The 111941-nt window shown below is 61.0% G+C and carries 106 protein-coding genes, 1 tRNA gene and 11 pseudogenes (1 of these 118 running past the window's edge); 67 read left to right on the top strand and 51 right to left on the bottom strand.

From position 1 onward, the window contains the following. The 3 genes from VSR72_RS21180 to VSR72_RS21190 all read left to right on the top strand — a co-directional run. A protein-coding gene (locus VSR72_RS21180; RefSeq protein WP_342954291.1) for a hypothetical protein crosses the window boundary here: on the top strand, window positions 1–19 show its final stretch. 179 nt of this gene lie to the left of the window's left edge; 19 of the gene's 198 nt are visible here — the last part of the coding sequence; its start codon lies beyond the left edge, outside the window; the stop codon is at window positions 17–19. Window positions 20–123: 104 nt separating this feature from the next. Further along, entirely contained in the window at window positions 124–282 is a 159-nt protein-coding gene (locus VSR72_RS21185) for a hypothetical protein (RefSeq protein ID WP_342954292.1), read from the top strand. Window positions 283–393: 111 nt separating this feature from the next. Next, window positions 394–672: a hypothetical protein gene (locus VSR72_RS21190; protein ID WP_342954293.1), complete on the top strand. Its 279-nt coding sequence runs from the start codon at window positions 394–396 to the stop codon at window positions 670–672. A 312-nt stretch (window positions 673–984) separates the two neighbouring features. Here the strand turns inward: VSR72_RS21190 and VSR72_RS21195 are convergent, their stop codons facing one another. Then, complete coding sequence (locus tag VSR72_RS21195) at window positions 985–1332, bottom strand: hypothetical protein (RefSeq protein ID WP_342954294.1); 348 nt, start codon at window positions 1330–1332, stop codon at window positions 985–987. A 166-nt stretch (window positions 1333–1498) separates the two neighbouring features. Here VSR72_RS21195 and VSR72_RS21200 point away from each other — a divergent pair, with 166 nt between their 5' ends. Continuing rightward, complete coding sequence (locus tag VSR72_RS21200) at window positions 1499–1888, top strand: NUDIX domain-containing protein (protein ID WP_342954295.1); 390 nt, start codon at window positions 1499–1501, stop codon at window positions 1886–1888. A gap of 194 nt (window positions 1889–2082) precedes the next feature. Next, window positions 2083–2331: a hypothetical protein gene (locus VSR72_RS21205; RefSeq protein ID WP_342954296.1), complete on the top strand. Its 249-nt coding sequence runs from the start codon at window positions 2083–2085 to the stop codon at window positions 2329–2331. 53 nt (window positions 2332–2384) lie between these two features. Here VSR72_RS21205 and VSR72_RS21210 read toward each other — a convergent pair whose 3' ends face one another. From VSR72_RS21210 to VSR72_RS21220, 3 genes are all read right to left on the bottom strand, one after another. Beyond that, window positions 2385–2507: a hypothetical protein gene (locus VSR72_RS21210; protein ID WP_342954297.1), complete on the bottom strand. Its 123-nt coding sequence runs from the start codon at window positions 2505–2507 to the stop codon at window positions 2385–2387. 785 nt (window positions 2508–3292) lie between these two features. Then, entirely contained in the window at window positions 3293–3730 is a 438-nt protein-coding gene (locus VSR72_RS21215; RefSeq protein WP_342954298.1) for an SET domain-containing protein-lysine N-methyltransferase, read from the bottom strand. A gap of 416 nt (window positions 3731–4146) precedes the next feature. Next, entirely contained in the window at window positions 4147–4638 is a 492-nt protein-coding gene (locus VSR72_RS21220; protein ID WP_342954299.1) for a hypothetical protein, read from the bottom strand. A 194-nt stretch (window positions 4639–4832) separates the two neighbouring features. Between VSR72_RS21220 and VSR72_RS21225 the strand changes: the two genes are divergently transcribed. Then, window positions 4833–5495: a winged helix-turn-helix domain-containing protein gene (locus VSR72_RS21225; protein WP_342954300.1), complete on the top strand. Its 663-nt coding sequence runs from the start codon at window positions 4833–4835 to the stop codon at window positions 5493–5495. A gap of 206 nt (window positions 5496–5701) precedes the next feature. Here the strand turns inward: VSR72_RS21225 and VSR72_RS21230 are convergent, their stop codons facing one another. Beyond that, window positions 5702–6202, bottom strand: coding sequence for a hypothetical protein (locus tag VSR72_RS21230; protein WP_342954301.1), 501 nt, complete (start codon window positions 6200–6202; stop codon window positions 5702–5704). On the opposite strand from VSR72_RS21230, the gene phoU reads away from it, so the two are divergent. Next, window positions 6192–6899, top strand: coding sequence for a phosphate signaling complex protein PhoU (phoU, locus tag VSR72_RS21235; protein WP_342954302.1), 708 nt, complete (start codon window positions 6192–6194; stop codon window positions 6897–6899). The two genes, VSR72_RS21230 and phoU, sit on opposite strands and share 11 nt — an antisense overlap. Before the next feature lie 692 nt (window positions 6900–7591). Here the strand turns inward: phoU and VSR72_RS21240 are convergent. The 3 genes from VSR72_RS21240 to VSR72_RS21250 form a co-directional block, all read right to left on the bottom strand. Continuing rightward, on the bottom strand, window positions 7592–8125 hold the full coding sequence (locus VSR72_RS21240) for a tautomerase family protein (protein ID WP_342954303.1): 534 nt from the start codon (window positions 8123–8125) through the stop codon (window positions 7592–7594). Window positions 8126–8203: 78 nt separating this feature from the next. Beyond that, complete coding sequence (locus VSR72_RS21245) at window positions 8204–8620, bottom strand: organic hydroperoxide resistance protein (RefSeq protein ID WP_342954304.1); 417 nt, start codon at window positions 8618–8620, stop codon at window positions 8204–8206. Between the two features lie 275 nt (window positions 8621–8895). Further along, window positions 8896–9606 carry an SDR family oxidoreductase gene (locus tag VSR72_RS21250; protein ID WP_342954305.1) on the bottom strand — a complete coding sequence of 237 codons (711 nt, stop codon included), beginning with the start codon at window positions 9604–9606 and terminating at the stop codon, window positions 8896–8898. 263 nt (window positions 9607–9869) lie between these two features. On the opposite strand from VSR72_RS21250, the gene VSR72_RS21255 reads away from it, so the two are divergent. The 8 genes from VSR72_RS21255 (at window position 9870) to VSR72_RS21290 (ending at window position 17434) form a co-directional block, all read left to right on the top strand. Continuing rightward, a complete protein-coding gene (locus tag VSR72_RS21255) occupies window positions 9870–9992 on the top strand; it encodes a hypothetical protein (protein ID WP_342954306.1) in 123 nt (40 codons plus the stop codon). 247 nt (window positions 9993–10239) lie between these two features. Then, window positions 10240–10752 (top strand): helix-turn-helix domain-containing protein, encoded by a 513-nt coding sequence (locus VSR72_RS21260; RefSeq protein WP_342954307.1) that lies wholly within the window; start codon window positions 10240–10242, stop codon window positions 10750–10752. Window positions 10753–10943: 191 nt separating this feature from the next. After that, window positions 10944–11426: a MarR family transcriptional regulator gene (locus VSR72_RS21265; protein WP_342954308.1), complete on the top strand. Its 483-nt coding sequence runs from the start codon at window positions 10944–10946 to the stop codon at window positions 11424–11426. A 74-nt stretch (window positions 11427–11500) separates the two neighbouring features. Then, window positions 11501–12493: a carbon-nitrogen hydrolase family protein gene (locus tag VSR72_RS21270; protein ID WP_342954309.1), complete on the top strand. Its 993-nt coding sequence runs from the start codon at window positions 11501–11503 to the stop codon at window positions 12491–12493. 207 nt (window positions 12494–12700) lie between these two features. Continuing rightward, window positions 12701–14053, top strand: coding sequence for an alpha/beta fold hydrolase (locus VSR72_RS21275; protein ID WP_342954310.1), 1353 nt, complete (start codon window positions 12701–12703; stop codon window positions 14051–14053). 641 nt (window positions 14054–14694) lie between these two features. Continuing rightward, window positions 14695–15165: a hypothetical protein gene (locus tag VSR72_RS21280; RefSeq protein WP_342954311.1), complete on the top strand. Its 471-nt coding sequence runs from the start codon at window positions 14695–14697 to the stop codon at window positions 15163–15165. 195 nt (window positions 15166–15360) lie between these two features. Continuing rightward, on the top strand, window positions 15361–16410 hold the full coding sequence (locus VSR72_RS21285; RefSeq protein ID WP_342954312.1) for an SGNH/GDSL hydrolase family protein: 1050 nt from the start codon (window positions 15361–15363) through the stop codon (window positions 16408–16410). A 382-nt stretch (window positions 16411–16792) separates the two neighbouring features. After that, on the top strand, window positions 16793–17434 hold the full coding sequence (locus tag VSR72_RS21290) for a hypothetical protein (RefSeq protein WP_342954313.1): 642 nt from the start codon (window positions 16793–16795) through the stop codon (window positions 17432–17434). Window positions 17435–17779: 345 nt separating this feature from the next. Here the strand turns inward: VSR72_RS21290 and VSR72_RS21295 are convergent, their stop codons facing one another. The 5 genes from VSR72_RS21295 to VSR72_RS21315 all read right to left on the bottom strand — a co-directional run bounded on the left by VSR72_RS21295 (window position 17780) and on the right by VSR72_RS21315 (window position 23502). Further along, window positions 17780–17986, bottom strand: a complete 207-nt coding sequence (locus VSR72_RS21295; protein WP_342954314.1) for a DUF6494 family protein — start codon at window positions 17984–17986, stop codon at window positions 17780–17782. 623 nt (window positions 17987–18609) lie between these two features. After that, window positions 18610–21267 (bottom strand): AAA family ATPase, encoded by a 2658-nt coding sequence (locus tag VSR72_RS21300; protein ID WP_342954315.1) that lies wholly within the window; start codon window positions 21265–21267, stop codon window positions 18610–18612. 779 nt (window positions 21268–22046) lie between these two features. Continuing rightward, window positions 22047–22751 (bottom strand): HNH endonuclease, encoded by a 705-nt coding sequence (locus VSR72_RS21305; RefSeq protein ID WP_342954316.1) that lies wholly within the window; start codon window positions 22749–22751, stop codon window positions 22047–22049. A gap of 56 nt (window positions 22752–22807) precedes the next feature. Next, the gene (locus VSR72_RS21310; RefSeq protein ID WP_342954317.1) at window positions 22808–23116 is read right to left on the bottom strand and encodes a hypothetical protein; all 309 of its coding nucleotides are present in this window, start codon (window positions 23114–23116) and stop codon (window positions 22808–22810) included. Beyond that, a complete protein-coding gene (locus tag VSR72_RS21315; RefSeq protein ID WP_342954318.1) occupies window positions 23113–23502 on the bottom strand; it encodes an HIT family protein in 390 nt (129 codons plus the stop codon). Before VSR72_RS21315 ends, VSR72_RS21310 begins: the two co-directional genes overlap by 4 nt. Before the next feature lie 464 nt (window positions 23503–23966). Between VSR72_RS21315 and VSR72_RS21320 the strand changes: the two genes are divergently transcribed. The 4 genes from VSR72_RS21320 (at window position 23967) to VSR72_RS21335 (ending at window position 29589) form a co-directional block, all read left to right on the top strand. Further along, window positions 23967–24821, top strand: coding sequence for a hypothetical protein (locus tag VSR72_RS21320; RefSeq protein WP_342954319.1), 855 nt, complete (start codon window positions 23967–23969; stop codon window positions 24819–24821). Continuing rightward, window positions 24818–25612: a hypothetical protein gene (locus VSR72_RS21325; protein ID WP_342954320.1), complete on the top strand. Its 795-nt coding sequence runs from the start codon at window positions 24818–24820 to the stop codon at window positions 25610–25612. The genes VSR72_RS21320 and VSR72_RS21325 overlap by 4 nt, the downstream gene beginning before the upstream one ends. A gap of 990 nt (window positions 25613–26602) precedes the next feature. After that, window positions 26603–28420, top strand: a complete 1818-nt coding sequence (locus tag VSR72_RS21330) for a hypothetical protein (protein ID WP_342954321.1) — start codon at window positions 26603–26605, stop codon at window positions 28418–28420. Between the two features lie 134 nt (window positions 28421–28554). Then, window positions 28555–29589 (top strand): potassium channel family protein, encoded by a 1035-nt coding sequence (locus VSR72_RS21335; protein WP_342954322.1) that lies wholly within the window; start codon window positions 28555–28557, stop codon window positions 29587–29589. Window positions 29590–29974: 385 nt separating this feature from the next. Here the strand turns inward: VSR72_RS21335 and VSR72_RS21340 are convergent, their stop codons facing one another. The 4 genes from VSR72_RS21340 to VSR72_RS21355 all read right to left on the bottom strand — a co-directional run bounded on the left by VSR72_RS21340 (window position 29975) and on the right by VSR72_RS21355 (window position 34424). After that, window positions 29975–30838, bottom strand: a complete 864-nt coding sequence (locus VSR72_RS21340; RefSeq protein ID WP_342954323.1) for a hypothetical protein — start codon at window positions 30836–30838, stop codon at window positions 29975–29977. Next, on the bottom strand, window positions 30825–31586 hold the full coding sequence (locus VSR72_RS21345) for a hypothetical protein (protein ID WP_342954324.1): 762 nt from the start codon (window positions 31584–31586) through the stop codon (window positions 30825–30827). Before VSR72_RS21345 ends, VSR72_RS21340 begins: the two co-directional genes overlap by 14 nt. Window positions 31587–31922: 336 nt before the next feature. After that, the gene (locus tag VSR72_RS21350; RefSeq protein ID WP_342954325.1) at window positions 31923–33986 is read right to left on the bottom strand and encodes a hypothetical protein; all 2064 of its coding nucleotides are present in this window, start codon (window positions 33984–33986) and stop codon (window positions 31923–31925) included. Window positions 33987–34034: 48 nt separating this feature from the next. Then, complete coding sequence (locus VSR72_RS21355) at window positions 34035–34424, bottom strand: hypothetical protein (RefSeq protein WP_342954326.1); 390 nt, start codon at window positions 34422–34424, stop codon at window positions 34035–34037. Window positions 34425–35098: 674 nt separating this feature from the next. On the opposite strand from VSR72_RS21355, the gene VSR72_RS21360 reads away from it, so the two are divergent. The 3 genes and pseudogenes from VSR72_RS21360 to VSR72_RS21370 form a co-directional block, all read left to right on the top strand. Then, the gene (locus tag VSR72_RS21360) at window positions 35099–35404 is read left to right on the top strand and encodes a hypothetical protein (RefSeq protein ID WP_342954327.1); all 306 of its coding nucleotides are present in this window, start codon (window positions 35099–35101) and stop codon (window positions 35402–35404) included. Window positions 35405–35410: 6 nt separating this feature from the next. Beyond that, window positions 35411–36103, top strand: coding sequence for a response regulator transcription factor (locus VSR72_RS21365; protein WP_342954328.1), 693 nt, complete (start codon window positions 35411–35413; stop codon window positions 36101–36103). Between the two features lie 518 nt (window positions 36104–36621). Then, window positions 36622–37415: pseudogene (locus VSR72_RS21370) on the top strand (methyl-accepting chemotaxis protein); the annotation flags it as partial. Between the two features lie 416 nt (window positions 37416–37831). Here VSR72_RS21370 and VSR72_RS21375 read toward each other — a convergent pair. Further along, window positions 37832–38125, bottom strand: a complete 294-nt coding sequence (locus VSR72_RS21375; protein ID WP_342954433.1) for a hypothetical protein — start codon at window positions 38123–38125, stop codon at window positions 37832–37834. Continuing rightward, window positions 38055–38219, bottom strand: a pseudogene (locus VSR72_RS21380) (DDE-type integrase/transposase/recombinase); the annotation flags it as partial. The pseudogene VSR72_RS21380 and the gene VSR72_RS21375, both read right to left, overlap by 71 nt. A 382-nt stretch (window positions 38220–38601) precedes the next feature. Between VSR72_RS21380 and VSR72_RS21385 the strand changes: the two are divergent. Next, window positions 38602–38808: a hypothetical protein gene (locus VSR72_RS21385; RefSeq protein ID WP_342954329.1), complete on the top strand. Its 207-nt coding sequence runs from the start codon at window positions 38602–38604 to the stop codon at window positions 38806–38808. A 171-nt stretch (window positions 38809–38979) separates the two neighbouring features. After that, the gene (locus tag VSR72_RS21390; protein WP_342954330.1) at window positions 38980–39579 is read left to right on the top strand and encodes a lytic transglycosylase domain-containing protein; all 600 of its coding nucleotides are present in this window, start codon (window positions 38980–38982) and stop codon (window positions 39577–39579) included. Window positions 39580–40181: 602 nt separating this feature from the next. Here the strand turns inward: VSR72_RS21390 and VSR72_RS21395 are convergent. The 3 genes from VSR72_RS21395 to VSR72_RS21405 form a co-directional block, all read right to left on the bottom strand. Continuing rightward, window positions 40182–43322: an efflux RND transporter permease subunit gene (locus VSR72_RS21395; protein WP_342954331.1), complete on the bottom strand. Its 3141-nt coding sequence runs from the start codon at window positions 43320–43322 to the stop codon at window positions 40182–40184. Beyond that, on the bottom strand, window positions 43319–44434 hold the full coding sequence (locus VSR72_RS21400) for an efflux RND transporter periplasmic adaptor subunit (RefSeq protein ID WP_342954332.1): 1116 nt from the start codon (window positions 44432–44434) through the stop codon (window positions 43319–43321). Before VSR72_RS21400 ends, VSR72_RS21395 begins: the two co-directional genes overlap by 4 nt. A gap of 80 nt (window positions 44435–44514) precedes the next feature. Beyond that, window positions 44515–45132, bottom strand: coding sequence for a TetR/AcrR family transcriptional regulator (locus VSR72_RS21405; RefSeq protein WP_342954333.1), 618 nt, complete (start codon window positions 45130–45132; stop codon window positions 44515–44517). A 76-nt stretch (window positions 45133–45208) separates the two neighbouring features. On the opposite strand from VSR72_RS21405, the gene VSR72_RS21410 reads away from it, so the two are divergent. Then, window positions 45209–46669, top strand: coding sequence for a TolC family protein (locus tag VSR72_RS21410; RefSeq protein WP_342954334.1), 1461 nt, complete (start codon window positions 45209–45211; stop codon window positions 46667–46669). Window positions 46670–47114: 445 nt separating this feature from the next. Here the strand turns inward: VSR72_RS21410 and VSR72_RS21415 are convergent, their stop codons facing one another. Then, window positions 47115–49124 (bottom strand): ATP-binding protein, encoded by a 2010-nt coding sequence (locus VSR72_RS21415; RefSeq protein ID WP_342954335.1) that lies wholly within the window; start codon window positions 49122–49124, stop codon window positions 47115–47117. Window positions 49125–49780: 656 nt separating this feature from the next. On the opposite strand from VSR72_RS21415, the gene VSR72_RS21420 reads away from it, so the two are divergent. Beyond that, entirely contained in the window at window positions 49781–49978 is a 198-nt protein-coding gene (locus VSR72_RS21420) for a hypothetical protein (RefSeq protein ID WP_342954336.1), read from the top strand. Between the two features lie 110 nt (window positions 49979–50088). Further along, window positions 50089–50268, top strand: coding sequence for a hypothetical protein (locus tag VSR72_RS21425; protein ID WP_342954337.1), 180 nt, complete (start codon window positions 50089–50091; stop codon window positions 50266–50268). A 319-nt stretch (window positions 50269–50587) separates the two neighbouring features. Here the strand turns inward: VSR72_RS21425 and VSR72_RS21430 are convergent, their stop codons facing one another. The 8 genes from VSR72_RS21430 to VSR72_RS21465 form a co-directional block, all read right to left on the bottom strand. Continuing rightward, entirely contained in the window at window positions 50588–51034 is a 447-nt protein-coding gene (locus VSR72_RS21430; protein ID WP_342954338.1) for a hypothetical protein, read from the bottom strand. Window positions 51035–51113: 79 nt separating this feature from the next. Further along, window positions 51114–51404 (bottom strand): hypothetical protein, encoded by a 291-nt coding sequence (locus VSR72_RS21435; RefSeq protein WP_342954339.1) that lies wholly within the window; start codon window positions 51402–51404, stop codon window positions 51114–51116. 222 nt (window positions 51405–51626) lie between these two features. Next, window positions 51627–51932: a hypothetical protein gene (locus VSR72_RS21440; RefSeq protein ID WP_342954340.1), complete on the bottom strand. Its 306-nt coding sequence runs from the start codon at window positions 51930–51932 to the stop codon at window positions 51627–51629. A 105-nt stretch (window positions 51933–52037) separates the two neighbouring features. Then, a complete protein-coding gene (locus VSR72_RS21445) occupies window positions 52038–52313 on the bottom strand; it encodes a DUF6566 family protein (RefSeq protein WP_342954341.1) in 276 nt (91 codons plus the stop codon). An 80-nt stretch (window positions 52314–52393) separates the two neighbouring features. Continuing rightward, entirely contained in the window at window positions 52394–52807 is a 414-nt protein-coding gene (locus VSR72_RS21450) for an Hsp20/alpha crystallin family protein (RefSeq protein ID WP_342954342.1), read from the bottom strand. Window positions 52808–52841: 34 nt separating this feature from the next. Beyond that, on the bottom strand, window positions 52842–53282 hold the full coding sequence (locus tag VSR72_RS21455) for an Hsp20/alpha crystallin family protein (protein WP_342954343.1): 441 nt from the start codon (window positions 53280–53282) through the stop codon (window positions 52842–52844). A gap of 290 nt (window positions 53283–53572) precedes the next feature. Next, window positions 53573–53645 (bottom strand) — tRNA-Lys (locus tag VSR72_RS21460). A gap of 45 nt (window positions 53646–53690) precedes the next feature. After that, window positions 53691–54254: an Hsp20/alpha crystallin family protein gene (locus VSR72_RS21465; protein WP_342954428.1), complete on the bottom strand. Its 564-nt coding sequence runs from the start codon at window positions 54252–54254 to the stop codon at window positions 53691–53693. A gap of 225 nt (window positions 54255–54479) precedes the next feature. On the opposite strand from VSR72_RS21465, the gene VSR72_RS21470 reads away from it, so the two are divergent. The 6 genes from VSR72_RS21470 (at window position 54480) to VSR72_RS21495 (ending at window position 60205) form a co-directional block, all read left to right on the top strand. Continuing rightward, window positions 54480–55124, top strand: coding sequence for a diguanylate cyclase (locus VSR72_RS21470; protein ID WP_342954344.1), 645 nt, complete (start codon window positions 54480–54482; stop codon window positions 55122–55124). A gap of 172 nt (window positions 55125–55296) precedes the next feature. Beyond that, window positions 55297–55614 carry a co-chaperone GroES gene (locus VSR72_RS21475; protein ID WP_342954345.1) on the top strand — a complete coding sequence of 106 codons (318 nt, stop codon included), beginning with the start codon at window positions 55297–55299 and terminating at the stop codon, window positions 55612–55614. Window positions 55615–55689: 75 nt separating this feature from the next. Then, window positions 55690–57312 (top strand): chaperonin GroEL, encoded by a 1623-nt coding sequence (gene groL / locus VSR72_RS21480; protein ID WP_342954346.1) that lies wholly within the window; start codon window positions 55690–55692, stop codon window positions 57310–57312. A gap of 109 nt (window positions 57313–57421) precedes the next feature. Further along, complete coding sequence (locus VSR72_RS21485; protein WP_342954347.1) at window positions 57422–57676, top strand: hypothetical protein; 255 nt, start codon at window positions 57422–57424, stop codon at window positions 57674–57676. Between the two features lie 83 nt (window positions 57677–57759). Then, a complete protein-coding gene (locus VSR72_RS21490; RefSeq protein ID WP_342954348.1) occupies window positions 57760–58155 on the top strand; it encodes a hypothetical protein in 396 nt (131 codons plus the stop codon). Window positions 58156–58876: 721 nt separating this feature from the next. Further along, entirely contained in the window at window positions 58877–60205 is a 1329-nt protein-coding gene (locus VSR72_RS21495) for an FAD-binding oxidoreductase (protein ID WP_342954349.1), read from the top strand. A gap of 59 nt (window positions 60206–60264) precedes the next feature. On the opposite strand, the gene VSR72_RS21500 is transcribed toward VSR72_RS21495, so the two are convergent. Continuing rightward, entirely contained in the window at window positions 60265–61170 is a 906-nt protein-coding gene (locus VSR72_RS21500) for a LysR family transcriptional regulator (protein WP_342954350.1), read from the bottom strand. A gap of 106 nt (window positions 61171–61276) precedes the next feature. Here VSR72_RS21500 and VSR72_RS21505 point away from each other — a divergent pair, with 106 nt between their 5' ends. From VSR72_RS21505 to aroE, 5 genes are read left to right on the top strand one after another with little or no spacing between them, the layout of a single operon-like run. Beyond that, complete coding sequence (locus VSR72_RS21505; RefSeq protein WP_342954351.1) at window positions 61277–62227, top strand: ketopantoate reductase family protein; 951 nt, start codon at window positions 61277–61279, stop codon at window positions 62225–62227. Further along, window positions 62224–62616 (top strand): VOC family protein, encoded by a 393-nt coding sequence (locus VSR72_RS21510; protein ID WP_342954352.1) that lies wholly within the window; start codon window positions 62224–62226, stop codon window positions 62614–62616. Before VSR72_RS21505 ends, VSR72_RS21510 begins: the two co-directional genes overlap by 4 nt. A gap of 2 nt (window positions 62617–62618) precedes the next feature. Further along, window positions 62619–63077 carry a MaoC family dehydratase gene (locus VSR72_RS21515; protein ID WP_342954353.1) on the top strand — a complete coding sequence of 153 codons (459 nt, stop codon included), beginning with the start codon at window positions 62619–62621 and terminating at the stop codon, window positions 63075–63077. Continuing rightward, entirely contained in the window at window positions 63077–64288 is a 1212-nt protein-coding gene (locus tag VSR72_RS21520) for a CoA transferase (protein ID WP_342954354.1), read from the top strand. Before VSR72_RS21515 ends, VSR72_RS21520 begins: the two co-directional genes overlap by 1 nt. A 6-nt stretch (window positions 64289–64294) precedes the next feature. After that, the gene (gene aroE / locus VSR72_RS21525; protein ID WP_342954355.1) at window positions 64295–65131 is read left to right on the top strand and encodes a shikimate dehydrogenase; all 837 of its coding nucleotides are present in this window, start codon (window positions 64295–64297) and stop codon (window positions 65129–65131) included. A gap of 72 nt (window positions 65132–65203) precedes the next feature. Here aroE and VSR72_RS21530 read toward each other — a convergent pair whose 3' ends face one another. After that, window positions 65204–65905 carry a FadR/GntR family transcriptional regulator gene (locus tag VSR72_RS21530; protein WP_342954356.1) on the bottom strand — a complete coding sequence of 234 codons (702 nt, stop codon included), beginning with the start codon at window positions 65903–65905 and terminating at the stop codon, window positions 65204–65206. 231 nt (window positions 65906–66136) lie between these two features. Between VSR72_RS21530 and VSR72_RS21535 the strand changes: the two genes are divergently transcribed. From VSR72_RS21535 to VSR72_RS21575, 9 genes and pseudogenes are all read left to right on the top strand, one after another. Next, window positions 66137–67687 (top strand): sugar ABC transporter ATP-binding protein, encoded by a 1551-nt coding sequence (locus tag VSR72_RS21535; protein ID WP_342954357.1) that lies wholly within the window; start codon window positions 66137–66139, stop codon window positions 67685–67687. Continuing rightward, window positions 67680–68711 (top strand): ABC transporter permease, encoded by a 1032-nt coding sequence (locus tag VSR72_RS21540; RefSeq protein ID WP_342954358.1) that lies wholly within the window; start codon window positions 67680–67682, stop codon window positions 68709–68711. Before VSR72_RS21535 ends, VSR72_RS21540 begins: the two co-directional genes overlap by 8 nt. A gap of 38 nt (window positions 68712–68749) precedes the next feature. Beyond that, window positions 68750–69697, top strand: a complete 948-nt coding sequence (locus VSR72_RS21545) for an ABC transporter substrate-binding protein (protein WP_342954359.1) — start codon at window positions 68750–68752, stop codon at window positions 69695–69697. A gap of 101 nt (window positions 69698–69798) precedes the next feature. Continuing rightward, a complete protein-coding gene (locus tag VSR72_RS21550) occupies window positions 69799–70818 on the top strand; it encodes an aldo/keto reductase (protein ID WP_342954360.1) in 1020 nt (339 codons plus the stop codon). 95 nt (window positions 70819–70913) lie between these two features. Further along, window positions 70914–71924 (top strand): zinc-binding alcohol dehydrogenase family protein, encoded by a 1011-nt coding sequence (locus VSR72_RS21555; protein ID WP_342954361.1) that lies wholly within the window; start codon window positions 70914–70916, stop codon window positions 71922–71924. 32 nt (window positions 71925–71956) lie between these two features. After that, window positions 71957–73090 carry a mannitol dehydrogenase family protein gene (locus tag VSR72_RS21560; protein WP_342954362.1) on the top strand — a complete coding sequence of 378 codons (1134 nt, stop codon included), beginning with the start codon at window positions 71957–71959 and terminating at the stop codon, window positions 73088–73090. Window positions 73091–73112: 22 nt separating this feature from the next. Next, window positions 73113–74640, top strand: a pseudogene (locus VSR72_RS21565) (altronate dehydratase family protein). A 9-nt stretch (window positions 74641–74649) separates the two neighbouring features. After that, window positions 74650–74949 carry a hypothetical protein gene (locus VSR72_RS21570; protein WP_342954363.1) on the top strand — a complete coding sequence of 100 codons (300 nt, stop codon included), beginning with the start codon at window positions 74650–74652 and terminating at the stop codon, window positions 74947–74949. Between the two features lie 26 nt (window positions 74950–74975). Then, window positions 74976–75314, top strand: a complete 339-nt coding sequence (locus VSR72_RS21575; RefSeq protein ID WP_342954364.1) for an L-rhamnose mutarotase — start codon at window positions 74976–74978, stop codon at window positions 75312–75314. A 29-nt stretch (window positions 75315–75343) separates the two neighbouring features. Here the strand turns inward: VSR72_RS21575 and VSR72_RS21580 are convergent. Next, window positions 75344–75692 (bottom strand): annotated as a pseudogene (locus tag VSR72_RS21580) (DUF1275 family protein); the annotation flags it as partial. A gap of 7 nt (window positions 75693–75699) precedes the next feature. Between VSR72_RS21580 and VSR72_RS21585 the strand changes: the two are divergent. After that, window positions 75700–76039: pseudogene (locus VSR72_RS21585) on the top strand (CoA-binding protein); the annotation flags it as partial. Window positions 76040–77063: 1024 nt separating this feature from the next. Continuing rightward, complete coding sequence (locus tag VSR72_RS21590) at window positions 77064–78086, top strand: endo-1,4-beta-xylanase (protein WP_342954365.1); 1023 nt, start codon at window positions 77064–77066, stop codon at window positions 78084–78086. A 604-nt stretch (window positions 78087–78690) separates the two neighbouring features. Here VSR72_RS21590 and VSR72_RS21595 read toward each other — a convergent pair. Further along, complete coding sequence (locus tag VSR72_RS21595) at window positions 78691–80286, bottom strand: APC family permease (RefSeq protein WP_342954366.1); 1596 nt, start codon at window positions 80284–80286, stop codon at window positions 78691–78693. Between the two features lie 288 nt (window positions 80287–80574). Between VSR72_RS21595 and VSR72_RS21600 the strand changes: the two are divergent. After that, window positions 80575–80931 (top strand): annotated as a pseudogene (locus VSR72_RS21600) (ABC transporter substrate-binding protein); the annotation flags it as partial. 652 nt (window positions 80932–81583) lie between these two features. Here the strand turns inward: VSR72_RS21600 and VSR72_RS21605 are convergent. From VSR72_RS21605 to mhpT, 4 genes are all read right to left on the bottom strand, one after another. Further along, window positions 81584–81952 carry a transcriptional regulator gene (locus VSR72_RS21605; protein WP_342954367.1) on the bottom strand — a complete coding sequence of 123 codons (369 nt, stop codon included), beginning with the start codon at window positions 81950–81952 and terminating at the stop codon, window positions 81584–81586. Window positions 81953–82111: 159 nt separating this feature from the next. After that, window positions 82112–83836: a tannase/feruloyl esterase family alpha/beta hydrolase gene (locus VSR72_RS21610; RefSeq protein ID WP_342954368.1), complete on the bottom strand. Its 1725-nt coding sequence runs from the start codon at window positions 83834–83836 to the stop codon at window positions 82112–82114. A gap of 10 nt (window positions 83837–83846) precedes the next feature. Beyond that, complete coding sequence (locus VSR72_RS21615) at window positions 83847–84989, bottom strand: porin (protein WP_342954369.1); 1143 nt, start codon at window positions 84987–84989, stop codon at window positions 83847–83849. Window positions 84990–85059: 70 nt separating this feature from the next. Continuing rightward, a complete protein-coding gene (gene mhpT / locus VSR72_RS21620) occupies window positions 85060–86304 on the bottom strand; it encodes a 3-(3-hydroxy-phenyl)propionate transporter MhpT (protein ID WP_342954370.1) in 1245 nt (414 codons plus the stop codon). Between the two features lie 324 nt (window positions 86305–86628). On the opposite strand from mhpT, the gene VSR72_RS21625 reads away from it, so the two are divergent. Then, a complete protein-coding gene (locus VSR72_RS21625; protein WP_342954371.1) occupies window positions 86629–87123 on the top strand; it encodes a MarR family transcriptional regulator in 495 nt (164 codons plus the stop codon). Between the two features lie 6 nt (window positions 87124–87129). On the opposite strand, the gene VSR72_RS21630 is transcribed toward VSR72_RS21625, so the two are convergent. The 3 genes and pseudogenes from VSR72_RS21630 to VSR72_RS21640 form a co-directional block, all read right to left on the bottom strand. Beyond that, window positions 87130–87753, bottom strand: a complete 624-nt coding sequence (locus VSR72_RS21630) for an amidohydrolase family protein (protein WP_342954429.1) — start codon at window positions 87751–87753, stop codon at window positions 87130–87132. Further along, a pseudogene (locus tag VSR72_RS21635) lies at window positions 87663–88013 on the bottom strand (4-hydroxyphenyl-beta-ketoacyl-CoA hydrolase); the annotation flags it as partial. The pseudogene VSR72_RS21635 and the gene VSR72_RS21630, both read right to left, overlap by 91 nt. Before the next feature lie 47 nt (window positions 88014–88060). Next, window positions 88061–88549: a MarR family transcriptional regulator gene (locus tag VSR72_RS21640; RefSeq protein ID WP_342954372.1), complete on the bottom strand. Its 489-nt coding sequence runs from the start codon at window positions 88547–88549 to the stop codon at window positions 88061–88063. Between the two features lie 119 nt (window positions 88550–88668). Here VSR72_RS21640 and VSR72_RS21645 point away from each other — a divergent pair, with 119 nt between their 5' ends. From VSR72_RS21645 to VSR72_RS21660, 4 genes are all read left to right on the top strand, one after another. After that, window positions 88669–89496: a p-hydroxycinnamoyl CoA hydratase/lyase gene (locus tag VSR72_RS21645; protein ID WP_342954373.1), complete on the top strand. Its 828-nt coding sequence runs from the start codon at window positions 88669–88671 to the stop codon at window positions 89494–89496. A gap of 32 nt (window positions 89497–89528) precedes the next feature. Beyond that, complete coding sequence (locus tag VSR72_RS21650) at window positions 89529–90980, top strand: aldehyde dehydrogenase (RefSeq protein WP_342954374.1); 1452 nt, start codon at window positions 89529–89531, stop codon at window positions 90978–90980. A gap of 101 nt (window positions 90981–91081) precedes the next feature. Further along, the gene (locus VSR72_RS21655; RefSeq protein ID WP_342954375.1) at window positions 91082–92995 is read left to right on the top strand and encodes a feruloyl-CoA synthase; all 1914 of its coding nucleotides are present in this window, start codon (window positions 91082–91084) and stop codon (window positions 92993–92995) included. Between the two features lie 12 nt (window positions 92996–93007). Further along, window positions 93008–94855, top strand: coding sequence for an acyl-CoA dehydrogenase family protein (locus VSR72_RS21660; protein WP_342954376.1), 1848 nt, complete (start codon window positions 93008–93010; stop codon window positions 94853–94855). Between the two features lie 45 nt (window positions 94856–94900). Here the strand turns inward: VSR72_RS21660 and VSR72_RS21665 are convergent, their stop codons facing one another. From VSR72_RS21665 to VSR72_RS21680, 4 genes and pseudogenes are all read right to left on the bottom strand, one after another. Then, entirely contained in the window at window positions 94901–95857 is a 957-nt protein-coding gene (locus VSR72_RS21665; RefSeq protein ID WP_342954377.1) for a PDR/VanB family oxidoreductase, read from the bottom strand. A gap of 55 nt (window positions 95858–95912) precedes the next feature. Continuing rightward, on the bottom strand, window positions 95913–96959 hold the full coding sequence (locus tag VSR72_RS21670; RefSeq protein ID WP_342954378.1) for an aromatic ring-hydroxylating dioxygenase subunit alpha: 1047 nt from the start codon (window positions 96957–96959) through the stop codon (window positions 95913–95915). 103 nt (window positions 96960–97062) lie between these two features. Further along, complete coding sequence (locus VSR72_RS21675) at window positions 97063–97833, bottom strand: GntR family transcriptional regulator (RefSeq protein WP_342954379.1); 771 nt, start codon at window positions 97831–97833, stop codon at window positions 97063–97065. Window positions 97834–98153: 320 nt separating this feature from the next. Further along, window positions 98154–98351 (bottom strand): annotated as a pseudogene (locus VSR72_RS21680) (L-histidine N(alpha)-methyltransferase); the annotation flags it as partial. Window positions 98352–98449: 98 nt separating this feature from the next. On the opposite strand from VSR72_RS21680, the gene VSR72_RS21685 reads away from it, so the two are divergent. The 3 genes from VSR72_RS21685 (at window position 98450) to VSR72_RS21695 (ending at window position 99984) form a co-directional block, all read left to right on the top strand. Further along, window positions 98450–98893 (top strand): ATP-binding domain-containing protein, encoded by a 444-nt coding sequence (locus tag VSR72_RS21685; protein WP_342954380.1) that lies wholly within the window; start codon window positions 98450–98452, stop codon window positions 98891–98893. Between the two features lie 105 nt (window positions 98894–98998). After that, window positions 98999–99505, top strand: coding sequence for an antitoxin Xre/MbcA/ParS toxin-binding domain-containing protein (locus VSR72_RS21690; protein ID WP_342954381.1), 507 nt, complete (start codon window positions 98999–99001; stop codon window positions 99503–99505). Beyond that, the gene (locus tag VSR72_RS21695; protein ID WP_342954382.1) at window positions 99502–99984 is read left to right on the top strand and encodes an RES family NAD+ phosphorylase; all 483 of its coding nucleotides are present in this window, start codon (window positions 99502–99504) and stop codon (window positions 99982–99984) included. The genes VSR72_RS21690 and VSR72_RS21695 overlap by 4 nt, the downstream gene beginning before the upstream one ends. 168 nt (window positions 99985–100152) lie before the next feature. On the opposite strand, the gene VSR72_RS21700 is transcribed toward VSR72_RS21695, so the two are convergent. From VSR72_RS21700 to VSR72_RS21710, 3 genes are read right to left on the bottom strand one after another with little or no spacing between them, the layout of a single operon-like run. Beyond that, window positions 100153–100425, bottom strand: a complete 273-nt coding sequence (locus tag VSR72_RS21700; protein WP_342954383.1) for a hypothetical protein — start codon at window positions 100423–100425, stop codon at window positions 100153–100155. Window positions 100426–100432: 7 nt separating this feature from the next. After that, a complete protein-coding gene (locus VSR72_RS21705) occupies window positions 100433–100759 on the bottom strand; it encodes a type II toxin-antitoxin system RelE/ParE family toxin (RefSeq protein ID WP_342954384.1) in 327 nt (108 codons plus the stop codon). Then, on the bottom strand, window positions 100756–101046 hold the full coding sequence (locus VSR72_RS21710; protein WP_342954385.1) for a type II toxin-antitoxin system ParD family antitoxin: 291 nt from the start codon (window positions 101044–101046) through the stop codon (window positions 100756–100758). The genes VSR72_RS21705 and VSR72_RS21710 overlap by 4 nt, the downstream gene beginning before the upstream one ends. 262 nt (window positions 101047–101308) lie before the next feature. Between VSR72_RS21710 and VSR72_RS21715 the strand changes: the two genes are divergently transcribed. Further along, a complete protein-coding gene (locus VSR72_RS21715; protein ID WP_342954386.1) occupies window positions 101309–101998 on the top strand; it encodes a hypothetical protein in 690 nt (229 codons plus the stop codon). Between the two features lie 176 nt (window positions 101999–102174). On the opposite strand, the pseudogene VSR72_RS21720 reads toward VSR72_RS21715, so the two are convergent. After that, a pseudogene (locus VSR72_RS21720) lies at window positions 102175–102430 on the bottom strand (IS5/IS1182 family transposase); the annotation flags it as partial. A 4-nt stretch (window positions 102431–102434) separates the two neighbouring features. Here VSR72_RS21720 and VSR72_RS21725 point away from each other — a divergent pair. Further along, window positions 102435–102572, top strand: a pseudogene (locus VSR72_RS21725) (IS5/IS1182 family transposase); the annotation flags it as partial. 487 nt (window positions 102573–103059) lie between these two features. On the opposite strand, the gene VSR72_RS21730 reads toward VSR72_RS21725, so the two are convergent. Continuing rightward, window positions 103060–103695 carry a CYTH domain-containing protein gene (locus tag VSR72_RS21730; protein ID WP_342954387.1) on the bottom strand — a complete coding sequence of 212 codons (636 nt, stop codon included), beginning with the start codon at window positions 103693–103695 and terminating at the stop codon, window positions 103060–103062. A 275-nt stretch (window positions 103696–103970) separates the two neighbouring features. On the opposite strand from VSR72_RS21730, the gene VSR72_RS21735 reads away from it, so the two are divergent. The 7 genes and pseudogenes from VSR72_RS21735 to VSR72_RS21765 all read left to right on the top strand — a co-directional run. Next, the gene (locus VSR72_RS21735; protein ID WP_342954388.1) at window positions 103971–104996 is read left to right on the top strand and encodes an IS110 family transposase; all 1026 of its coding nucleotides are present in this window, start codon (window positions 103971–103973) and stop codon (window positions 104994–104996) included. 395 nt (window positions 104997–105391) lie between these two features. Continuing rightward, window positions 105392–106045, top strand: coding sequence for a hypothetical protein (locus VSR72_RS21740; protein WP_342954389.1), 654 nt, complete (start codon window positions 105392–105394; stop codon window positions 106043–106045). After that, entirely contained in the window at window positions 106042–107985 is a 1944-nt protein-coding gene (locus VSR72_RS21745) for an integrase (protein WP_342954390.1), read from the top strand. Before VSR72_RS21740 ends, VSR72_RS21745 begins: the two co-directional genes overlap by 4 nt. A 2-nt stretch (window positions 107986–107987) precedes the next feature. After that, entirely contained in the window at window positions 107988–108935 is a 948-nt protein-coding gene (locus VSR72_RS21750) for an ATP-binding protein (protein ID WP_342954430.1), read from the top strand. Beyond that, window positions 108916–110367, top strand: a complete 1452-nt coding sequence (locus tag VSR72_RS21755) for a hypothetical protein (RefSeq protein WP_342954391.1) — start codon at window positions 108916–108918, stop codon at window positions 110365–110367. The genes VSR72_RS21750 and VSR72_RS21755 overlap by 20 nt, the downstream gene beginning before the upstream one ends. A gap of 716 nt (window positions 110368–111083) precedes the next feature. Further along, window positions 111084–111308 (top strand): hypothetical protein, encoded by a 225-nt coding sequence (locus VSR72_RS21760; protein ID WP_342954392.1) that lies wholly within the window; start codon window positions 111084–111086, stop codon window positions 111306–111308. Window positions 111309–111600: 292 nt separating this feature from the next. Then, window positions 111601–111717: pseudogene (locus VSR72_RS21765) on the top strand (DNA adenine methylase); the annotation flags it as partial. Window positions 111718–111941: the final 224 nt, after the last annotated feature.

Genomic DNA, 111941 nt, shown 5'->3' on the forward strand with positions numbered 1-111941 from the left:
GATCGCCCGGGCGCGCTGAGCGCAAGCACATTGCCGATGGTCTGTCATCGGGGCGGACTATATTCACGATGCGTGCCGCCTGAAGCTCGAGGCGGCGATCCGGGTGTCACTGGAGAGGCTGACATGGACCAAACCTGGCTGGGTATGGCTGCCGGCACGATCGTGCTTGTTATCGCCGCGATTGGTGTGACTGCGCACTACCTCCGTGAGCGGCGTCGCGCAGATCTACTGCGCAATCTCGATCACCATGAGTGGTGGCAACGCAGCCGGCCACGTCGATAAGCGTCGTCAGAGTCTGCCAGGTTCCCCCTGCACTGCGGGTGAACCGATGTCGAAAGCAAGGTGGTGCAAACAAGAACGAACAGGCCGGACACCGGCAACGGGGAACTAATCGTGAGTGACGAATTTGCTGAACGAGATCTGGCGCATATCAGGAGCGTGCTCACCCATCTCGAGCACTCGGCCGACAGTGTTCGCGCCATCGAAACAGGGGCGATGGTCAACCTGAACTACTGGCGGGACAGAGTCCGTGCCATTCTGGCCGTGCCCTTGCTGCCCGTGCACATTGAGAAGCAGGCAAAGGATCTGCTCGCTCGCCTGGATCGAATTGAGAGGCCTGGCCCTTGCGCTGGGGCAGGAGGCGGCGCCGCATCGTCGTTCCCGGCGCATTGAGAGGACAATGGGCAGCCGCAATGACGGCAACGCCTCCGTACGCGATTGAGTCCGCTGTCCTCGTGGATGATTCGGCCTGAGCTGCAACCGCTTCCTGGTTGCAGCTGTGGTTCGCGCGCACGCATATTCGGTCCACGTCTAGTCCGCGCTGATCTGGGTGATGCGTCGTGCTCGCATTGGGTGATGACTTTGTGATCCACGCTGCGAGTGCCACTAGTCTGGCTTTACGAGCACCATCGCGGGAGCACACCTCACCGGCCCTGTGCGAACTGAGGGCGCATCTCCTTCACACGAAGTTGCTGCTACAGCGTGTCAGGGATTTCCGTCGCTTTCGTGACTGGACGATGTGATGCGTTCGCGGAACAGCTTGCACCTGATTAACCTGACTTTTGCCTGAGTGGCGAAGTCGCGTAACTCGTGGCGCATGTACCACGGCCACCATGCGAGGTGATAGAAAAGCAGGCAGCCACCACGCACCCCGTGGCGCCACCTGTGCGGCACGCCGTCAGTCGGGAAGTCCGCAAGCGTCCTGTAGCCGAGGCAGCAGACACCGAGCGTCATCCAGACAATGGCGATAACGAGTGTTGGCATGGATAGCGCGCAGGCGATGACGAAAATGCCTAGCGGCGCACAGATTTCGAACGACGAACGGGTTCTCATAGCCGTTTCTCCTCGTCAGAATAGTGGGCTCGATGCGTCAGCGTTTTGCTGGCGCTTGAAGCGCAGGTGTTACTCCGCCATGCCGGTGAAGGCCCGGTCATCGGCCTCCCTGCGCAACGTTTCGAATTGTCTAAAAAATATAGTACCTGCAGTGAAAACTGGAATCATGAAAGAACGAGCCACCGTCGTGTGCTGGCAACGCGAAAGAGTCCTTCTCGTCGAACGCGGGCGGGCAAGATGGTCGCTGCCAGGCGGCACGATCCAGAGGGGCGAGTCGCCGGCGGCTGCCGCCCGGCGGGAACTCAGCGAAGAGACAATGCTTGAGGGCTGCGATCTGGGTTACCTGTTCCAATTCGGAGGCCTGAACAAACGGCATCACGTTTTTTTCTCGCTGTTGCCCGATGGGGCGAGGCCTGTGCCGAGCAATGAAATCGTGAGATGTCGGTGGTTTCGCCCCGGAAAGGTGGCCACGCTCATCACCAGCGTGCCGACGCGCGAGATCATCAACCTGCTGTTCAGTCATGAGGCGACGGCGCCTGGCCTCGTCTCCGCTTAGTCAGCCTGGTGCACTAGCGTCGCGCTAGCCGTGGATCCGGGTCGTGGGCCGGGCTCGACATCCAGGCTGTTGTCGCAAGGCAGCGGGAGTCCCGGCCGCTCCGGCCGCGCGCCCATCAGGCTGGCTCGGAGCCGCGAGAGGCTCCTGATATTGCCCCTGAATGCGAGCCGTCCTGTCTCACAGAAAATCAATGCATGGCGCACGAACAACCAGAATCTCCCGACAACGATCCGATCTGGGCGGAAGCACGGGCGCTTGAGGCCAGTATCCGCGCGATCCGGCGGGCTCAGGGCAAGAGGAATCCTGAGGACTTCTCTGCTGGCACCGCGGAGTGCCTCGCGGTCATGGAGGAGTTCGCGCGCGATGTCAGCCGTGTGCTGGCGCTCGGCGACCTTGAAAAGGACGATGACAGCGATCTGCACGGGGCCGGAGCGGCCGGGTAGTACGTGCCGCGAGCCGCTCACATCCTCTGTACCCGCTTCACGGACATTTCGCACTACGCCTTGTCATCGAATATTGTCCTGGCGAAAATCCGCCCAGCGGGAAATTCTCCAATGGTATTCGGCGTGATCGCGCCATGTGCTGCCAACACTTCCTGCATCCCGGTGGAAACCAGCATCGACGCTGGCTCCAGGCAGCCAGATGTGCTGGCCCCAGACCGGCCTGATATTTCTCCTGGGCAACGGCGTCCGGATCGGTGGTCATCCGGGTCACAGCACATGCTAAGACGTATCCTGTTTGAACTGGCCGGCGTTTTCGCGCCGTCTGCACGAAAGGGTGAATGCCTTCCCGGGCAGGACCCGTACGTGAGCGTGCTGTCGGACACTGCCGACGAACGCGCCATTGTGACCAAACATGACCAGCCACACTCGCGTGACTCAGCCAGCATGCGTCTGGCGCGTTCATCCCGTCGCCGCTGGAGACTGCGCGAAGTGCGTCGCGCATCACGTCGAGGCTAAACGCGGCTGCCCGACGCGATCAGGGACGTCTATCCCCCAACCGCTAGTCATCGTCCCGGTCTGCTCACGCTGCGTAACAAACGGCGCGTGGTGACAGATGCTATTCCGGAGATGAACCCGGCCGGTGCGGCAGGACGGCGGGGCAGTGTCTTGAGGGAAGTGGATTGCCTTGCACCTGCCGGGGCACGATTTCCTGAGCCCCCGAAGCTCACCAGCAGGTCTTGACGGCCTGCATTCAGATCACGACGTCGACGAGTAACTTCACAAGAAAGCAGAGCAGCGCCGCAAGCAGCAGGAAGCCCAGTATCAGCCAGCGGTTCGGGGTCATGGTTCAGAAGTAATCTGTTCTGCGCGACGACCTTGCGGTCGCCCGTGAGTCGATTGTCCGTTTTATCGCAAATCGGGTTGTTGAGCAGCGCCACCGTCGGCTTGCATCGTGCGGTGCTCACAGCGGACCGAGCATCGTCCCGCGGCAATGTTTCGCTCCGCAGCGACAGGCGTACTCGCTGAGCGATTTGCTACGCTCTTTCGGAGGGATCTCGAGCGCATAGTCGATAAAGAGCTCCTCTCCCGGTTCGATTTCCCGGAGCGTCTCAATGTAGACGCGGCCGGCTTCCTCAACGGCTTCGCAGTTCGCCGTGCAGGCGTGATTGAGCCACCGCGCGCCGTTTCCACCCCGTCCGCCGTCAATCACGCGCCCGTCGGACAAGCCAAACAGAAACGTATGTCCCGTGTCCGCACGCCGTGCACAGTGACGTGCGGCCTCGCGCCAGGTGGTCAGGAGGCCCTTGTACTCAAAGATGCGTTCACCTGCACAAAGCGTCAATAGTGCGAAGACGCCCTTTCCGTGGATGGGTGATCGCCGAACCGAGACACGTTTCATGCTGGCAGGATGCGGGGGAGATTTGGCACGGAGTATAGCCGGGGGAAATGTCACTATCGCATTGAGGCACGTCGTCGTGCACCCTGCGTTCGCATCCGGCGACCCTTCATGCATCCAGAGCTGCACGGTGGTGGAACGCAGAGGCCGCATCCTCATACGGATCTCACGGGCAATCTGGGCGCGAATTATCTGCTGCTGCGGGGAGCATTCCTGTTGGGCAACGAATTTCGTTGCCTTGCGACGGATTCCCGAATGTGCGAGCACAGGAAAACACGCGCGTCCCCGACAGCGGCGTCGGGCCACAGGTCGCACCATGCAGATCCGCGTACGTGAGCGTCGCCCGGGTTACCCTATTGCTCAGTCGTGGAGGCAGCCTGGGCATCAGCCCTGTGGCTGCATATGATCAACGCGGGTTGTCACGTGGCGGCCCGCGCGCGGGCAGCGACACCATCTGTGCAAGCAGTGGGCTGGCGCGCGGCCAGCAGCATGTGCCGTTCGAGGTGTTCGCTGGCGCGGGCGACGATCTCGACGCGCGTTGTGGTGAGTTGGCGATCGTACTCGTTGACCACGGTCGTAATTTCGCTGATCAACGAAGCAGGCACTCTCCATTCTCCGGTGCTGTCTGCCTCGAAGAGTACCTCGCCGAGATTTTGCCCAACGCGGTCAATGTCGTGGATATCGAGCCCGCCGAATCCGGCGCGGGTGATGTAGCTCGTAATGAAGACGATCTGGGACATGTGATTAATCAGCGACCGGTCGGCCTCGCCGTTGCGCAGTCGTTCGAGCGCGATCCGCGTGCGCAGCGCAAGATTGGATGCCTCACTTCGGGACATGGGAAGGAGCAGCGCTTTCGAAAGAGCCCGTGAAGAGGGCTGGCGAAGGGATCGAGGCTTGTTGTTGCCGGGCATGTCCAATTCTCTGACGCGTGAAGTTTGAACCCGCTACATCCGTTGCGTTCTCTTCGGGCAGTATGAAGGTCGCTCGAAAGGACGACCGGGCTCAGTATTCCGGTGGATTGTCGGCAGCAGGAGCTTAAGGGATGCTTAAGCGCGCGTTAAGCGATGCGCGTCGACAATGAGGGGGTTTCAGGAGAGGTCGCACCATGCGCCTGCTGCTGGTGGAAGATGACGGGATGCTCGCCGAGCCCGTGCTAGAGGCGATGCGGTGCACGGGCCATGCGATCGACTGGGTACGCGATCGGCACGAGGCGGAATTGTCGCTTCGCGACGGAATGTACGACCTGATCATGCTGGACCTTGATCTGCGGGAGCACGGCGGTCTCGAGCTACTGAGTCACTATCGAAGGAGTGGCGGTCGCGCCCTGGTGATCATCTTGACGGCGTGGGACGCGGTGGATAGCCGTATTGGCGCACTCGACGCCGGCGTGGACGACTACCTGATCAAGCCGTTCGACCTCGATGAACTCGTCGCGCGCGTACGCGTGCTGATGCGTCGTCGAACAGGCCAGGCAACGGGAGCTTACGCACACGATGGTCTTGTGCTGAACCACGTTTCCCATGAGGCGTCCCTGCATGGCGTGCCGCTTGACCTGGTGCCGCGCGAGTTCAGCCTGCTAAGGGCGCTCATCGAAGAGCCGGAACGGGTCGTCACGCATCATGAGCTTCAAGGGAAGGTGTACGGGCCAAACGACGAAATCGACAGCAATGCGCTTGAAGTCCATGTGCATCGCCTGCGGCAGAAGATCGGCGCAGAGCGGATCGTGACGGTGCGCGGCGTCGGTTATCGCCTGAGGAAACTCACGTGACAGCGGGATAGAACGCATCAGTGCCGGTGAAGACGCCGGAGCATTGAACGTCAGCACAGCACGACGAGCGCCGCGGACTACCGCCGCGTATCGGAGCGAGAGTCGCGACTGTCCGCCCGCAACTCACGCAGGCCGGCTACAGCGACCCCGCGCCAGATCCTGATTGTCGCTGCGGTTCCATGCGACCGTCGGGACTCGAACACGACTCACTTCGATTTCGGTGGCCGGCCGGTCTTCACCGGCTCGACCGCCTTGACGGCCGCAAGAAGGCGCTTCGTCGGCTCAGATGCCAGCAAAAGCAGCGCCGCACGCACGAGCTCGCTTTTCTTCACGGCCAGACCCGCATCGAGGCACCGCTGTTTAAGCACCGCGAGCTGTTCGTAATCCTCCCTGGGCATCGTGAAGGTGTCGCGCACGACTTTTTCGCGTTTCACATGCTCCTTGCGGTGCCGGGCTGCGGGCTGAGGAGGCTCCTCAACAGGCGTTGCCTTCCGGGTCTGTGGCTTCGCCGCCACACGTCGAGCCTTCGCAGTCTGGACTGCCTCCTGGCCGACCGCTGACTCGTTGGCGCCTTCCTCCGGGGCTGCGTGCGCCCGCTTGCCGCTTCTGTTCCTGGTAGCCTGTGGTTTCATGGTTTTTTCACGTTTGACAAACCGTGCAAACAGTTTATCGTCTTTCTGGTAAGAGGAGTTTTCTATGCCAGACAAGCACATTTCCAGCCAGTTCGATGCCGACCTTGAACACCTGTCGTCGAGGTTTTTCGCGATGGGGGGACTGGTTGAGTCACAGTTGACCGATGCAATGGAGGCGCTCAGCCGCTTCGACGTGGGGCTGGTCGACAAGGTGATTGATGAGGAGCATCGACTCAATGCGATGGAAATCGAGATCGATGCCGAGTGCAACAACATCATCGCGCGGCGCCAGCCCATCGCATCCGACCTGCGACGACTGATGGCCTTCTCCAAGGGCATCACCAATCTCGAGCGCGCCGGCGATGAGGCACGCAAGATCGCAAAGCGGGCCAGGAAAATTGCGAATGACGCTGCGGGCAGGAATCTGAATATCGCTGAAATCCGGTCATCCGGCCAGATGGCGGGAACCATCTTCCACGACGCGCTCGCTGCATTTGCCCGACTCGATACGGTTGAAGCCGCACGGATCATGCGCGAGGATGAAGCGCTCGATGAGCAGTACCGTGCATTCGTGCGCAAGCTGCCGACGTACATGACGGCGAATCCCCGCATCATCTCTTCGGCTCTCGACTATCTGTCCATCGCGTCTGCCATCGAGCGGATCGGCGACCACGCGAAGAACCTGGCGGAGCTCGTCATCTATGTTGTCAAGGGCAAGGACGTCCGTCACATTTCGCGCGTTCAACTTGAGCGTGAGGCCCTGGACGATTGAGAGCCGCGTAGCAATGGCAAGAAAGTCTCGACGGTCGCGCGCGTGGAGTGCGACAACCGGTTGAAATGGATCGGGAGAGGTTTCGGACATTCGCAGTGCGCCAACCGTTTGGGCAGTGGGGCCCGAGTTCGATGACTGCCGCCTGTGCGTAATTGGGCAATCGGCAAGGTCCTGGAAGAATCGATCCTCCGCAATCGTATGCCTGCAATGTACCCGTCAAGCCGGACGAGCGTTGGCCTCGCTATCGAAAGCGTGCCGCCTGCTTCACCAGGTCCGAAGGGGGGCAAGCGAGGCACCGCGCTGCGCCTCCCTCGCAACTCAGGACCACTGCGACAGTGCTCCGACACGTGTGTCGGCACATCGTGCCTCTGCGGAAACTGGATTCGAACTCTTCCAGCCTGTTGACAGACCGGCTGTGCGTTTGCGCACCAATGCCGCTGGAAATATTCTCGACAATGATGTGTGTTCATCCCGGGCTCACGCGGCGCTCATGAACGTGGAGGGCCGCGCCGCGCCGGAGCGTGTCGGGAAAAAGCAGCAATACGACGGCCCAACAGGAGCATGGGTATGCCGACGACATTCACGCTGATTGATCATTGATCTGGCCGGTTCCATCGCGCTACTGCTGCTGGGCACGCAGATGGCCCAGACGGGCATGCAGCGGGCATTCGGCGCGGGGCTTCAATCATGCGTTAGGCGTCGTCACTCGCCCGTTGGAATCCATCGACAGTGGCCTCGAGCATCATGCGTGCCTTTTCGCGGCGTCTGCGCGCGAGTCGCTCCGCGCCGGCGTTCCGTTCGGACTCACCGGCAAGCAACGCGTGAATGTCGGGGAGCGTATAGATGGCGCCACGACTGCCCCAGGTACCCTCCGGAATCTCTGTCGGGAAGACCCAAACGCGCGATGCAACCTCTTCGAACGGTCGGTCCTCGGCGCGGGCTACCGCTTCCGTGACTGCCTTAACCAGCGCTCTACGCGACTCGACGGTGTATTGCCCCTCGGGCGCCGACGGAATGATCCGGTAGCGCGCTGCCTTCGAGCGTTCCCCACCGACGAATACGGCAGCAGGTCGATGGAGATTGAGAACAGATACGCTCTGTGCAATCGGATTGGCTGGATCGTATCCTTCCGCTTTGATCAGAATGTCAGTCAATTCTTTGATCAGATGGGCTTCCGCCTCACGGGTCAATGCGTCTTCCGGCCAGAGTGCGTCGATCATTGGCATGGTGCTGCTCCTTCATCAGGTGTTTTGGCGTAGCGATTCGAACGAGAGTTCTTCTACTCGTTCAGACATGCATCCCGGTTAAATGAGCGCGATCACGACATCGATGTTGCCGCGCGTAGCCTTGGAATATGGGCAGGTTTGATGGGCCCGGTCCACCAGTTCCTGAGCGACGTCACGCGCCAGGCCGGGTAGGCTCACGTTCAAACGCGCCCCGAGAAGGAAGGCTCCGTCAGTGGTCCCGAAATCAATTTCGGCATCGACACTCGTGTCGGCCGGCAGCATGACGTTCAAGGCGCGTGCTGCCCCACCCATTGCGCCAATAAAGCATGCCGACCAGCCGGCGCCGAACAGCTGCTCGGGATTCGTCCCAGCGCCTGCGGAACCCGGCCGCGAGAGTTTGATGTCGAGGCGGCCGTCCGAACTGCGGGCGGCCCCTTCGCGGCCGCCCGTTGTATGGATCTTGCCTGTGTACAGCACGTTTTCGATTCGAGTCATGATGGTTTGCTCCAGTTGGTCAATGGAAGCATTAAAGTGCGCAGACGTATCCTGCGTGTGTCGGGAAGCGGCGGCTTTGTAATCTCGGGTATCAACCTGCACTGCAGATACACTGCGATACACGACTGCGGCGCGCGCGATCCAGCGAATGCAACACCGGGCTGCGCGCCGTCAAATCGAGTGTCAGAACCGATGTCGCACGCCTCTTCCGACGCCAAGCTAATCACCGCCTGCAAATGCGCGAGGGGTGCCCTTGTAGGGGCGCCTCGGTATGCTCAGTGCCCAGCGCTCTGGCCGCCATCCACGTGCAGGATCTCGCCCGTGACGAACGGTGCGGAGTCGAGATACAGCACGGCGTTGACGATGTCGCTCATCTCGCCGATATGGCCGACAGGATGCAACGCGCCCAGCGCCTCATGCGTTTCTGGCGCGTGCATCGGCGACTTGATGGCGCCTGGCGAGACAGCGTTCGCGCGGATACCCGTCTTCGCGTATTCGATTGCGAGCGACCTGGTGGCCGCGTTCAGGCCGCCCTTGGTCAGCGATGCGAGAACCGACGGCACGCCCGAGATAGCGTGGTCCACGAGGCTTGTCGTGATCTGCAGAATGTGACCGCTCCTGCTCTTTTCCATCTCGGCGATAGCGAGCTGTGTGATGTGGAAGAAGCCATTTACGTTCACGTTCATCACGGCCGCGTAGTCTTCGGCGGTGTATTGCGTGAACGGCTTGGCGATGAAGATGCCCGCGTTGTTGATCAGCGTGTCGACGCGGCCGAAGCGCTTGACGGCTTCCGATACGGCGCGCTGTGCCACTTCGCGCTCGCCGATGTCGCCGGCGATCGTCACGACGTTCGGATCTTCGGAAGGCTTGATCGAGCGTGCCACCGCGACGACGCGATAGCCTTGCTCACGGAAACCCTTGACGATCTCGGCGCCAATGCCTTGCGATGCACCCGTGACGATAGCGACCTTTTGCGAATTGCTCATGATTGACCTCTGAAAGTTTGTTCGGCTCGCGTCGGAATTGACAGTGCCGTTAGGTCGTAAATCTAAGGGTCCGCCTGCGACTTGCGCACACCCACAATGGACAAACAGTTGTGATCGCCAGGAACAAGTGCGGCTGGTGCGTCATCTGTGCACTTCAAGCGTGTGAGAATGCGTGCCGGGCGTGTCCCAATGGTCTGAAATTCAGTTGTGCGCGTGCGCGCGGTCACTCGCGCTGATGCCAAGCACCCTTCGGCGTCGGACATGTGGCGAACATGCTGGCGTTCACAGAGAACAGTGAGATCCTGCCGACGCTGTGTCAGGCGGAGGCCGAGATGCGTTCATGGCGCATGCGGCAGGTTCCGGATGCGGACCCGTCGTTCAAGTGACCGCTTTGTGGAATCAACGAGCGACAACAATTGGCCGACTACTGCCTGAAACGGTCTGCTGTAGTCGACCCGAAGCGGTCCTCCGATGCATCCTGATGCCAACGGCTTGTCTCGAATGTAGCTCGGACATTCGTTTGGGCAGACGAGTTTGCATCGCCGATGTCCACAGCCAGCGCAACTACAAATGAGGCGTCGCGGTGCCGGAGACCACCTCCGCACGCAAGACGGCACTATCTCGGGCGGTTCCGTGACGTCGTATCTGAATCTCGCCATACAGCTCGTCGAAACATTCGCGGGCGAGGCACTCGCCACGATGACCACGAAGGCGCTTCTAATCGACATGAACCGGACTTCGCAGGCTTCCTTTGCAACGCGTGTCGAGGAACACGGACATACCGATACGCTCGTCGCCCGTGCCCAGCGGCAGATGGAGGCTACGTTGCAGCAGGGATTCCGGCTGAGTGAGCTGGCAGCATCGCTTGCTGTGAGCGAGCACACGCTCAATCGCCGCTTCAAGGAAGCCGTCGGGCTCGCGCCGCTTGCGCATCTGCAGAATCTGCGTATCGAAGTCGCGAAACGCTTACTGGAAACACGGCCAATCGGGCTGGAGGCGCTTAGTCAACGTGTCGGTTATGGCGATATCAGCACATTCCGGCAATTGTTCAAGCGCAAAACCGGAATGTCCCCGCGTGAATATCAAATGCGGTTTTCGCGCGCGGCGGCGAAGAATATAGAAGACGAGTCAGGCGGCAATGGCTGAGGCCTTGCGACATCACGCCATCGCCACGGTCGTTTTCCGCCCTGTCTCTTTGTATTCCAAGGTATCTACAAGTAAAACGGATACACGCGCATACATACGGCCCGCTTCCGGACACAAGCGAGATACATTCGTCCGCTCAAATACGCCCATCGCGAGTACAACACCGTGCTGCGTCTGGCGAGATAGTGCATATGCAACAAGATTCGAATGGAACCGTTGAACTGGATCGCGCAGCGGATGAACCTCTATGCAGCCAGATCGCCCGCAATTGTTTCGTGACGCGCGCCCGGCAGATCTCCCGCGTTCTGACCTCGATCTATGACGACGCATTTCGTCCGTTCAATATCGTGGCGCCCCAGTTCTCATTGCTCGTGCTCATCGCCGAGTTCGGGCCCATTAGCCGCTCGGATCTCGGCCGGAAAAGTCATCACGAGCGATCGACGCTGACAAGGAATCTGCAACCATTGATCGCGCAGGGCTGGGTTGCCGAAGGCGTTCCGGCGAGTGATGGCCGCAGCCGGCCACTCTCGCTCACGCATGAAGGCAAGGTGTTGCTCAAAAATGCAGCGAGCGGGTGGTCCTCTGCACAGAGCCACGTGACACGCCTCCTGGGAGAAACCGGTGTCCATGAACTCATGAATATCGCGCGCGGTTTGCCGCCGCGTATGGTCTGAAGTTTTTCTGTCGATGTTGCATATGCAGCATCGACCCATACCTGACATTCCACCCATTTAACTAAGGAATTCTTATGAAAGTCGTCAAGGCCGCTGCCGTCCAGTTCAGCCCGGTGCTCTACAGCCGTGAAGCAACCGTCGCCAAGGTCGTGGAAAAGATCCACGAGCTGGGTCAGAAGGGCGTGCAGTTCGCCACCTTCCCCGAGACAGTCGTGCCTTACTATCCGTACTTTGCGGCCGTCCAGACGGGCATCGAACTACTGTCGGGCAGTGAACACCTGCGCCTGCTCGAACAGGCCGTAACCGTGCCGTCCTCCGCCACCGATGCAATCGGAGAAGCAGCGAGAAGGGCCGGCATGGTCGTGTCCATCGGTGTCAACGAGCGCGATGGCGGCACGCTGTACAACACGCAGCTGCTTTTCGACGCCGACGGTACGCTGATCCAGCGCCGCCGCAAGATCACGCCGACGCATTTCGAGCGCATGATCTGGGGCCAGGGAGACGGCTCGGGCCTGCGTGCCGTCGACAGCGCAGTCGGTCGCATCGGCCAGCTCGCGTGCTTCGAGCACAACAACCCGCTCGTGCGCTACGCGATGATTGCCGACGGCGAGCAGATCCATTCGGCAATGTACCCGGGTTCGGCCTTTGGCGATGGCTTCGCCCAGCGAATGGAGATCAACATCCGTCAGCATGCGCTCGAGTCTGGTGCTTTCGTCGTCAACGCGACGGCCTGGCTGGACGCCGACCAGCAGGCGCAGATCATGAAGGATACGGGTTGTGGTATCGGTCCGATCACGGGCGGCTGCTTCACCACGATCGTTTCGCCTGACGGCATGCTGGTGGCCGAGCCGCTTCGCTCGGGTGAAGGGGAAGTCATCGTAGATCTCGACTTCACGCAAATTGACCGCCGCAAGATGCTGATGGACCCGGTCGGCCACTACAACCGCCCAGAGTTGCTTAGTCTGATGATCGACCGTACGCCGACCGCCCATGTTCACGAACGCGCTGTGCACCCGATGATTGCGAACGATCGGAGTCCCGGCGATCTGCGCACCCAGGCTGCATGATTCCAGAGAAACGCGGCATTGCCGCTCACGTCGTCGATCATCTGGCCGTGATGGCTGACTTGCACGCAGGGACGGTATGACCGCATGACGAACGACTTTTTCGAACTCACGGGCCGCAAGCCCAAGAGCATGTATGACTTCGTGAAACTGTACGTCGCCGCTATCACCCCCAACGCGACGCGCTGATCGAAGCAGGAGACTGATTCCATGTCAAACGACACGCCCCAATCCTCATCTCGCCGGCACTTCATCGGTATGGCCGCTGCGGCGCTCGCTGCAGGCTCGCTGAGCCGGCTCGCATTCGCTGATACGAGCGCGCCAATCGGCAAGATCGCGGAACCCGCGAACGGCGACAAGTCCGCGCTTCGCCCGTTCCGTGTTCACGTCCCCGACTCGCAGCTCGTCGACATGCGGCGCCGCATCAAGGCCACGCGCTGGCCCGATCGCGAGACGGTGCCCGACGAATCGCAGGGCATTCAACTCGCCACCATTCAGGGACTCGCGCAATACTGGGCAACGGCCTACGACTGGCGCAAATGCGAAGCGCGGCTCAATTCATATCCGCAGTTCATCACCGAGATCGACGGTCTGGATATCCATTTCATCCACGTGCGCTCGAAACACGAGAACGCGATGCCGTTGATCGTGACCCATGGCTGGCCCGGCTCGGTCATCGAACAGTTCAAGATCATCGACCCGCTCGTCAATCCGACCGCGCACGGCGCGCCGGCAACGGATGCCTTTCATCTGGTGATTCCGTCGCTGCCCGGCTATGGTTTTTCGGCGCGGCCTACGACATCGGGCTGGGGACCGGAGCGCACCGCGCGCGCGTGGGTCACGCTGATGAAACGCCTTGGCTACGAGCGCTTTGCTTCGCAAGGCGGCGACCTCGGCGGCATCGTCACGAACATCATGGCCAAACAGGCGCCGCCCGAGCTGATCGGCATTCATGTGAACTTCCCCGCCGCAGTTCCAGCGGAGATTCTGAAGTCGCTAGCGGCGGGCGACCCGATGCCTGCGGGCTTGTCGGACGAGGAAAAGCATGCGTATGAGCAGTTGAGCGCCAACTTCAAGAAGAAGCGCGGCTACGCGTTCGAAATGGGCACGCGTCCGCAGACGCTGTACGGACTCGCCGACTCGCCCGTTGCACTGGCGTCCTGGCTGCTCGACCATGGCGATGGCTACGGCCAACCCGCGGCGGCGTTGATCGCGGCGGTGCTAGGTCATCCTGTGAACGGTCATTCAGCCGGCGCGCTGACGCGGGACGACATACTCGATGACATCACGCTTTACTGGCTGACCAACACTGGCATATCGGCGGCGCGCTTTTACTGGGAGTCGCACGCGAACTTCTTCCTCGCGGCCGACGTCAACGTGCCTGCTGCTGTGAGCGCGTTTCCGGGAGAGAACTACCAGGCGCCGAGGAGCTGGACGGAAAAGGCCTATCACAACCTGATTTACTTCAACAAGCCCGAAACAGGCGGCCACTTCGCGGCATGGGAAGAACCAACGATCTTCGCGAATGAAGTGCGCACAGGATTACGGTCCTTGCGCGCCTGATTCGCCGGGCGCTCCGGTGCGCGCGTGTTGAAGCGCCCGTCATCTGGTTCGGCCGTGGTCGACGGAGCCTGGCGCGCTTGTCTGATATTCCCCGAACGATGGCGACATTGCCACTATCGTCCGTTTCAACAAAGCCCGATGATCAGGCGAACTTTCATTGCCGGAATCCAACATGGCCGCAAATGCGCACTTCTCGACGAACCTGCTGTTTGCCTACGCAGCGTATTTTGTTGGCACGGCGAGTCCCGTGCCGACGTCGCTCCCGCAGGCGGAGCAATGTTTGCAGGCATAGCTGCCATCGTTAAGTAACGCTTTCTCCCGCTTGCGCGACGAGTCCGAAACCACCTTCAGCGTGCCGACTCCGATGTAGGACATTGTGGAATCGCGCGAAATCTGGCGTCGTCACAAAAACTCCGGAATTTTGGTCAGTCGGACTTTCAGGACGCGAGACGCTGCTCTACGATCCAGTTGGGAGCAGAGCGTCCGACGACTGCACTGGAAGCAAACCCCACGATCGCGCCTCAGGATGGCTGAGGCTTTTGCAAGGCGCGCATCCGATGCCTTCGACAAGGTCAATGCGAACGTTAAAGCGCCTATCGAAGACGCTGCAAGGGGCGGTCAGTGGGTGGGTTATTGCAGGCATGACCACTGCAATCACTGGTTTTGCACCGCAGGAGTGGATCGCGCGGTTTGTCCATCACGTCCCGGCGCCCGCAGACGTGCGCCGCCTGTTGCCCTTGGCTCTTGATGCTCGTGTCGCGATCGTCTTTATTGGGATTGCGATCATCGTGTGGGACGTCCTCTATCGAAGCCGTCGCCCAGATACCGCGTACACAAGAGCCGGCGTACCGCTTGCTGACAGTCAAAGGTCTCTCGGAGATTGGCATGCATCGGGTGCGCCACGACTTTCAATCGTCGTCCTCCCTTTTGCCAATGCCGGCGGCGATCCCGAGCAAGGGTATTTCGTCGATAGCGTTACTGAGAGCCTGACCACGGATCTCTCGCGCATCCTCATAGTGATGAGGTCTCTCGCAATGTGGGCTCGTTTCCACGGATGGTTTGGACTTTCTAGGAACGTCATCCGGGGATGTACTTACAGCCCTTCCATGTAACGCCGCCTATCTTGAAAATGCACGCATATCGTTGCCGCATTTTCAGGCGATGCGTGGTCGCGATGCCAGTGATTCGCCGCAATCGGCTGTGCGTGAACGTCTATTAGAAGATCAATATAAGACCTGCAAGCAGTGACTTCGCCTGCCCACCACCCGATCGCGTTAGCCCGATTCGATTAACGTAAGCGAACGAACATGAAGAACTCACTTATGCAGAAGTGTCTGCAGATCATCGCGGCTGTGCTGGTTTTCGCACTGCCTGGCGTCGCAAGCGCCAATTTGATATTCGGCAGCATCGTCGTGTTCGGTACGAGCCTTTCCGACCCCGGTAATGCGTTCGCACTGCTGGCTCACCCACCGGCTGGTGTGAGTTTGTCGACCAGCGTCAGCCAGAGCCATCCGCCCTATGACACCCTCGACGAGTCGCTGGTACCGATCGCCCCTTACGCGAAGGGTGGGCACCACTTCAGCAATGGAGCGACATGGATCGAGCAATTTGCTGGAGGAAATGGGCTGGCGCCGTTCGTCCAGCCTGCGTTCCAGAGCAACAGCGGCAAGGCGAGCAACTATGCGGTGGGTGGAGCGAGGGCCGCGCTGTATCAGAATACGACCCGGATCGATCTCCAGCAGCAAGTACAGGCCTTTCTCAAGGATGTGAACCATATGGCTCCGCCGGACGCGCTATACGTCATCGAAATGGGAAGTAACGATCTTCGTGATGCGCTTGTCGCCTATTTGACCACCTACCAGATGACGGGCAGTCAAAGCCAGGCGGGCGCGGCGGCGAATCTTATCTTGACGAATGCCCTGAACGGTATCGCGGGAACCATTCAAGCGCTTTACCTTGCCGGGGCAAGAAAGTTTCTTGTCTGGAATGCGCCGAGAATAGAGTTGACCCCTGCCGTTATGGCGTTCGGATCCGGCGCGGTGACCGTAGCTGGCAACCTGGTGGACGGTTTCAATCAGGGGCTGGCCCAAAACGTCCTGGGGGCAGTCGGCGGCTTCCCCGGCATCCAGATCGCACAAATGGACGTCTCTGGTCAGATGGCAGCCGTTATTAATTCGCCTGGCAATTTCGGCCTCACCGATGTCAAGCATGCCTGTGTAACTCCCAATACACCACCTTTTACGTGCCAGCAACCTGACGACTATTTCTTCTGGGATGGGATCCACCCGACGAAGGCAGTACACGCGATACTCGCGCAACTGGCGGCGGGGACATTGGCCCGGTATCCCGGCCCTTAGCGTGTACGCATGGAATGGCAACGACATGTCCATCGCGTTAGACGGAACGAACCTAAAAACGATGCGACGAGTGGACGTTTGACCGATACAGGTCCGCTATCCGAGTGGACCTGACATTCGAGTGTCCGTACGAGAGGCCACGCGAACGGCAGGAACTGGCCGTTGACGACTACGACGCTGGGAGGTTTGACGTGCCGTCTTCCGTCTCGAGAAAATGTTCCATCCGTAAAGTCCTCATGTACGCCGGTACCCAAGGTATAGCGTGACCCTGTTTGCTCGGCCGCCGCGCTCATGGACAGGACGCCCTTGTCCCTGACCTGCGTTGAACGGAACCGCCCGTGGTGTTAAGGTAGACCGGGTCAAGGATGTACGAGGTCAGGGCATGTCACGCGGGTCACTAGCGCAGTACGTAATTTCGTCGGAATGGGCAAAGCAGAAGGCGCAACTGCTCATCGAGCTGGCGGGTGGCAAGGGCGCGCTGAAGTACAGCCATGCGCTTGATGCGGTGGCCATCGGCTGCGGGTTTCCTGACTGGCAGACCCTCCAGACCATCATCGTGCGGCTTGAAGCGGGAGCGGCTCATGAGCTGGACATCACACCAATGATGCTCGCCGACGACCTGCATGTGGACGACGCGACTCACGTTGCGCGCCTGCGTAACCAGCTGAAGGCCCTCAAGAAATATATTGCCTGCACACCTTCTAAAGCCAGGACGCTCGTCAAGCTCTGGGCCCTGTCTGACTATTCGCAGCCTCATGGTGAGGTCGACCTCGATGCGCCGCGTGCGAGGGCCTTTCCTGAGAGCCTGGAGTCCGACCTCTCTGGTCCGGCGGGCGACATCGAATCTTCTTCCGGGGCACCAACCATGCCCGGAGCCACATCCGAAGGAACCGGCGTATCCGGAGCATCGGCAGACGCCCTCCCGACCGCCGCTTCCGGGTCTGTAGGAGAAGTGCCTTCCGCGCCGTCGGCACTTGCCGTGGCGGTCACCTATCGCAAGCGTCGTACGGTCGAGCCTCGGTGACATCCTCATCCCCACCCGAAGAGGCTGACCGCCCGGATGAATAAATTTAGGCCAATCTAACGAGTGTGCCGTGCCCAGTTCAGAAGCCACCACCCCGTATTCGCACAACGAATGCGTGAGACTTCGGGAAGGGAATAAGAGGTGGCGCTGCTATTGGGACGATTCAGCCCACCAGCGAGCCTAGACTACCATGCTCGATGATTCTGATCGTCGGCATCGGAAGGTCCGATGCCTGACGCGGGACGGCCATTTGACTGTGCGGTTGGCCGCAAGGACGAACGGCTGCAACTGGCCGCAACACCAGTTGGAGTACGCTGCATTACAGCGGGAGCGTTGGTTGAGCCGTCACTGCAGTCTGACTTCCCCAGAAAACTCAGCGTTCAACCTGAGCCCAGCAATGTCCAATGTTACTTTCACGGGAAACGTTTCCGTGCCTGCAACGGTGCCGTCAGCAATTGCCTTAGTAACCGCCTGTTCAATCGTGCGCTGCGCATGGATGCCGAATGTCTTTAACAGCGTACGAATGCTCAGGTTGAGGACGTCGTCGTTCATTGGGCACCTCCCTTCTTCAGGAAATCCGGGGGCTAGGTCCGTCGGCCTTTCCGGTGGATAGTTGATCCTACCGAGCGCGGGGGGGATTGTCACGATCGTCAGATGCATCTGACGGGGCGCGCCGCGCCATCGGACTCTCCCCGTTTCGGGTCATGGCACGACGCACTGGCCGGCTTGGCGTGGCAGCCGGCCGCTGATCCTCCGGTGACAATCGATCTGTTATGTCGAGATTAGCGTGGCGAACAGGGCTCACCCATCCAGCGACCGTTTCCAGCAGTACGCAGTCGGAACTGAAAGGGCAGGTATCTGATTAGAACGCGGTATTCGATACCGTCGCCGGAGGACAAGTTGTCGGCCCTTTCAGACATCCACCCCGATCGAGTCGAACGTCTACAGATTGGCCAGGGGCTGACAGCGCTGTGTCGCGAACGGACCTACACGCACCCCATGGACACCCGGCAAGCAAACGCGAAAGCGAAGCGTGCGAAGTAGTCAATAAGGCGCCGTGAAGGACCGCCTCCTGCGCGAGTTTATTGCGTGCTTTCTGTCTGCCTGGCAGATCGCTGCCGATTGTTTAGCGACATGGACGCGCGGCAACGCAGCCGAAGCGCTGATCTGTTTTTTTAGGCCTGCTTGAAAGCCGCCGAACGTTCGAGAAGCTCCCGACGGCGGCGATCGGTGTCGTCGTTGAGTTTCTTCCGGGTAGCGAAGAACACTCTCGCTGCCTCGATGTCTGCTCGCAGCTCATCCGCTGTCGGCGGGGTCGTGTCGGCATCCGCCGCGGTGTCATGGGCGGCGAAGTGGGAGCAGCGCGCCATCGCCTCGTGGAGCGCCACGTATTCCTCATCGCTCAGCGTCACGGCCCGGAGCCGTTGTGTCGATACGCCGGGCCGAAAGCGCACCACCGTCTCGCACAGAATGGTCTCCTCCACCCCGCGCTCCCAGGTCTCGCGCAACCGTCCATATCCAGTTCGGACAAGATTCTCGCTGCGATCGACTTCTCCAGCATCGAGAAGGCCATCGGCCTCTGTCGCCATCTTCTTGATGCGCTCCAAGCGTTCGCCAACCTTGATCCCGGCAAAGGGAAGCTCAGGAAAAACCAGTCCCGCGCGCTGCCTGACGCGCCGCACGCTCATCGCGCTCGCCTCAACTTTCTGGGCGCTGGCTTCATCGGCCAAATGAAGAGCGAAAGGCAAGTCGTGAGTGAACACAATCACCTGCCGGCTCGACGCTTCTTGAACGAGCCGGCGCGCGACCTTTTCACGATGCGCGTGATCGAGCGACGACATGGGATCGTCGAAGATGATCGCGCCATGCCCCTCCACCAGCGAGACTTCCGCCATGAAGGTGGCAAGCGCAAGCGCGCGCTGCTCGCCCTCGCTGAGGACTTCGCCCACCCGCTCGCCGCCAGAAGTGTCAAGCTTCACCTGCTGCTTCGCCTTTCCCCTTTCCATTCGCGTGGTGCTGCGGATCGGCACATGGCCGACGCCCAGCGCGGTGCACTCGCGGACGAAAGCCGCTTCAGCTTCAGCGGACAATGCCTCGGCGTGAAGCGCGCTCATCTTTCTCGAAACCGGAGTCGAATCCGCCGCTCGATGGGCAGCTTGAAGCTTTTTCTTCAACGCCAGGTCGTCCGCGATCTGGATGATCTGCGCGAGCCTCCCCGAGAGTGCTAGCCGCGACTTCAAGTCGGCGAGCGCTTGCTCGCTCTTCTTGCGCCCGTCCGCCGCCGCGAGCTTGTCAAAGCGCGCGGCCTCTTCCTCGATGGCGCGAGACAAATCACGTAGCGCAGTGGAATGCAAAACGATCGCCGGCGCCGCAGCGTCGAAACGCTTAGCCGCCCAAGCATCGGCGAGCGCGGCCTGCCTGCTCGACAAGCGGTCGCCCGCTTGTTGCAGGGCTTCGCGCGCGCCTGGCTTGGCCTGCTCGATCTCGTTCACAAGCGCATGGTCTGCCAGCAGGGCGGCCGGATCAACCGAGGCAATGGAGGAAAACGCGGCGCTGGCTTTGATCCTTGCGGCCTCCGCGAGCTTTTGCGCCTCTTGCTCGACAAACGTCTCGAAACGTCGCAGGCGCTCGGCCGCGGCGGCCGCGAGATCTTGCTGGCACAGCACGCACCGGCTGCCATCAACGTGCGGAAAACGATGTTCCGGGTAGGCCAACGTCGTTGAATAATGCCGCGCGGCGCTCAGCAGCGCGCGCCAAGGATCTGAGCCTGTTCCCGGCAACAGGCCGCCCTCCGCAGCAAAAGCCTCCGCTGCAAGCTGGGCTGCCGTTTCAGCGGCGACAACCGCCGCCCCATGCCCAATCGCGGCTACCGCCTTTTCATCGGAGAGCGCCGCTTCGCACCGCTCCCACCGGGTCGCCAGACCTTCAATGCGCGCCTTTTTGCCGCGAAGATCGGCCGCACGCGCGGAGGGATTCGCCTCGGCAAGCTCCTCCGCTAATCTTTGCATTTCCGCGACATCCGATTCGGACAGCGTGGCGAGCGCCGCGAGTTCCTTTCGATACGCCGAAAGGTGGGAGCGTTTTTCGAATGCTGCGAGCGAGCGGCCTGCCGCATGTTCGCCCAGAAGGTCGGCGAAGGAAGTGGCCGACGCTTGAATGCCGTTGATTTCAAGTTCGAGCCGGGCGCGAAGCGTGCCGCACAAGGTCGCGAGCTTCGCGAGAACGTCGAGGCCGCGCGGCGTGTATGCAACCTCGCCCTCCGCGTCGGTGAAGGCGCGCGCGCATTGGCTGTCGAACACTGCGACCGTCGCCAGCTCCACAGGGGCGGGCGAGCCTTGTCGCCAAGCCAGCGTTTCAGGGCCGGCGGCGCCCTCGCGCTGAACAAGGATCTCAGCGGTTGGATTCGCTCCCGCCGCATCAGCGAAAACGTCGCCCAAGATGAGTCCGCCGGTCGCCCTCGCTCGGCACGCCTTGCGCAACACGCGCGAATATCCCGATTTGCCTGCCCCGTTGTTTCCGTAGACGACCGTCACGCCGATCGGCGAAAACGGGATCGACTGGTCTGCGGCGATGGCGTTGACCCCACGCAGGCTGCGCAGCGCCAAGAGAGTGATTGGTTTCGACGCCGCGTTGACGGCCGGCAGCAGATCGCGAGTTAGGGGCTGTGCGACACGGCCGGCCGGATCTTCGATGCCAGCGTGCGCTTTCGCCAAGGCGATGATTTCGCCAATCTCGGCTTCGTCAATTCGGCCGTTTATGACCAAACGGCGGGCGGCGTCAGAAAGCCACGGTTGTTGCGTCTCGATCCAGTCGGCGATGCGCGCGAAAATCATGAGCCATGTCTCTCGTTTAATATAGTGCGGCGAGTATAGCCCTCGCAGCGGGCGCGATCCGCGAGGTGAAAGCTTTCTTATTGTTTTTTCACGACATAGCCGATAGCTCGAAGCGCCGCCCCTCCCTAGACTGATCCATTTTGCATACACCTGACGCGTTTCCGTTAAAAGCACGTCGCCTTTTTGCGCTTCCTAATAGGCTCCAAGCTAGGAACCTCGGAAGCAGCCAGGCTCAAATCAGCTTGTTCCACCAGTTGCGGGATTTCGCTCAGTTTCATGGCCAAGGGGCGCGCCAATCGGCATCGCTTGTCCATGCCCTCCAACTGGCGACGCGCTCAGCAGTGTCAGCCGCAACTACCTGCGGCAGCTAGTAGCTCGACTTGAATCAATGTAGCGACCTCGTCAGATATCGCTATTGAAGATTTCATTTTTGCTCCCGAGGTCAGCGATCGTATCGCTGGCGACGGCACGGGGACTCTTCGCGCGGACGATTGACGACTTCCATAGCAGACATCCTGCATCCTTGCGCGTTGGCGGAAAGGTCAACAATCGTTCGAACTCCAGACGTCGAGTGTACTTAGTCTCAACGTCCGCACAGGCCGATAGGACTAAACCTCAAGAATGAACAAACCTCGAGAATTTCAGGCGTAGCTCGTTCGTCCGGATCCAGAGCACCGCGGCCGTTCTTGTGGTCGAATTGGTTCTTCGCAGACGGGTTCCTTTCGAGCATGCACTGCGCGGCATGGCCACCCGTGATCGCAATACGTCGTCGGTCAAGTTCATGCCTCCAAGAGGCCAAGATAGCTTGACGTTACGGGTTCGTAGTGCGACGCGGACAGCCAGGCCTGCCCCCCTGTAGTATTTGCGGCAGCATAGGCCCACGCCGCAACTCGATTGGCTGTGAGCCTGTCATTTGCCAGGCCCGCTAACGCGCCGATCTCGTTGAGTGCATCAGATTTGGTCGCGAGCCTTTCCAGCCAGCGCTCGAGGTGCGGCTTTGCTGCTAGCGTGTCGGATTTGCTGCGATTACATGCTGGGTGCGCAAGAACGAAATTGTGGGCTTGGTCCCTTGGATAGAGAGAGAAGGGCACAAAATGGTCGACGTCAGCTTCTACAACGCCGCTCCCGCAGTAGAAGCACCGGGCGCCATCAAGCTTGCGCAAGGCCATGCCAACAAGCGCCAATGATTGTCGGGAGCATGAAAAGAGGAAGTCCTCCAGATCACCGGCATCACCGAGGATGGAGTGGTTGCGCCGGTTCGCCTTGATGTGGTCGATCCAGTGCGCCCGTGACAGCTGTTGTACAAGCGTGTAAAAACGCCGGAGGCAATACGCGACGCCGGGCCGGAGTGTGATGGTCCCGCGACCGGAGCGCTCGTAAAGGAACGTATCAGTAACGCCGCCGAAGTTTTGCAGGTAGTTCAATGGCTGGGCCGCGACAACGGCCGCCACCCTGCTGAGCAAAGCCGCGTAACGCGGCTCCATACGAGCCTGCTGCACGGTTATTCTAGGACTTGACGCTCTAAATTCACTAATGGCAGTCAATATCGCCGCCCAGCCTGGGTACCCAGGTTCTGGATGAGCACGCCTGGCTGGGTCCCAGCGCGGCCAGTGCCGTAGGGCGTCGCGTGCCGCCAGTAAAGCTGGACGAAACGCTCTGCAATCTGCCGTTTGGTCAAGGTCAGTTCAGCGCCGTCATCCGCGCCGATCTCGACAGCCAGGTCTGCGAGCGAGATGAGCAGCGCGAACTTGTAGGTTGCGGTGAAGTCGCCTTCGGCAAAGAGTCGTTGAAACCTGGTAAGGAACGAAAGTTGAGCTTCGGCCGATGGTGGTGGAACGCTCGCACTCAACCTCGCTTGCTCCAGTAGTCGGCCTTTTCCGGAATCACCCAGCGCACCCCGCCGCGTGGATCAGGGATATCGCCCTTGTAGCGCGGAATCAGGTGAATGTGGAGATGGGGCACTGTCTGGCCGGCGGCCGCGCCGTCATTGACGCCAATGTTGTAGGCGTCAGGCTGATACTGCTCGTCCAGAGTACTTTTCGCGCGGTCAACAAGAGACAAGAGCTGCTCGCGTTCCGCTGTCGACAAATCAAATAACGAGCCCACGTGCCGGCGGGAAATAATCAGCGTGTGCCCAGGCGATACCGGATACGCGTCGCGCACCGAGAACCCTGCGTCGTTGTCGTCAACGACCCTCTCAGTTCTCAGTTCACAGAATGGGCATTGAGAGGGCATGTTCGGCTCTGAGGACGTTGTGTACCCGGATTCTCTCACGCTCGCAACATCCAGCAGATTTCGCGCTGCGAGGCGTTGGGATGACCTTGGTGCGCAGTTGCGCATGATTGCGGACCCGCGCCTGGCGCCGCGAAAAGGCCATCGATTCTGGTTGCCGCGAGGCGCAGCCGGGGCGTCGTGAGTCCGGCTGGACCGCAGGACAGGCATCGTCCAGTGCGCAACTAACCGTCTGGGTCATTCTCACCCTGCATCCGCCTGTTCCCGGCGCCACATAACGGCGAGCAGGGCGGTGAGGGCTTTCTCGATTTCCCGCGGCCTGCGCGTGCTTCTGCGGAATCGAAAGCGGCCTGTTCCGGGACTTTTCCTTGGTCTGCATCTCCACAAGAGCCGGTATCCTTACGCGTCGGGACCACCTCAACATCGCTGGGTTCAGCGCCACAATAACGTCAAGATGCAGGATCCGAATGAAAGTAGTTTTCTCGCGAAAGGGATTCGACCAACGGTACGGCGGCATGGCGAGTCTGATCCTTCCGGATGGAAGACTGATCCCGCTCCCGATTCCAAGCGATCACGACCGGGAAACGATTGACAACGTGGGCTTTGCCGATCTGGACCTGGATACGATGCTCCGGGACCTGTCCCGCGAGCGGCATAGTTCCACGTCGACGGTCCACTACGATCCGGACCTCGGCGGCAGGCATGCGGCTGACATCCCCGGCTGGCGGCCGGCCTTGGGTCAGACGGGCGCTGCCCAGGGCCACCTTTCCAACAACGGCGTTGGTGCCGGGGACATCTTCCTGTTCTTTGGATGGTTCCGGCGAGTGGAAAAACTCTCGGGTCGGTGGCGCTTTGTGCAGCGTGCGCCGGATCTGCACGTTATGTTCGGATGGCTCGAGGTCGATGAAGTGTTGCCTGTCGTCACCGACCGCTTCGGGTCACTGCAGCGACATCCGTGGATTGCGGCGCATCCCCACGTAGCTTCTCCAGAGAGATACACGGATGCGCGAAACACCCTTTACGTCGGACGCAAGCGCTCGGCCTATGTCGACGGTCTCGGGGGTGGGCGATTCCCGTTTCTGCGGCCGCCGTTGCAACTCACGCGGGACGGGCTATCGCGCCGCTTCTGGTCCTTGCCGTCGTGGTTCGAGCCAAGGGGCAGGGCGCCGCTAACGTACCATCCCGGTGCCGATTGCTGGAAAGTGGAGGGCGATAGTGTAACGCTGAAGACGGCTGCGAAAGGGCAGGAGTTCGTGATTGATGGCAACGCTTACCCGGAGTTGGAGCGGTGGGTAGCAAACCTCATTCGGGAAACAGTATGAAGCTACTTAAGTACGTGATGACGTCGGATACCGGGCTTGCGCCGAATCCTTACTTCGACATCTGTTCTCTAGCGCTTTGCACGCCTAACCACATGAATGCTCGTCTTCAACGCGGTGACTGGGTTTTGGGGCACTCATGCAAGGCGACTGGGAATCGCCTGATCTACGCGATGCGTCTGACCCATGTCCTCGAAATGGACCGATACTTCCGCGAGTACCCGCAAAAGCGCCCGGTACTGGACGGTGAGCCCGAACAGAGGTGCGGGGACAATCTCTACTTCCGCGAAGGCACGCATTGGCGAAGGGTACCTTCTGAGGGGCATAACTCCGTGGACTCATTCGCACAGGATCAAGGGAAGCCGGTTTTCCTGGCTGAAGGGTCGGACAATTTTTGGTACTTCGGCGCGGCGAGTCCGTTGTCTGAGTCGTTGGCGTTTGCGGACCGGTTTCCGGGGCTAATCCTCAGGCGACGGGGCTTCGAGTACGTGTACGACGCTAAAGCTATCGAGGAATTTGTTCGCTGGCTTGAATCAATTGGCAATCGCGGTCGCATCGGAAGCCCCCGCGATAAAGAGCCGGGTAATGATAGGCAGTACCTGACGGCAATCATCCCGCATCATGTATGGCTGCCAGCTTGCGCAGAGGCCGGCCTGGACATTCTGGCGATGACTGTGGCAGACCGCGTCGACGTGACTCACGCCCGGCAAACCGGTAGCCGCGGGTGCGGCACGCCTTCGCTAATGCAGCATGCCGAAATGAGATATGCCAAAGGAACTTGTGGTTCGCGATGACGGCGAATATGGTGAGACGAGCGGTCTAAGCACCCTGCCTGACTGGTTCGTACGCGCAGCCACGGGGCCAGGGACCCTGACTGGCCTTAGAAATAGTGGGGATTCTGTCTGGCGTTGCCAGCGCCCAGCCTCCCGCGCCCGCCGTCAATCAATGAATCGCTAGTGGCCGCGTGAAGGACCGATTCAGCCTGGAGGCGCGGCAGAAGATGATCGGCTTGACCAGATTGCTGACTTGTACGGCTGGTGCCTGATTGACGTACGGCATATCGCCCCGATGGCGATGAGACACGGCTGCGTGCAAGCGGGCGGCTCCCACTGGAAAGGCCACTTGACCCGCAGCGCACGGATTGCTGTCGTGCATAGTGCGCCGTGCGTTGTTGCGCCAGCAAACAGGCGGCAAAATGCTCGATTTTCTGTTCGCGGGCAAACGGCTAATGGCATGCGCAATAGAGTCGGATGCAGCATGCATAGGGCGGCTGCGACGGAGCGAACGCCCAGCTACACGATCGCAACGCTGGTCCCAACTGGCACCGACGCTTGGTCACGTCTTCAGCAGAAATTGGGGCGAACCCATACGATGCTCTCATTTCAATATTGTGGAGATGCGAGAGGGCGAATGCGTTGCCGCGTCAAGTAGTTGCGCGATTCATGGGGCTGAACGACTGCCGCTAGTCCGGCGATGACCCTAAAGCACTTGCCGATTCCGCGTTTGACTTCGGTGATACCAAGGCTCCGGCTTTGACTTCAGAATCTAAAGTCCGCCATTCCCCTGCCGTAAACGAGCGAAAGGCTGTAATGTTAAGATTTTGAGGAACTAGATTTCGACTCGACAATTCGGAACGATTTAGCGATCCGACTATCCCAAAAGGCAGAAACCGATGATATATTCACGAACTTGGCGAGCGGGCGCTGGTAAGCACGTCGGCAACGATTTGCCGACATGAGGAGGTTCGAGTCCTCCCCCGCTCACCCTTTCTCGACGGGCGCCCGATGTCTTTCAATGTGAAGCTCAGTTGGAGAGCATTTGGCCGACTCCCAGATTCGGCACCGAACTACGTTGCCGGTGAAGCGACCTCCCTATTCGAGGTACGAACAGGGAAATCAGTGTTGCGGGAAATTGGTGGTGATATTGAGTCGGCGTTCTTCCCGTTAGTGCTTGAACCTCAGGGCCCGTTTTTCACGAGAATCGCCCCCGTATCGCGCGGCTACGGCTTCACAAATTCAAAGACTGTTTTTCACGGCACCATACCTAATAGAGTGTCGGGCGCCTCGACCAGCGTGTCGAGTAAATTTGGCGTCCACGTCTATGGGAGACACGTTTGCGTGACGATCGACTGCTCGACATTCGAAGCCGCGGACGATTCAGACTTCGCGATTGTGCAGGATATTTCGAACTATCCCGGCATTGTCGGCCTAGCTAAGAAAATTATTGAGATCGTAGCTTCTGGTAGTGGTGCGGCGATTCCGGTTCATGGCGACCTAAAAGTGTTCCCATGCATTCAGATAACTGCCTTGTCGGAACAGGCACAACTGAGTTCTTCTGATTTAGTAGAGGTCATAACTCGCCATCCGAGAGCGAATGATGACCTGGTTGAAGAGATGTTCGAGAAGAACCGCAAACATCAGATTGACGGCACAACGACACTCCTTGATCGCCAAGGAATTGTTTGCTATTTACCATCATCAGCCCACCCCGACGAGAAAGCGAGTAGTGATCGACGGTTCAGAAGTTGTGCGGCAATGATCGAGTTGGCCGCAGCAGCTCAAAGGCGACTTCGCGACACCTCTACCCTTGATGACGATGTCATCGACGCATTATCTCGCCTGATCGAAGATCCTGAGGGCGCGATTCCGAATAGCACATCGGCACAGCGGGCGTGGGTACTTCTTTCCAAGGAGTTCTCGCTCGCGGAGACGTTGGAAAAGGCGAAAGGGAAGGTTCGCGTTCTGCGTGATGTCAGCACGAGGGGAACTGGCCATTCGCAACACAAGGTGACTGAGAGCGGCGCTTCAGCTGAAGTCCGCGACGGGAAAATAGGTACAAGATCAGTATTGTGCGTTGCGGCCGCCGCGGTTGAACTTGCTGCGGTGTACGCTCAACTGAAAGAGTCCTTTGGGACTCCCAAAACGGTCCAATTGGATGACAGTCAGGAGTATCTGCTTCAGTTTCTAGACTCCCGAAACGCTGTAGTCTGGAATCTTATAAGCCTCTCCTTCCAGGGGCAAACAGAGGCGGCTGTGGAGGTCAAAGCTCTATGTCTGGCTTTGAGGCCCACAATCGTCCTAATGATTGGGATGTGTATGGCCATGCCAGGCAAGGCACTGCCGGTAGGGACGGTCGTAGTACCAAACGAAGTAACTGTATTCGATCACACGCGCCTGATCGTTGAGGGAGTTCAACAACGCCCTCATGGTGATCGTGTCGATAACGAAATGTTCAAGCTTGCACGGATAGTTTCAGTAAAGCAGCAATTCCCATTTAAGGTCGTGACGGATAAGGGTCTCGCAAGCGCGTCCAGTAAGGTTGAAAATGTCAATTCAGAATTGATTTCGTTCATCAGTGAATCCTTTCAAGACGCCGTCGCGTTCGATATGGAGGGATGGGGATTCTACCGAGCTGGAGCGGGCCAAAGATGTCTCTGGATAAAGGCCGTAGCGGACGCGGGTGAAACACAGCAAGCGGATTTTTCCCACCAATTGGGGAAAAAAGCCACCCAGGCGAACGTAACCAAAAACGCGGCCAAATTCGCTATCGACCTAGTGCAAGAATTTGTCGATGCTCACGGGCTTAGCGCGGCGGACAACTGATACCTGATGCTGCAAGGGTATTTGGAGGCCGACCATTGTGTTCTCTCCACCGACGTAGACGATCGCGCCGCCCGCTTCGCAGCAGATCTTCAGAAGTAGCATGTGACCCGTTTGGCTTAAATTATTCTGCAATCTTGCCCGCCACCATTAATTCGGAAGTTGATTCCCGTCTAGGTAATAAAAATAAAATCATGTATGAGAACGAGACCCAGCAGCGCCAGTTGATCATCAAGCTTGCGATAATATTTGTCGCCGTGGTCTTCCTCTTCGGGTTGTCGTACTACGGTCTTGAGTTTTTCTCCCATGGTGGACTACGAAATCCAGAAAAATCATCTGCGTCTTTCCTTGAGTGTCTATTTTTCAGTATTGTGACCGTTACTACACTGGGGTATGGTGATATAACGGCAATCGGTTTTGCAAGAGCCCTCGCTTCAGTAGAGGCTCTCTTTGGACTGGTTTATGCTGGATACTCGATCTCTCAGATTGTTTCCTTCAAACAAGAGAGGCTGATAAATTATTTGGCGGGCGATAGACTCATTCAAACTTATGACCTCTGTTTGGCCGAACTTTCTGATGCAAAAGAGATGATTGCTGATCGCCGGCGCGCTATTCAAACTGGCCAGAAGAGTGATTTTCAAGATTATTTTTATTTTAGATTAAATCCATTTTACCCCGCGATCAAGGCAATGAGGGCATTGGTTGGCTATACTGCGCATATTGAAGATATCGGGAAAACTAGCGATTTATGTGAACGGATAGAGCGCGCGGCTCATCATGTCGAGGAGTTGGCGGGTTTCACAAGAAAACTTGTCAATATTCTAGAGAACGAAAGAATTCTGTGGCGTACTGATCGAACGGTAATGTTACTCGAAGAGCTTTGCGAACTAGTGGATCGATTTTCGGAGTGCTTTATTCGTTATACGAAGTATGCTGATAAACCCTACAAAAGCGGTGGTATGTACTTGAAGTTGATAGAGACCATCACGAAGGATATAACCGCTAAAACGAAGGGGACCATCGCGAAGTATCGAAAAACCATGCGCGCGCGAAAACACTCGACCCCAGTCAAAGCGGTGAAGCGCGTCCGCAAAGCCGGCAGCCTAATCAAGGCCGCTTCGCGTCGGCCCTTGATTGACCTCTGTCGGTCGGAGCGCAAACAACGCCGTTAGAGTCCGATGGACATCGGAAATTGGGCAGACCCAGAGTGGTGGGGCAGGCGGGGACTACGTCGTGCTGGCCTGTCGTAGCCATCGGTGAGGATGGCTCGTGTTGCACGACTACGCGTGCGACAGAGGTTCTGCAGGCCTTTTGCACATATGCAGTACTCGGCGGCACTGGCGCAGCAGCTCGACGGCCGGGTGGGAGGATGGATGATTCGGCTCCCACCAAAGAGCGACGCGGATTTCTAAGCGTTCCCCCGAAACTCGAGTACTTCCTTAGCATACGAAAGAGGCTATAGCTCGTGCGAGGCCCATTGTTGGCGTGTCAGGTCGTGCGGAAATGCCCTCTTGCGTGTAGTCGAGCTGGGTGCAGATACTTGTTGAGTGTGCATCACTAAATCAAACCAATAAGCGCATCCGCGGCTTCTCGTTCTGTATGAACGGGACGCAACGACAGGCGGCTCTGCGCCGCCTCTTGCGTTAGTTCGGCCACGTTAGAGGAAATCTGTGCGAGTGTTCGCTCACTAAGAAGTATGTCGTTCTCATGTGGCGTTCCTAGAATCAATGCCGTTGCTAGACTCGGGTTGCGTTCCCTTGCGAGTGAGAGTTCCCACATCTTTGATCTCGCGTCCTTCATACCTTGCCCTTGTTGATTGGGCTTCAGTAGACCGAAATGTGCGACCAGCGAGGGAGCAAGAAAACCAAATTTTACAGCTTGCCCGCCTTCCACAATCGTCGCTTGTCCGCCAAAGAACCGTACAAGATCGGGGCGTTCGACTTGGATCACATTCCGAATGCGCGTGGTCCACTGTCGCTGCACTTCGCGCTCGTCGAGCGGAGCGGTGTCCGCTTCCTCTTCCGGCTCCGTCGGAAGAGTTCCAAGACTACAACATTCTGAGACGATTTGACGAATCGCGTCTGCACGGTCATCGGCGTAAGTATCCATAACTGCCCCGAATCGACAATTCTCTAGAGCCGGAGCGATAATCGCAGCCTCTAAAGATTGATCTGCCGCAATACCTCTCGCAGCTTCGAGTGCATACTGAATCATTTGCATTGCACGCAACGCCGCTCCGCCATACATGCAATGGAGCACCTCGCTTTTCACTAGCACATGGGCCTCCACTGTGCCGTCTCGTTGCAGAAGAGCTCCGACGTTCAGAATTTCACCCGATCCCGCCATGGGTTCCCATTTCATGATCGCCCAACGAGTGTTTGTCTGGAGGTATTGAGACAGATCGCTGTCAGTGGTTTGCATGATGATTTAGAAGAGGGCTGAAGCAGTTAGCGGTGTTACTGGCGAGACTAGGTACGCGAGAGTGGATGAATGTTCTGCACGCTTCCTCAGCTTTCTCCCACTTCTCATATTGCTTCTCGATGGATGCAAGGGCCTTAAAGGCATCGGTTAAGTCTGTCCAGATTGCGTCATCAGATCCACACTTGCTTTGTTGAACCAATGCCTGTGCAATCGCCGCGGCTTTTGCTCCATCCACGGCAACAGGTTCGAGACTCATGGCCACGTTGGCCAACGTGTTTTTCTCGTGAACGGCATTTCCGAGGGCGCGTGCGTGGTCGATTAGCCAGAAATCCTGGCCGTCCCACAATAAGTTTTGCAGGTTGCGATCTGGATTGGCGATCAACTCGTCAAACGAGATGGTCGAGCCGAACTGTGCCCACGTCGCCAGTAAGAGGGCGGCACGTCTGACTCCTGCTGCATCGTTGACGTTCATTGCGGTTAGCAGACTAGGATGCTGAAGATCTCTTGCACCGAACCACATCTCGGATTTCCCCGGGTAGCGGACAATCACTGGTTTCAATGTAGGCAACCCCAGATGGATGCCAACTGCAGCGGCGAAGCACTCCGCGACGACGCCACCGATCGACTCTGGCTTTACAACGCACTTATGCGAAATGCCGCTGATTTTTACCTGTCCTCGCTTTGCCCCGCTCAGCCCTTGTCCGACTGGCCGCAAGGTCGCCGGTATTAGCACACCTTCTTCGATCATTATTTGGTTCCGGTAGAGGTGCGAAGTGGCACGGCCAGTGCCTGCGGCGCACAGTTGCTACACACAGATTTTCGCATTGTACTTCGTTCAAGGCGGCGTGCAGCCACACATGGCATCCGATTGGGGGGCAGTTGACGCGAGCCGTTCGACCGGGTTGAACGAACGCTGCGATTTTTGCCGCTTATCAAATGCCGACGATAGCAACCGGGCGTGGGGGTAGTGGTCCTTGACTGGTGGGAGCGAACCGCTACTGCGCGGCCGTCCACTGTCGCCCAGTAGCGGTTGCCGGCGGCCTTGATCGGAATGGCCGAACCCGATCGTTAGGCGTTGCAACCGCTACAGAACTGCTGATGGATCGTCATCCCAATCGGAGACTATCCCTTCGGCTTCAATGTGATTCGGGAGCAACGCTCGCAGCTGGTTGACCTTGCGGTTCATGATCGCCCGATCGCCGCCGAGCGCCATCAAGATCGCCTTATCAACATCAAGCCTCGTTGCGGCATCCGCGAGATCCTCAATGTCACTGTCCGCGATGATGTCTACACCGATCTTCGCCTCGCCGATGACAAACTTGTTATCGACGACGCAGATCACATCCAGCTCCCTGTTCGATCGACCACCCTGATTCTCCGGATAGTCCTCAAATAGGCTCATCTGCGGGCCGAAGATGAAGGTGCTCTTTGAACTCTCCCGCAGTGCTGACAGGGCCCACGTTACTGTTAGGGTGTCGTGTTCGCGCAGGCATGTTGCAAAGAACTCGTTGAGACGGAGGTCCAGCACAACATCCACCGGCAACTGATGGTCACGTCCGCAAACCTCACATGCCATTACGTTCCTGAGATGGTCGACGCTGACCCAGTTGCGGTGCGAGCACTGCCGGCAACTCCACTCGTGTCCGCGATGGAAGATACCGCAGTCCAGTAGCTCACTCAGGGAACGTTTGAGGTCGTCGCTGGCCTCACCTATGATTTCATCCCGTCGCGGAATGAGATTGTGATCTAGCTTAATCGCTTGTTCGAGTTCGACCGACCACGCAGCTAGCAGTTTGTCAAAGCGCGTTCTGCCTTTTGGTGCACGAAGACGTGCAGATTTCTCGATGATGCGCTGCGCTAGGCTCTCCCAGCCTGGCGCATCATTGATGGTCAACGTGCCGTTCCGGGCCCGCATACGACGCTGCACGTAGGTAATAATTTCAGTTTTCTGGTCTTGGGCGGGAACCGCCATTCTCAAAAACTGTGTTCGCCAGAAGTGGTTACCCAAAGTCTGCTCAGCATTGTTGAGGCCGCCAAAAAGCCCGAGCAGACCTCGCAGATAGCTGCCTTTGTCAGACGGCGCTGCATAGCGATAGTTCGCAGTCCTCTGCCGCGCATGACGCATGTCGTCATGGTCGTACCGCGGTACCTCCGTCAACAAGTCGCGGATAATATCGTCGTCCGACGGGTTCTTGACCTCTATAGTGGCGTGGTTGATATCGACGGGCAGCGTGATCGTTCCATTGCGCAACAGTCGGGCTCCGCGCTCCGTGCAGAATCGGTGAACCAAATGAGAACGCAGAGGCAGTCGCCACTCTTCACGAACGTTCGCGAATCGTCCGTTGTCGTTTAGCCGGTCGATCGACAGATCCACATACCACGAGCCCTGTGAAAATATCGGGTGTTGACCGCGGGCGTAGCTGAGCTGGAAGGGGCTCGACGCAGCCACGATCGTAGTGCCATCAACAACCCGAGTCTCGTTGCCATCGGTTGGAACGGTTGGCCACCAGCGAGCGCCTGTATGTACACGTGAGATCTCCTCGGGACAGCATTCGTCAAGCGTTGCTATCGGGCTAACGTCGGTCCGTACGTGTGCTCCCCTGCGCAGTTGCTCTGCAATTGCATTGAGCTGATCCGCAGATAATGAGTGCGATCGCAGGGTTACTCGACCACTGCCTCCTTGTTGGTTGATCCAGTTCTTACGCTGAAGATATTGGCCGATCTTCGAGAGCTTGACCTCGTTGGCGGCAGCATTCGCGGGTACGCGCAGCGTTTTCAATACCTGAGTCTGCGCGCCGTCAAACAGCAGCGCCGCGTTCCAGCACGAAACTCGATCGTCGAAACTGTCTCCGATGATCAGACAAAATGACCGACCCCATGCGTGATCTGTCCGGAAACGCTGGGCGGAAAGGTTGGAGAGCTGTGCCAGAGTGGCGATATGGCCCGTCCCAGCTAGACGCTCGATCACGGCGTAGGCATCCTGAATTTCCTCGCCTTTTACCGACCGGAGGTGCCAGCGGTTCGGTGGTGCGTCGGGTGGCGTGAGCATGAGCGCGGGCACACCTATCTGGTCGTGCATGGGGAACGGATCAAGGCTCCCATATAGAGTGCCGAAGTTGTCCTTAATGATGCCGTCGTCTTCCCACATGGGGAAGCGGTCAAGAATGAACTCTGGCGCTGAATGCATTAGACCCGATCAGACCTTGAAGAATGGCAGCCAGGAGATCGCGGGCAAGCTGGACGTGCGAATGACGACACGTGGATGTTGCTCGACCGTGCCGCGCGCCCTCTCTCGCTGATGAATTGTCGTATCGCCAAGCAACCTTGTGAGGAGTTCGACGAGAGCTGCGTTGTCATACGTCAGAAGCAGGACATAGTCCGGGTCGTACAGGCGAAGCCAGTTTCTGTAGCGCTCCGAGATCTGGCCATCAACTACCGGGACGACCAGCGATTGCCGCCCGCCGTGCCGCCCAAAGCAGCTGGCAAAAATCGCGTCAAGCCAATCATGGCTATCGACGCCATCCTCAAGTACATAGGCTACGCGCAGAGGACGGGGTGTCGCTCGAATCTTTGGGTCTGGCTTCATGGTCCAGTATTGATAAGTCCACGGGAGCGATTTGGATAGTACTGGATAACAAAGATGGAATGGGTGTTAGGCGCCTGCGATTCCCCGTTTGCTGCGACCGCAAGACGTAAGGGGTCTAGACGAGCGACTCGAAGTCTTGGCTCTGCTCCCGAAGCCGGCCGGTTGGGCAGAAAGGGGGCGGGTTCCGGATCAGGCAGATTTTAAAATGCTAAAGTTTTGCTTCAAAATAAATGCATTGTGATAAGAATACTTATCGCAACGGACGCATTGCAGATCAACTTCTGAAGAAAACTCGAGCATGTCGCTCCATCTCCAGGGCGACCACCCTTTCTGGCCGCGTCTCTTCCCGTCAATTGGCCAACTGCTTCCGGCGTCACCGGATTTTTTTAGTCCTGGACGTGTGAAAGCGGGGAAATTGAGACTAGAATCAGTGCGGTTTCTGAAGCAACGGCCCGGGTTGCCGCGGCAAATCAAGTTAGGTAAACGAAACATCACTGCGCGTGCGTTATCGTTCCGCATGGACGCGGCTCACCGGGCAGCCTTGAACGCGCGCAAGAAATCCGGGCGTATCGCTACGATGCATTCAGGGCGTCGACGGGTGCGAGCCATACGCAATGCAGGATGCGTGCATGGTCAGCGGGGACGCCAGCCATGCTCCAACATGACAGTCAACGATGAGAATGTACCGCTGCACGAAGGAAGCCATGGTCCCGCCTCAGGAGAAGGAGGACTATCTGGCCAATCTGAACGACTTGTGTCATGCACTGTTTGAGTCATTCTGCGAGCGAAGGAGCATTGTCGCACTCGCCTACATGATGCACGCATGGCCCCTTGTCACCGATCAACCCGGCGTCTATCGACGGCTTTTGCAGACGCTCGCGGACCTTCGCCGTTGGCATGAAGCCGAGTTGAACGACACTGAAAAATTCCTGACAGCTCGTATCCTGTCGAAACTACGTTCGCGTGTGAGCCTGCCGTGAGGCTTTATGAGAATTGCTGTCCTGGGTGAGGATGCAGAACAAACCGGTCTGGTTTTTCAGTCGCTGGTGATGGACGGGCACGCTTGCCGTGCATTTGCTGAGGGCCGTGAACTCGTGAAGCACCTGCGCCTTGAGACGTTCGATCTACTGGTTCTCGACTGGAACGTTCCCGATATGCCCGGCGAGGAGGTGCTACGCTCGTTGCGTCAGAGTTTGTGTGACCGCCTGCCGGTGCTCTTCATGACGTGTCGCAGCTGCGAAGCCGATATTGCGTCGTTGTTGGACGAGGGGGCAGACGACTACGTCGTCAAGCCGATTACGACAAATATCCTTCGTGTGCGCGTGAGATCGCTGCGTCGTCGTGCAGACCAGCGCAATGATGCGAAGACGTGCGAAATCTTCGGGGAATTCAAGTTCGATGTGGCATCGAAAAAAGTCGTTGTTCGCGGAATACCAGTAACGCTGACGCGAAAGGGGTTTGAACTTGCCTTGCTGCTTTTCCGGCATCTGGGCCAACCGCTATCGCGTGCGTACCTACTCGAATCAGTCTGGAAGCGCAGTATTGACATGCCCTCCCGCACGATGGACACGCACGTTTCGATGTTGCGCACCAGGCTTGGGCTCCGCCCTGAAAACGGCTACCGGCTGATGCCGGTTTACGGCTATGGGTACCAGCTGGAGCGGATCGAGGTCAGGTAGGTGTGGTGATGGCGCTCGGGGTTTCCGGGGGGGCATCCGGACCGCCACGCGCTGACCGGTCGCCCGGTCTTCTTTCAATACAATTCGTAGTAGAAAGTATCCTTGGTGGGCCGCACGAGGGCGGTGAGTGGCCAGGCGAATCTGATCGGAGGGCCGTCCTCGCTGGAGGCACGGCTGGAAACCCATGCTCAGACCCGAAAAGCTCATAGAGCCCCCGCTCTGGTGTGATCTCCTCATCGGGCGGCCGATTGTTGCCCCGTAGAACGGGGCGTGACGAAGGGCATTGCGGTTCGGCAGCCATCGGCAAATTGAGCCGGTCGCTTCTGGCGAAGACGACGAGCGCAACGCCGGGTCTCATTTAGGCAAACTGAATGTGCTTCAAACGGGCTCATACCGCGGTGTCGTTAGCTTCGTGTAATGCGGCTGTGGCGCCCTTCAAATAACCCGCTTTGTGCCGTTATACAGCGTTCGTGTGCCCCATCAAGCCGTCTATTTTACGAAGATCTCAATGAAGCTTAGCCGTAAGAGGCGTCGATCGCGCGCCGGCACAGCTTCTGGACTGCTCCGCGCAGAAGATTGCCGCCGACAACGCCCGGATCGCCGCCGAGGCGGCCGTCGACGCTCAACGTGCCACTGTCGTCAGCGCCGTCATCGCTGCCCTCGTGTTCGCGCTGGGTCTCGCGGGCGGCGTTTCAGCCGCAGCGTGACAAGGCCTCTCGGCCATGCTTTGGCATTCGCGCGCGAAGTGGCGAACGGCGACCTTTCGACCGGTTTGCACGCCCGGGGCGACGACGAGGTGGCCGAGCTGCTCGCCGCCCTCGCGCAGATGCAGGAAAGCCTCGCGCGCGTGGTGCGCGAGGTGCGCAGCAACGCCGAGGGCGTCACAACGGCAAGCGCGCAGATTGCTGCCGGCAACCTGAATCTGTCCCAGCGCACCGAGGAGGCGGCATCGCTCGGAGAGACAGCCGCGAGCATGGAGGAGTTGACCTGGATCGTGCGCTTGAACGCCGGGAACGCACAGCAAGCATCCGGACTCGCCAGAGCGGCGGCGCAGACGGTCACGCAGGGTGGCGCGATGATGCGCGAGGTCGTTGGCACGATGCAGTCCATCGCCGACGGCTCGAGCAAGGTTGGCGAGATCATCGGGCTGATCGACGGTATCGCGTTTCAGACCAATATTCTCGCGCTCAACGCCGCGGTCGAAGCCGCACGCGCGGGCGAGCATGGGCGAGGCTTTGCCGTGGTCGCAAGCGAGGCGCGCACGCTCGCGCAGCGCAGCGCGTCCGCCACGCGCGAGATCAAGGGGCTCATCGTCGGCTCTCAATTCGTTCAGTCCGACACCTTACCCGATCCGCACGCGCGCTATTTGCACCAGAGCCACAAGTTGTACAGATCGTAGCAGCTGCCGACATTTTTAGGATCGACCGGTGCGGTTTTCATCGCGGAACAACTTAGCCGTCGCGACTAGTGTCAAAGCCATTTTCAGATGTCCACTTGGATGCTAATGACCGGGAATAAGCACCAAAATCAAAGGCACCCCAAATGAGGAGATCGAGATTGACTGTGCGAGCTTTCGCTTGTCGTGCCGTCGTCGTTGGGTGCAATGCACAGCAGAATGCGATCTCGTCGACGGCGATTCGCGAGGAGGAAAGCGTCCGTGGTCTTCGCCGGATCGGGAACCAGAAATGCCGACAGGCGCGTACATCGGCGAGGTTTCATGACTGAATCTTAAATGATCAGAGAAATGAAATCGCTCAGGATAAAGATCGCGGCAAACGACGGCATCAAATCCAAGGCCGGGAATCGACCAAGACCGTAAGGTTGCACATGGAACTCTATCGACAGCATACGGATTCTGGGCATCTTGCGCGAATGCGAATCCATGATCGGGCCGCAGCCGCGGCAACGGGACATCGTTGTGAGCGCTCGCCGCGTGGCGCCGCGCTTCCGTCCGGCTGAAAAATCGTCTGGCTGCAGCCGTGTCGCGGCGCTTTTGCCGTAACACGTCGAGTTCGGTGCCATGTCCACCGCGCCACAGTGCGTACGATTCACCGCGCAGCTTCACGAGCACCTCGTCGAGGTACCAGATCGCACCTGGCTTACCGCGTGAGGCTTTCGCATGACTCGCCAACCGCGAGAGCATTGGTGCCTGGTTCTACTTGGCCGACTGCCGAAGATGGCCGGTTTTCACTACTTGATCGCGGAGCATGGGCGCGAGCACTTTTCACTTTTTTCATCCTTTTGGTGGAGGGGTGGGAAACGCCCAAACCTAGAATGCTTACATCGGTTCCGGTAAGCGCGATCGCCGTCGGGGATTCGGGAGCGGTTGATGTCTTCTAGTGGCTGTTGAAAGGTCTCTTGCCACATCTTCGGACCGGGGGGCGATAAACGTTAAAGCAAGAAATCGGACAGCGCCGGAGGCATAAGCGATATGCGAGCCGCGCTGTAGACCGAACTAGGCAGGCCGGCGTATTTGCCGTCATTGAAGGGGAATTGCAATGGACATCGAAAGGATTGCTATTGATTCGGGCATGCTGGTCGTGCTCGATGGGCGGATCGGCCGTGAAGAGTACAAGAGCGCGTATGGGTCCCTAGAGGCTCTGCAGCGCTTTGCCAACAACGTTCGCGATTTGGCTGCGAGTGAGATGTGCGCTGCCCGCATTGCCGAGGCGCCGGAGCGTTTGGTCAGACGAGATCGCTGTTGATGCAGCAGTAGTTGCAGGACAGATTGTTTTTTGCGGTTGAATTAGACAGGATGGAATGCTCTGAATGTGTTTTATTTGTACATTTTCGTTATGAACTACCGTCGTCAGTCTGTTCTAGGAAAGTCTTCGCTTGAACTGTTCGTGACCACGCGATTATATGGTATGTGGTATATGTTCACGAACTCGAGCACAGATTTTTTTGTCCGGACGCACACTATTGCCTTCAGCCTCCGCAATATCGCCGTAGCAATAATCGTCATGTTCGGGTCGCTATCCGGACTCTGCTATGGCGCTGAATCGCCGGTTTGGCCGATGCAAGATCAAGTTGCCGATATTACGCAAGAGAGAATTCCCACTGCAGAGGAAATTGCAACTGTTGTGAGTGCCCATTTTCATATCAGATGGCATGATGCATTGGAAATAGGTCGCGCGGTACTGAATGCAGCGAGACGCTTCACACTCCCGCCATTGCTATTGCTTTCAGTGATCGCAGTCGAATCCAGTTTTGATCGATTCGCCGAAAGTGTGGTTGGAGCCAAGGGCCTCATGCAGGTGCTTCCATCTCAACACCGAGACTGTGTTCTTCGCACGTCGGACTTGACCGATGCGCGTACGAACGTCCGTATCGGCTCCGCAATTCTACAGGGTTACATAAGAGCATCCGGTGGGAACCTCGAGGACGCGTTATATCGCTACAGCGGGGGCGCCAAGGGCTATGCGCGACGCGTAGCGGATCACTTAAACACGATGAAAACGGAATTCGGTTTGTAGTAAAAGTATTGTTTGAGCTCGATTTTTAGATGGGTAGATATGCGGCATCGCGAATCCCTCTTCGAATCTGAACAAGGTTATGATCGGACATACCGACCACACCTTCGAATGGTGTTTCGTGGTTGAGTGTGTATCTTTGTGGGGGGAGCTAGTCCGCGATTTAGAATATTTAAGCTAACCTAACCGAACAACGTGCGCGAAAAGTGAACGGGCACGGACATACTGTTGACCGGGAAGGACGTCGAGCCCCCGTCATGTCGGGCGGAGAGGGGATAGCGTGGACGCCGAAGGCAGTCCCCGACGGCGCGCGAGTCGTGTTAGCCTTTCTGTTACGCAGCGAGTTGAGGCCTTCAAGTTTGAACTGGGGCCGACAGGCGAGCAAACGTGCAAGACATGCTGCATCGCCGGCGCCTGGTTGATTTTCTACTACGAGGCGCCGACGTTGCAGACGGCGGGCTATCAACACGGCGAAACGAAGTTCGGCTAGCCCGGTGTGCAAGGAACTCTCCGCTTGGCGCAATGCCACGGAACACGGTGGATGAGGGACGCTCCGCTCCGTTTGTTGAATTGTTGAATTGTTGAATCGTTGAATTGATGGTGTTTTAACTGCGCGCGTCGAGCGCATCCTTCGTCACCGGTTCTGGATGCGATGACTGGGGATCGCGGCTCCAGTTCGAACCCGCGGGGTTGCCGGCGCGGATCCTGAACCAGATGGAATACATGGCTGGCAGGAACACCAGGGTCAGAATCGTCCCGGCGAACGTGCCGCCAATCAGCGTGTAGGCGAGGGTTCCCCAGAACACCGAATGCGTCAGCGGGATGAAGGCCAGGATCGCCGCCATGGCCGTCAGGATCACCGGGCGGGCACGCTGAACGGTGGCTTCGACAACCGCGTGGAACGGGTCAAGTCCCGCCTGCTCGTTCTGGTGGATCTGCCCGATCAGGATCAGCGTGTTGCGCATCAGGATGCCCGAGAGCGCGATGAGGCCGACCAGCGCGTTGATACCGAAAGGCTGACGGAACAGGATCAATGTCGGAATGACGCCAATGAGGCCGAGCGGACTCGTCAGGAACACCATCACCATCGCCGAGATCGAGCGAACCTGGAGAATGATGATGACCAGCGTGATCGCCAGCATGATCGGGAACAGCGGCAACATGGCCGTCGTCGCCTTGGTCGATTCCTCGATGGAGCCCGCCTGCTCGATGCGATAGCCACTGGGCAGCTTCGCGATGATTGGCTGAAGCTGCCTCGTGATTGTTGTTGATACGTCCGGTGGCTGCAGGTTGTCGGCAATGTCGCCACGTACCGTGATCGCCGGCACGCGGTCGCGCCAGCGCATGATCGGCTCCTCCATGCGCACGTCGACCTTGCCCACCTGCGACAGCGGGATGCGTTGTCCAGCCGCCCCGGCTAGCGTGAAATCGCCGAGCCGGGCAGGGTCGAGGCGCACATCGCCGGCCGAACGCGCCACAACCTGCACGGTCCGGATATCCTCACGCACGGCGGTGACAGGTACGCCGGTGAGCAGGAACTGCAGTTGTTGCGCGACGGCGCTGGACGTCAGCCCTACCGCCTGCAGACGGTCCTGCTGCAACGTGAAGTGCAGCGTGGGCGTGCGCGTGCCCCAGTCGGTGTTGACCGTGCGCATCATCGGACTGGCCTGCATCACCTGCTCAACTTCAGCCGCGATTGCGCGCAGCCTGTCCGGGTCCGGACCGGTGACGCGATAGGCGACCGGGAACGGCGAATACGGCCCGAACACGAGTTGCGTCACCCGCACGCGCGCTTGCGGGGCGAGACCGTCGGCAATGGCCTGACGCAGTCGCTGCTTCAACGCGTCGCGCTCATCCTGACTGTCCGTGCGCACTACGATCTTGGCAAACGACGGATCGGGCAGTTCCGGCGCCATGGCCAGGTAAAAGCGCGGCGCACCTTGCCCGACGTAAGCCGTGACGATCCCGGCTTCTTTCTGTTTAGCCAGCCACGCCTCCACCTTTTGCGCAGCGGCGCTGGTCTGCGAGATCGACGTGCCATAAGGCATCTGCACCTCGACCAGCACTTCGGGGCGATCCGAGATCGGGAAGAACTGCTTCTTGACCACGCCCATACCGACGATGGCCAGGGCGAAGAGGCCAACGACCGAACCGGCGACGAGCCATTTGCGTGCGATCACGCGCGTCAGCAACTGGCGGAAGCGGTTATAGCGGGGCGTGTCGTAGATCGCGTCGTGCCCCCCTTCGATCTTTTTGAAATCTGGCAACATCTTCACACCGAGGTACGGCGTGAAGACCACGGCGACGACCCACGATGCGATCAGTGCGACGCCGACTATCCAGAACATGTTGCTGGTGTATTCACCGGCGGTGGACCGCGCGAAGCCGTTCGGCATGAAGCCGACCGCCGTCACCAGCGTGCCCGAGAGCATGGGTGCGGCAGTGTGGCTCCAGGCATAGGCAGAGGCGGCCACACGGCTGTAGCCTTCCTCCATTTTCACCACCATCATTTCGATGGCAATGATGGCGTCGTCGACCAGCAGGCCCAGCGCCAGGATCAAGGATCCTAGCGTAATGCGGTCGAAGTTCTTGCCTGTCGCGGCCATCACCACGAACACGATGGCCAGCGTCAACGGCACCGCCGCCGCGACGACTAAACCCGCACGCCAGCCCATGCTCACGAAGCTCACGAGCATGACCACCAGCAACGCGACAAAAAACTTGAGCATGAACTCGTCGACCGCCGAATGAATGTTGACGGCCTGATCCGTGACCTTGGTCAGGCTCATTCCCAGCGGTAGCCCGGCGTTGATTGTGCCGACCTCGCTGTCCAGTGCCTTGCCCAGATCGAGCCCGTTCCAGCCATCGCGCATCACGATGCCGAGCAGCAGGGCGGGTTCGCCGTTGTTGCGGATCATGAATGTCGCCGGATCTTCATAACCGCGCTCGACGGTGGCAATGTCCGACAGCTTCAGCGTGCGACCCTGCACGACGACCGGCGTGTCGCGGATCTTCTGCAGGTTGTCAAAGGCGCCGTCCAGGCGAATGAACACCTCTGGACCTTTGGTTTCCACGGAGCCGGCCGGCGTCAGGGCGTTCTGCCCATTGAGCGCGGCGAACACGTCCTGCGGGCTGACACCGAGCGTGGCCAGCCGGTCATGCGAGAACTGGACGTAGATGCGCTCGGCCTGCTCGCCGATGATGTTGACCTTCTTCACGCCCGGCACATGCAGCAACCGCTGGCGCAGCGTCTCGGCATCGCGTACGAGTAGCCGTTGCGGTTCGCCCCTGGCTTTCAGTGCGAAGAGCGCAAACGTGACATCCGCGTATTCGTCGTTGATCATCGGCCCGATCACGCCCGCCGGAAGGTTGGCTGCTTCGTCGCCGATTTTCTTCCGGGCCTGGTAGAACTCCTCCTGCACCTCCGACGGCGGTGTGCTGTCGAGCAACGTCAGCGTTGTGAAGGCCAGGCCGGGCCGCGTATATGTCTCGGTCCGGTCGTACCAGCGCAGTTCCTGCATGCGCTTTTCGATTTTCTCGGTGACCTGATCGTGCATCTCCTGCGCGGTGGCGCCAGGCCACGCGGTGATGATGGTCATCACCTTGATCGTGAACGCCGGGTCTTCGGCTCGACCCAGCTTGAAGAACGACAGGAGCCCAGCCAGCGAGATCAGGCAGATCAGGAACAGGGTGATGGAGCGCTCGCGCACGGCGAGCGCCGACAGATTGAATCGGCCTTCGCTCACGGACGGGCTCCTTCGTTCGCCACTGCGACGGCCTGGCCGGACGCCCGGACCTGCTCGCCTTCACGCAGCAACTGGGCACCGAGCGCAACGACACGCTCGCCCTGCTTCAACGTACCTGACACGCGAGCGCTGTCGTCGTCCAGGTGAAGGACCGTCACCGGCCGCCATGCAACCCTGGCCTGCTCGCCGTTGACGACCCACACGCCCGGTCCTTTACCCGCGTCAAGCACCGCGCCGATCGGCACCTGCAAGCCGCCCTGGAGCGCCACGCGTGCGTCCGGTATCTCGATCGTGACGGTTGCGCCTAGCGGCGCGTCGGCGAGCGCACCCTGCAGCACATAGCGCGCTTCGAAAGTGCGGGTACGCGGATCCGCCGTATCCGAAAGCTGGCGTAGCGTGGCTGGCTCGCTGACGCCGCTGCTGCCGAACAGGGTGGCCTGGGCGACCGAACCGATGGCGGGACGCAGGGTTTCCGGTAGCTGGATCACAGCTTCGCGGCGCCCGGCGTGGGCCAGGCGCACCACGGGCTGCCCGGCGCTGACGACCTGGCCCGGTTCGGCCAGCGTTTCCATCACGACGCCATCGCCATCCGCGACCAGATCGGCATAGCCCGTCGCATTGCGCGCCACGTCGGCGTCAGCCTCGGCCCCGCTGAGTTGCGCCCTGGCTGCATCGGCGGCTGCCTTGGCCTGGTCGTAGGCCGAAGCCGAGATCGCACCCGTGCCGCGCAGTTCGCGATAGCGCTCCTCATCCTGCGCGGTCTGCTGCGCTCGCGCCCGCGCAGCGGTGACCGCCTCCTGCCGGGCCTGCGCGGCAAGCTTGAGATCGATGGGGTCGAGGCGCATCAGCGGCTGGCCGCGTTTGACGGTCTGGCCTGCATCCACAAGCCGTTCCAGCACCTTGCCGGAAACACGGAAACCCAGGTCGCTCTGCACGCGTGCCGCGACGGTCCCCGTAAACGAGCGGGACGCGGGGACGGCGCGCTGAACGATGGCCGTGCGCACCAGCGGCACCTCGGTGCGCGGATCGGACGGTGTTTTTTCACCGCAGGCCGCTAGCGCAAGCGGCAGCGCACAGGCGAGTGCGGAGGTGGCGAGGCGACGCGAGAACATGAAAGTCCCATCAATGTGTGATGATGGCTTCCATTATGGTTCTAGTGACCAATACAGTCAATAGTCACTATGTGACCCGATCAGGGCGACAGGCTCCGGAGTACCAGGCTGGACAGCTGCGCAGGCGCGACATCGGTGGTATCGCGGTTGTGCTGAAGCAGCAGCGGGTTGAGGTAGGGGCGCAGCACCAGATAGATCGCTCTCGCGGTTTCGTCCAGTGGCGTCTTGCGCTCGAAGTCACCGCTTTGCCGGCCTTCCTGCAAAACTTCCTGCAGCAGCTTCTGAACGCGTGCTTCATAGGCCTGAACGACCTGCCAGTTTTCCGTGGCAGCCGATGCGGCGATTTCATAAAGCTTGCGGTCCCGGAAAAAGAGCCGGAGGCTCGCATCGGTAAAGACCTTGAAGATCCGTCGCAGCTTCTCGGGCGGCAGCCCGGTGTCCGCGACGGCGGTCCTGACCTCGCTTTCGATCTCGTCCAGGCAGTTCGCGCAGATCATTTCCCCGATGGCCTGTTTCGATTCGAAGAACTTGTAGATGTAGGCCTTGGAAAACCCGATCGCCCTGGCGAGGTCCGAGACCGTCGTTTTATCGTAGCCATACCGGCTGAAGTGCTCGGTGGCCGCCGCAACGATCTGGTCCCGCACCTCGTGATCAGCGGGGCCGCGCGTGGGGACGGAGGGAGTGGTGGTGTTTTTCATGGACATAGCATACAGGAATGGACAACCAGTGACCGTTTTGTATTATAGTCACAACCCAAACCTCGCGAAGACGCCCATGCCACCCAAATCCCTCCTTGCCGCGGTCATTGTCTCCAGCCTCTCGGCGGGCTGCGCTGTCGGCCCCGACTATGTCCGGCCCGATGTCGCCATGCCGGACCATTTCCAGGGTCAGGCCGCGGTAGATCACCGGCAGGCGGCGGCGAGCGCAGACCTGGTCACGTGGTGGACGGGTTTCGGCGATCCGCAACTGACACGACTTGTCACGCTCGCGCTGGAGCAGAACCTGGACCTCGCGCAGGCCGCGGCACGCGTTTCGCAGGCGCGCGCGGGTCTCGGGGCAGCGAATGCAGCGCTGCTGCCTTCCGGCAATGTCAGCGGCCAGGCGGCCCGGGTCTACCAGTCGGTTGAAACGCCGCTGGGACGTGTGCTGAATTCGACGCCCGGTTTCGATCGCTACGGCAACGACTACGAGGCCAATTTCAGCGCGAGCTGGGAACTGGATGTATTTGGTGGCCTGCGTCGCGGGCGGGAAGCGGCACTTGCCGACTATCAGGCTTCAGAGGCTGGCGAGGTGGCCACGCGCCTCGCTGTGGCGGCACAGACTGCCGACATCTACATCACCATTCGTGGACTGCTGGCTCGTTTGCAGGTGGCCCGCAGGCAGTTGCAGACGCAGCAGGATCTGCTCTCGACCATCAACCTCCTCTATGGCAAGGGGTTGGCGGCCGACCTTCAGGTGAGCCAGGCCGAAGGTGCGCTGGCCCAGGTGCGGGCATCCATCCCCGTGCTGGAGGCTGGTCTGGATGCGGCGATGAACGCGCTGGACGTGATGCTGGGTGCACAGCCCGGCACGCATCGGGCGGAACTCCTCGAGGGCGGCGATATCCCGGTCGCCCCGCGCATCGCAGGCACCGGATCGCCTGGCGAGTTGCTCAGGCGTCGGCCCGATCTGATCGTCGCCGAGCGTCGCCTTGCGGCATCGAACGCGCGTATCGGCGTGGCCGTCGCTGAGTATTACCCCAAGCTGTCGCTCAGTGGACTGATTGGGAGTGCCACCTCAGTGGCCAGCGGCAACCTGTTCAGTGCCGGCGCCAGTCAGGCCGCTGGCGTGCTGGGACTGCGCTGGCGTCTGTTCGACTTCGGTCGCATCAATGCGCAGATCAATGAGGCCAGGGGCCAGGACGCCGAGATGCTCGCCGCGTACCGGCTTGCCGCATTGCACGCAACGGAGGACGTCGAGAATGCTTTCTCGGCACTCGTGAAGCGCGAGGAGCAGGCTGCCATTCTCGCGCAGGGTGTGAGCTCGCTCGGCCGGGCGCGAGCCGCCTCGTTTGCGGCCTACCAGAAAGGTGTCGTCAGCCTGATCGAGGTCCTGCAGGCCGACGACAACCTGCTACGCGCTTCGGATGAGCGGGTGCAGGCGCAAACGGAATCGGCGCGCGCAGCGGTCGCTGCATTCAAGGCGCTCGGCGGGGGCTGGCAACCCACCGATGCTGAGGCCGTTGCAAGCCGATAGGACCACCGCTCCCGACCGGCTACAGTCGGCCCTTTCGTTTGCAAAGGCTTCCTCCGATAGTCAAGCTCGGGGTTCTGTTTTCGGCGCCCGAAGATGCGCAGCGCGCATGACGGGCGAGTGACCGTTGGTACTTCGAGAACAGCCACAACTAGTGCAATGATCTGACTGACGGAAACGGGTCCAGAGTGTGTGGAAACACCAATTTTTTCCGAAGGTAAGCGGTAGGCAGTCAGATCGATCGAGTTCGATACGCCGAATGTGCACTAATCGGACGTCGCGAGTACAACAAAGCCCCTCGGGGCTTCAGCCTACCGCCAACTTCATGGCTTTCTTCATCCCCGCTACGCCAAGTAAGTTCATGACGCGTTTCAGGTTGTAGGCCAACACGTGGAGGCTGGCTCTGATGCGATGGACGACCACGGCAAGCAAGCCGCCGTCACTGAGATCAAGGCACCGATCTCGCTGCGACCTCGCGCAGGAAGTCGATGAGCGCTTGCGGATCGACCGGTTTCACGAAGTGCTGCTCGCATCCGGCATCGCGGGATCGGGCCCGATCCTCGGCCGTCCCGAATCCGCTAAGGGCAACCAGTACGGCACGCGCGGTACCCGGCTGCGCCCTGAGTCGCCGTGCCAGTTCGTGCCCGTTCATTCCAGGCAGACCGATGTCCAGAATGACGACGTCGGCACGAAAGTCTCCCGCCATCGCCAGGGCGTCTTCCCCATCGCACGCACTTTTAACCTCGTGCTCACTCAGCAGCATGGCCAGCGATTCCGCTGCGTCGTGGTTGTCATCGACGATCAGAACGCGAAGTCGTCTCGTCCGCGCCCTTCGTGGTCGAGGTGGCGGCTTAGCGGTTCCCGATGCCGCCGCAAGCGTTGTTGGAAGCGTGACCGTAAACCGTGCCCCTTTTCCGACGCCGTCGCTTTCTGCCGTGACCTGGCCTCCATGCATTTCCACGAGGTTCTGCACAACGGACAACCCGATCCCGAGACCCGATCGCCACTGACCGTCTGGCGCGGAAAGCTGAACGTACGGCTCAAAGATGCGGACGAGTTGCGATGGTGAGATGCCAATTCCATCGTCGCGAACGACGATCTTCACCCAGTCATCGCAAACTGATGCTTCCACTGCTATCTCGCCGCCGCCGTCCGAGCATTTAACTGCGTTGTCCAGAAGATTGGAGATAACCTGAGCCAGTCGCGTACGGTCGCCGTCTACCAGAACAGGCTCATTGGGTATGCTGACGATGAGCCGGTCCCTGTGCTCGCTCGCAGTCGGCGAGCTGCTTTCAACTGCGCTCCGTACGGCCTCCCTGATGTCGAACACTTCGCGACGCAAGCGGATCTTGCCGCTGCTTATGCGTGAAACGTCCATCAGATCGTCAATCAGGCGCGTCAGATGGGCGCACTGGCGCTCGATAGTCGCGCCTACCCATTGGACTTCGGGCGATGCTTCGAGGCTGATCTGCTTGAGGATCTGCGCGGCATTACGAATGGGAGCGAGGGGATTCCGAAGTTCGTGGGCCAATGTTGCTAAAAAGGCGTCCTTGCGACGATCTGTTTCCCTAAGCAACTCTTCCGCGAGGGTGCGTTCCGTGATGTCCGCTAGCGTGCCGATGAAGGAAATGACTGTCGCATCAGGTCCTTTCCGGAACCGGCCGTGCATCTCGACGACGCGCGGCGCTTGATCAACGATGCGCAGGATGCGAAAAACCGAATAGAAGTCGCTGTCGTGCCGCATGCATTCCGTGAGCGCGTCGGCGTCATCGGGATGTACAAGTTCGCGGACGAACGCCTGGCACGACAGGGGACCCAGGGGTTCAGGTTGTCCGGTAATTTCATACATGCGCCTGTTTTCCCATACACCTGTGCGTGTTGGGACGTGCCACTCGAAAATGCCCAGGCCGGCAGCCGATGCTGCCATTCGAAGCCGTTCCTCGCTCTTTTGCTGTGCGGCAAGTGCGCGGTCTCGCTCGCCGATGCTCGTTGCGATTCGCCCGTCCTGTTCGTCGATGAGTTGCCTGATCGCACTGTGGATGGTCGCGCTGAACAATTCCTCTATCAGTTGATGACCAGCAGCCTGAACGTTCCGTGACACCGATGTGCCCGCGAAGAATTCGCGGGTTGCCTGTTGTACGCAGCGCTGCAACTGGTTTAGCTCGCGAAATAGCTCGTCAAGATGGTAACCGCGCATCCACCGGTCACGACCGTGTTTTTTGGCGTCGGTGTGTAGCTGGGCAAGCGTTGGCTGTACGGAGGCAGCGCGAAGGACGGCGCAGATTTCCTCGTAGAGCGACGGCACGTGATCGACCAGCTGGGCTGTCGTTAGCCTGCCAGCCTGCTCTATGGATGGGTCGGACCGCACGGCACGCAGCCATCGCCGTGTTACCAGTCCACGTTTTCTTTCAAGATATGCCGCAAGTTCCTCGAAAGGATTGGTGCGCAGCGCACTCATGATCGTTCAGCCAAACGTCTTCGATTGGAGCGGTGGGTCGAGGTTGGAAAGCAACGCACCATCAGGGTAAAAAGTACATCGGCTACTGTCCTCCAGCGACTAAGGGATCGCGCCGATTTGGAAGCACTGGTCCGCAGACGATACTCGCGGGCGGGTGGAGCGCAACGCCCCGCATGTTGACCGGTGGTGTTCGCGAGATTTCGCCTTGCGGCGCGGATGTTCCAAGCAACACCCGTGCCACTTTCAAGTGAATTCGTAGATGCCGCCCGAGGAGACGGCACTCCGACTCATCCCGAGGCGATATGTGTTCGGCTACCGTCTGACGTTTTCGACTGTGGCAACGCACGTCCGTTGATCGGGCGGCGTTGAAGAACGTGCGCCAACTCGTCGCCAGCATCGAGCGGTATATCGAGCACTACAACCAACACGGCCGGTCGTTCGTATGGACCGCGACCGCCGATTCAATTCTCCAGAAAGCAAAGACATTTCGGACGGAACACCAGGCGCTGACTGCAACTGATTTCGCTTCCCTGTCTTGTGGATCCGTCCTTTCCCGTTATGGGTCGACCATTCGATCGGCTTGGCTGTTGGCGACGATATGGAGATATGGGTAAGCTTCCTGCCAAGGTTCCCTTTAATTCCCGGAGGCATACGCAATGGAAGCGGACGATCTGCAGGCGGCGTACGACGCTTTCGTCACGGCGAAAGGAAAATTCGAAGACCATTCGAATGCAATTACTCGTGGAGACTCGAGCGACGTCGAATTGCTCCTGCAATTGCTTCATGAGCTCAACATCGCGCAGCATCGTTTCTCTGCTCTCGCCACACAGGTCACTGCACAGAACAGGAAATGATCACATCTGCGACTCTGCCGTTGGGGAGCATACGATGCATTCATTGGCCCGTGAGCCGGAATCCATGTCCGGCTGGCTGGCGTGGTATCCGCAATCGCACGCTGAACGCGATGAGCCAGTCGAACTGGCGGCAACCACGCACGCTGCATGACAGCGAAGGTCATATTCCAACGCTACGTCGCCTATCGCATGTTGTGATGACTGTGTCTGAGCGCACGACGCTGCGCGAGAAACGGCTTTTGCTGTTCGCCGCCGTCACGTTGGGCGTCTGCCATGATGTCTCCCGCTGAACCTCAGAAACGTCCGTCCGCTGATTTCCCGGCTATCACGTAACATGCTGGCCGCGTATGGATGGCCTCGGTCGTTATTTTGCGAGGGTGGAGATCCTCCGGACTCGCGACCGGAAGGTGATCTACCCGTTTGATGGCTGTTCGATTCCCGGTCCCTTCAGCACGCCGGGCGAGGCGCGCGATGCCGGGTGGGCCCTGGCTGCAGACCTGACAAGTGCCGACGCTGCCAGGCCGGAGATGGGATAGCCAGCGCCTGGAGGCTGCGATCGGACTGCTCCGCTCAGGTAACGCATTGCCCCAACTCTCGGTAGCGTGCCCTCTACGCGGGAGGCCCGCCAACGTTTTTCCCTGAAGCGGGATGCCCGACTGGCAGGCCGATGGCTGAGAGGAGGTGCCTCGCCTGCGCATAGCCACTTTCAGGGTACCGCTCAAAGATCCGTTCAAACTCCGTGAGCAGGCGGCGCGCGCGTTCGGGTACCGGCGCGTCGTTGCCGATCAGGAGCGCGGTCCGGCCAAAATAGATCGCTCCGGCTGTCATCAGGCCGCGCAGTCGTGCGTGCAGGCCATCCTTGCCCAGAAGTTCCGCGCCGTATGCGTGGATCAGCGCGCGCACAATTGCCTCCGCAGCTGGCGTAAGCGGTGGCACGGCCTCGACCAGGCGCGCGTGCGCGGTACGTTCATCGGGCAAGGTGAAGCGGCTGAAATCCTCGATGTCGGCTTCAAGCCGCTGCACGGGCAAATCGGCGCTGAACAGCAGGAAGCGCACGCGCTCATAGAGGAGGGTGTCCGCAGCAGTGTCGATCGGCGAAGTGTTTGTGATGCTTGTTTTCTCACCATGCGCAGGATTACGAATTAAAGATCATATATGGCCGCGCTGCTGCCGCAGATGCGGGTTCCTGGTTCCGGCGGACGTGCTGCGGCGAGACGGCGCTGCGTTGCTGGATCCAGGCGATGGCGAGTTCCAGCGCCTCGTCGCGCGCCTCCCCGGGGCCTGCGAAGGTACCGTTGATACCCAGCGTGCGCGTTTCTCCATCACGGCTGTTGACGATGGCGGTGGCCGTGTAGCGGCCATCGCCATCAGCGGTGACGACCGGTCTCACCTCGCAGCCGCGGTATTCCATTACATCGTGTTGCATGCGATGCCTCCAATGCTGGTTTTGCCGCGCGCGTCAGCGGCAGCACGAATGGTGCACGAATAGTTATGCAGTCAGCGCTGGGCACATTCCTTCCTGTCGCGCAAAGCCGCCTGGCAGGTTGCGACGCTCCTGGGGGTCGCCGCCGTCTCCCGCTACCGGGCGGGCATGTCAGCCCGGGCGCCATGTCGTGGCGGCGGTATCACGGCGGGGCCCCTGGTCATTTTACGCGCTGCCCGGTATCCCGAGATTTCCCGGGTCGGTGCCGGCGGCCGTGGAGCCATCAGACCGGCGCCCGCAGCTTTTTGCAGCGGTCAGCCGCGCTCGCCGCCGGACGCTTTCCGGATTGAGCACGTCGAGGAACGATCTGCCTTTTTCGGTAAGGTGCGCGCGGCGTCTGCCCGCAGCACCGTGTTCCAGCATCACCAGTTGTCCTTCGAGCAGCGCGTCGAGTTCGGCGCGGTTCATGTCGAGCTGGTCCGGCGCCTGACGCACCAGCATCAGGGTTGCAAATTCGTGTGGACTGAGCATTGCCGTCTCCCGTCAAGAATGGAACCGTGAACAGGGGCGCGGTGCAGAAAAACGAAACGTGCTGCATACCCGACGCGGGCAGTTCTAGTCTGCAGCGGGGCACCTTCACCTGGCTGATTCCGGTCGCCCCGTATCTGCGAAGCGTCCTGCATCGATTGCGCGGATGGCGTACTCGACCGTCTCCCGATGGGCGTCGTCCGCGCTCGCCCAGCGCTGTGCGACGCAAGGCAGATGCCAGTCCTCGACCGTCTGCCCGCCGCGCCGGATGCGCACAATGGCCATGTACCTGCCAGATTCCTGCGGCAGTACACAGTGCCTCACTGGAATTGCGCTGGTTTCGATCGCGAAGCCCTTCCAGTTCTGATTGCGTGTGTCGTCCATGTTTGTCTGCGCGCATTTGCCGAAACGGCGCGAACCCGGCGGCCCGCGCCGCACAACCGGAGAGCTTCCAGTGCATTTGTCTAGCCAACGCTTACCTCGATGCGACGCGGCTTCGCTTCCTCGCGGCGAGGAATGGTGAGCCTGAGCACGCCATCGCGCAGTTGCGCATCGATGCGCGAAACGTCGAAATCCGGGCTGAGCGCGAAGGCGCGCCGGAAGTGCGGGTGGCGCACTTCGCCATGCTGCAGCCGCAGCCCGGACGGGGTTGGAATCATCGCCTGCGCCTCGATGGTCAGATTGCCATCCTGCACGCGCACATCAAGCTTCTCGCGCGGCACGCCAGGCAGGTCTGCATAAAGCGTGATGCCCCGCGTATCCTCGAACACGTCTACGGCGGGCGTGAGACGGGTAAGCTGCTTCGACGGTTCGCCGCGCTCACGGGCGGCGATGTCGTTGCGCGCCGCACCGGTGGTCAGTTCAGTGCTGTCGTTCATGGGGTCCTCCGTGATCTGGTTGTTGACAACGCGCTCACTGCACGGTGATCGCGCGCGGCTTCGACCCCTCGGAACGTCCGATGCTGATGGTCAGGCAACCATTCGCATAGCGCGCATTGACCTTACCGGGATCCGCATGTTGGGGTAGTTCGATGACGCGCCGGAACGCGCCCATGAAGCGTTCACTGGCATACACGCGCGTATCGTCATGCGCTTGCCGCTCCGGCGGCCTGCGTTCGCCACTGATCGTGAGCAGCCCCTTGTCGATCGAGACGTCGATCGCCGCCGGGTCGAGCCCCGGTGCGAACGCGACGATCTCGACGCTGTCGTCGGTGCTGCCGATGTTAAGAAGCGGGAATGTCTCGCTGCGCGTGGCGCGCAGGCTCGCGGGAAAGGCTGGAAAGAGGCTCGCCATCTGCCGTTGCAGGCGGTCGAATTCGCCCAGCAGATCGGTGCTGTAGAAAAGATCGCTCATGACTGGCTCCTGGAAAACCGGGGCCGACACGGAAGACGAATGGAACCACGCGCTCCAGTCCGCCTGTCCGTGGGAAACCCCGCCGACAAACAAATCGAAACACGCAGCGCTTGTCGCGACTGCCTGAGCGATGAATAAAATAGCGCATGGGACAGAAATTTCAAGAGGCCCTGCAGCATGTCAGCCGCGAAGTTTCATGGGCGATGCTGACAACCTTCAGGAGCCGGGGGCGCGCGTGCGCATGGCGCCGCGTCCTGTCGCGGCCGCGGCGTGCAACTGCCGGGTTGATGTGGGCCGTACTGGATTCGAACCAGTGACCAACGGATTAAAAGTCCGCTGCTCTACCCGCTGAGCTAACGACCCGGTCCACTATTGCCCCCGCCGTTACAGCGCTTTCGCGTGCCTGCGCTAACCGATATCGATCGTGCGGCTCGTGGACGGCGCCGGCTCCATTTTCGGAATGGTCAACGTCAGTACGCCGCTGTCGAACCTGGCCAGGGCGCGACCGGGGTCGGCGTATTCCGGCATCGGGATCGTGCGCACGAAGCGCCCATGGGCACGCTCTAGCCTGTAGCAGCCGTTTTCCTCCCTGCGCACATCCTGCTTCTTCTCACCTCGCAGCACGATCGCGCCGTCCTCGACGCTCACCTTCACGTCTTCGCGCTCCATTCCCGGCAGTTCGGCAGTCACACGCAGCACCGGTCCTTCATCGACGACGTCGATTCGTGGCTGGAAGCGCGACGAACTGAAGTCGCCAAACCACCGGTCGAGTGCACCCCGGCCCGCAAACGGGTCAAGAAAAAACTCCTCCATTGCGCGCCAGGGTTCGCGTGAAAACAGTCGCGCGATGTCAGGCATTGAGGCGCGGTCGTTTTCGCTCGCCGGGGGGCTTTCGCGGCCTTGCGCATCGGACTTGCGGGAGGCGGCTCGAAGGAACTTGAACGGATTCCACCTTTTCGGATCAGGGCTCATCGTATCCTCCTCTACGTTCTCGAAGGACAACCGGATTGCGTTGAATTTGCCGCACGCGCGGCTGGCGACTTCGCGGCCCGCAAAGGGCAGCCGCAAAGGGCAGTGAATCGCACTGCGGTATGGCTGCACGACAGCAGCACTTGTCGCGACTGCCGGAGCGATGCTTAAAATAGCCCATGGAACGGAAATTTCAAGTGGCCCTTGCACCATGCCACGGGAGGCTTCATGGACCTTTTCGACCGGCTTCAGGAACAAGCCGAAAGCGTGCGCCTGCCGCTCTTCGCGGTGACCGTCACCGCCGCTGCGCAGATCAATACGCCGCTCATCGCGATCCTCCACTGGCACGGTTTCCGCCGCGCCACGCCGCTCATGCTGCCCGGCGTGGAGATTGCGCCGCGGCCAGTTCCCGGCACCGCCGTCCAGATCGATGCGCCCTGGCAGAGCGTCGAAGCCGTCGACGCGATGCTGCTCGACGCGGCCTGGCAGTTCGGCGCGTGGGAGGTCGAGCGCATCGAGCGGCGCGGTTGCAATATGATCGGCGCAAGCGCTGCCGAAGCGCTCGCCTGCCGCCGGGCGTTTGGCGACTACGGAAGCGACATGCCGCCCGACGAAAGACTCCTTGACGGTGCGAGTGATCGCTGTGACCTGATGCTGCTGGCCGCGCGACGCGGCTACCTGCGCTGGCTCTTCCGGCCCGTGAAGAGCGGAGTGTGGCGGGCGCTCGACGAACCTGATGACACCCTCGCTGAGGACGGCGGTCGCCGGCCGCCCTGCCCGGTGGAACCGCAGCCGCGCAGCGCACGCGGGCGCACCCACGGACGTACCGTCTACCGGCTTGGGTCTGTCCATTCTCTTCTTCTGCCTCGCTGAAATATTTTGTTACATATTGCCGTTGGCGTCGCCCCTTGAACCCTGAAGGAGGCGCCTCTATTTCGCTTTCCGCCAGATACTGGTACGGCTGCATTGCGGCAACTCACGCGTCGCGTTTGCCTCGCAGCCGGGTTCCCTTTTTGGTGATCCTTTAATCGCTCAGGAGATGGAAATGCAGATGCGTCCCCTCTACGACCGGGTTATCGTCAAGCGAATCGAAACGCAGCGGACGACGGCCTCGGGCATCGTGATTCCCGATTCAGCGGCAGAAAAACCAGAACAAGGCGAAGTCGTCGCAACCGGCAGTGGCCGGCTGCTGCAGGATGGAACGCTGCGCGCGCTCCAGCTGAAAGTCGGTGACCAGGTTCTCTTCGGAAAGTACGCAGGCCAGACCGTCAAGGTCGATGGCGAGGAACTGCTCGTCATGCGCGAGGAAGACGTCATGGGCGTCCTCGAGGCCGACGCGGGCGCCGCCCGCAGGGCCGCCTGAAATCCCGCTACGGTCGCGAACACCAGTCGTCGTTCGCGACGTGGTGAGTCAACGACTACTACCCGGAGCAAGAACATGAGTGCAAAAGAAGTCAGGTTCCATGACAGCGCACGCGAGCGCATTGTCAAGGGTGTCAACGTGCTGGCCGATGCCGTGAAGGTCACGCTCGGGCCCAAAGGCCGCAACGTGCTGATCGAGCGCAGTTTCGGCGCGCCGACCATCACCAAGGACGGCGTGTCGGTCGCGAAGGAAATCGAGCTGAAGGACCGGTTCGAAAACATGGGCGCGCAGGTGGTCAAGCAGGTCGCCTCGAAGACCGCCGATGTGGCCGGCGACGGCACGACGACCGCAACGGTGCTCGCGCAGGCCATCGTGCAGGAGGGCATGAAGCACGTCGCGGCCGGCATGAACCCCATGGACCTCAAGCGCGGCATCGACAAGGCCGTGGCTGCCGTGATCGATGAACTGCGTACGCTCTCGAAGCCGATCTCCACCAGCCGCGAGATTGCCCAGGTCGGTTCGATCTCGGCCAATTCCGACGAGGCAATCGGCAGGATCATTGCCGATGCGATGGAGCGCGTCGGCAAGGAAGGCGTGATCACGGTCGAGGATGGGAAGTCGCTCGAGAACGAACTCGAAGTGGTTGAAGGCATGCAGTTCGACCGCGGCTACGTGAGCCCCTACTTCATCAACGACCCAGACAGGCAGGCGGCCTATCTCGACGACGCCCTGATCCTGCTGCACGACAAAAAGATCTCGAGCATCCGGGACCTGCTGCCGGTGCTCGAGGCGGCATCGAAAGCCGGCAAGCCGCTGCTGATCGTCGCCGAAGACATCGACGGGGAGGCGCTGGCCACGCTGGTTGTGAATGCCATGCGGGGCATTCTCAAGGTCGCCGCGGTCAAGGCGCCCGGGTTTGGCGACCGGCGCGAGGCCATGCTCGAGGATATCGCCGTCCTCACGGGTGCGACCGTCATTTCTGAGGAAACCGGCAAGCAACTGCAGAAGGCGACGCTCGAGGATCTGGGACGTGCGAAGCGCGTCGAGGTGCGCAAGGATGACGCCGTCATCATTGGCGGCGCGGGCGAGCCGCAGCGCATCGAGGAACGCGTGGGGTCGATCCGCAGGCAGATCGAGGACACCACCAGCGACTACGACCGCGAAAAGCTCCAGGAGCGCGTTGCGAAGCTCGCAGGCGGCGTGGCCGTGATCAAGGTGGGCGCGGCAACCGAGGTCGAGATGAAGGAGAAGAAGGACCGCGTCGACGACGCGCTGCACGCCACACGCGCGGCGGTCGAGGAAGGCATCGTGCCGGGTGGTGGCGTGGCGCTTCTGCGCGCGCGTTCGGCGGTGACGAGCCTGAAAGTCGCCAACAGTGACCAGAACGCTGGCGTGCAGATCGTGCTGCGTGCGCTCGAGGCGCCGCTGCGCGTGATTGCCGCCAACGCGGGCGACGAGCCTTCTGTTGTCATCGCGAAGGTGCTCGAAGGCAGCGGCAACTTCGGCTACAACGCGGCCACCGGCGGGTACGGCGATCTCGTCGAGGCGGGTGTGGTTGACCCCACCAAGGTTGCGCGCACGGCACTTCAGAACGCCGCATCGATTGCCGGGCTGATCCTGACGACGGACGCGACGGTCGCCGAAGCGCCGAAGGACGAAAAACCGGCGCAGGCGAGCGCGCCGGAACTGGAATACTGACCGCATCGGTCCAGCATTGCACCGGTCCTCTGGCCCGGCCGGTGCATTTCCTTCGGCACCGCTCTTTCTGTCTTCGCGGGGGCGGTGCCGCTTTTTGCCGGAAACCGACATGAAACTCGAACTGTACATCGACTCGAAACCGCTGACCGTCGAAATCGACGACGTGGTGGCGGCACTGCTTGCCGCGCGTCTGGACCTCCCCGCCGGCGCTGACAACCAGGACGCACTCGCGCGCTATCTCAGCGAGAAGGGGGAGCCCTGGATCCTCGACGAGGAGCACATGCGCAGGCGCATCCTTCGTCGGCTGATTCTCGATATCGCCGACCCGGCACTCGTGATTCGCCATCTCATGGCTGATGAGTGAACCGGGCTGGGCGGTCCCGGGAGGGAAGTACTGCACGACCGGGTTGCCAATTCGTATGTTATCCTGACTAATCTGACATCGCGATGCCCGGTTATCCTGGTTTGCCTGCCCGCTCGTCGGCCAGACTACCCGATGGCGTGCTCGGTCTTGACTATCTCAAGTTCTTGCAGCTCTCGGTGGATGACGAGCTTGCCTCTGAGGGATCATTCGATGATGCAGCGCTAGAGGACGCTATGGCTGCCGTCCGCAACGGTTCAATGCGCGCGGCGCAGCCGGCAATGAAAGTCTTCTTTGACGGCTGCCAGTTCTGGCTTGCCAGTCACTTTCACCGCTATGAGGCGGCCCGACGTCTCGGTGCCCGCCACCAGGAATTCTGGTGTGAGATTCAACCCGGCCCGAAGGACCGCGCCTTGCGCTATGCGTCGAGAATCCCCGGCATCCCACATTCTCGTCGTGACCGATCCGCCCGCGCGGGCTAAACGTTGTCCATGGCCCATCGGGATTTGCAGGGGCCGTCTTGCTGCCCGCATCGGCCTTGCGCCTGGCCCCGCGAAGGAACTTGAAGGGATTCTACTCTTTCGGATCGGGGTCATCATTTCCTCCTCTGGTATCTGGCAGGAGAAGGCACACCAGCCCCCACGCTCCTGCTGCCGTACCTGAACCATCGCGTCGCCGTCAGGGGCCGCGTGATCTGCCCCGACTCGGGCATTCGATTTACGCCGGAACCAGACGTCGTGTTTCCGGTTTGGTAAAGGCACGGGGAAACAGGTGTTCGACGTCGTGCAAGGAAAGACGCATCGACGGCAGCCAACCCGGCGACAGCAACCCTTCGCTGAAGTGAAAAGCCGACGCTTCGGTCTTGCAATGCAGGCCCGAGCGAGAAGTTGTGCGTCCCATAAAAGACCCGAGTGTGGCGGACGGTCTCCAGCAAGGCGTCCGAGCAGTTTGCCGACGTCGCGCGCGATTTGTTATGCCACGACGAATTGCCGCTTCAGGCGCAACGCGAACCGCTTGAGGACAAGGTGCTATGGCGGGCGAAAACCGTAAGACAAAAGCCGGTCAGTCCCAGCAGGATCGTCCTATAACAGAGCGGGGCGAGATAGGAAAATGCGGTAACTATTCGCGGAGTGCGCAGCCGTCAAGCGTATTCCGGAAGCTCTAAGCGACCTTCTGAGAGGCGGCTGCCAGCAGCCGTGGCCAATGCTAGAAATTGACGAAGTCGAGAGCAGCGACGCTTTCCCAAAGCGATGCGATGTCGCCGTGATAGGCGGCGGCATCATCGGCGCCAGCACCGCATACGAACTGGCGCGACGTGGCGTCTCTGTAGTTCTTCTCGAAAAAGGTCTGGTCGGCGGTGAGCAGTCGGGGCGCAATTGGGGCTGGGTGCGCCAGCAGAACCGCGATCTGCACGAGTTGCCGCTTGCGATGCGAAGCCTCAAGCGCTGGAGCGAACTCAGTGAGGAACTGGGCGAGGACATCGGGTTTCGCAAGACTGGCATCCTGTATGGTACAGCGCATCAGTCCGACGTTACGCAGTGGGAATCGTGGCTCGCCCGCGCGCGTGAAGTTGGCTTCAACAGCGATATCCTCAGCGCACGTGAGATGGCAGCGCGCGTTCCATCTGGACGCGCGAACTGGGTCGGCGGCCTGTGGTCTGGGACGGATGGCCGCGCCGAGCCGTCGAAAGCCGCACCCGCAATTGCCCGTGGCGCGCAAAGACTCGGCGCGAAGGTGTACCAGAACTGCGCGGCGCGAACGCTGGACATGAGCGCCGGCCGCGTTTCTGGCATCTGGACCGAGCGCGGACGGCTTGCCGCCGATACCGTGGTTCTCGCGGGAGGCGCGTGGAGCGCGTTATTCTGCCAGCATCACGGCATCGATCTGCCAGCAATCAACGTAATAGGTACGGCGCTACGGACTGCTGCGGCGCCTCGCGTTATCGATGGGTGCTTCTCCGGAACTGACTTCGCATTGAGGCGACGGCTGGACGGTGGCTACACCATCGCAGTTCCTGGCTACGGACGTGTCGAACTCGCGCCGCAGAACTTGCGGCATTCGGTGAGGTTTCGAAACCTCTTTCGCAGCAAACTGAAAAAGAAACTGAAGATTCGCGTTGGCTCCAGCTTCTTCCACGGGCCAGAGGCCAGCGCGACCTGGCGCGAAGGCGACATGTCTCCGTTTGAAAAATCGCGGATACTCGACCCACGGCCTGATAGGGAGTGGTTCCAGCGTGCTCTGCGAAATGTCGCGAGCGTGTTTCCCGAATTGTCGGGCTTGAGAATCGCACACGCATGGGCCGGCGCGATCGATACGATGCCGGACCTCGTTCCCGTCATTTCTAACGTTGATTCTACGCCCGGGCTCGTGATTGCGTCTGGCTTCAGTGGGCACGGCTTCGGATTGGGACCAGGCGCCGGGTTGCTCGTGAGCCGGCTGGTGTCGAACGAGGCGCCGCAGTTCGACATAGGCCCCTATCGAATGGCTCGCTTCCGCGATGGAACGCGGCTAGGCATGCCGCAAACGATGTGAAACAGATCTGAGGGCTGGGATGGCCAGAGAGGAATCCGCCAGTTGACGCGTCTCTGTCGTCACCTTGCAGCGCCAAACAGCTGAACGACCACGCCACGCAACCAGCGATTCCCCGCCTCGTGGTGATACCGCGCATGCCAGTGTTGCCGCACGGCAAACCCATCCACGGGAACCGGGCACCCGTGGACCGCCAGACCATTGGCCTGCGCGAGCGTCTCCCCGATGTGTCGCGGCAGTGTGGCGACCAGATCGGTCGTCTGGACGATCGTTCCGAGCCCGAGGAAACCCGGCATTTGCAGCACGACATCACGCTCGATCCGCTCACGCGCCAGCGCCTGTTCGAGCAGTTGCGCACCCGTACCCGATTCGATCGCGACGTGCCCCTCCAAACGGTACTGCTTCAAACCGAGCCGCCCGCGAACGCGCGGATGATGCCGGTTGGTCAAGCACACCCAGTCCTGTAAATAGAGCTGCTGCTGATAAATGCCGCCGCTGAGCCACGGCACATAGCCGATCGCGAGGTCGGCTTCGCCCGACTCCAGCGCACGTTCCGTGTTGCCGTCGATTCCTGCCGCCTCGAGCCGGATGCCGGGCGCTTGCGCGCGCACATGCGCGAGCAGTCTCGGGAGCAGCGTGATATGGCTCGCATCCGTCATGCAGATGCGAAAGCGCCGCTGCGCGGTTGCAGGATCGAACGCGATCTCCCACGCAACGAAGCGCCTGAGCGATTCGAGAATTTCGCGGCAAGGCCCGATCAGCGCGTCGGCTTGTGGGGTCGGCGCCATGCCGCCGGGGGTCCGGATGAAAAGCGGGTCGTGAAGAGACTCGCGCAGCCGCCCGAGCCAGATGCTGATGGTGGGCTGGCTCTGCCCCAGTTGCTCCGCGACGCGCGTGACGCTGCGTGTGTCGTAGAGCAGGTCGAAGAGCTGCAGCAGTTTCAGATCGGGAAGGTCGGGCGGCATCATGGCGTGACGGGCATTATTGTCTATTGCAATGATGTCATTGTAGTCATTGCATTGCCGATATGAGCGGCGACTCCTATCGTGTGCCTACACGTCAAGGAGAAACCCTGTGAAGATTGCGATTCTCGGCGCCGGCGCACTAGGCTGCGCGATCGGCGCCACCCTCACCGAAGGCGGCCACGAAACCTGGCTGCTGGACCGTTCGCCCGTCCATGTCGAAACGATGCGTCGCGACGGTCTGCAGGTCGACGACGATAGCGGCACGCGGCGCATCGCTGTGCGCGCCGCGACGCAGGCGGGCGAAGTCGGCGCGGCCGACGTGGTCGTCGTGCTGGTCAAGTCCTTCCATACCGATGCGGCGATGCGCGGCGCACTCGCGCTTATCGGGCCCGAAACGCTCGTCCTGTCGCTTCAAAACGGACTCGGGCACGAAGACGTGCTCGCCGATATCGTGGGCCGTGAGCGCGTGCTGGCAGGCAAGACCTATGTCGGCGGCGTGTTGCGTGGGCCAGGGCATATCCAGTCGGGCGTCACCGGCAAGGCGACCTATATCGGTGAACTCGATGGCCAGATCACGCCGCGCGTGCAGGCGATCGCCGATGCGTTCAACGCCGCCGGGCTGCTCACCACGGTCAGCAACAACATCATGGGCACGATGTGGGACAAGCTGCTCGTGAACGTCGCCACTGGCGCGATCACGGGCATCACGCGCCTCACCTACGGCCAGCTTTATGACGAGCCGCTATTGAAGACTACGGCGCTCGCGGCCATCGGCGAAGCCATCGCAGCAGCACACGGGGCGGGCATCACCTTGTCGATGACAGACCCCGAACAGGCCTGGACACTTGCGGCCGAAGGTCTCTCTCCCGCGTTCAAGACGTCGATGCTGCAAAGCCTCGAAAAAGGCTCGGTCACAGAGATCGATTTCATCAACGGCTCGGTGGTGCGCTGGGGACAACGGCTCGGCGTGCCGACGCCCGTCAACGCGACGCTGGTGGCATGCATCAAGGGCATCGAACGCGCGATGGCCGACGAGCAGCGCAAGGAGGCGACGGCATGAGCGGCTCGAAGTCTTATCTGGAGCACGTCGCGATCTGGGTGAAGGACATCCACTGGCATATCCGCTTCTTCCAAGACGTGCTCGGCATGAGCATGCGCGAAGTCGATGGCACCGTCGACGCGCCGCGCCAGTACTGGACCCTCGGCGGCTTGCAGTTCATTCATGCGCCGCAGCACGAAGGTCCCGAAGGGCGCCTCGCACATCTGGGCGTCATGTGTGAAGACATGGAGGCGGCATTGGCCGCAGCCCAGGCGTATAGCGTGAGCGAGATGCCGCAAGGGCGCAACTGGCTGCGTCTGCCCGACGGCCTCGCCGTCGAACTGATTCAGGCCACGCCCGCGTCGTGCGTCGCGCAGGCGCTGAGCATCAACCCGCGTGCGGAGGCGTGAGCATGACGATCATCGACAAGTACTGGGACGACGCCCGCGAAGGCGACGAGTGCGTGAGCCCAAACTACACCGTGACGAAGGAACGCATCCTCGCGTACGCGGACCTCACCGGCGACCACACGCCCGTGCACGTGGACGAGGCGTATGCCAACGCGAGCCACTTTGGCTGCCTCGTCGCGCATGGACTGTTCGGACTCTCGGTTGCGGACGGCCTCAAGACCCAGAGCGACTATCGCTTCCTGCCCGGCATGTCGCTCGGTTGGACCTGGGATTTCCTGGTACCCATCAAGGTCAACGACGTGCTGCATGTGAAGTTTCGCGTTGGCGCGATGCGGCCGAGCAACAGCCGTCCGGGCTGGGGCATCGTCGCGCTGCCATCGGAGCTGATCAATCAGGATGACCAGGTAGTTCAACGCGGCGAGCATCGTCTGATGGTGCCGCGTCGGCCGGGAGCGTTCTGATGCAGGCCCGTCCACTCGAAGGCATACGCGTTGTCGACTATAGCCACTTCCTCGCTGGTCCCTACGTGGGCCGCTGCCTTGCGGCGCTCGGCGCCGAAGTCATCAAGGTCGAGCGCCCCGGCAGTGGCGACGCGGGACGCCAGCACGCGACCGTGCTCGACGACCAGCAAAGCGGCTACTTCCTGCAACTGAACATGGGCAAGCGCGGCGTCAGCGTCAACATGAAAGATGCGCGCGGCAAGGAGTTCATGCGTCGCCTGTGCGACTCGGCGGATGTGTTCGTCGAGAACTACCGCCCCGGCGCGCTGGATAAACTCGGGCTGGGCTATGAAGCGCTTTGCGCGCGCAATCCGGGGCTCGTCTACTGTTCGATTTCGGCATACGGTCATACGGGCCCCGACGCACATCGCGCCGGTTTCGGCCTGATTGCGGAGGCGAAGAGCGGCATCATGCAGATGGTGGGCACGCCGGGCGAACCGCCTCCGCTGCTGCGCATTTCGCTCGGCGACATGTACACGGGCATTCACGCGGTGGCGGCGATCAACGCGGCGCTGCTCGGGCGGGTGAAGAGCGGCCGCGGCCAGCACATCGACATGGCGCTGTACGACACGCTCGTTTCGATGCACGAGTACGCGGTGCAGTGCTACACGCTGCGCGGCGTGCTGCCGGAGCAAACCGGCCACGACATGCCGACCTCGACACTTTACGGCGTGTTTCGGGCAGCAGACGGCGATCTCGTGATCGCAGCGCAAGTGGACGATGCATGGAAGCGCCTCGCCGCGTTGATCGAAACGCATGGCGGGCCTGCCGGCTTCGGCAGCGATACGCGCTTTCACGATAGCGTGGGTCGCAATACGCATCGGCAGGCGATTCTCTCGGTCGTGCAGCCGTGGGTCGCCGCGCGTCCTGTTGCGCAGGTGCTCGAACTGCTGGATGGCATCGATGTGCCAAGCGCAAAGGTGCAGCGCATCGACGAAGTGCTCGACGATCCGCAGATCCATGCGCGCGGCATGGTGGTCGAGCAGCATCATCCGCGTTACGGAAAGCTGCGTCTGCCCAACCTGCCATTCCGCTTTTCTCATTGCGACACGACTATCCGCGACGTCGCGCCCGATCTCGGGCAGCACAACACGGAGGTTGCGCAATCGCTCGGCTTCTCCGCCTCCGAAATCGACGCGATGCAAAGTGAAGGCGTTCTCTATTCGAAGTGAGACACCATGGCTGACCAGTATGCAGTGATCGGGAATCCGATCGGACACACGAAGTCTCCGCTGATTCACGGCCTCTTTGCCGAAGCGACGCAACAGGCGATGTCCTATGTCGCGATCGAAGGCCCGGTGGACCCAGAGGATGGCTTCGCCAGGGTAGTGCGCCAGTTCGCCGACGCAGGCGGCAAAGGCATGAACGTCACGGCGCCCTTCAAGCTGAAGGCATTCGCGCTTGCCGGCGAGCGCAGCGAACGCGCGGCGTTGGCAGGCGCGGCCAATGCGCTCAAGTTCGAGAACGGCCGGATCATTGCCGAGAATTTCGACGGCATCGGCCTGTTGCGCGATATCGAGGTCAATCTCGGCGTTCCGCTCGCCGGCAAGCGTGTATTGATGCTCGGTGCAGGCGGCGCCGCGCGTGGCGCGCTGCTGCCGTTTCTCGCCGCGGGTCCCGCCGAACTGGTCATCGCCAACCGCGACGTGGCCAAGGGTGAGGCCTTGGCCGGCCAGTTCGGTGCACGTGGCGCTGCGTTGCGTGCTCGCGGCTATGCCGATCTGCCGGCGATGGGCCGATTCGACCTCGTGGTCAATGCGACCTCCGCGAGCCTGACCGGCGAGTTGCCACCCGTCCCGCCGAGCGTGTTCAGCCCGGAAGGCGCCGCGTATGAGCTTGCGTACGGCAAGCGGCTCACGCCGTTCCTGCGGCTCGCGCGCAACGCCGGCGTGCATGGCGTCGCCGACGGCGTCGGCATGCTGGTCGAGCAGGCCGCCGAAGCTTTTGCATGGTGGCGAGGCGTGCGTCCGGAAACGGCAGCCGTTATCGATCGTCTCTCCGTGCCGCTCGACTAAGCGTGCAAAGGAAAACCCGATGAAGAATGTCCTGATGCTTCATGCCATCAACGGGGCACGAAAAGCAAACAGCTAGTCCATACCCTGTTTCAACGCCCCGCTGATCCACCGCTCTTCGGAGGCCATGAGGTGTGCGCGCATCGCGGTCTGTGCTGCGATCGGGTCGCCGGCCTGCAAAGCCTTGAGCACAGCCTCATGTTCCTGCACGGCTGCCGTCCAGGTTTGGGGGCTTTCCGCATGACCCCGCATGGCCGCTGCGATCGGATCATGGCGGCTGTCGAACAACTCTCCCATATAGCGGCTGAGCACCGAATTGCCAGCGGCCTCCGCGATCAGCATGTGGAATTGCCGGTCCGCCTCGACGGGTGATTTGCCCGCTGCCGCGAGTCGGCGCATCCGCTCGACTGTGCGACGTAACCGGTCCAGCATGGCTGCGGTCATATGCGCCGTGGCAAGCACGACCACACTGCCTTCGATGGTGGCTCGTGCCTGCATCAATTCCGATGGACTGTCGCCTAGCGCTCCCACTGTGCCTGCGGCGTCCTCACCCGGCTCGCAGACATAGACGCCCGATCCCATTCGTATCTCGACCTGGCCGCCGATCTCGAGCGCGATCAACGCCTCACGTAGCGACGGTCTCGACACGCCCAGTTTCAGCGCCAGTTCACGTTCGGGCGGCAAACGCTCTCCTGGCGGAAATTCACCCTGACGGATCAACGCGAGGATCTGAGTGGCGACAGATTGGTAAAGCCGCTTGGGTTCTGTTGATTTCATCGTGTGGGTGGAAGGGCGCTGCGATGGACCTTGCAGCCTGCGTCAAAGTCTAGCACGAGGGCCCGCAACCATTGATTCGCACACGCGTTGGGGTTTCTAGGGGTTTTCACTATTGGTAAGATCAGTATAGATAAATCTACAGTGGCTTGACCAAACCGGAGAATTTGGCTTTAATTCATCTAAATTGGACTGACCGCATGCAGGCCCGGTTGATCGAACATTGGAGACGCAATGACAGTGCCCCGCGGTTCTTCAAGCCTTGCTGTCGCCGATCGAGGGGAGCCCGGGCGAGAGATCCTGCGCCTCGAAGGCGTTGTGAAGCGATTTCCCGGCGTAGTGGCCCTCGATAGCATTCGTCTGGACCTTCGAGAGGGAGAGGTTCACGCGGTCTGCGGCGAGAACGGTGCAGGCAAATCGACGCTGATGAAAATCATCAGCGGCCAGTACCCGCCTGACGAAGGCACCATGCGTTTTCGCGGCGCATCGGTCCGGTTCGGTTCGACGTCGGAGGCGCAGGCCGCAGGCATCGCGATCATCCATCAGGAGCTGAACCTCGTGCCGCATTTGAGCGTGGCGGAGAATCTCTATCTCGCACGCGAGCCGAAGCGCGGACCGTTCGTCGATACCCGCAAACTCAATGCGGATGCAGTGCGCTGCCTGCAACGAATCGGCCTTGACGTGTCGCCCGCCACGCTGGTGGGTACGCTGTCGATCGCACAGCAGCAGATGGTGGAAATCGCGAAGGCGCTCTCGTTCGATTCGAACGTGTTGATCATGGACGAACCGACGTCCTCCTTGACCGAATCGGAAACGGCCCAGCTCTTTCGAATCATTCAGGAGCTTCGCGCTGCTGGCGTGGCGATCCTTTATATCTCGCATCGCTTCGAAGAGATGGCCCAGATCGTCGATCGCGTGACGATCTTGCGCGATGGCCGGCATATATCGACGGACAATTTTGCGGCGTTGACTGTCAATGACATCGTCGCGCGCATGGTGGGGCGGCCCCTCGATGATGCATACCCTGAGCGGCAATCCAGACCCACGGAGGATGTGCTGCTCAGCGCACGGGATCTGCGCCGCAATGGCGTATTCGGCCCCGTGTCATTCGAGCTGCGCAAAGGCGAAATCCTCGGCTTCGCGGGCCTCATGGGGGCGGGCCGCACGGAAGTCGCCAGAGCGATCTTTGGCGCGGACAGGCTGGATGAAGGGACACTCGAGTTGCACGGCAACCGCTTGACGATTCGCTCGCCGCGCGAAGCGATTCGTCACGGCATTGCTTACCTGTCGGAAGACCGCAAACAGGATGGCCTCGCGCTCGGGATGTCTGTCGCCGCAAATATCACGCTTTCGAACGTTGACGGCATCTCGTCTCGCACGGGCTTCCTGCGCTTCGATGAAGAAGCCGCGATCGCGCGACGCTATGTAGATGACCTGGCCATTCGCACGCCGTCGGTTGCGCAGATCGTTCGCAACCTGTCAGGCGGCAATCAGCAAAAGGTCGTGATCGGCAAATGGCTGTACCGCGGCTCGAAGATCCTGTTCTTCGATGAGCCGACGCGCGGCATCGACGTCGGCGCGAAGTTCGCCATTTACGGTCTGATGGATCGGCTCGCCGCGGATGGCGTGGGCGTCGTATTGATCAGCTCGGAGTTGCCTGAGTTGCTTGGAATGACCGACCGGATCGCCGTTTTTCATGAGGGCCGTATTACGGCCGTTCTCGAGACGAAACAAACCAGTCAGGAGGAGATCATGCACTTTGCTTCGGGGCGCACACATGCTTGAAATGACATCGGATCGTAGCCAGCCCGCGGATCGCTCGGCTCGGCAGCGGCGCCGCGACCTGATCCAGAAATTCGCGGCGCTGGGTAGCCTCGTTGCACTCTTGATTGCATTCTCGGTCACCAGTTCGGCATTCTTTTCTGTCGGCAACATGATGACCGTCAGCTTGCAGGTGACATCGATCGCCTACCTGGGTGTCGCCGCGACGTGCGTCATCATCACAGGCGGTATCGACCTGTCGGTCGGCTCGGTGCTTGCGCTCGCGGGTGTTGCGGCCGCGCTGCTCGCGAAGGCTGGCATACCGGGGCCTCTCGCCATGCTTTGCGGCGTGCTCGTAGGCGCGCTGTGCGGATACGTCAACGGGATCTGTGTGACGCGAATGGGATTGCCGCCGTTCATCGCGACGCTCGGCATGATGCTGGTCGCTCGCGGCCTCGCTCTGCAAATTACCGGAGCCCGGCCGGTCTCGGACCTTGGCAACGCGTTTGGTGTCCTCGGCAACGGCGCGTTGTTCCGGGTTTCCCATATCGGCGCGGATGGATTTCCGGATACGACGTTTCCAGGCATTCCCTATCCCGTCGTCATCATGATCGTGTTCTTCATCGCAGGCGCCATCCTCCTGTCGAAGACTTCGCTCGGTCGTCATATCTACGCGGTCGGTTCCAACCCCGAAGCGGCTCGTCTTTCCGGTGTCGACGTTCGAGGCGTGAAGATGTTCACCTACGTGCTTTCCGGCGCGCTGGCGGGCGTCACGGGTTGCGTACTGATGTCGCGTCTCGTGACCGGTCAGCCCAACGAAGGCGTCATGTACGAGCTCGACGCAATCGCCAGTGCGGTGATTGGCGGAACGTCGCTGATGGGCGGCGTGGGCACGATTTCCGGCACCGCCATCGGCGCGTTCGTCATTGGCGTATTGCGCAATGGCCTGAACATGAACGGAGTCTCGAGTTTCATCCAGCAGATCATCATCGGTGTCGTGATTCTGGGCACCGTCTGGATCGATCAGTTACGAAGCAGGAAGCGTTAATCAAGCGTAGTTCAACCACGAAAAAAGAGGAGCGAGACATGCAGAAGCTTTCGATTTTTGCGGCATCGGCGTTGTTGTGCGCGGTGTTCAGCACGGGCGCGTATGCGGCAGGTGGCGAGATCGCGGTCATCGTCAAGACGGTCAATTCGAATTACTGGCAAAACGTGCAGAAAGGCTCGAATGCCGCACTCGGCGAGGCGAAGGGTTACACGATGACTTTCCAGGGGCCGGCCGCCGAATCCGATATCGCGGACGAAGTGAACATGGTCGAAAACGCGGTCAACCGCCACGTCGCGGGAATCGTGCTCGCACCGTCCGATCCCGATGCGCTTGTGCCGGCCATCAAGAAAGCGTGGGAGGCGCATATCCCCGTCGTGTTGATCGACTCCGCGCTGTCCGATTCCGGCAAGCAGTATTACCAGTCGTTTTTGTCCACCGACAACGAGAAGGCCGGTGAGCTTTGCGCGCAGGCGCTGATCGACCGCGTTGGTCAGACGGGAAAGATCGCGCTGATGTCCTACGTGCCGGGTGCTGGATCGGAAATTGGACGTGTCGGCGGCTTCAAGAAGTATCTTGCGGCGCATTCGAAACTGCAGATCGTCGGCCCGTACTACTCGCAGTCCCAGATGGCGACGGCACTGAACCAGACCACCGATGTACTTTCCGCGAATCCTGATCTGAAGGGGATCTTCGGTGCCAACGAGCCGACTGCAGTCGGAGTGGGACGCGCGCTCAAACAGGCCGGAAAGGCGGGCAAGGTGGTGGCGATCGGGTTTGACGGCAATCAGGACCTGCAAAACTTCGTGCGCGACGGGACGATCCAGGGGATCGCCGTCCAGGGGTCCTACCAGATGGGATACAAGGGAATCCAGACGGTTGTCAACGTCATCGAACACAAGAGTGTCGCGAAAGATATCGATACGGGCGTCGTGATGGTCGACAAACAAAACCTCGATTCGCCCACGGCAAAGAACGTCCTTTACTGAGGACGCCGATGTTGTCGATGGCCTGCGCCGATGCCGGTGCGTGATTGGCGCAGGACCTGTCGCTGCGTTGCTGACGATTGATATTTTCTCGGCCTCCCTTGATGACCAATGCTCGCGAAATACGTACCTTGCCGCGCAGTGGGCTGGAACTGACGGCGCTAGGTCTCGGATGTTCCCAACTCGGTGGTCTGTATCGTCCGATCTCATGGGCCGATTCGGAGGCGCTTGTCGATGCTGCGTGGTCTGCCGGGCTGCGCTATTTCGACACGGCGCCGTATTACGGCTATACGCTTTCCGAGCGGCGCGTGGGGCAAGCGCTTGCCGACCGCTCCCGGGAAGCATTCTCGCTGAGCTCGAAGGTGGGTCGGTTGATGTGCCCGGACGCCGGTGTGACGCCCGGAGATGACGGCTGGGCCGAGCCGTTGCCTTTCCGGCCGGTCTTCGACTACACCTACGGCGGAGTGATGCGCTCGTACGAGGACAGTCTGCAGCGGCTCGGAACGGCTCGCATCGACATCCTTTATGTGCATGACATCGGTGCGATGACTCATGGCGATCGCCACCCATACTACTGGACTCATCTCACGGAAGGCGGCGGCTTTCGCGCCCTGACGCAGTTGCGTGAGAGCGGCGCGGTGCACGCAGTCGGCCTCGGTGTCAACGAGTGCGAGGTCGCCGTTGATGCCATGAATGAAGTTCCTCTCGACGTCGTCCTTCTTGCCGGACGGTACACGCTGCTTGAACAGACGGCGCTTGAGCCCCTGCTCGACGCCTGCCTGCGCGCACAAACGGCTATCGTCGTGGGGGGTGTTTTCAATTCTGGTGTACTCGCCGGTAACGGCAAGTTCAATTACGGCGATGCGCCTGCCGAGGTCGTCGAAAAGGTGCGGCGCCTCACCGAACTATGCGGGCGTTTCGATGTCCCGCTGCCGGCCGCCGCCCTTCAATTCCCGTTTGCGCACCCGGCTGTCGTGTCGTGCGTCGTTGGCGCGCGCAGCGTGGCGCAGTTGCAGCAGAACATTGCATGGCTGGAGCGTCCCGTACCCGCGCGATTTTGGCGAGCGCTGAGCGACGACGGGCTGATTGCCGCCCACGCACCTGTTCCAGAGGGGCAAGCATGACGGTGCGGATCGCTTTCCGGCGGCAACGCATGCCGGTTTTTTCGCGTGGGCGAGCCTTTCGCCGCGCATGATGCTTTGATCAAGAGGACATCCCTATGCTTAGCGTGATTTGCGAGTCACCCGGCGTGCTGCGCGCGCAGCATTCCGAGGCGCCCGTTCGAGCAGCCGGAGAGGTACTGCTGCGCGTGTCTCGGGTTGGAATTTGCGGTACCGACCTGCACATCTTCACGGGCAATCAGCCCTACCTGCAGTATCCGCGCGTGATGGGACATGAATTTTCCGGTGTGGTGGTCGAGGCTGAACCCGACTCGGGATTCGCTTCCGGCGACGGCGTCTACGTCATGCCGTATCTGTCGTGTGGACGTTGCGTCGCGTGTCGACAAGGCAAGACCAACTGTTGCGTCGACATCAAGGTATTGGGTGTGCATCGAGATGGCGCACTGGCCGAGTACCTGAGCGTACCCGCGCAGTTCGTTCACAAAGCCGAAGGCGTCACGCTCGATCAGGCCGCGATGCTCGAATTCCTGGCGATCGGGGCGCACGCGGTGCGGCGGGCGGACGTATTGGCCGATCAGCGCGTGCTGGTCGTCGGAGCCGGTCCGATCGGCATGGCCGCGATGATCTTTGCGAAACTGCGGGGCGCGCGTGTGACCTGCCTCGATACCCGTGCGGATCGACTGGAATTTTGCAGGACCCAGTTGAATGTAGACGCTGCCGTCGCTGTTGGCCCCGCGGACACCGAACAACTTGCATCGCTCACGAACAACGAGTTTTTCGATGTCGTTTTTGACGCGACGGGCAATATCGATGCAATGAACCGTGGATTCGGATTGGTGGCGCATGGCGGCACGTACACGCTGATCTCGATTGTGCCGTGGCAGGTAACGTTCTCCGATCCGGAGTTTCACAAGCGCGAGATGACGTTGCTCGCCAGCCGCAACGCAACCACCGCCGACTTCGAGACCGTGCTGGAAGCCATGCGTGCGGGTCGCATTCCGGATCAAGCGCTGAATACGCACCGAATGCGGCTTGCGGACGTTCCTGAGGCGTTTCCGCGGTTGCTTGAGACGGGGCAGACGGTGGTGAAAGCGTTGGTCGAGTGCTGAGCGAATGCCATCCAATCTACGGGACAGGCGGCATGAGTGAACCCATACTCCAGTTTGGCACGAGCCGTTTTCTCCTCGCGCATGTTGCGCTATTTGTGTCGCAAGCGTTGAAGCGCGGCGATGCGATTGGCGGCATCAGCGTCGTGCAGACTACCGGCAATCCCATCACTCACGCGCGTGTCGCTGCGCTGTCGCGGCCTGGAGGCTATCCCGTCCGGATCCGGGGGAGGGAGCATGGCGCGGTGGTGGACAAAGTCGTCGTCTGCGACGGCATTCGCGCCGCGTGGATTGCCGATCGCGACTGGACGACAGTTCGCCGCGCGGCGATCGAAGAAGTGCGCGTCATCGTGTCGAACACCGGCGACACGGGCTACCGCCTCGACGAGCGAGATTCCCCGGATCTGTTCTCGGTTGACGGCGCCGTGCCTCGCAGTTATCCCGCGAAGCTTCTCGCCTTGCTTTATGCGCGCTGGCAAGAACGCCCCTGCGACGGGGTGTCGATTTTCCCGTGCGAACTCGTGGAGAACAACGGCGATACCTTGCGCGAGATCGTGCTCGGTCTGGCAACGCAATGGTCATTGCCCGAGCCGTTCATCGACTACGCACGGCAGAGGTGTGTCTGGGTGAACTCACTCGTCGACCGGATCGTATCCGAACCGATTGATCCGGTGGGGGCGGTGGCTGAGCCCTATGCATTGTGGGCTGTCGAACGACGTGCGGGAATGGAGTTGCCGTGCAACCACGAGAACATTGTTCTGACCGGTGACTTGCGCAGCCACGAAAGGTTGAAGCTGTTTTTTCTCAATCTTGGCCATAGCTGGCTGGCAGAGCAGTGGCTTATCGAACAGCGGCCGTTGTCCGAAACGGTGCTCGGTGCAATGAACGATTCGCGTATGCGTGCTGAAATCGAAGCCGTATGGCAAGAGGAGGTCATGCCTGTCTTCGGGGCTACGGGCATGAGCACCCAGGCCGGGGACTACCTGAGCAGCGTGCGCGAGCGGTTCTGCAATCCGTTCCTCGATCATCGAATTGCAGACATCGCGCAAAACCATGTAGCGAAGGTCAAAAGGCGGATATTGCCGCTGATCGAACTCGCGAACGCTTTGTCGATGCGAAACGCTCAGCCGCGCTTGCGTGGCCTGCTAACCCGGCATGGACTCATCTGACAAACGAAAACCGGCATCAATCATGACAGATCGGAGCGTTGTACTCCTGCACGAAGACGACAACGTGGCGGTGGCCCTGCGTCTATTGGGAGCGGGAGAGCACGTTGACGTGGGTGGACATCGAGTGCGTGTGCTGGCAGACATTCCCGCAGGTCACAAGATTGCGACTCGGGATATTGGCAGCGGTACGCGTATTCGCAAATACCACCAGACGATTGGCGTTGCGCTGCGAGGCATCGCGGCGGGCGAGCACGTTCACGTGCACAACGTCGGCATGCCTGAACAACAGGAGCCGCGGCAGCCGCAGGCGGGGAAGATCAGCCGCGTCTTCGAAGCCGATCGCCGGGACACTTTCATGGGATTCGTGCGGCCCGACGGTCAGGTCGGAACCCGCAATTTCATTGGTGTGATCGCCAGTGTCAACTGTTCCGCGAGTGTGTGCCATGCGATCGCCGATGCGTTCAAGGGCGACGCGATCGCATCGCTGGAAAATGTCGATGGTGTCGTTCCAGTCACGCATCAAAGCGGATGCGGCATGTCGTCCACTGGCGAAGGTATTGCACTCTTGCGCCGTACGCTCATGGGGTATGCACGAAGTCCGAACTTCGCGGGTGTACTGCTCGTCGGCCTCGGATGCGAGGTCAATCAGGTCAAGGATATGACCGAATTGGCCTGGCGCGTCCGGCCCATGCCAGATAAGAACGCTCGTCATACAGGAGGAAGGCGGGGCGCGTGAGACGGTCCGCCGAGGTGTTGCGATCGTCAAGGAATTACTCGATGTCGCGAACCAGGCCACTCGAACCATGGTGTCCGCTTCCAGGCTCAAGCTGGCACTCCAGTGCGGTGGCTCGGATGGATACTCGGGGATCACAGCGAATCCTGCCCTGGGGGTGGCCGTCAATCTGCTTGTGCGCAATGGCGGAACCGCGATTCTCTCCGAAACGCCGGAAATCTATGGGGCCGAACATCTGCTGACGGCGCGGGCCGTATCAAGCGATGTTGCCGAACGCTTGCTCGAGAAGCTGCGTTGGTGGGAGCGCTATGCAGCGGGCGGAGGCGGCGACCTCAACAACAATCCGTCGCCGGGAAACAAGGCGGGAGGGATCACGACGATTCTTGAGAAATCGCTTGGGGCAGTATCGAAAGGGGGAAGCTCGGCACTTGCAGCAGTGTATGACTATGCCGAGCCTGTGCTGGCGTCGGGCCTTGTGTTCATGGACACGCCAGGCTACGACCCCGTATCCGCCACCGGACAAATCGCAGGCGGAGCGAACCTGATCTGCTTCACGACGGGGCGCGGTTCCGTATTCGGTTCGAAGCCGGTTCCGACGGTCAAGGTTGCCACGACGACGGCGCTCTTCGAGCGGATGACCGCCGATATGGATTTCAACACCGGCTCCGTCGTCGACGGCACGCTTGATGTCAACGAGGCTGGGGAAAAACTGTTCCGGCTGATCCTGGCAGTCGCGTCGGGGCAGCGGACCTGCAGCGAAATGAATGGCATGGGCGACCGCGAGTTCGTGCCGTGGTCGCTGGGCGCCACAATGTAGGAGGCAATCGTGAATCGTCATGCCCGGTTGTTGAAGATTGGTAGTGAGCAAGCGTCGATGCATTCTGTGGTTGCTATACCCGGGCAGGACTCAGGTGCGGGAGACTTTCCGCTAACCGATCTGGAGAGAGGGTTACTCGCTGAAGCACTCCATTTGCTGGCCGATACGCGCGCCCGGGCGCTGCAACTGGCTACCGAGTTCAGCCGGCGGCAAGGCGTCGCGGCACCGGACGTTCACGACTTTCAGCTTCCGACGATCGTTGACCTTCAACGGCGGTTCAATGCGCAGGCGGCGCTGTCATCCGAATAGCCCGCAATACATGGAAAGGAGAAACGATGCGCCACTGTCTGGCCCTGGATTTGAAAGACGATCCCGAACTCATCGCACGCTACGAAGATTTCCATCGCGAGGTTTGGCCCGAAGTCGTTCGTCACATACGTGATCATGGCGTGCTGGGCATGGAGATCTATCGGCTTGGAACGCGATTGTTCATGATCATGGAAACGGACGATGGCGTTTACGATGCCGACCGAATGGCGGAAGCGGCGCTGTGCAATGCGGTGGTTCAGCGATGGGAAACATTGATGTGGACGTTCCAGGCGCCCACTCCCTGGACACCAGCTGGGGAAAAATGGGTGTTGATGAATCGAATATTCGATTTAGAGCAGCAATAAGACCTTCAAGATTCGGGTAGAACGGCGCATCACTCGCCGTAACGTTGGGCGGCCGCTTCGTCTTCATGCCGGAAAACCAGCCGGCCTGTCTGGACAAGTGCTGCGACGAGAAACAGCACTGCAAGCCACAGCGCACCGTCATAAATAGTCGCGTCATCACGCCCCCAAAAACCGCAGCTGCAAGAAACAAAAGCCTGCCATCCTAGGCAGTGATGCCTCATGCAATGCGGTTCTGTCGTAGCCCGGGATAAAGGCCTCCAGCAGCTTTTTCGCCGCTCGGCGCAGGTTTCCTGTCGTCATGACCGACGTGTAGGTCAGATTCTCGATGTGCGTGAACGATAAAGTCTGCAGCGTGGCGACGAACGAAATGCCGGGGATCGACGACGAGACCGCGGCTCGTTTGCGGGCGCTGCAAACGGGTGACCACGCCGTGCTCGATCGCAACCCGATCGACGTTACGCTCGCCGGCCTGCAGCCCGAGTTGTTGCGTGGTGCGATTCGAACTTTGCTAGATAGTCCCAGCTACGATGCAGTCGCCGTGATTGTTGGCTCGTCGGGACTGGCAATACCCGATCTGATGGCAGGGGCCATTCGGGATTCGCTGCCAGACACGAGCAAGCCGGTAGTCGCGTACGTGAGCCCGCATGCGCCGGCGATCACCCGTTTGCTGAACGGCAAGGGTGTTCCGGCGCCCCGAGAGTGCAACGAGCGCGATCGAAGCGATGTGGCGGTATGGCCAGACGCTGCACAGTGGGCATTCAGAGCGGCCACCGATCGAGCGCGTGCAATTCGACCAGAGCGAGCTTCCCTCAGGCTCGCCGAGACGGCGGGCTGCGAAATAGCGGTGCAGTTGACTGACGACCCAGAACTGGCAGCCGTCAAAGAAGACTTTCATTGCCGGGCGCGACCTGCGCATTGCAGCCCAGCGATAGCGTTCGCCGCTTCCACCAGCCTGTCGTTGTCAACCACCTCCTCACTTGGAGGACCGCGCCGATGCGGGGCGAATTGGGGTTGCAGCGAGTATGGCCGATAGGAAGTCTATGCCAATCCTTCCGATCCGCCTTCAGTCCTCCAGTGGCGAATCAGTCCGCGCGGCGTCGGGCCGCCGGTCAGGCGGCGAGTGCTGATTCTCGAGCAGGTCACGATTGCGCAACTGCATTGTGTGATGCAACTCGCCATGGTGGAACGACGAACACCTGCACCGTTTCATCATCCGCGGCTGGCGTTACGGTGGACATCGTGACGGCGCGTTGCAGTTCTCGCAGCACGGGCTCGCAGTGCATCGTCGAGTCCCAGAGCAACTGATACAGATAAGGCAGCCGCCGCCGCTGAACACCACACCGCAAAAGGATGGGCGATATAGCTGCGCTACGCGGACTTGTCGCGGCGAATGACTTTACAACCTTGCAGCAACTCCCCCGACGGGTCAGATTTTAATCGACGTTTACACATTGTGCACGCATCCACGTCCGGTAAATCCCGTATGGCGGCCATGGAAAGGTGTGCTTAACATGGCGAGCGTTACCGGTAACGCATCAGCGAACCGTACGTCATCCAACCGAAGCATTCCGACTGGGGAAACTGGGCATGCGTCCATTCAGGAGCTTGATGTGCGCGCTTTGCGCGGCCGTCGCGCTGGGCTTGATCGCGTGGACAGCCGGTTGCGCCCGCGACCAGACGGCAGCCGGACCCGGCGGAGCGCCGCTCGCAAGTGCGCCAGCGCAGACGGTACCTCGGTTGAAGACTGTGATGGCCACGCACTTCAAGATCGGTGCGGCCATCGAACCCGATTCGATCGACAGCCCCGCCGACGCCGCGCTGCTGGGCGCCCAGTTTTCGAGCCTGACGGCCGAGAACAAGATGAAGCCGGGCGAGATCGGCGTAGCGGAAGGCCAATACAACTTTGGGCCCGCCGACAAGATCGTCGCGTTCGCGCAGGCACATGGCATTGCGGTACGCGGCCATACGCTCGTGTGGTATTTCAGCAGCGGTGACTGGAGCGAGGCGCCGGCCTGGTTCTTTGCAGGCGATCCCAAGGACCCGCATTACCGGGATGTCGTCGCCGCGCGCCTTGCCCGATATGTGACCGACGTCGTCACGCATTTCCGCGGCAAGGTTTACGCCTGGGACGTCGTGAACGAAACGATCAGCGACGACCCGCATCAGGTCTATCGTGAGGACAGCCCCTGGTATCGCGCGCTGGGCAAGGACTACATTGCGATCGCATTACGCGCGGCACGCGCCGCAGACCCGAGCGCCAAGCTCTATATCAACGAGTACAGCACAGACGATCCGGTCAAGCGCGCGAAGCTGTTATCGGTGATACGCGATCTGCGCGGGCAGGGCGTGCCGATCGACGGTGTCGGGCATCAGATGCACATCAGTATCGACTGGCCGCCGATGTCGCATATCAAGCAGGCCTTCGACGACGTCGCTGCGCTCGGACTCGAAAACCAGGTGACCGAGCTGGACGTGAGTTTCTACTCCGACCCGGGCGAATGCTGGCACAACCCGCATGCTTGCCTGCCGGATCTCGGCAATCCAGTGCCGGACGACGTCATGCGCGCGCAGGCGGAACGTTACGGCGCCGTGTTCGACTTGTTTGAGCACGAGCCAAGCATCAAGGCCGTTACGCTATGGGGCTATTCGGACAAGCACACGTGGCTGACGTCGACACCGGTACCGCGGACCAATCTGCCGCTGCTGTTCGACGCGAATCTGAAACCGAAGGCCGCGCTGTGGACGATCGTCGATTCGTCCTGGCGCCCTTGAGGGTTGGGCACACTATTCGCCGCGCCGCGATTTCGGGCGGTCCAGGTAGCGCCATTCGTAGCTCGGGGCAAACAGGCGATATATGCCATTATAGAAACGATATCTGATCAGTCAGGCAAGAATGCCACCCACACTGCGGGCATAGCGGCATGTTTGAGACCGAGCTTCGCAAGGTTGAACTGGCCTTTGCGAATGCTTTGGATCAACTGTATGCGGTCGATAAATGACGCCCTTCCAGGAGTGGCTGAAGGACTGAACCTTTAAACGATTCCAGTGACGAAGGGCGCATGTATTATCGGCGTCCCGATCATTGTGCGTGCTAAATGGATCGAACCCGCACTGGAGGGAGCCGAACCACATAAGCGAATTCGTCGGCTACGAGTAAGACCGGCGCGAGATGGTAAAGCGCGGCGCAAAACAGGTGCAGGCCCGGCACTACTGGATCATGAAGAGTCAACCATGATCCAGTAGACGAAGGTGCGGCGCGGCACGCTGAGCGTCACCGCCTACGAATTTGCGGTGACGCAGGATACCGGCCGCACACTCCGTGCTTACTCATACTTCTGGTGGAATAGAGCTAGCCATCAGAACAGTCGATCGAAGTTCAATGCGCCGCGATGGCTTCGAGCACTTCGTCGTGCTCCTGGCGTTCATCCAGGTACGGCGAGCGGTAGCCCGAATTCACGCCCCAGTAATAGAACACGAGCGAGATCAGCGCGACGACGAGCATGTCCCAGCCGTAGGGAAGCAGACCGCTGCCGCCGAACTGCTTGCTGCCGAGCAGCGACAGAAGCGCCATGATCGGCAGGTACGCGCACAGCCACCATGCGGCCTTCAGATCCTGGCCCCAGCCGTCGAAGCCTTGCTTGCTCTGGAAGTAGAAGTACACCGGCAGCGCGACGACCATCAGCAGGATGATTTCGCCGGTCAGCGGCCACTTCGCCCAGTACAGGATCATCGAAGCGCAGACGAACGCGAACGGCGCGATCACCTTCATGAACGGTACGGAGAGCGGGCGCTCGATGTCCGTGGCGGCGCGCTTGAGCGCCATCAGGCTGATCGGACCCGTGAGGTACGAAATCACCGTCGCCACCGAGATCACCGCCGCGAGCGAACTCCAGCCGCGGAAGAAGAACATGAAGATGAACGAGACGAGCAGGTTGAACCACATCGCGTTACGCGGCACGCCGTAGAACGGGTGCACGTTGCCGAACATCTTCGGCATCGTGTTGTTGCGCTCCATCGCGTAGATCATGCGCGAGGTCGTCGCCATGTAGGTCGTACCGGTGCCGCTCGGGCTCACGAATGCGTCGACGTAGAGCAGGATCGCCAGCCAGTTCAGGTTCAGCGCGATCGCGAGTTCCGCGAACGGCGACTTGAAGTTGAACGTATTCCAGCCCTTCGCGACGTCGGCCGGATTGACCGCGCCGATATAGGCGATCTGCAGCAGCACGTAGATCACAAGCGCGCAGAGGATCGAGCCGATGACCGCGAACGGCACGCTCTTGGCCGGATTGCGCGCTTCACCCGCGAGGTTGATCGGGCTCTGGAAGCCGTTGAACGCGAACACGATGCCGCTCGTGGCGACCGCCGTGAACACCGCCGACCAGCCATACGGTGCGAACGAAGTCGTTTCGCCGAAATTCTCGTGGTGGAAGCTTCCCGACATCAGGCCGATGATCGTGAGACCCGGGATGATGAACTTGAAAATCGTGATCGCGCTGTTGGCACGCGCGAACAGCTTCACACCCCAGTAGTTGAGCATGAAGTAGATGATCACGAGAATCGCGGAGAGCCCAAGCCCTGAGTGTGTCAATGACCCGTCGACGAAGAGCGCGTGCGCCCACTCGTAGGGCCAGGTGCTCATGTACTGGATCGAGGCTTCGGCTTCGATCGGGATCACCGAGACAATGGCGATCCAGTTTGCCCACGCGCTGATGAAGCCCACCAGTGCGCCGTGCGAGTAACGGGCGTAGCGGACCATACCGCCCGACTCCGGGAACATCGCACCGAGTTCTGCGTAAGTGAGCGCGATGGCCAGAATGACCACGGCGCCGATGATCCAGGCGCAAACGGCCGCCGGACCTGCAATTTTCGCCGCCTTCCACGCGCCGAACAGCCAGCCCGAACCGATGATCGACCCGAGGCCGGTGAACATCAGCGCGAACGGGCCGATGTTCCGTTGTATCGATTGCTTCACCTTGTCTCCTACGTTATGGACAGCGCGCGAGCCATACGGGAAGTAAGGCACACATGTACCGTGCCGAGCCTGTCTACGCGGGCAGCGGCGCTGAAAACGCGCGTCCTTGTGTTGTATTGCCCTGCTACGGCTGAGACGCCGAGGCAACCGCAATTGCTGCGGAGACGCGATGATGAAGTGGCGCGACTTGGTCGTCTAATGCTGTGTCGGCATGGCCATATGCAAACTTTGCATAAGGAAGGGGCTACGTTCAGCGAAGCTCATGGAGAAATGCCACACCGGGCGACGAAGAGGTACGGTTTCGACGTGACCCAGATCGAGGTGCTGCACCCCGGTAACGAACAGGGTTCGCAATGGCTGAAAATTCACCAGATCAATCCAGACTGGGTGATCCTGCGCGGCTGGGGGGTGATGAATCCGGTGGCGATCAAGACCGCGCAGAAGGTCGGCTATCCGGTCGACCACATCATCGGCAACATCTGGAGCAACTCCGAGGAAGACGTGCGTCCGGCGGGCGATGCGGCCAAAGGCTTCATCTCGATCACGACGCACCCTTCGGGCACGGACTACCCGGTGCTGCAGGCGATCAACCAGTACGTGGTCAAGCCGGGCAACGGCAATCTCAAGGACCCGGCGCGTTCAGGTGCTCGTACGTCGGCGCTGTTTTGCGCATCTGTCGGTTGAGGAGAACCTGCGGATCGGGTCGTTCGCGAGGCGCCCGCGGCGGCCCGGGATCGAGGCGGATCTCGAGCGGATCTATGCGATCTTTCCGCGTCTGAAAGCGAAGCGGCATACGCCGGCGGGGTTGACGTCGAGCGGTGAGCAGCAGATGGTAGCGTGAGCTTCCTGCTCGCCGAGCAGAACGCGACGGTAGCGCTGCGATATGCGAGCCTCGGCTACGTACTCGAAGGGGGCGCGTGGTCGCCCAGGGCGCGGCGACCTGATAACCGACCGGCGCCTTCGGCGAGATGCAGGTCGACATTCGCGAGTTCATCGGAAAGGGGCCGCAGGGTGCACCGAGCCTGGCACGGACGGAGCGGCCCTGGCCGCGGGCTCTGTCGCCGGCGTACAGAGCCCGCGCCACCCAATCTCGCTGGGGTGAGTTGCCATGGAACACACGCAGTACATCATGATGGTCGGCCCGGGCGCCGACGCGTTTTCCTGAGTTCAAGGGCTCGAACAAGAGCCATTTGTGCATCTCGCAGCTTTTTGAACATTGTTTCCACCGTTACCCCAATTGCGCCGCGGTTCAGAGCGTTTGACTCCCAACCGCGTCCGCGGATTTACACGATCAGCGTCACGCGAACGACATTTCCAACGAGACACCTGAGTAGTTTGCCCGCGTCGCCATCTGCCGATTGTGTCCCTGCTCGAGTTGGATCAAGTCGTATTGCTCCAGCGTCTTGAGCGTGCGCGAGGGGTCCGACTTTTCCCGACCCGATGTAGCGGCCAATTCAGTCAGCGATTCCGGCTCGGTTTCCGCGATGAGAGCAAGCAGCATCCGGTTGCCGTCCGAAAGGACCTTCGGGAAGCTCTCGACCGAATGGAACCAGACCTTCGGATCGTCCGGGCTCGGCGTGAGCTCACCGTTTGCAATCGCGATGGTGCGTGCCTGGAACTGCTTGTGCGGCATGATGCCCACATTCAAAGTTTTCACGGTTGTCATTTTGTTTCCCCTTCTCAAGAAACGCATTGCTGTAACTTGGTTCCAGAAGTCGCTCGAGCATCGACAGTCGAAAGGAATGATGCCGCACAGCGTCACGCTCGATTGCGCGAAGCCTCCGGTGCTCAATGCGCACCGCGCACCGCTGAAGAGGGACTAACGTCAACTGCAGGTGAAACTGCTCGCCGAGTTGATGTCGCCACTCGTATATCGCGCGACCTTGGGGTATGGGCACAACGGACGGCTGCGCCCCGCGCCCCAGCTAGCGGGAACTTCCGCATTCGGAATCGCATTGGTGGTATCGCGTGCCGTGGTGATCACGCGGTCGGGCGCCGTGCCTTGCTCGACCCAGGCAACCATTGGTGTGAGCATATCGAACTGATCGGCCGCGGGACCACCGCTGCAGTGATTCATGCCGGCCACCGTATAGAGCCGCGCAAAATTGCTTGCGTCTCCATCGTTCGCCGCCGTCAAGCGCCGATACCAGTCCGTTGTGTCATTCGATGAGAAGACCGGATCACTGGTGCCGTGGTAGACCATGAGCTTCGCACCGCGCTTTTTCAATCCGCTCAGATCGGTTTCGTTCGGCGGAGTCATGAACGACCATGAGGACTCCGAATACGCGCCGCTGGCGGCGAAAATCTGCGGCGCATCGGAGTCCATGCTGAAATTCAGCGCATAAGCCAGGAGCTGGCCGAGCACCGACGCGTTCTGCGGCGGCGATGTGAACACGAAGGCCGCGGCCATCGGGTCGAGCAAGATCGAGTTGCTCTGCTTCCAGGCCGCCCAGCCTGAACCGTTGATGCCGACGTCATAAGGGAAGCTCGCATAAAGCGCCGTACCCGCGCTGTTTCGCGCCCCGGAGAACATATTGCCGATTGCCTGCTTTTGCGCGGTCGTCAGGCAGGCGCCGTCGCGAACGTCATTCGTGCAGGTTGGAACGTCCGTCACGAGATTGAAATTTGCCTGGCATGCCTTGATATCCTCGACCATGCCATCGGCAACGCCGTCGAGCGCATCGCATTTCGCAATGATTTTCGACGCAATGAGCTGGCGTTCTGCAGTGGTCAAACCCGTGGCGATATCGGGCAGGCCTGCCGACGTCTTCGCCGTGGCGACGCTTGCCAGTTGCTGCGCTCCCCACATTTCGCCAATCGCGGCTTTCGGAAGATGGAAGCCCGGATCGCCCGCGATGATGCCGTCGTAGTCTCCGTACGAGCGCGCTGCGGCTACCATCGCATGCCGGCCGCCGTTGGAGCATCCCTCGAAGTAGCTGCGATCCGGTCCTTTGCCATACGCGGTCTTGATGATCTGCTTCGCCATCGGCGTGAGCGTCGCGACTGCGTTGTACCCGTAGTCGATGCGTGCCTGAGGATCGAGGCCGAACAACGGGTTTTGCGAGGACGAGTGGCCCGCGTCTGAACTGATCACCGCAAAGCCCATATCGAGCGCATTGTCGAGCGGACCGCCACCGCTGTTGGCGCCGACGGCCTGCACAACGTTGCCGTCGAGGCCGCCGTTGGCCTGATAGAGAAAGCGGCCATTCCACGCAAGAGGCAGGCGCATTTCGAAACCAATGGCGTACGTCTTGCCGTCCACGGTGCTCACGCGCTGATTCATTTGCCCTTCGATCACGCAATGCTCGGCGATCGGCTTGCCGGCGACAGTCAGCGTGCCGGCGGGCATATCTTGGACGGAGGTGAACGTCGCATTGGTGAACGAGAGCTTCGCGGCGAGCGCGGCGCAAGTGCCCGAAAGCGCAGCTGGGCGCGCCGCGGCGAGTTGTGGAAGGCGGTTGGCATTTCCGGACGAGGAGTCGGAGCCGCCGCAGGCCGCGAGCATTGCCGAGATCGCCGATACGCACATTGCAATTGTCGTTCTTTTCATTCGCGCGCTCCTAGAACAAGTGTTTGATGCCGACCATCACGCCGGTCTGACCCATACCCGCGCCCGGCGTCGTGCCACCGCCGCCGCCGCTCACCGAATAGCGCGCTTTCGTGCTGTTCGCAAGATAGGCAGCCTGTGCATAGACCGACGAACGCTTGCTGAGCAGGTAAGTCGTGCGCAGCGTGCCCATCGTGGCGCGCGTGTCGTGGTCGGAGTTGATGATGCGGAACACTTCGCCATCGAGAATGAAAGCAGGCGTGAACGTGTAAGAAGCGCCCACGAAGAACAGATCGGAGCGCACGTTGGGAACCGCCGGCGAGTCCGTGACCACGCGGCGGCCCATCCATCCCGCGCCGATCTTCGCGCCCGCATATTGCCCGTAGGCGCTCAGCTGTGTGCGCGCGTCCTTGTCGGCAGCGTTGGTGAGGGGGATGGGCGCCACGCCATCGAAGAAGTTGGCGGCTGCCGTTGCGCCGCCGCGCTCTTCTTCGTACGAGGCTGCGGCGCCGAAGTATTGAGAGTCGTACTTGAGCATGACCGACCAGTCCCGGCATTCGCTGGCGTGCCCCGGCACCGAGCCCGCGCAGGTGCCTTGCCCCGGCGAATTGCCGGTGCCCGCCGCATCGCGACCGAACGAGTAGCCCGCGCCGAGCGTGAAGCCCTTGTACGAACCGATGTAGGTGACCGAGTTGTCGGCGCGCGCGTTGGGCACGTAGGCGTCGAGCGAGCCCATGCCGTAAATGTCCGGCCCGATGATGTCCGCGCCCTGCACCGCGAGATAGGTCATGGTGTACTGGCGGCCGAATGCAAGCGTGCCATAGGGGCTCTTGATGCCGACGAACGCCTGACGGCCGAAGAGTCGTCCGCCCTGGCCGGAACTGCCGTCGCGCACGTTAAAGCCGCTTTCGAGCGTGAAGACCGCGCTGTAGCCCGCGCCCAGGTCTTCGTTGCCGCGCAGCCCCCAGCGCGACGGGAATTCGCCGGTCACGGACGGCATGCGAAATACATGATCGCCCTTGGCATTGGCGTGCGAGACGAATTCGATGCCGGTGTCCACGATGCCGTACAGCGTCACGCTCGATTGCGCGAAGGCTCCGGTGCTCAATGCGCACAGCGCGCCGCATATGACGATATAACTCGACTTCGATTGCATGGTGTTGTCTCCGAACCTGTTGTGTGTTTTTTGCTTTGAACTGCAATTACGATGCGACTGATGTGCGCGCTCAGTCGTTCGCGCGCGGCCGGCGCAGCAGCATCAGCGCGGCGATGGCGGCGACGAGCGTGACGGGAATGCTGGCGCCGATCACCGTGGAGCCGCTGCGCCCCATCGCAAGCAACTGTCCCGCGGCGAGCGGCCCGATGACGGAGCCGAGGCGGCCCACTGCCACGGCTGCGCCTACGCCCGTGCCGCGCATGCTCGTCGGATAAAACGCAGCGGAGAGCGCGTAGAGCACGGATTGGCCGCCGACCACGAACATGCCCGCGCAGAACGCCGACACGATGAGCGAGCCGAGGCCCGTTGCGGCGGACAGTCCAGCCAGTGATACGATGATGCCGATATACATGCCTGTCACCACGATGCCGCCGCGCAGACGATCCATCAGCATGCCGATGAAGAGCGCGCCAAGACCGCCGCCGATATTGAAGAAGGTCTGCACGAGACCAATGTCGCCGCGACCGAGACCGCGCGCGGCCATCAGCGAAGGCAGCCAGTTGAGAAGGAAATAGAGCACGATTAGCGTGCAGAAGTAGCTGGTCCAGATCTGCAGCGTGGAGAGGCCGCGATTCGCGCCGAACAGTACCTCGCCAACCGGGGCCGGCGTGATCGCCGCGCCGGACGCAGCCGAGCGAAATGCTTTGGATTCCGGAAGACAGGCCAGCAGAAGCGGAATCATGATGATCGGTCCGACGCCGCCGACATAGAAAATGTGTCGCCATTCGGTGTCGCCCACGCTGAACATGCCGATGAGCGAGGCGATCACGCCGCCGAACGGAATGCCGCAATACATCACGCTTACCGCGGTGTTGCGTGCCTTCGGCGAAACGGCCTCGGACGAAAGCGCAATCAGGTTCGGCAGTGCGCCGCCGAGGCCGATGCCGGTCAGCACGCGAACGAGCACGATCATGCTGAAGCTGCTGACGAGCGCAGTGGCGATGGAAAGCACGCCGAAGACAGCCGCCGAAAGAATCAGCACGCGCTTGCGCCCTATGCGGTCGGCGAGCCGCCCGCCGAACAGCGCGCCGGGCAGCAGCCCGAACGTGCCGGCGCTGAACGCGAGTCCCATCTGCGACACAGAAAGGCCGAACTCGCGTGCCATGCGCGGTGCGGCGACGCCCACGGACTGCAGATCGAGCCCCTCGAGCAGAGCCACTGCGAAACAAAGGGCCAAGGTCGTGGCAATGCCGCTACCCGCTATGGGTTGCTTTGTCACGTTGTCTCCTGGTAGTGCCGTTCTGGTCGATCTCATGTCTGTCGCCTGGTGGTGGTTTTGATTTTGAAGATCACAATCGACGCCACAATCGCGAACGTCTGTTTTAATATCAGGAAGCCTGATATATAGAGCAAATAAAAGCGCGTTTCGCAAAACGCGCCTGCCCGTTGTGATCAGCCGTATTTCATATCAGGCGTCCTGATAGTGCAAGCTGATTGTTTTCGGTGAATACCCCAGGCGATCATGGCTTCGCGGCGTCTTAAGCGGTTGCTGGGCGCGGGTTGCGGCCTCATGCGCACCATGTGCGTGAGCGCGTTGCGGTAACATTGCGCATTCCATCCAGAGTGCTCAACCGATCCAATGACCGGCAAGGTTTCCACGACAACGACGACATCGGCAGCCAAGGCGCGCGCAACCGGCAAGGGGCGTAAGGCCACGACGCCCCGGCTGACTTACCTCATCGGCAGCCTCGACCGCATCCTGCGCCGCGAGTTGACAGCCGCACTCGCGCCGCTCGGGCTCACGCTTTCCCAGTTCACCGCGCTATCGGTGCTCCAGACGCGCGGCGAAGCGTCGAACGCCCAGCTTGCGGAGCGTTCGTTCATCACGCCGCAGTCGGCCAATGAAGTGATCAGCTCGATGGTGTCGCGCAACTGGATCGGCCGCGAGCCGGATCCCAATCACGGGCGCATTGTCGTCTTGCGGCTCACCGACGAAGGGCGCGACGTGCTGCTCCAGGGCATGAAGGCGGTGCAGACAGTGGAGGACAGGATGCTGGGCGGCGTGGACGCGGAGTGCGCCGCCGCCGCGCACGAGAGCCTCGAGCGCTTCGTGCACAACCTGCGGCAGGGCTGAGCGCGGTTACGTCGCACCGTCCAGTCCGAGCAGACGGATCGCGTTTTCCTTGAGCACCAAAGGACGCACGTCCGGCTTGATGTCCAACGTGGCGAAGTCTTCGAGCCAGCGGTCGGGACGGATCAGCGGAAAGTCCGAGGCGAACAGCACCTTGTGGCGCAGCAGCGTGTTCGTATATTTCACGAGCTCCGGCGAAAAGTACTTCGGTGACCAGCCCGAAAGATCGATATACACGTTCGGTTTATGGAGCGCGATTGAAAGCGCCTGCTCCTGCCACGGCCACGACGGATGCGCGATGACGATCTTCATATCGGGAAAGTCAGCGGCGACGTCGTCGAGATGGATTGGCTCGGAATATTTCAGGCGCAACCCGCCGCCGCCGCGCATGCCCGAACCCATGCCCGAATGGCCGCTGTGAAACACCGCCGGCAGTCCGTGTTCGGCGATCACCTCGTATAGCGGATACGCGAGCCGGTCGTTCGCGAAAAGCCCTGCATCGTGGGGTGAAACTTGAAGCCGCGCACGCCGTGCTCCTCGATCAGCCGTCGCGCTTCGCGTGCGCCGAACTTGCCCTTGTGTGGGTCGATGCTCGCAAAAGCGATCATGATGTCGGAATGCTTCTGCGCGAATTCCGCGACTTCCTCGTTGGGAATGCGTCGCCGGCCGATGTTTGACTCGCAATCCACCGTGAACATCACGAAGCCGATGTTGCGCTCGCGATAGTGCTCGATCGTTTCAGGAATGGTGGGGCGCCTGCCTTGCTTGAGCACGGTGCCGAAATACTTGTCGGCGGCGTCGTCGAATTCCTTTGCAAAGAGGTCGGGCGGCTGGCAGCACGAAACTTCGGCGTGAACGTGCGTGTCGATGGCGACCAGGCGGTCGAGGTTCATGGTTGTCTCCTTGTCTCTTTCGTTCGATGTGGTATGCGGTACTGCCGTTATGCGGCGCGCAGATTGCGCACGCAGGCGTGCAGCAGCAGTTGCAGGGATTGCGCCGCTTCGTCCCCCGTTTCGGCGAGCATGGCCCGCTCGATGCGATCGGCTTTGGCATTGCAGTCGTCCAGCAACGCCTCGCCGGTTGGCGTGAGCGAAAGCAGGACAATGCGGCGGTTGGCGGGATCGTGCTCGCGCCTGACCCAGCCGTTGGCCTCCATCGTCTTCACGACGACGTTCGCCGATTGGGGCGTGATGAACGAACGCTCGGCCAGCCGGGCGTTCGAGGCACGGCCTCGGGCGCGCAGCACGGAGAGGGCGGTGTATTGCGCCAGCGTGAGGCCATGCTGCGACAGCACCTCGGACAACCGGCGCGACACGATGCGGTCGAGTTGCCCGATCAGGTAGGTAATGCGCATGCCAGCGGCCGAGGAACGGCTCGCGGTCGCTTTTGCACGATGCCTGCGGTGATCGGCGGGGGTTCTGGTGCTCATGTTCACAACGGGTTTAAGGGTTTGTACCGAAGCGGTCTCATTCTACTTTACATATCAGGCTACCTGATAGTACATTGATCTCAGGCCGCGTGTGCGGCAATGTTCACGGAGATGGAAAAATGAATTACGAAGGTCGCTGGAAAACGGTCAAGGTCGTTGTGGAAGGGGGTATTGCCTGGGTAACGCTGAATCGTCCCGAGAAGCGCAACGCCATGAGCCCCACGCTCAACAGGGACATGATCGATGTGCTCGAAACGGTCGAACTCGATCCCGAGGCGCAGGTGCTCGTGCTGACGGGCGAAGGCGACGCATGGACCGCCGGCATGGATCTTAAGGAGTACTTCCGGGAGGTCGATGCGAGCCCTGACGTCGTGCAGGAACGCATTCGCCGCGACGCGAGCCGCTGGCAGTGGCAACTGCTGCGCATGTATTCGAAGCCCACCATTGCGATGGTGAACGGCTGGTGTTTCGGCGGCGGCTTCTCGCCGCTGGTGGCGTGCGATCTCGCGATCGCCGCCGACGAAGCCGTGTTCGGCCTTTCGGAAATCAACTGGGGCATTCCGCCGGGCAACCTCGTGAGCAAGGCGATGGCAGACACGGTCGGCCACCGCGAGGCGCTTTACTACATCATGACGGGCGATACGTTTACGGGCCAGCAAGCCGCGAGAATGGGTCTCGTGAACAAGAGCGTGCCGCGCGCCGAATTGCGCGAGGCAACGCTTGCGCTCGCCGCGAAGCTTCTCGACAAGAACCCGGTCGTCCTGCGCAACGCGAAGCACGGTTTCAAGCGCTCGCGCGAATTGACATGGGAGCAGAACGAGGACTACCTCTACGCGAAGCTCGACCAGGCCAACTACCGCGACCCCGAAGGTGGCCGGGCCAAGGGGCTCAAGCAGTTCCTCGACGACAAGAGCATCAAGCCGGGCTTGCAGGCCTACAAGCGCTGAGTGAAGTGCATAACGACGAAGGAGGAGAAGACATGCACGAAACCCGGCTACTGATTGACGGCGCGGCGCGCTGCGCATCGAACGGCAAGACCTTCACGCGCATCAATCCGGCCACGGGCGCGGTGGCCACGCGTGCCGCGGCCGCTACGCTCGAAGACGCCGACGCTGCGGTCGCCGCCGCCGCGCGCGCCTTCCCGGCGTGGGCCGCGCTCACGCCTACCGAGCGGCGCAAGCGCCTGTCCGCCGCCGCTGACCGCATGGATGCGCGCACAACGGATTTCATCGCCATCGGCGCGGCGGAAACGGGTGCCATGGCGAACTGGTACGGTTTCAATGTGATGCTCGCGGCCAACATGCTGCGTGAGGCAGCCGCCATGACCACGCAGATCGACGGCGCCGTGATTCCGTCCGATGTGCCCGGCAGCCTCGCGATGGCCGTGCGTCAGCCGTGCGGCGTCGTGCTCGGCATGGCGCCCTGGAATGCGCCGGTGATTCTCGCAACACGCGCGCTCGCCATGCCGCTCGCGTGCGGCAATACGGTCGTGCTGAAGGCTTCCGAGGGCTGCCCCGGTGTGCACGCGCTGATCGGCGAAGTGCTCAACGAGGCGGGTCTGGGCGAGGGCGTCGTCAACGTGCTCACGCATGCGCCTGGAGATGCGCCGGCCATCGTCGAGCGCCTGATCGCGAATCCCGCCGTCAAGCGCGTCAACTTCACGGGCTCGACACGGGTGGGCCGCATCGTCGCTGAGCTTTCGGCGCAGCATCTGAAGCCCGCGCTGCTCGAACTGGGCGGCAAGGCACCGGTGCTCGTGCTCGACGACGCCGATCTCGACGCGGCGGTGGAAGGCATCGCGTTCGGTGCGTTCTTCAACCAGGGGCAAATCTGCATGTCGACGGAACGCGTGATCGTCGATCGCAAGATTGCCGATGCATTCGTGGAAAAGCTCGTGGCGAAGGCACGCACGCTCAAGGCGGGCGATCCCACCCAACCGGGCTCGGTCCTGGGTACTCTGGAAAGCGAAGCATCGGCGCGTCGCATTCGCGCGCTCGTGGAAGACGCCGGTGCAAAGGGCGCGCGCCTGCCGCTGGGCTGCGAGGTGAACGGTGCGATCATGCAACCGGTGATCGTGGAGAGTGTCACGCGAGAGATGAAGCTTTACGCCGACGAATCGTTCGGCCCGGTCGTGACGGTGCAGCGCGTGGACGGCGACGAAGAAGCGGTGAGCGTGGCGAACGACAGCGAGTACGGCCTTTCGGCCGCCGTGTTCAGCCGCGACATCGCGCGCGCGATGAATGTGGCAAAGCGCATCGAATCCGGAATTTGCCATATCAACGGGCCGACCGTGCACGACGAAGCGCAGATGCCGTTCGGCGGCTTGAAGGCGAGCGGGTATGGGCGCTTCGGAAGCAAGGCGTCGATTGCCGAATTCACCGACCTGCGCTGGATCACCGTGCAGACCGGACCGCGTCACTATCCGATCTGAACGGTTCCGCACGCGTGCCCATCACGACATGACATGAACTACCGGGCCGGCTGCGCAGCCAAGTGCGCGGTCCCGGCACCGGTCTGTAAAGGAGACAGGCCTTGGATTCGGAGCCGACCCACACCCAGCCGGCCTTCGCTGGTTATCGCGCCGTCGCCATCGGCACGGCTGCGCCGCAGATCGATCGACGCGGCGACTGCTGGTATCTGCGCTCGACCGAGCCGCTAGGCGAGTATCCCGAACGCGTGACAGACCGCCTCGTCAGCGGCGCGCGCATGCATCCAGACCGCTGGCTCGTGGCGCGCCGCGGCGCCGACGGCCAATGGCAAGGCATCAGCTACGCGCAGATGCTCGAACGCGCACGCTCGATCGGTCAGGCCTTGATCGAGCGTGGATTGTCGGCCGAGCGCCCCGTAGCGCTGCTCTCTGGCAATGATCTCGAGCATCTGCAGATGGCGTTCGGTGCGCTGTGGGCCGGCGTGCCCTACGCGCCGATCTCTCCCGCCTATTCGCTCGTTTCGAGGGACTACGGCAAACTGCGGCACACGCTGGGCCTGCTCGATCCGGGCCTCGTGTTCGCGGCTGACGGCGCCGCGTTCGCGGCGGCGCTCGACGCCGCAGTGCCCGATCACGTCGAGCGCGTGGTCGTGACGCCGAGTGGAAGCGGCCGCCGCGAGACGCCGTTTGCCGCTTTGCTTCAAACGCGCGCGGGCAGCATGGAAGAAGCCATGGCGCGCGTGAATGGCGACACCATCGCGAAGTTCCTCTTCACCTCCGGCTCGACGCGTCTGCCGAAGGCCGTGCCCACGACGCACCGCATGCTGTGCAGCAACCAGCAAATGCTGCTGCAAACGTTCCCGCAGTTCGGCGTGGAGCCGCCGGTGCTGGTGGACTGGCTGCCATGGAATCACACGTTCGGCGGCAGCCATAACGTGGGCATCGCGCTTTACAACGGCGGTACGCTCTATATCGACGACGGCAAGCCCGTTGCTGGCCGATTCGAAGAAACGCTGCGCAACCTGCGCGAAATCGCCCCGACGCTCTACTTCAATGTTCCCAAGGGCTGGGAAGAACTGACCGCCGCGCTCGAAACCGACGAGCGTCTGCGCGAGACGTTCTTCTCGCGCGTGAAGATGTACTTCTTCGCGGGCGCGGGGCTTTCTCAGGCGGCGTGGGACCGGCTCGAGCGCGTGACCGAGGCGCATTGCGGCGAGCGCATTCGCATCATGGCGGGCCTTGGCATGACCGAAACGGCGCCGTCGTGCCTCTTCACGACCGGGCCGGTGATGGGCGCAGGCTATATCGGGCTGCCTGCGCCGGGTTGCGAGACACGTCTCGTGCCGGTCGACGGCAAGCTCGAAGCGCGTTTTCGCGGGCCCAACGTGATGAGCGGCTACTGGCGCGCGAACGAGGCTGACCGTCATGCCGTATTCGACGAAGAAGGCTACTACCGCACCGGCGACGCCGTGCGTTTCTTCGACCCGGCGCGTCCCGAACTGGGCCTGCTGTTCGACGGCCGCATTGCCGAGGATTTCAAGCTCAGCTCCGGCACGTTCGTGAGCGTTGGGCCGATGCGCGCGCGTATCGTTTCTGGCGGCGCGCCGTATGTGCTGGATGCCGTGATCGCCGGCATGGACCGCGACGACATTGGCATGCTGATCTTTCCGCGCCTCGACGAGTGCCGCCGGCTCGCCGGCCTCGATGCGGGCGCTTGTGCGCGCGATGTGGTGGACGCGCCCGCCGTCCGCGCTTTTTTCGCAGACCTGATGGAGCGGCTCAATCGCGATGCGACCGGTAGCGCGACGCGCATCACGCGCCTTCATGTGATGGACGTGCCGCCTTCGCTCGATCTCGGCGAGATCACGGATAAAGGATCGATCAATCAACGCGTCGTGCTGGCCCAGCGCTCGGCGCTCGTGGAGTCGCTGTATGCCGCGCATGACGGCTTCGCAATGAACGATGCGCCAGGCGGGCGAATGCGCGTTATCCTCGCGGGACATTTTCAGCATGTCTAAGGAACGAGGACGATGAGTCTCGACTATCGGGCTCCATTGCGAGACATGCGCTTCGTGATCGACGAATGGATCGACGCACCCGGCTGGTGGCGCAGCGTGCCCGCGTGGGGAGATATCGATAGCGCGACCGCGCAGCAGGTGCTCGAAGAAGCCGCACGTTTCGTGACCGGACGCATCGCGCCGTTGAATTCTCCGGGCGATCTCGAAGGGTGCCGCTTCGAACACGGCGAGGTCGTGACGCCAACGGGCTTTCGCGAGGCGTACACGGACTTCGTGGCCGCGGGCTGGCCCACGCTCGCGCTGGACGTCGACGCGGGCGGCCAGGGCTTGCCGCAACTGCTCGAAGTGGCGCTGCAGGAAATGCTCGCCGCCGCCAATCATGCGTGGCTGATGTCGCCCGGCCTCACGCATGGCGCGACGGCGTGCCTGCGCGCGCACGGCTCCGTCGCGCTCCGGCGCGACTGGCTTCCGAAGATCGCGAGCGGCGAGTGGCTCACGACGATGTGCCTGACCGAGCCGCAGGCGGGCAGCGACCTGGCGCTGCTGCGCGCAAGGGCGACTCCTGACGCGGCGCACGACTGTTGGCGTATCGACGGCAGCAAGATCTTCATCACAGGCGGCGATCACGATCTCACCGACAACATCGTGCACCTCGTGCTCGCGCGGCTACCCGATGCCCCGGCGGGCACGAGGGGGCTCTCGCTTTTCGTGGTCCCAAAGTGGCTCGTCGATGACAGCGGCGAGCGCACGCGCAACGGCGTCCATTGCGAAGGCATCGAAAAGAAGATGGGCCTCAAGGCGAGCCCGACTTGCTCGATGCGGTTCGAACAGGCGCGGGGCTGGCTGGTGGGCGAGCCGCACCGGGGCCTCGCTTCGATGTTCGTGATGATGAACTCGGCGCGTCTGCAGGTCGCGATGCAGGGCGTGGGCCACGCCCAACTCGCCTGGCAGCGAGCGCACGCATACGCGCACGAACGCGTGCAAATGCGTGCCGTGGGCGCACCCGCGCAGGGCGAGCCGGGTCAAGCTGCGCCGATTGCGCTTCATCCGGCAATGCGGCGTATCTTGCTCGATCTGCGTTCGACCGTGGAAGGGGAGCGGGCCATCGGCTACTGGATCGGCTACTGGATCGACGTGGCCGCGCGGCACCCCGACGCGCACGAGCGCCAGAGTGCGGGGCAGCTCGCCTTGCTGCTCACGCCCATCGCCAAGGCGTTCTTCACGGCCAATGGCTTCGCGAGCGCGTCGAGCGCGCTGCAGGTGCTCGGAGGGTACGGCTACATCCACGAATACGGCGTGGAGCAGACGGTGCGCGACAGCCGCGTAGCCATGCTCTACGAAGGCACGAACGAGATTCAGGGCATCGATCTGCTCATGCGCAAGGTGCTGGGCGACGACGGCGAGGCGCTGCGCGCCTTGCTCGCGCATGTCACGGAGGAGGCCGCGCGATGTGCCGCGTCTGGAGACGGCGCGCTTCGCGGCGCAGGCGTCCGGCTCGAAGCGCTGGCCGCCAGCGTGCGGCACGTTACGAACGAGATCGTGCAGGGGAGTGCGGCCGACCGCGAGTTGCCCTACCGCGTTGCAGACGACTATCTCGCGCTACTCGGCTGGCTGTTGCTGGCATTCGCGTGGGCGCGAACGCTGCGCATTGCGCTGAACGCACCCGTCGACGATCCGTTCTATGCCGAAAAGCGCTCCACGGCGCATTACTTCTTCGCTTACCCGCTCGCGGCGTTCGATCATCTGCTGAGCCTGATCGAAGCGGGTTGCCGTGCCCCGCTCCCATACGCAGGACAAGCTTTCATCGGTTTGCATCCCGAATCATGGCGAGGCGTCAGGCAACGCGCGCCGACGCGGTGAAAGGCCGCGATTCCACGACACAATCAGCTGGCGACGCGCGCAGGATCAGAGATCGAGCACGAGCATGGGCGTGCGGGAGCGCGAACAGCACGGCAGCAACTGGTCGTTGGCGGCGCGCTCTTCGTCGGTCAGGTAGAGGTCGCGGTGGTCCGGCTCGCCTAACAACACGCGTGTGATGCAGGTGCCGCACACGCCCTGCTCGCAGGAGATGGGCACCTCGATTCCGCTGGCGCGCAGCGCCTCGACAATCGTCGTGCCCGCCGGGACGTCGATCACGCGCTGAGAACTGGCGAGCGTCACCTGGAAGGCGCCGCTGCCGTCCGCGTCAGCTTCGGTCTGCTGCTGGGCGCTGCCGAAGTACTCGCGATGCACGTTCTTCGCCGGCCAGCCCGCGCTTGCCGCCGCGCTGAGCACGGCGTCGATGAAGCCGGCTGGGCCGCAAACGTAGAGGTGCTTGTCATTGTTTGGGTGGGCCAGTACGCGCGCGAGGTCGATGCGAGCGGCGGGACCTTCGTTGTCGAAATACAACCGCGTATTGTCCGCCAGGTCCGCTTCGGCAAGACGCTCGCGAAAGGCGGCGCGCGCCGGGTCGCGGGTGCAGTAGTGCAGCTCGAACGGGCGGCCCGCTTCGCGCAACTGCTCGGCCATGGCCATGAGCGGCGTGATGCCGATACCGCCCGCAAGCAGGACGGTGTGGGCTGCCTGTTCGTCGAGCGGAAAATGATTCCTGGGCGTACTGATTTCCAGCGTCGCGCCTGCGGCGAGCGCGTGCATGGCGACGGAGCCGCCCCGCGAGGCCGCATCGCGCAGCACGCCGATACGGTAGACGCCGCGTTCGGACGGGCGGTTGCACAGCGAATACTGCCGCACGAAGCCGCCGATGTGAACGTCGATATGCGCGCCTGCCGCGAATGGCGGGAGTGGCGTATCGTCGGCGCTCGCGAGTTCGAAGACGCAGATGTCGACAGCAACGGGAATCTTGCGGATGAGGTTGACTTTCATGAGGCGTGTTTTCGGAAGAACGAGGGCGGCCGCGCGCATTCGCGCGGCCCCGGCTTCAGGCGGTTTCGGCCTTGGCGCTGCGCTCCCCGGCGATCAGCCGGTCGAGCAAGCGCCGTGACTGCACGCCGCCCGCGTCGATATTGAGGCTCAGGAGGCGGCGCTCGGGCCAGGTGAGCAGGTTGCGCTGCTGCGATTCGAGCATGTCGAGATCCTCGGCGAAGATCTTTCCCTGGCCCGCCCGGATCGCTTCGGTAAGCGAAGCGTCGTGCACGGCGAAACTGCGCGCCATGCCCCAGAAGTACCAGATCGACGTTTCCGTTTCCGGCGTGATGAAGTCGACCACGATGCTGGACGCCTTGTCGCGCGCATCGGCGTCATACCCGCCTTTGCCTGCATGCGCCACGCCCACTTCGATCATCACATGACTGGGCGGCGAGAAGTGGCAGATCTGCCAGCGGTCGCAGGGCACGTTGTCGGCAACGCCGTTGCCGCGCAGCGCGGCGGCCCAGAACGGCGGCGGCATGATGTTGTGCATGAAGCGGCTGGTCGTGACCACGTCGCCGTTGACGGTTGTGCTCGGTGGCGCTTCCTCGATCTCGGCCTGGCCGATGCTCGAGGCGTGGACATAGGTCTCGTGCGTGAGGTCCATCAGGTTATCGATCATCAGGCGGTAGTCGCACTGGATGTGATAGAGGCCGCCGCCATAGGTCCAGGCGGGGTTGTCGGCCCATTCGAGGTGATGGATCTCGGCCGGGTCGGCCTCGGCTGCTTCGCCTGGCCAGACCCAGATGAAGCCGTAGCGCTCCACGGCCGGATAGCTGCGCACCGCGGGTATGCCGCCCACGCGTTGGCAAGGCATGCTCACGCATTTACCGCGCTCGCCCACGGTGAGCCCGTGATAGCCGCATACGAGGTGGCCTTCGCGAACGCTGCCGAGCGAGAGTGGGGCACCACGGTGCGGGCAGAAGTCTTCGAGCGCGGCGACACCGCCTTCGGCGGTCCGCCAGAACACCATGCGCTCGCCGCAGATCTGCCGACCGAGCGGCTTGCCGTTGATTTCATCGGGCGTGCACGCGACATACCATGCGTTTTTCAGGAACATATGTCTCCTCCAGGGCGCTTCAATGCGCCTTTATTGATGGTGAGGGGCAGCTCGCCGTGCCGCCGTTTATATCGAGCCGCGAAACGCTAGCAATAACGTGGCATCAACGCGTATTGCGACGAATGAGGTTGCCGCCCATCAGCCTCGTCATCGCGCGCTGGTTGTCGAGCACACGCCGCAGGTTCTGATGGGCGATATGCGAGTGCTCGCGCATCAGCGCTTCGGCTCGTGCGCCTTCGCGGTTCTCGATCGCTTCGAGCACGGCGCGATGCTGGGCCTGCGCGACGATCAGCGTCTCTCGCGCGCGCGGGTCCAGCGACTGCACGACTACGAATGCACTCGCCGATGCGAACGGCAAGGTGGCGACTTTCTCGATCTGCCGCGCCACCACTTCGCTATCCGAAGCAATGGCGAGGAGGCGATGAAATCGGCCGTTCGCGTCGACGTAGCGGGAGAACGTCTCCTCGCTCAGTTCGCCCACGAGCAGCTCGTCGATTTCGTCGATGCAGTCGTGCAGTTCGCTGAACATCGAATGGGTGACGCCGCGTTCGGCGGCGAGGCGAGCGGCCAGGCCTTCGAGCGTGCCGCGCAGTTCGATCGAGTCGCGTATTTCGTTCTCCGAAAAAGAGCGCACTGCATAGCCGCCGCTCGGAATCGGCTCGAGCAACCCTTCCTCCTGAAGGCGCATGAGCGCCGCCCGCACCGGTGTGCGCGAAACGCCGAGACGCTGGACCAGGCCGAGCTCGGAGATGCGCTCGCCGGGCGACAACTCGCCGCCCAGTATAAGTTCGCGCAACCCGAGTTGGGCCTTGACGGTTTGCGAGGCGGCGGAGCCGGCGCGCGTGCTGGTGGGCGTGTCGTCGATGCTGTTCATGCGTCGCGAGGAGAAGTGAAGCGAATGGGGCGGGCGACCGGCAAAAGCCGCTGACCACGTCGTAACGTGTACAAATTGTATACATCTATTCACTCAATTCAACCAATCTGCCCAAAAATTACGGGTAAACGTTGAGAGGGAAGCTTCACAAGACTGGAAATTGTGTACAACGAGGGGTGGCGATTGCGCTGGCTCGTCGGAGACGAAGGCTGAAGGGCGTCGGATATGGCGGCCAGCGCTCGCGGGATGGCGCATAAGGTGTCCTGCGGAACGTATTGGAAACCCGGAACCGTCAGGTCTAGTACCAGCTAATACAGTGTCAGCAGGTTGAGATTGAATCGTGCAGTCACCCCCTCTGCATCGTTGTAGGCGGACAGAAGCGTCGATGCATCCTTGACCATAGCGACCCCGACAATGAGCTTTGCGCAATTGCCCAGGAGTTTCTTCGCCGTGCGCAGGAAGGCGATTGCCTCGCTCGGCTTGAAATTTCCGATTGTCGATCCCGGGAAGAACCCGATCAAGGGCGCCGGTTGATGCAATCCTGTGCCGGAAGAACGTCACGGCGATCTGGCAGTTCGCTGCAGGACTCGAGGCGGGACATCGACCGGCGATCCGGATGAGTCCGGCGGAGATCCTCGCCTACGCTGACGGCGCGGACCGGCTGCTGGCCGGACAGCGGGCATTTCGCCCGGCAGCGTTTTCGCTGTTCGAAACGTGGAGCGACGCACAGGCGTTTGCACGCAGTGCGTTTGGTCAGGACCTGCTGCCGGTTGTGCGGATCGTCGACGAACTGGGTACCGGCTATCTGCGGGCGCTGGCGCAGCGTTCGGCGGCCGAAGGCGCCGCCGACTATGTGATATCGACCGTCCACCGCGCCAAGGGCCTCGAATGGAAGCGGGTCAAGGTGGCCAATGATTTCCGCCTGCGCGGCGTCGACGGGAGCCCGATGCCGGATGACGATGAGCTCCGCCTGCTCTACGTGGCCATGACGCGGGCGCAGCATGTCCTCGATATCTCGGCGTTGCGCGACGAGCTGCTGCGGCTCATCAGTCTCAGGTGACAGAGCTGGCCAGTCTGGCAGGCGCTCAAACGGGAGTTTCTTGATTCCCGTTTGAGATTACTCTAGAATGGGAGTTATGATGTTCTCATCTGGGAGGATCACGTCATGGCCCTGAATCAACCGTCCGGCCGTCATGCGGCCGCACGCCCGGCCGCCACGCATGCCGGCAAGGCATTGGTCGGCTCCGGCCGGTCCGGCGCCCACCCTGACGATATCGAAACGTTCCTCGTCCAGTTTGACCCCCTCGAGCAGCGCCGGCAGATCCGCGAAGGCATGGAAGCGGCGATCATTGAGCGCGTTGCGAAGGACCTGTTGCACGTGCCGGTGCAGACGCTGCTCGCAAATCTCAATCTGCCGAGTTCGACGATCCTGCGCAAGATGGCGCGCCAGGAGCGCCTGTCGCCATCCGAGTCGGATCGCGTCGCGCGCGTGCTCTACGTGCGGCAGCTCGCGGTCGAGGTGTTCGAGGACCCGGCACTGGCCGCCGAATGGATGCAGCGATTGAATGCGGAGCTGGGCGGGCTCAGTCCGCTCGAAGTGCTCGACTCACAACCGGGCTACGACCGCGTGCGTGAGATTCTGCTGCGCGTCATCCACGGCGTGTCTGCATGAGGCTTTACCGCCTGGCGAAAGAACGGCGCGGCTATTACCGCGCCGATGACCTGAGCGGCAATGGTGCGGCGATCGCCGGCGGCCGCTGGAACCCGCGCGGCATGCGGGTGCTCTACACGTGCTGTCACGCGTCGACAGCGTTGCTGGAGGCGCTGGTGCACATGGCAGGCTTGCTGCCGGCCGGTGGCTATTTCCTGGTGACACTGGAGGTGCCGGACGCGGTCTACGACGCCGCGTTCGTCCCGGATCTGCCAGATGGCTGGGCAGACCTGACGCGCGAGCCTGCGGCGACAAGGGCGCTTGGCCGGCAATGGCTTGAGGCGGGCGAGCAGTTGGGGATGCGCGTACCGTCGGTCGTCTGTCCAAGTGATTTCAATCTGCTGCTGAACCCGATGCATCCGGAGATGGCCAGCGTCAAGGTCGTCAGTAGCGAGCCCTTTATGCTGGATCCGCGGCTGTTTGGTCAGGCGACGCAATGAGCCCGATGTCGATGACCGGCGCAACTACGAGACATCCGGGAGCAAACGTCAGAAGCTGAAAGTTCTTGCGGTCCGTTCTCATGCCCCGAAGCGCCTTGGAGACCGCGAAGCATAAGACGCACGATCACTCGAACAGGTGGCGCGCGCAAACCTTCCAGACTCACATCTTCATACTCGTCTGCTCATCCCGGTCAGTCCGAAGAAGTGCTGATCGCCGACGTTCTTGCGTGGTCCTAGCTGCTCGCGTGCCAATGCGGGATCCGGTGCGTGGTCCGGGTCTGTGTCCCACAAATCAATTTGATGCGGGTCGAACGTATGTTCGTCTGGATCCGCAGCTCGCTTGCGAGAGCGCGCCTCCTGCAGAGCAATGTCCACGCGTGGGAACACGTCTGCGGAGGACATGACATCCGGCGTGATGCGCACGAACCTGTTAGCGGTCATGTTTTTCTTAGTGATCCGTAGATTGCTTGTACACGGATTGCCAATCTTGCCCTGCGTAGAAGACTCCGAGGAACGATACCACCTGCGATGCTTCATCGACAACGTAGGCGAGAATGGTGTCACCTTGGTAATGCGTGATCCTGAGTCCCCGCATGACATCATCGTGGGGCACGCCGCGATTCGGAAACGTTCCAAAAGCATCGCATGCCGCATAGACCTCATCAATGTATCGTTCGATCGACAGCTCGGAGCGCCCGTGAAATGACATGTAGTCGGTGATGATTTCGAGTCGCTCATCAAATTCCTCAGCGAACTCGACTACATATTTGATCACGCAGTCGGTTCCTTCTTAGTCGCTTTGCGCAGGTTTCGTCGTGCAAGCAATCGCGCCTTCGACTGCTCACCGGTCAATGCGCTTTCCGGATTGGCCTTGAGATTCAAATACGCAGGTACGACCTGCTCCGTCAGCCATCGTTTGACAGCTTGATCGCGCTCTTTCAGAAGGCGCAGACCATCCCGGATTACCTCGCTATCGCTCGTATATTCACCCCCTGCAGTCCGCTCGCGAACAAAGTCCAGCAATTCAGACGGCAGCGAGATCGTCAGGCGTTCACTTGCCATGATTGTTCCCCAAATTCCAGAAGGTATGAAATTATCATACACTATCACACCAAGGGACGGGTTAGCATCGGGCGCTCTCCGTTGCGTGACGACGATAGTAACGCGCGGGAGCAGACGATCACGCGCGCTTTCAGCCCGGACGAGATCTCGTCGCAAACACCGCGCATACCTGATGATCAGCAGGATAGATGCCATCTCGAAGGCGCTGCGAGACAATTGATACACGCCGCGAACATCGACATTGACAGGTACGGCGAAGACGATGGACGAGTTGATACCTTGCGAAGTCCGTAATTTTGTGCGACGAAGCCCGCAACTAGCCCTTTCGGGGGGACTGTTTTTTGGCGGAATTTTGGGGCTTGCTTACAACGTCCCGGCGATAGCAGGCTCACTGTTCGGCGCGGGCGCGACGATGCTCGGCGCGTGGATAGTGCTATGGAACACCCAGCGGGCTAGCGCCGAGGAAAAGGCGCTCCGCGAGACCGAAGCGAAGCGATATCTGACTCCCGAGCTGAGCCGCGTGGTCACGCGATTGCTGTTTGTCCACCAAAGAGCACTCGCGAACATCGACTTTCTGCCTATCATGCCTGTTCTCTACCCAAGCGCTCCGCAGTTCCACAACCTACGTGGAGACGATGCCATTGCACTGGTAGAGCTTTATGATTCACTGCATGTTCTGGTAAGCACCGTCACCGACTGGCACGGACGAGAGTCCCAGCAAGCCATTAATATTTTCAACGTGATCCTGCATGCGGTCGAACAAAGCATGAAGCAAGCTCAAATCTGCGTTGAGCGTTTCGACTTCGATGACATATACCCGACCCAACATGCCGCTGTGGGGCCAATCTCCCAAAGGCTCGCGACGGCGCTGAAACAGAGCGATCAGGCGCGCGAAAACCACAATAAGCGCCTCGAAGCGGAAAAGAACAACGTTCAGAAGGCCCAGCGATAACACCAGCGCCTCAACGTCTGGAGAGACGGAATGGAAAGTGGAAGCGTGTCGGCCATCATATCGGCCGCGTCAGGCCTCAAAGGGGTGATACTGGGCGGGACGATCACAGCACTCAAGGAATGGCTGATCCACCGGTCGCATTCGAAGATGGCGTTAGCCAGTGCTGCGGAGCTTGGAACGTAGACAAAGTCGCGCTTGGTAAAGAGTCCTTTCTTCCTTGACGCTGAAGTGAGGGTTTTCGGGAGATACGCTGTGATCCCGGCCAGCTCGCATGCGCGGATATCCGGACCGCTGAAGTAGCCCCGATCAGCCAGTACCTTCAGCTTGGGCTTACCCATCGCCTTCTTCGCCGAAGCAGCGATTCTGCCGAGTTTGTCCGTGGTCACCGCAATCATTCGTCACGTCGTGTTCGACGATCAAATGATGCTTTGTATAGCAATTGAAGAAAGAGCCGGACAGGCAGTTGTCGCTTACCGACCCGGATTCTCGTTCCATGACCAGTGGTGGAAAAAGAACCGGAACGGTAGGCTACAACGTTCAGGTCGCCGTAGAGACACTCAATCATTGGCTTCTGTCCGTTCGTTGAGTCTTTTCGCAAGCTGGCTGGATTCGCCGGGTCAGGACTCGGTCAAGAGGCGCCCCGGGGTAATTGTCGGTGATCCAGGGAAAGACGTCGAATGACTGAAAGTGGCCGACGTTCAGTTTAGGCGATCCATGCGTTTTCACACGGCCTCGGCGGCCATAACCGCGGTCGCTGTCCAGTCTCCAAACGTGAGGAATCCTGATATGGAAGGCTTGCCCACCACGTCGTGACTGGTTCCCGGCCACCTTTGCCACGGCTTCGCCGCGGGGTCGGGAAGGGTCGCTTCGCGCGCCAGCGTGAAACGCAGGGAAAGGCTGCCGCGCCGTAGGCCACGGCAATGCCTGCTGCAAACATCAACACAGCGAAGCGATCTTGCAATGGGGGCAAGGGCCTTCGCCGCATCGCGCGGCGATTGCGTGGCCCGGTGGGAACGCTTCCTCGACAGAATCGCGCCTCCCGAGACGGACAGGCCGGGCTTTCATGCACTCGTCGTGCTCGGCGACAAGTAGTCCGTAGCCAACATCCGCCTTGCTGCGGCGGTCGATGCGAAGCGGCGCCGTGCGCAGGAGTTCGAGCGCCACGGCATAGAGCGCCTGTGGCTGGCCCTGCTCAAGCTCCAGTTCGACTGCGGCAACGCGCACGGATCCCGCAGGCGCGTCAACGGTACTGTCATCGAGCGCCACTTCAATTCTGTCTTCTGCCGACGAGCGCAACGCGATAGTTGACCGGTTGATCCGGGTGACGAAGGGGCAAGCCTGGCGGCAACGACGTCATCCCGAACGAGCCTGCCGCAATCCGTATCGGCGGGTAATGCGTCACGCAGGAGCGTCAGGTCTGGCGTGTCGCGATCAACCGGCATTTCGAACTCGTCCCGGTCGAACATTCCCGCTTGCGCCGGGCTGTCAAGCTTCAATGTCTGGATTCGCTCCTGACCGACGCCACGTATTCGCAACGACGCTCCGCACTGGTGAAATGCCAGTTCCGGCGTATCGAAGTAGGTGCTGGTCAGCAGCCTGGCTGGACTGGCGCGGGGCTTGCCATGCGCGAGCAGAGGCGCCCGGCGCAGTTTGGCAAGATACCCGGAGGCGATCCTCAGTTTGAGTTCCCGTTCCATGGTGCCTCCGTTCCCGTACTGCTTCCCAGACCTCCTGAAGGCAGCAAGTTTCAGTCCGGCCCATGGCGTCCGGTGCGGCGGAGTTGCCGTCTCGTGGATCGTTCATCAGCGGCTCTCCTCAGTCGTCCCGCGAAGTGATGTTGCTTCATCCTCCCCCAAAGAAAGCCCCGTGATGCGGTAAGCCAACTCGCCCGTGTCTTCAACTAATGACATGGTCCGCCCCGCCTCATCGGCTAGGTTACCCTGACGGAGCTCATTCGGAACCGGAGACCATCATGGACCACGCGACGCTCGTTGGAATCGATCTTGGCAAACATAGCTTTCACCTTCACGGTCAAGACCAAAACGGCAAGGCCGTGTTTCGCAAGAAGCTGGGGCGCAAGCAGCTGGTTGAATTCTTCGCGACTCACGCGGCCTGCACCGTCGTCATGGAAGCGTGCGCCGGCTCTCATCACATGGCTCGCAAGCTGGCCACATTTGGCCACGAGGTCAAACTGATTTCGCCTCAGTTCGTACGGCCTTTCGTCAAATCAAACAAGAACGACTTCGTCGATGCCGAGGCGATTTGCGAAGCCGCATCGCGACCGGCAATGCGGTTCGTGACGCCGAAGACCGAGTCGCAACAGACGCTTTCGATCCTGCATCGCGTGCGTGAATCGATGGTGCGGGATCGTACGAGGACGATTAACCAGATGCACGGCTTCCTGCTCGAGTTTGGCGTCAGCCTGCCAGTTGGCAGGACCGGCATAGTAAGACTACCAGAGCTTCTCACTCTGCATGCTTTGCCGCCGCGGCTGATTGCGGTTCTCGAACGGCTGCACGAGCACTTTAAGTACCTGCAGGAGCAGATAGGTGAGATCGATTGCGAGCTTGCCCGGCAACTCGCTGACGACGATACCGGGCAGCGACTCATGAGCATCCCCGGAATCGGACCGATCACCGCAAGCGTGCTTGCCGCAGAAATGGGCGACGGGAAACAATACGGATGCGGTCGCGACTTCGCGGCATCGGTTGGTCTTGTTCCACGCCAATACAGCACAGGTGGAAGGTCCAACCTGCTCGGGATCAGCCGGCGAGGCGACAAGCACCTCAGGTACCTGCTGGTGCTGTGCGCCCGAGCCTACATGCAGCGCCTAGAGAAGCAAACCGGTCGCCTGGCCGAATGGGTTCGCACGATGCTGACACGACGGCATTCCAATGTGGTGGCGTGCGCACTTGCCAACAAGCTGGCCCGAACCGCGTGGGCGATCGTTGCACGCCATACCACGTTCAATGCAGAGTTCTCGGGCCTCACAAGATAAAAGAACGCAGTTTTATTGTTATCAACAAAACACCCCACTGGTTTTGCGACGACTGAAACTTGATGACGTGAACGGCACACCGGCCTGACGAACAACCTGGAAAGTAAAGAGGCTTCTCAAAGCCGCTCAACTTTATAGGATCCTCAGGCGCGAATATCATCGTGGCGCGGGGAGCAGTCCCCACAACGACGCCGGATAGATTTAGGCAAGCCAACGCGATATCGATGTTCAGGGTTGCAAAAATGGGGCGGACCATAGATTTAGGCAAGCCAACGCGATATCGATGTTCAGGGTTGCAAAAATGGGGCGGACCATAGATTTACTTTCCGGGAATGCGAACTAAACTCGGATCTTGTTGACGAAGCGAAGTAAATCTGGAACGTTGCGGAGGAGTGATGGTGGCTCCGGTCGATCCTGCGCTACAGTTTGACTTTCACCCGATCGCCATTCAGCGCTCGAAGTGGACGCACCAGTTCCACGTTTGGAGCCCCAAGCTTGCCCGACGCCTTTCGCTTTATTCGCATGCGGCTGTCGACTTCTGGGCGATGATGGAGTCGTACGCTTCGGTTTTGACATTTTGCGAGTATCCGGGACACGTTATTGTCGACCGGAAACCCCGTATTGCGGACTTCGTGCTTCGCCGGAAAGACGTCACCGAGTTCGTTGTGGTGGAAACCACCCCCCTCGCCGCGATCGATGCCGACGCGCTTGAAATTCTTGATCCACTGCCCATCACGACCGTGAACGCCGATGTGCTTAAGCCGCACCGCGTGTGGATCGACAACTGGCTGCGCATGTTGCCGTATGTCACGAGCAACGGCCGGTTTATATCAAGCGACTTCCTTGACCGGATCGAACACGGCGTAACGTTGCCGAAGGCTCTGTACGCCATCGAGTACGACGCACTGCCAACCGATCCAGTCCTGACGCGAACCGCTGTCTTCGATCTGACTCGACGCGGTCGGCTTGTGAGCCCGGATCTGCGCACCGGCGAGCTGAACAGGCATACGCGTTTCAGGCAGGTTGTCGCGACAGAGGGCGGAAAGTGAAAGCGCCGGACTGCCTTACGCGTCGGGCTCTCGCCCCGGAGCTGCGTGATCTGCACATCTGGCCGACAGTCGATGCGTCTGCACTGCCCGAAGCGCGCCGGACGATTTTTCTTCGCCGTGAACACGCGATCCGTCAGTATCTGGAAAACCGCAGCCTGACACTGATCGAGAGTGCGACCGGCATCCGGCGCGCGCAACTGTACCGCCTGCTCGCCCGCTGCACCACGCTGCATGACGACGGGCGTATCCAGGGCTTCCGCGCGCTGGTACCTCACGTGCGCACGCGGGGCTATGTGCGGACCCGGCCCATGCAATCGCGCATCCCCGGCAATCGGGGCGGCGCGGCAGGCGCGATGGCGCAGTTGCTCGCGCGGCATGAGGTGCTGGTCGAGTTCCTGCAAAGGCAGATCCAGCTACACAAGGTGCACTTCGGCGCGCGTGGCGAACTGCGCGGCCTGCGTGCGACGCACCGGGAATTTCTCAACCGCTGTCGCGAGCTGAATCTGACAGGCAGGCATTATCCCTTCAATCAGGATCTTCAGGGCATCCGCAGCCTGGCTGCAGCCATCCGGCGCCTGGTGGCAAACCAGACATTCGCGCAGGCGGCGCGAGCCGCAGGCGCGCAGCGCATCCAGCCACTTCGCCCTCCACCGGATCAGATGTCGCGCCCGCCGGTCACGCGTCCGTTCGAAGCAGTCGAGTTCGACGGACACAAACTGGATATCCGCCTGCACATCCGGATGACGGATCCCATCGGACTCGAGAGGGATATCGAACTCGAGCGCGTGTGGCTGCTCGTTGTCCTCGATGTCTGTACACGGGCGGTGCTGGGCTGGCACCTCGCGCTGGCCACCGAATACAACCGGCACGACGTCATCCGGACCGTACAGAACGCACTGCAACCCCGCCGCAAGCGGACTACATTCTCGATCGCCGGTTTGCGTTACGAATCGCGCGCCGGGTTCATCAGTGAGGCCGTTCGCGACGCCGAATATGCGACGTGGGACTGGTTACGCTACGACAACGCGCGCAGCCACCTTGCCGGCGAGACACTCGCCACCGTATGCGACATGATCGGCAGCCACGTCGATGCCGGCCCCTACGCGGAGCCCAACGAGCGGCCGTACATCGAACGGTTCTTCGGCACCGTCGGCAGCACGCTGTCGCATCGGCTTCCCGGTACAACAGGCTCTAGCGCCCAGGATGTGCGGCGGGCCCTGTGCGATCCGGACGGAAACCGCAGCCTTCTCGTGAGCAGCGAAGAGCTTGCCGAATTACTCGACGTGAGCTTCGCGAACTACAACGGAACACCGCATGACGGCCTGGGCGGGCGTTCCCCCATTGAGATGATGCAGCATTTCGCACAGAAGCCTGGCGGGCTATGGCGAACACTTGCCGAACGCTATCGGCAAAACCTGATGCTGCTGCAGCCCGTTCATGAGGCCATTGTTCGCGGCAACCTGCGTCGCGGCGTGCGTCCCTATGTCAACCTTTACGGCGTCCGGTATTCCAGCGGCGTGCTCGGAGAAGCAGCCGGCCGGATCGGCAAGCCGTTGCGAATATACTTCGATCCCGAGGACATGCGTGTCGTGACGGCGTTTCTCGCCAGCGGTGAGGAAATCGGTCCGCTCAGGGCGGCCAGGCCTTGGGACCAGACACCTCACTCGTTGCGGCTTCGACAGGAAATCCTGAGGCTGAAGCGCCTGAAGGAAATCGACTACGGAGACCTCTCCGATCCCGTAGAGGCCTACCTCAAGTATCAGCGACGCAAATCCCGCGCGCAACGACGGCGAATGCCCCATCGCGTCGCCGAAGCTGCACGTGCCGTTGAGCAGCGCGACAGGCGTGACGAAATCGCGGCGGCACCAGCATCGACGGAATCGGACAATATCCCTGCCGTGAGCCTGCCCGAGCTCGGCAAGGGGCAGATTTTTCGTTGACCATGGCGACCGACTCATTACGGCCATCGCCGATCGATGAACATCCGGTTGTGCTGCGCAGATATCGCATCCCGACCCCATCGATCGCGCAATTCTATGCGTTGCTGGTACGCTGCCTGTCGTTGCGTACTGGAGCGATGGTCTACGCCCGCTCCCGGGTCGGCAAGACCTATGCGATCCTCTTTCTGGAATCACTGCTCGCTTCACAGCGCCCGGCCCTGCCGATCCTGCGCATGCGCTGCCAGCACAAGCGCATTGCGACCGAGACGGCTTTCTTCAGCGCGCTGCTGACCATGGCCCGGCACAAGGCGAGTTCCGGACGCGATCCGACACAGCTGCGGCACCGGCTCACGCAACGATTGCTGGAAATCGCCGATCAATCGCACAGCAGCGATATCCTCGTTTTCCTCGACGAAGCCCAGCATCTGGGCAGTTCGGAGTTCGAGTGGCTGCGCGACATTCACGACGAACTGGAACTCGAAGGCGTACGCCTTGTGACAATGCTCGTCGGCCAGCCCTCGCTGCGGGCCAGGAAGAGCATTTTCCAACGCGACGGAGAAGAACAGATTGTCGCCCGTTTCATGACGGAGGAACTTCCCTTTCACGGCGTGCGTTCCGCACACGAGTGTTCAGCCTGCCTGCAGGGATACGATCAGGGCGAATATCCCGAGAACTCCGGCTGGACGCATACGCGCTTCTTTTTCCCGCGTGCCTGGGGCGCCGGCATGCGCCTGGCCGCCGAAGGCGGTGCCGCATGGGAAGCGTTCGACGACGCCCACAAACGGGCTCAGCTGGTGGGGGAACTGGAGATACCGATGGAATTCTTCACACGCGCGGTCCAGCACATCCTCTATCAGTATGCACAGCGCGATTCCACCAGTTTCGCCTTTTCCAGGGCAATCTGGGACGAAGGCGTCGACGTGTCCGGCTATGTCCGCGCCAGAAAGTGATGATGCCCGGCCGGTGGCTGGAACGTTGCCGTGGCAGGAGCGCAATCCGATCTCCGTCGCTCACAGGACAACGTATACGACGCGTGCGGCATGGACCTGCGAGGTCGAGTCTGCATGGTCGCGGTTCGCAAAATTTCAGCTGCTCAACCGCCTGAGCTGGACACAACTCGGCGAGGCGCTGGCGATCCTGCCAGCCATCAATACGGGCGAGGGTATTGACCTCCGGGCGGCCGATGCGTTCCGGCTCACCGACCTGGCCGACACCCTGCATATCGGATTGCACGACATTGAACATTCGTTTTGCACTGCAAATCGCGGCGATTCACTGCTCGATGCGGCGAGCCCGTCGTTGCGATTCTGCCTGACCTGCGCTTCGACAGGCTTTCATGCAACGCTTTTTCAGTTCACAGCGTTCCGGCGCTGCCCCATTCACGGATGTGAGCTGTGTGAGGCCTGCACCAGTTGCGGACAACCGCTCGCTTACCGCCTCGGCGCGGGCCTCGTACGCCATCCGTACGCCTGCCCGTCCTGCGGCCGCTCGCTGCTCGCCGCTGCCTCGCTTCGCCACCTGCTCGCAAATGCCGGTACCGAGACGACCGGGCTGGATCGCCTGCGCGCATGGCACGACTACTTCTTCCGGTATTTACAGTTGCTCGGTCCAGGCAGGCGGCGTATCCGCGACGAGGCCGGACAGTATCTTCCCGGCGACGAAATCCAGGCGTGCTCGGATATTCCCCGTCGCCTAGCGTTTATCGGCGAACTGGAGCGACACCTTCGCAGTCCGCCAGAGTTGCCCAGCGTCGATCCCGTACCTGGCGCCAGTGCACGAAGCGGGGGCGGCTCTCGTCCGGCAGTGCGGCAGCCGTCCCGCTGTGCCTGGGCAGCCGATTGGCCACACGTCGACCACACATGCGTCACGCTGTGCGCCATTTATAGAAAGATCCGGAAAAATCGTGTGCGCCGTCTGGCGCGTTCAATCCGGCCCGTACAGCCAGAGGACGGCTCCGTTCGCCATTCGCCCGAATTCGGGTTGTTGCTGTGCGACGGCAATACCTCTGCCCGATCGATTGCCCTGCTGGGATGGCGCCTGACCTGGGAGCGGCGCTTCAGCATTCAGACACTCACGCGCTGCCAGGGAAATTATCCGCCTTTTGGATTGCTTGAATGGCTGGCCTTCATGCCCGCCCATTTGCCGCCCTCAGTCGCCCCGCAGGAGTGGCTGCATCGCCATTTCGTTCACGCTCTGGGTCAAACCTGGAACGCGTGGTGTGCAATCTCATCCGGGATGCAGGAAAACGGCTGCTACGTCCTCTCGCCGCTGCTTTTCCCAGCTCGCCTGCTCTGGCTGGATTTTCCCGACATGCATGTGCCGGAGGTTGCAGATCCCCGCACGCGTGTTGCCCTGCATAGAGAAACTGCAAACGACACCTGACATGATTTCGAATGCGGCGCGAGTCACGCTCATTGTTGCCTCAGTCACGCAGCCAATGACTGCATAGCGATGCTTCCAGAATGCGTCTCGACGACCGTCGGCGAAGGTGCGTCGCCAACTCGCGGTACCGGTAAATGCCGAAATGGCTGATCGTTGCGCTCGTGCTAGGATTTCCCTAACAGGGGAGGAAAAGCGATGACAGTACACGCTATAACTGCGGTTCGGATGGCCGGGAATTCGCAAAGGGTCACACACGTGCTTTGGGGCCAGGTGTCCATGAGTGGAGAACAATTTGAGGTCGCTCCGCACCCATCGCCTGTAATCGAAGTGGTGGATGCACTGGCTAAGGGCGACACCGTAGTAACAGTCTTTCCACTGGATGGACAGCGTGTCGCCGGCCCAGAGGTCCGACGCGTTATCGACGAGGCTGGACGCGAAGGCATTGAAATGGTGGTCGCTGATTCCGATGCGGGTCGAACGCTCGCGGACCTGCCACGGCTTGATCACGAATAGGGCGCTAACCGGGTCGGCTCCATCGGGCGCAGTACCCCCGCCCATGTGCTGACGCCAAGCACTTGCCTTGAGTGATTCGGTCCCCGTCGATGGGAATGGGTTACCTGTTCGGATACGTCCTTTGATGCCTATCGCGGCTCGGAATTTGCGCATCGAGGGACAGCCATAGGTAAATCTTCCCGCCGGGGGAAAGGAGTTAAGTCATGAACGACCGAACCATTTGCATAGGCGCCCAGGAATACAAGGTGATCGCTGTGTCGAGCGGTCTGGGGCGCTGGATTGCGCGCATCGTCCACACTGACCACGCGGCTTGCCCGGCCACCATGGAGGTTGCCGATATTCAAGGTGACTTCGGAACAGTTGAAGAGACCCTTGATTCCGGCGTCCGCCTTTGCAAGCACATGGCGAAGCGTTTCGCGGTGCAATAACTGCTCAAAGGCCCCACACGCTTGTCACAGATGAACACGCTTTACCTCCCGCGCAGTCAATGCGCTCGATCTCCACGATGATCAGAGCGTTGGCTCGCGCCCCGGTGTCGATGGCCTCCACCATAGCGCAGGCCACGGCCACAGAAAGATGTTGTGAGGCACTGAAAGGCTTGGAACGCGTAGCAGGCAGCGGCGAGTGCCATGTCGCCAGGAGAATTCTGATCGTCTTGCGTGGCCGCCCTCCACCTGCCGCGCTCGCTCGGCTAGCACATCGCGCTCTGCGTCGCTCATCCATATCGAAACCGTCGACATTTGTTACACGGTCGGCGGCTGTGGGCGCGAGGCGGCGCGCAAGGAGGTAATTCTCTTCAGTTGGGACGATGCAGCGCAGCCGGCGGGGCTTTTCTAGGTTGCGCCTGCCAAGCCAGCCCCCCGTACGCGGGGGCTGGCTTGCTGCCGGTGGGGGAGCGGTCATTGTGCTCGCTCAATGGTGGGCTTACAGCTGCCCCCGCCGAGCGCAGATCGCTTTGATACGCAGGATCGCGAACTCCTCTCTAGCGCCTGGCATATTTTGTAGAATGCACTCGTGGTACGCCCTCTCACGTGGCAACAGCATTTCACTGTTTCGATACA

Origin of the sequence: Paraburkholderia sp. JHI869 (assembly GCF_038900775.1) — a bacterium.
Taxonomy (GTDB): domain Bacteria; phylum Pseudomonadota; class Gammaproteobacteria; order Burkholderiales; family Burkholderiaceae; genus Paraburkholderia.

Bases quoted from the DNA above. Each gene is read 5' to 3' on its own strand.
- VSR72_RS21510 (WP_342954352.1), top strand. From the start codon at position 62,224: ATGAGCGGCTCGAAGTCTTATCTGGAGCACGTCGCGATCTGGGTGAAG.
- VSR72_RS21385 (WP_342954329.1), top strand. From the start codon at position 38,602: ATGGACATCGAAAGGATTGCTATTGATTCGGGCATGCTGGTCGTGCTC.
- VSR72_RS21245 (WP_342954304.1), bottom strand. From the start codon at position 8,620: ATGACTCGAATCGAAAACGTGCTGTACACAGGCAAGATCCATACAACG.
- groL (WP_342954346.1), top strand. From the start codon at position 55,690: ATGAGTGCAAAAGAAGTCAGGTTCCATGACAGCGCACGCGAGCGCATT.
- VSR72_RS21520 (WP_342954354.1), top strand. From the start codon at position 63,077: ATGCAGGCCCGTCCACTCGAAGGCATACGCGTTGTCGACTATAGCCAC.
- VSR72_RS21555 (WP_342954361.1), top strand. From the start codon at position 70,914: ATGCTTAGCGTGATTTGCGAGTCACCCGGCGTGCTGCGCGCGCAGCAT.
- VSR72_RS21545 (WP_342954359.1), top strand. From the start codon at position 68,750: ATGCAGAAGCTTTCGATTTTTGCGGCATCGGCGTTGTTGTGCGCGGTG.
- VSR72_RS21685 (WP_342954380.1), top strand. From the start codon at position 98,450: ATGAGTCCGGCGGAGATCCTCGCCTACGCTGACGGCGCGGACCGGCTG.
- VSR72_RS21315 (WP_342954318.1), bottom strand. From the start codon at position 23,502: ATGCCCTCTCAATGCCCATTCTGTGAACTGAGAACTGAGAGGGTCGTT.
- VSR72_RS21300 (WP_342954315.1), bottom strand. From the start codon at position 21,267: ATGATTTTCGCGCGCATCGCCGACTGGATCGAGACGCAACAACCGTGG.
- VSR72_RS21320 (WP_342954319.1), top strand. From the start codon at position 23,967: ATGAAAGTAGTTTTCTCGCGAAAGGGATTCGACCAACGGTACGGCGGC.
- VSR72_RS21205 (WP_342954296.1), top strand. From the start codon at position 2,083: ATGGCGCACGAACAACCAGAATCTCCCGACAACGATCCGATCTGGGCG.
- VSR72_RS21340 (WP_342954323.1), bottom strand. From the start codon at position 30,838: ATGCAAACCACTGACAGCGATCTGTCTCAATACCTCCAGACAAACACT.
- VSR72_RS21615 (WP_342954369.1), bottom strand. From the start codon at position 84,989: ATGCAATCGAAGTCGAGTTATATCGTCATATGCGGCGCGCTGTGCGCA.
- VSR72_RS21195 (WP_342954294.1), bottom strand. From the start codon at position 1,332: ATGAGAACCCGTTCGTCGTTCGAAATCTGTGCGCCGCTAGGCATTTTC.
- VSR72_RS21280 (WP_342954311.1), top strand. From the start codon at position 14,695: ATGACCACTGCAATCACTGGTTTTGCACCGCAGGAGTGGATCGCGCGG.
- VSR72_RS21515 (WP_342954353.1), top strand. From the start codon at position 62,619: ATGACGATCATCGACAAGTACTGGGACGACGCCCGCGAAGGCGACGAG.
- VSR72_RS21760 (WP_342954392.1), top strand. From the start codon at position 111,084: ATGAACGACCGAACCATTTGCATAGGCGCCCAGGAATACAAGGTGATC.
- VSR72_RS21265 (WP_342954308.1), top strand. From the start codon at position 10,944: ATGCAACAAGATTCGAATGGAACCGTTGAACTGGATCGCGCAGCGGAT.
- VSR72_RS21290 (WP_342954313.1), top strand. From the start codon at position 16,793: ATGTCACGCGGGTCACTAGCGCAGTACGTAATTTCGTCGGAATGGGCA.
- VSR72_RS21470 (WP_342954344.1), top strand. From the start codon at position 54,480: ATGGACCTTTTCGACCGGCTTCAGGAACAAGCCGAAAGCGTGCGCCTG.
- VSR72_RS21450 (WP_342954342.1), bottom strand. From the start codon at position 52,807: ATGAACGACAGCACTGAACTGACCACCGGTGCGGCGCGCAACGACATC.
- VSR72_RS21345 (WP_342954324.1), bottom strand. From the start codon at position 31,586: ATGATCGAAGAAGGTGTGCTAATACCGGCGACCTTGCGGCCAGTCGGA.
- VSR72_RS21750 (WP_342954430.1), top strand. From the start codon at position 107,988: ATGGCGACCGACTCATTACGGCCATCGCCGATCGATGAACATCCGGTT.
- VSR72_RS21365 (WP_342954328.1), top strand. From the start codon at position 35,411: ATGAGAATTGCTGTCCTGGGTGAGGATGCAGAACAAACCGGTCTGGTT.
- VSR72_RS21690 (WP_342954381.1), top strand. From the start codon at position 98,999: ATGGCCCTGAATCAACCGTCCGGCCGTCATGCGGCCGCACGCCCGGCC.
- VSR72_RS21660 (WP_342954376.1), top strand. From the start codon at position 93,008: ATGAGTCTCGACTATCGGGCTCCATTGCGAGACATGCGCTTCGTGATC.
- VSR72_RS21485 (WP_342954347.1), top strand. From the start codon at position 57,422: ATGAAACTCGAACTGTACATCGACTCGAAACCGCTGACCGTCGAAATC.
- VSR72_RS21540 (WP_342954358.1), top strand. From the start codon at position 67,680: ATGCTTGAAATGACATCGGATCGTAGCCAGCCCGCGGATCGCTCGGCT.
- VSR72_RS21225 (WP_342954300.1), top strand. From the start codon at position 4,833: ATGCGCCTGCTGCTGGTGGAAGATGACGGGATGCTCGCCGAGCCCGTG.
- VSR72_RS21730 (WP_342954387.1), bottom strand. From the start codon at position 103,695: ATGGAACGGGAACTCAAACTGAGGATCGCCTCCGGGTATCTTGCCAAA.
- VSR72_RS21350 (WP_342954325.1), bottom strand. From the start codon at position 33,986: ATGTGGGAAGACGACGGCATCATTAAGGACAACTTCGGCACTCTATAT.
- VSR72_RS21665 (WP_342954377.1), bottom strand. From the start codon at position 95,857: ATGAAAGTCAACCTCATCCGCAAGATTCCCGTTGCTGTCGACATCTGC.
- VSR72_RS21735 (WP_342954388.1), top strand. From the start codon at position 103,971: ATGGACCACGCGACGCTCGTTGGAATCGATCTTGGCAAACATAGCTTT.
- VSR72_RS21740 (WP_342954389.1), top strand. From the start codon at position 105,392: ATGGTGGCTCCGGTCGATCCTGCGCTACAGTTTGACTTTCACCCGATC.
- VSR72_RS21530 (WP_342954356.1), bottom strand. From the start codon at position 65,905: ATGAAATCAACAGAACCCAAGCGGCTTTACCAATCTGTCGCCACTCAG.
- VSR72_RS21550 (WP_342954360.1), top strand. From the start codon at position 69,799: ATGACCAATGCTCGCGAAATACGTACCTTGCCGCGCAGTGGGCTGGAA.
- aroE (WP_342954355.1), top strand. From the start codon at position 64,295: ATGGCTGACCAGTATGCAGTGATCGGGAATCCGATCGGACACACGAAG.
- VSR72_RS21420 (WP_342954336.1), top strand. From the start codon at position 49,781: ATGGAAGCGGACGATCTGCAGGCGGCGTACGACGCTTTCGTCACGGCG.
- VSR72_RS21590 (WP_342954365.1), top strand. From the start codon at position 77,064: ATGGCCACGCACTTCAAGATCGGTGCGGCCATCGAACCCGATTCGATC.
- VSR72_RS21675 (WP_342954379.1), bottom strand. From the start codon at position 97,833: ATGAACAGCATCGACGACACGCCCACCAGCACGCGCGCCGGCTCCGCC.
- VSR72_RS21500 (WP_342954350.1), bottom strand. From the start codon at position 61,170: ATGATGCCGCCCGACCTTCCCGATCTGAAACTGCTGCAGCTCTTCGAC.
- VSR72_RS21475 (WP_342954345.1), top strand. From the start codon at position 55,297: ATGCAGATGCGTCCCCTCTACGACCGGGTTATCGTCAAGCGAATCGAA.
- VSR72_RS21625 (WP_342954371.1), top strand. From the start codon at position 86,629: ATGACCGGCAAGGTTTCCACGACAACGACGACATCGGCAGCCAAGGCG.
- VSR72_RS21610 (WP_342954368.1), bottom strand. From the start codon at position 83,836: ATGAAAAGAACGACAATTGCAATGTGCGTATCGGCGATCTCGGCAATG.
- VSR72_RS21495 (WP_342954349.1), top strand. From the start codon at position 58,877: ATGCTAGAAATTGACGAAGTCGAGAGCAGCGACGCTTTCCCAAAGCGA.
- VSR72_RS21560 (WP_342954362.1), top strand. From the start codon at position 71,957: ATGAGTGAACCCATACTCCAGTTTGGCACGAGCCGTTTTCTCCTCGCG.
- VSR72_RS21390 (WP_342954330.1), top strand. From the start codon at position 38,980: ATGTTCACGAACTCGAGCACAGATTTTTTTGTCCGGACGCACACTATT.
- VSR72_RS21295 (WP_342954314.1), bottom strand. From the start codon at position 17,986: ATGAACGACGACGTCCTCAACCTGAGCATTCGTACGCTGTTAAAGACA.
- VSR72_RS21360 (WP_342954327.1), top strand. From the start codon at position 35,099: ATGAGAATGTACCGCTGCACGAAGGAAGCCATGGTCCCGCCTCAGGAG.
- VSR72_RS21710 (WP_342954385.1), bottom strand. From the start codon at position 101,046: ATGGCAAGTGAACGCCTGACGATCTCGCTGCCGTCTGAATTGCTGGAC.
- VSR72_RS21325 (WP_342954320.1), top strand. From the start codon at position 24,818: ATGAAGCTACTTAAGTACGTGATGACGTCGGATACCGGGCTTGCGCCG.
- VSR72_RS21220 (WP_342954299.1), bottom strand. From the start codon at position 4,638: ATGCCCGGCAACAACAAGCCTCGATCCCTTCGCCAGCCCTCTTCACGG.
- VSR72_RS21305 (WP_342954316.1), bottom strand. From the start codon at position 22,751: ATGGAGCCGCGTTACGCGGCTTTGCTCAGCAGGGTGGCGGCCGTTGTC.
- VSR72_RS21410 (WP_342954334.1), top strand. From the start codon at position 45,209: ATGCCACCCAAATCCCTCCTTGCCGCGGTCATTGTCTCCAGCCTCTCG.
- phoU (WP_342954302.1), top strand. From the start codon at position 6,192: ATGCCAGACAAGCACATTTCCAGCCAGTTCGATGCCGACCTTGAACAC.
- VSR72_RS21605 (WP_342954367.1), bottom strand. From the start codon at position 81,952: ATGACAACCGTGAAAACTTTGAATGTGGGCATCATGCCGCACAAGCAG.
- VSR72_RS21695 (WP_342954382.1), top strand. From the start codon at position 99,502: ATGAGGCTTTACCGCCTGGCGAAAGAACGGCGCGGCTATTACCGCGCC.
- VSR72_RS21755 (WP_342954391.1), top strand. From the start codon at position 108,916: ATGTCCGCGCCAGAAAGTGATGATGCCCGGCCGGTGGCTGGAACGTTG.
- VSR72_RS21435 (WP_342954339.1), bottom strand. From the start codon at position 51,404: ATGCAACACGATGTAATGGAATACCGCGGCTGCGAGGTGAGACCGGTC.
- VSR72_RS21715 (WP_342954386.1), top strand. From the start codon at position 101,309: ATGGACGAGTTGATACCTTGCGAAGTCCGTAATTTTGTGCGACGAAGC.
- VSR72_RS21250 (WP_342954305.1), bottom strand. From the start codon at position 9,606: ATGAGCAATTCGCAAAAGGTCGCTATCGTCACGGGTGCATCGCAAGGC.
- VSR72_RS21400 (WP_342954332.1), bottom strand. From the start codon at position 44,434: ATGTTCTCGCGTCGCCTCGCCACCTCCGCACTCGCCTGTGCGCTGCCG.
- VSR72_RS21405 (WP_342954333.1), bottom strand. From the start codon at position 45,132: ATGAAAAACACCACCACTCCCTCCGTCCCCACGCGCGGCCCCGCTGAT.
- VSR72_RS21645 (WP_342954373.1), top strand. From the start codon at position 88,669: ATGAATTACGAAGGTCGCTGGAAAACGGTCAAGGTCGTTGTGGAAGGG.
- VSR72_RS21240 (WP_342954303.1), bottom strand. From the start codon at position 8,125: ATGCCAATGATCGACGCACTCTGGCCGGAAGACGCATTGACCCGTGAG.
- mhpT (WP_342954370.1), bottom strand. From the start codon at position 86,304: ATGAGATCGACCAGAACGGCACTACCAGGAGACAACGTGACAAAGCAA.
- VSR72_RS21535 (WP_342954357.1), top strand. From the start codon at position 66,137: ATGACAGTGCCCCGCGGTTCTTCAAGCCTTGCTGTCGCCGATCGAGGG.
- VSR72_RS21490 (WP_342954348.1), top strand. From the start codon at position 57,760: ATGCCCGGTTATCCTGGTTTGCCTGCCCGCTCGTCGGCCAGACTACCC.
- VSR72_RS21275 (WP_342954310.1), top strand. From the start codon at position 12,701: ATGTCAAACGACACGCCCCAATCCTCATCTCGCCGGCACTTCATCGGT.
- VSR72_RS21415 (WP_342954335.1), bottom strand. From the start codon at position 49,124: ATGAGTGCGCTGCGCACCAATCCTTTCGAGGAACTTGCGGCATATCTT.
- VSR72_RS21455 (WP_342954343.1), bottom strand. From the start codon at position 53,282: ATGAGCGATCTTTTCTACAGCACCGATCTGCTGGGCGAATTCGACCGC.
- VSR72_RS21375 (WP_342954433.1), bottom strand. From the start codon at position 38,125: ATGGCACCGAACTCGACGTGTTACGGCAAAAGCGCCGCGACACGGCTG.
- VSR72_RS21200 (WP_342954295.1), top strand. From the start codon at position 1,499: ATGAAAGAACGAGCCACCGTCGTGTGCTGGCAACGCGAAAGAGTCCTT.
- VSR72_RS21270 (WP_342954309.1), top strand. From the start codon at position 11,501: ATGAAAGTCGTCAAGGCCGCTGCCGTCCAGTTCAGCCCGGTGCTCTAC.
- VSR72_RS21440 (WP_342954340.1), bottom strand. From the start codon at position 51,932: ATGCTCAGTCCACACGAATTTGCAACCCTGATGCTGGTGCGTCAGGCG.
- VSR72_RS21700 (WP_342954383.1), bottom strand. From the start codon at position 100,425: ATGACCGCTAACAGGTTCGTGCGCATCACGCCGGATGTCATGTCCTCC.
- VSR72_RS21465 (WP_342954428.1), bottom strand. From the start codon at position 54,254: ATGAGCCCTGATCCGAAAAGGTGGAATCCGTTCAAGTTCCTTCGAGCC.
- VSR72_RS21355 (WP_342954326.1), bottom strand. From the start codon at position 34,424: ATGAAGCCAGACCCAAAGATTCGAGCGACACCCCGTCCTCTGCGCGTA.
- VSR72_RS21425 (WP_342954337.1), top strand. From the start codon at position 50,089: ATGAGCCAGTCGAACTGGCGGCAACCACGCACGCTGCATGACAGCGAA.
- VSR72_RS21445 (WP_342954341.1), bottom strand. From the start codon at position 52,313: ATGGACGACACACGCAATCAGAACTGGAAGGGCTTCGCGATCGAAACC.
- VSR72_RS21285 (WP_342954312.1), top strand. From the start codon at position 15,361: ATGAAGAACTCACTTATGCAGAAGTGTCTGCAGATCATCGCGGCTGTG.
- VSR72_RS21185 (WP_342954292.1), top strand. From the start codon at position 124: ATGGACCAAACCTGGCTGGGTATGGCTGCCGGCACGATCGTGCTTGTT.
- VSR72_RS21650 (WP_342954374.1), top strand. From the start codon at position 89,529: ATGCACGAAACCCGGCTACTGATTGACGGCGCGGCGCGCTGCGCATCG.
- VSR72_RS21575 (WP_342954364.1), top strand. From the start codon at position 74,976: ATGCGCCACTGTCTGGCCCTGGATTTGAAAGACGATCCCGAACTCATC.
- VSR72_RS21640 (WP_342954372.1), bottom strand. From the start codon at position 88,549: ATGAGCACCAGAACCCCCGCCGATCACCGCAGGCATCGTGCAAAAGCG.
- VSR72_RS21210 (WP_342954297.1), bottom strand. From the start codon at position 2,507: ATGCTGGTTTCCACCGGGATGCAGGAAGTGTTGGCAGCACATGGCGCG.
- VSR72_RS21670 (WP_342954378.1), bottom strand. From the start codon at position 96,959: ATGTTCCTGAAAAACGCATGGTATGTCGCGTGCACGCCCGATGAAATC.
- VSR72_RS21330 (WP_342954321.1), top strand. From the start codon at position 26,603: ATGTCTTTCAATGTGAAGCTCAGTTGGAGAGCATTTGGCCGACTCCCA.
- VSR72_RS21215 (WP_342954298.1), bottom strand. From the start codon at position 3,730: ATGAAACGTGTCTCGGTTCGGCGATCACCCATCCACGGAAAGGGCGTC.